Genomic DNA, 112,857 nt, shown 5'->3' with positions numbered 1-112,857 from the left:
GCTACAGCGTAGCCAGGATGACCGGGCCGCGCCGCTGTGGCGGATCGAGGCATCCTCGGGGGAGCACCCGCCTAGCTCTCCGGAACAGGCCGATAACGCCGAGGAAGTAGAAGACGGTTTGGTACTGGCCCTGGATGGCCGGGTTCTGGACGGTTCGGACCGGCGACTGCTGGTGGCTTTCGGGGCGCATCTGGTGGCGCTACGGCAACGGATAGCGCTCAATGAGAGTCGCCGGGACAACGTTCGACTGGCCGAGGGCAACACCATGCGTACCTCGATTCTGCGCGCCGTCTCCCACGATCTGCGCACCCCCCTGGCGGCGATCAAGCTTTCCGTGAGCAGCCTGCGTCAGGACGAGGTGCACTTTGAACCCGCGGATGAAGCAGAACTGCTAGCCACCATTGAGAACTCAGCGGATCGGCTGGATGCACTGGTCGGGAATCTGCTCGATATGTCCCGAATCTCCTCGGATGCGGTGGCCCCTCAGCTAGGACCGGTGCGCTGGATCGATGCCATTGAGGCAGCCCTCGGCCACGAGCCCGCCGCCGAATGGGCCAGGCTCGACCTGCCCGCGAATATGCCCCCGGTGGAAGCCGATATTGGCATGCTGGAGCGGGTGATCGCCAATATTGTGGAGAACGCGGTCAAATACGCGCCAGATTCAGATATCGTCCTGGTCGGCACCGTGGGCGGCGCAGGGAGCGCGCTGATCGATGGTCAGCCAGCGAGTGAACTGCGTATCGTGGATCATGGTCGGGGAGTGGCGGCTAAGGATGTGGTGGCGATGTTCCGGCCGTTTCAGCGGCTCGACGACGTTCCCGCCGGTACCGGAGTGGGCCTAGGCCTAGCGGTGGCCAAGGGATTTACCGAAGCGATGGGCGGAGTGCTCGAAGCAGAGCAGACTCCGGGCGGCGGATTGACGATGGTTTTGAGATTGCCGATGAGCGCGGGAGGAGGCCGAGTATGACGACAGTCCTAGTGGTTGACGATGAGCCACAGATGGTCCGGGCCCTGCAAATCAATCTGCATGCCCATGGCTACACGGTATATACGGCGGCGAACGGCCGCGAAGCTTTGGCGACCGCCGCCGCACACCGGCCGGACGTCGTCGTACTGGACCTTGGCCTGCCGGATATCGACGGGCTGGAAGTGATCGCCGGCTTGCGGGGCTGGACCGAGGTGCCGATCATTGTGCTCTCCGCCCGGCATGCCTCGGAGGAGAAGGTCGCCGCGCTCGACGCGGGCGCCGATGACTACGTCACCAAGCCCTTCGGACTGGATGAGTTTCTGGCCCGGCTGCGTGCTGCGCAACGGCACGCCGAGCAGCGGCTGGGGATCAGTGACGAACCGACCGTGACCACCGAGGACTTCGTGGTGGACTTACAAGCCAAAAAGGTGCTGCGCTCCGGTCAGCCGGTGCGATTAACCCCCACCGAGTGGTCGATTCTGGAATTATTAGCCCGAAATCCCGGCAAACTGGTCAGTCAACAGCAAATCCTGAGTCAGGTTTGGGGACCGGCCTATGCCAAGGAAACCCAGTATTTGCGGGTCTACCTGGGGCAGCTGCGGCGCAAACTGGAACCCGATCCGGCACATCCGCGGCACCTGGTCACCGAAGCCGGGATGGGTTACCGCTTCGAGCCTTAGCGCTAGCTAGACTGGAAAACATGAACCAGCACGGGAGCCTGCTAGCCGTTTGCCGAGTGCATGCCCTCGCCCCAGATGAAGGCTCGGTAGGGGTGACCGCGATCGATAAACGAGCAATCACGGAGCCGGTCAAGATCAATCCTTATGGCCTTTACGCGGATGTTCAGGCCGACCGGAAAAACCACGGCGGACTGCATAAAGCGGTCTACGCCTACTCTCAGCATGATGCCGATTACTGGGCCAAGGAGCTTGGCCGCGAGATTGCACCGGGGCTTTTCGGCGAAAACCTACGGATTGACGGTTTGGATGCGAACGCCGCCCTGATCGGTGAACGCTGGCAGATCGGCGCCAAGGCGGTGGTTGAGGTGACCATGCCTCGCACCCCCTGTGCCACCTTCCAACGCCGGATGAATGAGCCGCATTGGGTCAAAAGGTTCACCGAGGCTGCCCGGATTGGTGCCTATTTACGGGTTTTACAAACCGGCAGCATCCAGGCCGGGGACCAGATTTCGGTGCTGCACCGACCGGCCCACGAGGTAAGTGTTGGCGCCTGGTTTAGCAATCCAAGCCTGGAGAAGATGCATGCCATGCAGGCTGATGCCGGGCTTGAGTTGGCTCCCGAATATGAGTCGCTTTTTGCCAAGCTAGTGCGCCGCGGACACTAGGGTGTGCGCCATCTCACCAGGGTCGCTGGCCTGATGCGGCTGAGCCGAACGGCCCGATAGCGTAGTATTGAGGTACTCCCTTCTTACGGAATCCCTTTTCTTTCTTCCCTATTTTCCTGCCGATTCAGTGCCAACTGGTTGAGTGCCAAACGGTGCAGGCAGGCCCGCGTTAGTGGCGGGCAAGTGCGTAGGGGATCGCCGTGAGGTGAATCGTCCGGACCCCGATCCGGCCCTATGTGAATGAGGAATTTCCCCATGCCCGAAGACAACTATTCCGACGACCAAACCCCAGCCGATAACGCCGAGCGGGACGTGCTGTTCGCCGATTTCGGTCTCGACGATCGTGTTCTGCGAGCCCTGAAAGACGTTGGTTACGAGAAGCCTTCTCCTATCCAGGCGGCCACCATTCCGGTATTGCTGGCGGGGCGCGACGTCGTCGGGCTGGCTCAGACCGGCACCGGCAAGACCGCTGCTTTCGCGGTCCCGGCGCTCTCCAGGATGGCCGAACTTCCGGCTACCAAATCCACCCAGGTACTGGTGCTGGCGCCGACTCGTGAGCTCGCCCTGCAGGTAGCAGAGGCGTTCTCCTCCTATGCCGCTCATCTGAACGATTTCACCGTGCTCCCGGTCTACGGCGGTTCCGCCTACGGTCCTCAGCTAGCCGGATTGCGCCGCGGTGCGCAGGTTGTGGTGGGCACTCCCGGGCGGGTCATCGACCACTTGGAGAAGGGCTCCCTGGACCTTTCCGAGCTTGAGTACCTGGTGCTCGATGAAGCCGACGAGATGCTGCGGATGGGTTTCGCGGATGACGTTGAGCAGATCCTCTCCCAAACCCCGGAGCAGAAGCAGGTGGCGCTGTTCTCGGCCACCATGCCCGGCCAGATCCGCAGGATCGCCAAGAAGTACCTAAAGGATCCAGCCGAGATCTCGGTCAAGGCCAGGACCACCACGGGCGAGAACACCCGCCAGCGCTACCTGCAGGTGATGGGGCCGCACAAGCTGGACGCGATGACCCGCATCCTCGAGGTAGAAGAGTACGACGGCGTAATCGCCTTTGTGCGTACCAAGATGGCTACCGAGGAACTTGCCGACAAATTGAAGTCCCGTGGATACCGCGCGGCGGCCATCAACGGCGACATCCCGCAGCAGCAACGTGAGCGTACGGTTGAAGCGCTGCGTTCCGGCAATATCGACATTCTGGTAGCCACCGATGTGGCGGCCCGTGGTCTCGACGTCGAGCGGATCAGCCTGGTGGTCAACTACGACATTCCTCATGACACCGAGGGGTATGTGCACCGCATTGGTCGTACCGGCCGGGCCGGGCGCTCCGGCGAGGCAATTCTGTTCATGACTCCGCGGGAGAAGTACTTGCTGCGGGCGATTGAGAAGGCCACCCGGCAGCCCGTGGAGCAGATGCACCTGCCCACCGCGGACACCATTAACAACCTGAGGCTGAGTAAATTTGCCGATCAGATCACCGAGACCCTCGGCTCCGAAGAGCTCTCGGTATTCCGGGATCTGGTGTCCTCCTATGAGGCCGAGCATGATGTCACCGCCGAGGAGATTGCGGCAGCGCTGGCCTTTATGGCCCAGGGCGGCGAATCTCTGCTGGTCAAGGACCTTCCGGCGGCACCCGAGTATCAGAAGCGTGAACGTGCCAAGGACGGCTTCGGCTCGCGCGGCCCCACCCGGACCCTGACCGAGGGCAATGCGACCTACCGGATCGCTGTGGGACGCCGTCAGCGTGTGATGCCCGGGTCCATCGTCGGTGCCATTGCCAATGAAGGCGGCCTTTCCTCCTCGCAGATCGGTGGTATCGATATTCGCGCCGATCACAGCCTGGTCGAATTGCCGGCCGATCTGAGCAAGGATCAGTGGCGCGCGCTGTCCAAAACCCGGATCGGTGGCGAGCTGATTCACTTGGAGCTCGACAAGGGCCGTCGCCCCGCTTCTGAGGGCGGCTATAAGGGCCGTGAGGACCGCGGAGACCGTGGTCAGGGTGGCTTCAAGAAGAAATATTCCAATGATTCCGGCGACCGCGGTGCTCGCGGCGAAGGCGGATACTCCCGCAGCAGCGACTCCAGAGGCGCTGAGGGACATTCTGGCCGTGGGGCTGGCGACCGCAAGCCTCGTCACGGCAAAGAGACCGGTGGCCGCGATTTCAACCGCAAGGGTAAGTGGTAGCCTGAGGCCGAGTTCGCGTTTCAGTCGCCAAATCGCCCCTAATAGCGGGCGAATCGGTGACCGAGACGCGAACTCGCGCATTTAAAGCTGGCTCGCAGCGGGCCGAAAATGAGTGCATTTCGCCTAGCCTCAAACGGCTGGTAGAGTATTCATTCGTTGCCCCCCTAGCTCAGTGGTAGAGCGCGTTCTTGGTAAGAACGAGGTCACCGGATCGATTCCGGTGGGGGGCTCGAAGTGGGTGGGCTCGTGTCAAGGCGGTTTTGGCCGGCAAAGACACGAGCCAATCCCATTTTTGGCGGTGTAGCTCAGTTGGTTAGAGCGCACGACTCATAATCGTGAGGTCGGGAGATCGAGTCTCCCCACCGCTACAGCTAAAGCCCCGGAAATCCGGGGCTTTTCTGCTTTCTGAGAGCTCTGCTTGTTGAACACTATCGCCATGACGGTAGCCGATTGAGTCTCTTCGCCTTTTGTGGCCTCAGGCAATGAGAACCCCCTGCGAAATCTGGTAGTTGAGTCTCACACATTCGGCTAGAATCTCGTTGGGTCAGCAACGCTGACGAGTATTTTCACCCGGAAGGTGTCTGATCATGCCCTTTTCACGCATAGGCCAATTACGAATTCCCACCCTGATTTTTGCCCTGATAGTGCCCGCGCTTCTCGCAATGGCGGTGATGACCGCCCCTGGGGCTGCCGCTGCGGCTGTTAGTGGCAATATCGTCAATAGTTCTTCGGGGCTGTGCCTGGCACCCCAAGGCGGTGCCGCCTATGCGGGAGCTGCCCTGACGGTCGCCAGCTGTAACAACACTGCGTCTGAACAATTCCGTGCCGCCGGTAGCAACCTGATCGGGAGCGGGGCCGCCGGTCAAACGACCGGCCTGTGCATCAGCGTGTCCGGCGTGAAAACAGGTAGCCCTGTCACCCTCGCGTCGTGTACTAGCACCGCCTCGCAGATGTGGGTTCTGCAGAGTAACGGATCTTTTGTTGGCCTAGCATCCGGGCTGTGTTTGGCGGTTAAGGGTGGTGCGGCTACCGCTGGTGCTCCGATGGTGATCACCACCTGCAACGGGAAGCAGGGACAGGCGTGGAATACCGCAGGTACCGGCATCATCGTCGGAATCGATACGAGCACTGGCACGAGCCCAGGAACAGGAACAGGAACCGGCACGGGCACTGGCGCCTCGACGGCAGCTTCAGGCACACTGGTCAACACCGCCTCGGCTTTGTGCCTGTCGTCGGCCCGGATCGGGGCGCTCTCCGGCACACCGCTGCTTCTCAACACCTGCATCAGCGGAAATAGCGACCAGCAATTCGTTTCGGGCACCAGTAACACCTTGCTGAATAACGGACTTTGTCTCAGTGTTCTGACTAGCGGAACTTATAACCTTCAGCTTCTCACCTGCGGGAGCAGTGCGAATCAGGGCTGGAGCACCTCGAGTAATGGCACTATCGTGAACGCTCAGACGGGGCTCTGCTTGACGGTTAACGGCACGGCTGAACTCGGTGTAGTCGTGAGTCGTCAGAGCTGTACCGGATCGGCTAGCCAGGTTTGGACAGCTGGCGCCGGAACGGTCCCGGGTACGGGTTCAGATACTGGAACGGGTACGATTCCCACCCTGGGTTGCGCTGGTCCTACCACCGGTACCGGGGCAAGCACCGGTGGGATCGCGACCCCGGCAGGTTACTCCGCCAGTAATCTTGTCTTCAACGACAATTTCAGCGAGAGCATCACCAATAATTGGAATTTCGGTTTGACCGACGCCGCTACTTCGTCCAACGGTTACATTGCGTGGAACCAGTCCGGCTCGCTGCCTTGCGTTGGATCGGGTGCGACCAGCCCCTTTGACGCTGAATACCATATGCCGTCGCAGATCAGCCAAACCAGCACAGGTAATGCCTACAACAACTTCTCCACCGGTGGGAACGGTTTGTCGATGACCGCTCAATACGCGCCACGGACGGTTAATGGCACGTCTTACACTTGGCAATCCGGATCAGTGAACACGTACGGTAAGCACGCCTTTGGTGGCTTTGGCACCGAAATCAACATGATTGTGCGGGCCAAGATGGCATGCGCGGTGGTCAACGGGCAGCTCACTCCTAATGGGGCGTGGAACAGTATTTGGATGCTGCCCGCCACGCTCGGGTTCGGCGGTCAAGAGATCGATCTGCAGGAAGGTGGGTTCACCGCTGGCTCGGCTAACCCTGCGAATGTGATCCAGCAGAATGTGCACTATGCGGACAGCACTGGAAAGTCGATGATCCAAGACACCGGCGTCAATCTGTGCAGCGGCTATCACAACTATCAGATGGATTGGAACTCGGCAACGCGCACAATATCGTTCTACTTCGACGGTACCCTGACGCAAACCGTTAGTAATAGCGGAGTACCAACCGCGCCGATGTTCCTGCTGCTGAGCAATAATGTGGTGACTCCGGCGGCGAATTCCTGGCACAGCCCGGTTCAGTCCACCTCCGGGACGATGACCATGAGCGTCAGCAACGTGCAGGTCTACCAAAAACAGGGCTGACCCGCCTTCGCTCAATGGCTTAGAACCAAGGCACGGCCACTTCCGTTCGGAAGTGGCCGTGCCTTTTCCCGTTAGCCCCGGAGTTTGGTGGGACCTGGCATCATTTCCCAGCCAGAAGGTCAACTCAGTGGGGGTGGCCTCGTGGAGGTGCCATACTGGTGCCATGGCGCTTGGAATGAAACTTGAATTGACCTTTGACCCGGACTCGCTCACCCTAGGGGAGCTACGGTCCTTTGTGGCCCGAGCCGAGGCTGCAGCTGTGGCTGATACCCAAGCCGTTCAGCTGGATTTCGATGAGAACGATGAGGTATCCGGGCTGTCGATAACTATCGACTAGCTCTAGATCCCAGGTATCGTCCGGGCAAAAGCTCCGACCCGCTCGATCAGCTGCTCGAAGAACTCTTCGGGATTGGTTTGCACCGCCACCAGAGCATTGGCTTCCCGCCCCCACAGCCCATGCCAATCGGCAATAGTGGCGCCTCGGGTCAAGGTTCCGGCTAGCTCGACGTCGACGGTTGCCGGGCGCAAAACGGCCAATGAGGAATCAAGCGCGACGGCGGCGGCAAAGGGATCGTGCATATGGCTGATATAGCCCTGCTTGTGGTCGAAATGGAATTCGAAATAGAAGCGAACAGCGTCAACCAGGTGCCGCACTAAAGGGTTTGAGGTCTGTGAGCGAAGGCCGTGGGAGTCTGTTGAGCTGGGACGCTCAATCGGCGAGCTGTCTGCTGCCTCTGCCAGTCTCGCCAGATGCTCGGGAGTCATCACCACGGTCTCGGTGACGTCCAGCGGGCAGATGATGGGCTGCCGATTCGCCGGTAACCCGGAGAACGCATCGAAAACCACTTTCGCGGACTCAGGGTCCACGGCGACATTCCATTCGCTTGACGGCGTTGTGTTACCTGGATAGTTGAACGCGCCGCCCATCACCACAATTCGTTTCAGCAGTTGGGGTAATTCTGGTTCGAGCTTCACCGCGAGGGCCAGGTTCGTCAGTGGCCCGGTCACCAGTCCGGTGATCTCGCCGGGTCGTTCCCGGGCTAAGTCGATCCAGAGTTGGGCGGCGTGCCGGGGGGAAAGCTCGGCACGAGGCTCGGGTAATTCGGCATAGCCGATGCCCTGCGGGCCGTGAGTTTCCTCGGTTGTCCTGAGGGGAGTGAGCAGCGGCACCTCGGCGCCTAGGGCCACCTCGATGCCGCTGCGTCCGCACAATTCCAGCCAGGCAAGGTTATTGGCTGCCACCTGACGGGCTGGCACGTTGCCGGCGGTGCAACTTATCCCCAGGATCTCTGCTTCCTCGCTAGCCAGTAAATAAATCAAGGCAAGAGAGTCGTCGATTCCAGTATCGACGTCCATCAGAATCGGGATCTTGGGAGTGCTCATGCCTTAGTTCTAGCAGGACTTTGCCGCCAAAGTCGCCTCACGTGATTTCGTCAGGTGGCGCAGTTCAGCTTTGCGCCTGCTTCGCCGCGGCATAATCGGGCAGCTCCTGCAAGGCCCAGCTATTGCCGTCGGGGTCAGAGAAGTAGATGAACCGGCCCCAATCCATATCGATGATCTCGCTGGTTTCCACCCCGCGGCTACGCAGATCGACAAGGGTCTCCTCCGCACTCTCGATCACCATCATTACGCCCTTCTGCGTACCGGGAGCCATCTCGACAATGCCTTCACCCAGCACAATCGAACAGGCTGAGCCTGGCGGAGTGAGTTGTACAAAACGGATTTTCTCATCGACCCGCGCATCGTGATCGGCGTTGAAGCCGACCTTCTCGACGTAGAACGCCTTCGCCCGGTCAACATCGGTGACCGGAATCGGTACAACTTCGAGTTTCATTGTCAGAGCCATGGGAGTGCTGCCTTTCCTTAGGGTTAGTAACTGAGTTGATAAATCCAGCCTAAACACCCTTCAGGTCAGTTTTTGACCTAAAGAAAATATTCTCAAAAAAACTTGAAACTGGTCATCTTCGCGCCTCAAATCGCGCCCGGCAGCTCCTCGCGCTACGGTAGATACATGCCTTCCGACGCCTACGGTGACACCGGTTTGTCCAGTCAAACTAGTCCACTGACCTCCCCACTGCCCCGTATTCGCAATGTTCCCGCCGAGATCGCGCGTTCCTGGCTGCTGGTTCCGGCCACCCAGCCCGAGACCTTCGATGCGGCCATCACCTCCCGTGCGGACGCCGTCGTGCTCGATATTGAGGATGCGGTAGATCCCTCACATAAGTCTTCCGCGCGCTCTGACGTTCTGCAATGGCTCCGGGGCGGCGGCCGCGCCTGGGTGCGGATTAACGATGTGAGCAGTGACTTCTGGGCCGATGACGTTGCCGAGTTGCGTAATACCCCCGGTTTGCTGGGAGTTATGCTCGCGAAAACGGAAAGCGCCGAGCAGGTCAAGGAGACCTACCACCGGCTGGACGGCAAGACCCGGGTGCTGGCTCTGGTGGAGTCCGCGGTGGGCATCGAAGAAGCCAATAACATCGCTCGTGCGGAGGGTGCCTTTAGGCTGGCCTTCGGTTCCGGCGATTTCCGCCGCGATACCGGCATGTCCGCCGATCGGGAGGCGATGGCCTACCCGCGCGCCAAGCTCGTCGTCGCCAGCCGGGTCGGTAATTTGCCCGGCCCGATCGATGGCCCCACGGTGGGCACCAATCACCCGGTGCTGCGCGAACAGTCCGCCGTCACCGTCTCGATGGGGATGACCGGCAAGCTTTGCCTGCAAGCCGATCAGGCAACCGTGATCAACGAAGTAATCTCCCCGGCACCATCCGATGTCGCTTGGGCCACCGATTTCATGGCTGACTTCGACGCTCGGGGCGGCGTGATTCGGGATGGTTCGGATCTGCCTCGTTTGGGTCGTGCTCAGAAGATTATGAAACTCGCGGTGGCTTTCGGCGTCCAGCCGTCCGTCTAATGCTGGTCCGTGGCGTCGATTGGTCCACCGGCCAGCCACGCCTGGCCTATCAACAGGTGCTCAGCCAAAATGTGGTCGGCCAAAATGTGGTCAGCCAGGATACGGTCGACGGCGCGCTGCCGCTGACTCTCGGTAGCACGCTTGGCTTCAAGGTACTGGACGGCAGGCGGCATTGCCTGGGCTTCTCCACGGTACCGGGCCCGACGTCGGCCTTCCATACTCGCTGTCCGAGCGGCGCTTTGGCGGAACGAGGCTATCAATGCGGTCCCTGCTTTGCTCGGGACGACTTCCGGTACATGCACGACTTTCATCGCGGTGGGACCGCTCCGGAAGGGCTGCGGGCGTATCTAGCCCAACCGCATTGGCTCTACATCGCGAGCTTTGCCAATGGTGCCAGCAAGGTCGGTACGGCCTCCCAACTGCGTAAAACCGTGCGGCTGGCGGAACAGGGGGCGGTGACCGCGCAGTACGTGGCCGAAGCCGAGGACGGCAGGATCGTTCGGATGCTTGAAGACTCGGTGAGCGAAGGGCTCGGCTTACCGCAGCAGGTGCGTTCCGCGACGAAACTGAGCTCCTTGACCCAGCCCTGGTCCTTGGTAGCTATTCAAGAGACCAATCAGGCGACGGCGAGCCGGGTGCGGGAGCATCTGAACGCCGTCGGGCTGCCGGGTTTCAGCGTTGTCGAAGAACTCTGGCAACCTTCCCCCTTGGCAGCGGGCCTGACTAGCTCCGCGCAACGCGAGCCCTATCCCTTGACTCTGGACGGTGGCGAACACGGGCTTCCGCTCAACGCCATGCTCGGCCCCTTTGCGGTGGCCGAACTGGAGGGCACAGATTTCGTGCTGAACCTCGGCGAACTCAAGGGCAAACTGATTGAGCTGGGGGAGTTCCATTCCGAGCTTCCGGCTCGGCAGACCTCTTTGTTTTAGCTTGTTCTAGCTAGCCCGCAGGGGCTGTCAATCCCCGGCGAAGCCCGCCTTCGGTGCGGGCTCGGCTAGGCCGATAGACTGGAGCCGTGCTCAATGAATTCTGGCAAAGCTCCGGCCTGGCCTATCGGGTCATCGTCTTCTCGGCGATGGCTGCCCTCGCTATTGGCCTGGTGCTGACCATCATCGGTGCGAATATTGGCAACTCCGGCGTGATGTGGACGGGGATGCCCTTCCTGGGGCTCGGCATGCTGTTACATGTGATCGGCATCGGGGTGCGTGGTCGCGCGGTAAGCCGCAGGCTCAAGGACGCACACGCCAAACAGAGCCAAACCGGTTCAAACTAAACCGGCTCGTTCTCCGACCTAGGCGGCTTTCGCCTTACGAAGCATGAACACCGAAAGAATTGCCGCCCCAAGCATCAGCACACAGCCGACTACCGCGATGACCACGGCGCCCTGATCAAAGGCTGCCATAGCAGAATCGCGCAAAGCCACCGCAGCGTCGGCATTCAGGGAGCCGGCCACCTCAAGAGCGCCACCCAGCGTGCCACTGGCCTTTTCTGTCGCTTCCGAGCCGAGGCCAGCGGGTAACTCCAGATGACTCCGGTACACCCCCGCCAGAATGGAACCGAGGATCGCGGTGCCGAGTACCGAGCCCAACTCATAAGCCGTTTCGGAAATTGCCGAGGCGGCTCCCGCCTTCTCGACCGGAGCCGAGCCGAGGATCAGATCGTTGGAGATCGTCTCTGCGGCGCCGATGCCCGCGCCGAGAACGGCAAAGGCAATCAGCAGTGCACCCACCGGCGGCGGGTTGAAGCTCACAATGAGGGCGTAGCCGACGGCGTTGAGCAGCAAGCCGCCGGTGACCAGCCAGACCGGTTTAATCCGTCGCGCCATCGGCACCACGAGCAGACCCATCAGAATCGTCACCGCGAGGCCCGGTAGCAAGGCCAGGCCGGCCTGTGGCGGAGTCAATCCGGCCACCAGTTGTAAGTGCTGAGAGATGAAGAACAGGAACCCTACGAGCGAGAACACACTGAGCAGATTGGCCAGCACGGCTCCGGTGAAGACGGGGTTCTTGAAGAGCTGCACCTCCAACATAGGGTTCTCGCGACGGAGCTGACGGCGGATGAAGAGCCAAGCGCTCAGCAGTCCGACGGCGGCGGGCAGCGCCGAACTCCAGCCCAGTCCCTCGGTGGCAAAGGACTTAATCCCAAAGACTAGCGGGACCATGGCCGCGAAGGAGAGCAGGATGCTCAAGGGGTCGATCGGGCTGGGCCGAGGATCGCGGGATTCGGTAATGAAGATTGGGCCGAAGACGAGCAGCGGAATGAGTACCGGCACGGCCAGTAGGAACACCGAGCCCCACCAGAAATGCTCCAGTAGGAAGCCTCCGACAATGGGGCCAAGAGCGGCGCCGCCAGAGAAGCCGGCAGCCCAGACTGCAATGGCCACTCGGCGCTGCCGCGGGTCAAGGAAGATGTTGCGGATCAAGGACAGCGTGGAAGGCATCAGCATGGCACCGAAGAAGCCCAGCAGGGCGCGGGCTGCGATCAGGGTGGCGGCGTTAGGGGCGAATGCGGCCAGTACCGACACCAAAGTGAAGCCTGCCCCACCGATCAGGAGCAGCCGCCGTCGTCCCACCCGATCGGCAAAGGAGCCCATCGAAACCAGAAGCCCGGCCAGCACGAGCGGGTAGACATCGACGATCCAGAGCAACTCAGGTGCTGAGGGGGAGAGGCTGGTGGAGATTTCTGGGATGGCGAAGGAGAGCACGGTGTTGTCCACGGCGACCAGCAAGACCGGCAACATCAGTACGGCCAGGGCAAGCCAGCCGCGCGCGGTGGCTCGTGGGCTCTTGATGAGGTGGGTGGTGACGGTGCTGGACACGGGGATTCTCCTGGTTGATATTGAAGATAACTATACCGTCCAGACGGTACACTTATCAAGTTGAGTGTGGAGATCTGCAGCTCAAACGATGCTCAAAAGGTGTAGATCTCCACACTCGATGAGGGAAACCGGGAGAATAGGACCATGGCAAGGACATCTTCGGCTCGGGACAGAATCCTGCGGGCCTTCGAAAATATGCTGCTCAACGACGGCGAGCGAGCGGCCACCCTCGACGCGGTGGCCGCCGCTGCCGGGGTATCTAAGGGCGGTCTGCTTTACCATTTTGGCAGTCGGGAAGCCCTTGCAGAGGGGCTGATCGAACGGCTGAAGGAACTGGCGGAGCTCGACTTGACTGAGATGGCTCAAGCTCCCGAAGGGCCAGCCAAATACTATATTCGGACCTCAGGCCAGACGGATTCCGAGTTGGACCGGGTAATTGTCGCGGCTTTGCGTTTGGCTCAGGGCCAAGAGGAGCATGTGCGCTCGGTATTTGCTGGCATCCAGCTTCGTTGGTTCGAGCTCATTTGCGAGGAGATTGGCGATCCCACCATCGCGCAGACCATCATCCTGATTGGCGACGGGATGTATTACAACGCCTCCTTGCATGGCCAAGGTTTAGGTGTCGCGGATACGGCTTATCCACAGGGCTTGGAATCGCTGCAAGGCGTCATCGAAGCCTTGAAGCTACTCGCGCAAGCTAAATCGTAATAGCGCCTATCTTCCTCCCCGTCTTCACGAGTTCAGTCGGGGCCCCTCGGAGTGGGCCCCAACGCCCGAGGGACCCGGAACGAGGTACGAGTTTTGGGAGGGCGTAGGGATAGGCTTAGGGAAAACGTTTTAGTTGCCTAAGGAGAGCCATGTCCGTCAATCCTGATCTGCTGGGCCGGGTGTATCCCGCCGCAGCGGTGTACGACGTTGGCCGGGAGAAGATCCGTGAGTTTGCGCAGGCGGTAAAAGCCAGCCATCCGGCTCATTTTGACGTCGAGGCCGCCCGTGCGCTTGGCTATCCTGATCTGTTGGCTCCGCCCACTTTCGCGATCATTGTCGCGCAGCGTGCCGATGCTCTACTCATTCAAGATCAGGACTCCGGCATCGACTTTTCCCGCGTGGTGCACGCCGAGCAGCGCTTCACCCATCACCGGCCGATTGTCGCCGGAGATGCTTTACAAGCTGAACTTCACGTCGATGCGATACGAGCCATGGGCGGCGGCGCGATGATCACCACCCGAGCCGAAATCACCACCGCGGATGGGCAGGCGGTCGCCACTACGACCTCCGCCATTCTGGTCAGGGGCCAAGAGAATGAGGGCGAGAAATGAGCAGCGACCTTGCCACGCTGAGCGTCGGAGAGCAGATCGGTAGCCGCAGCATTGAGGTAAGCCGGGCAGACCTGGTGCGTTATGCGGGTGCCTCAGGTGACTTTAACCCGATCCACTGGAACGAACGGTTCGCCCGTGAGGTTGAACTTCCCGGGGTTATTGCCCACGGCATGTTCACCATGGGTTCCGCCGTGCAACTGGTCTCCGACTGGCTGGACGATCCGGGCGCGGTGATTGATTATCAGACCCGTTTCACCAAGCCCGTACCGGTACCGGACAGCGAGACCGGAGCGGTGATTGAGGTGATCGGCACGGTCGGTGCTCTTGATCCGGAAGCGAAGACCGCTCGCATCGATCTGACTGTGACCGCCGAAGGCCAGAAGGTGCTGGTTAAGGCACAAGCGCTTGTTCGTCTGAAGTGAGAACGGGCTCGCTCAGCCCAGTCCAACTGAATCGATGGCGCAATGGCGTCATGCTGGCTTATTTCATGTCCGGTATTGGGGCTGCCTCCTGGGTGGGGCGGATTCCTGCCATCCGCGACGGGCTTTCGCTCACTCCCGCCACCATCGGCGGGCTGCTGCTGTGCATGAGTCTGGGGTCCTTTGCCTCGGTGTCCCTCTCCGGGCTGGTGGTTGCCAGGCTTGGTGCCCGTCGCTCCACGGTGGTGGGCTCCTTGGTGATGTCGCTGGGGCTGATTGTGACCGGTTTGGGGGTCACGGTATTCGCTGCCCCGGTGGTCGCAGGCATCGGCCTGGCCACTATCGGCATCGGGGTATCACCCTGGAATACGGCCTCAAATGTGGAGGGCGCGGCGCTGGAACGTGCGCTAGAACGTCACATTATGCCCAGACTGCATGGTTCGTTCAGCGCCGGAACGGTGATTGGCGCGGCGCTCAGCGCGCTCGCCGCAGGCCTCGGACTGCCGGTGCTCTGGCATCTGTCCGTGGCCGCCGTCCTCGTCGCGGTACTGGTTTGGATCGCTTCCCGGAGCTTCCAGTCCGATTTCGTTCACTTGCCACAGGCTTCCACCGAACGCAAGATCGAAATGACTCGCGATCCGATCACCGGCCCAATTCCCGTGGTTCAGCCGGGTCAGAAACTCGACGCTAAAAGCCAGGTTGCCGCAGCTTGGCGCGAACCTAGAACCCTGCTGATCGGGGTGTTGGTGTTGGGCTTAGCCTTGGCCGAAGGAGCTGCCGGGGACTGGGTGCCCCTTGCGCTGGCGGATGGCTACGGCCTCGATAATGCCTTGGGTGCGGTGGGTTATGGGGTCTTCGTGACGGCCATGACCATTGGCCGCTTCTGCGGAACCGTCGTGCTGGACCGCTGGGGCCGAGTCATTGTGTTGAGGGTCTGCTCCGCCACCGCTGCCCTGGGATTGTTGCTCTTCGTTTTTGCGCCGACGCCCTGGCTAGCCTTTGCGGCCCTGGTGGTCTGGGGCCTGGGCTCCTCACTGGGTTTCCCGGTGGGCATGTCCGCGGTGGCTGCGGACGATCCGGTGCGCGCTGCCGCTCGGGTGTCCGTGGTGTCCACCATCGGCTATGGGGCATTCCTCTGCGGACCGCCCTTGCTGGGTCTGTTGGGTGAACACATCGGAATTCTGCACTCCCTGCTAGCCGTGCTGGTTCTCATTGTGGTCAGCTTTGTGCTGGCACCGGTGACTAGGAAACAGGAACCGATAGCTTCGTAGCTCGGGCCCCTCGGAGGATAACGCTTATCCTCCTCCCCAAACCTCGCGAGCTCGGCTCGGGTCCCTGGGCGATAAGCTTGGACCCATGAGATTGGCAGATTTGACCACTTCGGCGGTGGGTGGCGAGGCTAAAGAATTTCTTCGTGCCGAGTCGGAATCCGAACTGATCGAGGCGGTACGTTCCATCGATGCCGCTGGGGAGAAGCTGCTGATTGTCGGCGGTGGCTCCAATCTGCTGGTTGCCGATGAGGGCTTCGACGGTACGGTATTGCAGATCGCCAGCCAGGGCTACCAGCTCAGCTCGGAGGATAGCTGTGGTGGTGCCTCCGTGGTGGTCCAGGCCGGGCAGAACTGGGACGAATTGGTCCACGAAACGGTGCGGCACGCCTGGAGCGGTCTGGAAGCACTCTCGGGCATCCCGGGCTCAACCGGTGCGACTCCCGTGCAGAATGTGGGTGCCTACGGCGCAGATGTTTCGCAGACCATAGCCGCGATCAGGGTCTGGGACCGCCAACTGAGCAAAGTAACCACGATGACCAATTCGGAGATTGGTTTCGGCTATCGGGACTCGGCTCTTAAACGAGCGACGACGGCGGGCTCGCCCCGCTACGTGGTACTCACCGTTGAGTTTCAATTGGCTTTGGGTCGAATGAGCGCCCCAATCCGCTACGCAGAATTGGCCTCCCGCTTGGGTGTGTCCATTGGTGAGCGTGCCTATGCCCTTGACGTTCGTCGGGCCGTGTTGGAGTTGCGCTCGGCAAAGGGGATGGTGCTTGATTCCCAAGACCGGGACAGCTATTCGACCGGATCTTTTTTCACCAATCCGATTGTCGCTCCCTCGGTGGCTGAAACCCTGCCGGAGACCGCACCACGTTATCCGGTGGAGGGAAGCCAAGAAGTGAAGCTCAGCGCTGCCTGGCTGATCTCGCACTCGGGGTTCCAAAAGGGCTTCGGGCTGGAGCTAAGCGGTGGGCGGGCTAGCCTGTCCACCAAGCATTCGCTGGCTGTGACCAACAGAGGTGAGGCACGCGCCGAAGACCTGCTCGCCGTCGCCCGTGCCGTCCGTGCCGGGGTAGCCGAGCGGTTTGGCATCGTGCTGCACCCGGAGCCGTTACTGATTGGCTGCGAGCTCTGAACCGCAACGGGTGGGCTCCCCGAACTCAGCGATACTGGGTCTGCTCTACCCGGCGGTAGCCCAATACTGCGGCTGTTCCGCAGAGCAGGAAGTAGATCCCCAGCACTAACAGGGCCCTCCAGGGCACCGATCCGGCCAGCGCCCCGGCGATCAGATCGGTCCATGCCCCGGTGGGGCTGAAATCGTGCAGAACTTGCAAGGCTCCCAAATCCACCGGCCCGAACAGTCCACCGACAAAGGACAAGGGGAAGTACAGCAGGCTGGTGATCGGAGTGGCTCCTCTCACCGGCAGCCAGTAACCCAGAGCCAAGCCCAGCGCACCGTGGACCACACCGCCGATCAAAAGCGCTGCTGCTCCCATCCCCAAACCTGCCGGGCTGATCGACAGCAATGCTCCATTGAATAAACCGATGGCCAAGAGCGGGAGCGCGAAGAGGACGGCGAACACCAAGCCGGTGAGCAATTGCGAGCCTATTCGGAGCCTGGAACTGGCAGGCAGGGTTAGAAGATAGAGATTCCAAGGATCATTCCGGTTCGCCGCGATACCCACGCCGAATTGGAACATCATGGTGCCCATAATGGCGAAGGCCAGATAGCTGAACAGCGAGATTCCCGCGAGCGGTCCGCTACGTGCCCCGGCCATCAGATAGAAAACCGCGGGAAGAGCCACCAGCGGCAGGAAGAAGGACGGCAATCGGAGCAGCTCCAGGAACTGAATCCGTACGTATTCCACCAGGTATTTCATTGCCCGGCCTCCTTCTTCAACAAGTTGCTCACCGCGTCCTCAAGGGATGACTGGGAGATCTGCAGTCGTGGCTGGGGGATTAGTTCCACAATGAGCTTGCTAGCCGGATCGGGCTGTTTGGTGATCAATCGGTAGCGTCCGGCTCCGAGTTCCTGCAAGGTGCCTAACGTCGCTAGCTCGGTGGGCGGCGCTGCCGGGGATTCAAAGCTGAGGTAAGAGATGTCCAAGGTGTCCCTGATCTCCGCGATGCTGCCGGTGGCTAGTTTGCGGCCATCCTGCATCAGGGTGACGGTATCGGCGGTGGCCTCAATCTCGGCGTAGTCATGTGAGGCCATGATCACGCAGCGGCCTTGTTCTTGTTGCTCCAGGAGTAAGTGACGCACCGCTGCCCGCCCGTCAATATCCAGGCCCGCGAGCGGCTCGTCCAGGATGAGCACGGGTGCGTTCGACATGATGGCGGCGGCGATTCCGAGCCTCCGCAGCTGACCTCCGGAGAGACTGCCACACTGCTTGGGGAGGATTCCCGCAAGGTCTAATTTCGTCTCCAATTCGGCGAAGTCAAGCGGATCCGGGTAGTGCACGGCAATAAAGCGAAGAACCTCGACCACCTTGAGTGTTGGCGGGAAGGACAGTGACTGAGGCACGCAACCTAGTGATCTGGCTTGTTTGCCGCCTCGGCTGACGCGCTGACCGAGCAGCTGAACCTCTCCCGAACTGGCCGATCGGATGCCGGTCAGAATGTTCAGCGCAGTGGTCTTCCCGGCGCCATTTGGCCCTAAAAGGCAGTGCACTCCCGGGCCAAGGTCTAGGGAAAAGTCCAATAATGCGGGCTTGCCTGCGTATTCTTTGCTCACCCGCTGCCAACTAACCATTGCGTTGCCGCTCATGCGCGCCTGCCTTCGAGGTAATCCGGTTGGCCGAAGGCCACGCTATAAAGCACCGATTGCTCCACTCCGTCGAGGCAGAGCAAATCATCCACGTTCTGATCGATGAACCCACCCACCGGGCAACTGGCTAGTCCATACTCCTGCGCGCACATAATCATCGCTTGGGCCAGGTGCCCGGTTTCAATGAGCGCAAAACGATAGGAACGTTGCCCGTACTTGATCCGGAGGCGAGCCATCGAGGCCACGAAGAAAACGTGGAAGGCAGAGTTCTCGGCGAGGTTCTGGAAGACCAAGGTCTCTTGCAGGAAGGCTCGCGGATCCTCTCGCAGTGGCAGTCGGTTTACGACGGCGGCAAAGGGGTCTAGCGAATAGATCCCCGGCGGCAGTCCCTGCACCGAATTGACGCAAAGGTAGATATCGATGGGATAGAGTCCGCCTGCCGAAGGTGTGCCGCGCCCGTAGCTTTCCGTCACGCAGGCCGACTCCCGGAGGATGGTGCTGAAAATTTGGGTGCTCACTAGCGCTGCCGAAAATGACTGCGCGGAGTGCCTGGCACGCAGCACCTCGGAGACCCTAGAGCCCCAACTGGATGATTTGAGCTCATAACGCTCCGTGCCGGGATAGCTAGCGCTAGGCACCCCGAAACTTGCCAACGCCTCCGGGTCATTGACCAACTCATGTGCATACATCGCGGAGGAAGATGCGCTGACCCATCTGCTCAGTTTTGAGGCCAGGTGATAGTTCTCCGCTGGATCGTCCAGCTTTGCCCAAGGTAGGACTTTCTCGGGTAAGGTGCTCACGATGCTCCTTGTTTAGGGGAATGGATGGGGAGTGGTGTGTAGGGCACCGGGATGCTGGCGCAGGTGCGGTTCGTCGACGTCCAAGGTCGCTGCCTGTGGACTCAGTGCGCGAATGACATGCCAGCCCTGAGCCGCCACATCCCGGGAGCGGACGTCGGCCAGCCAGATGTCCCAGCCCGCACGCTCGGCCGCTTCGAGGGTCTCGGCTAGGCCATACCCGCCATCGGCAATGAAATCCGCCTCGCTCACCGCCGGACCTGAATCCAGGAAGGAGTTGGTGTTGCGATTGGCGGCTTGGGCATGGAAGGCAATGTGATCCTCCAGGTCATTGATCGCGGAGATATCCGGCGTTTCCTCTCGCATCCGATGAGCCCAGTTGTGAGTGTGCACGGACTCAATGAAGGCAGCCGTCATAGCAGCCCGAATATCCGCTTTTGCCGAGCAACCGACGGCTAAGCCCACGGAGGCCGAGCGTGCGCAGGAGAGCACTACCGGAACGCCGCCTACTCCTTCGAATCGAACCAGGGTGATGGTGACGCCAAGAAGTTCCAGCTGCCGGCAGATGCCCCTGAGTTCAGCCGAAAAGTGGGTGGGGACATTCTCCGGCAAGCTCAGGCAGACGCCACTGCGCCGGCCATACCAAGCGCACATAAAGGCATCTCGCTCGATCAGTTCGAAGATGGCTGCCCGGGCGGCCATGCCGTAGTTCCTCCCTGCGGCTAAACCGCTGGAGGTGATGGTGCACCACTGCCGTTCGCTGCTGGGATTGAGGTGTACCAGATCCGCTGGTACCGCCACCGGCCGGTGATCTAAGGCTCCAAATGCACGGGTATAGGGGAGGCGTTCCAGCGACTCCGGTGGGACATAGGGGAATTCGCTGCTGCTGTACTGCTCCGAGGTGAATTGTTGGAATTCCTTCGCCGGGATTTTTTCGGATGCCGGGAATTTGATATTGCTGGTGGGCAAGATGCCAGCTGAATAGCGTTCGATGAACTCTCCGCAGGCGGATCCAAAAAGCTGCTCCGCCCCTAATCCGAAGCCTGTGGAGGACTGGCTGGGTAGATTCGCACCAACGAAGCTTGGCAAACGAGGGCCGTGCACCACCAGAGCAGGTGCATTAATCCACCCCGGACGCACCCGGATCGGTTGGACCGCCGGAATCAGTCCTAGATCGGGGCCGATAATGCCGCTGCGGAGTGGGTTGGGGCGAGCCATGGATAGCTGGTCGACAACTTCCCGCTCTTGGAACATGTGGGGCACCGGGGAACACTCCAAACTCTTGAGCTGTACATGGTGAGGGAGATGGGATCGAAGACCGTGCAGGCGCCAATTAGCTCGCCCAATTGCTGCGAGAAGGCACCCTGAGCCAATCTCAGGGCGAGGTTGACTCCTAGGGCCAGATCGGCGTCGGTGAACCCTCCGGCGGAGATGCCCTGATGAAAGCGCAGGTATTCATCCGGCCAATCGGTCATCGCGGCCTTCCGAGCCATCAGGCATTCGAAGCAAGCCGTCAGACCGGGCACTACCGCTGGCCCAATAATGAGTTTTCCGCCGTCGAAGGGAAGCACCGGAAGATGGCAGGTCTCTGTAGCCCAGAGCTGCCTGCACCGTTCTATCATTTCCGGGACGCCGGAGCGGATAACTATGGTCGGAGTTCGCTGCTCGCCTGGAGTAAGGCTCAGTCCGTTAGAGCTTCCGAGGGTGTGTGGCAGGCGGGACTCGAGTTCGACCGGAATGTCTAAGTAGAAGGTGTCAGTTCCCGCTGAAGCAGCGAGGCCAATGAGCTGGCCGATCAGGCCAGATGGCCTACTGAGTATGCCAGCGGAATGCAGCGCTGCCAGGAGACGCCCGGGCCGGTCGAGGCCCGGGACGCCTCCCGCCACCTCCTCAACGGTGCGAGGGCTCTGTAGGAAGCCGAAAAGCGCCTTTGCTAGATCTTGATTCTCGCGGAATCTCACGATGGATTTACCGCAGACCAAGACGTAGGAATCCTCGAAATCCGCTTGGCGTACTCCCGGCGCGAGAGCGTAGGTGGCGTCCATGGTGATTACGGACGGGTGGGCTGCTGCGGACGACCGGTGCATGACGAGGACAACGTCACGGTGGTGTTGTTGTCCATGGTGGCTGGGGTAACAAGTGCGCCACTGATTTCGAAGTCGAGCTCCTTCAAGACTTCGGGCATGACCTTTCCAGGCATTGTTTCGATCGCTTCGGGCAAGGCGGTTGAGCTACTCATGGTTCTCCTCTTTCCTAACGTGGTTGTTCCCGGTCAGGACCGGGAGCCTTCGAGCTCGAAGGCTTGCCTCAGAGCGTAAATAAGTAGCCGAGTCTTTGTCAATCACTAATATACATATTGTGGATAATTAACTGATTTGCCGAAGTAGCAAATTATTTGCTGAATTGCGGAAAGCGATTGCATGCTGGGGAGATGGATAACGCATCTCATATCGATGTCATCGTTGTTGGCGGGGGTCTAGCCGGGTTGAGTGCTGCCTTGGTGGCGGCCCGAATGCGCTTGCGAGTTGTTGTGGTGGATGCGGGCAAGCCCCGTAACGCCGTTGCGGCGCATTCGCAGGGCTACTTGACCAGGGATGGGGCAAGCCCCGCCGAGCTGCTGAGGCTGGCCCAGGAAGAAGTCGCCGCTTATGGTGTGGAACTGTTGCACGATGAGGTTCTGGTAGCCACCAAGACCTCCGGAGAATTTCAGTTAGAGCTCGCCAGTGGAGGCTCACTGCAAGCCGGCCAACTTGTGGTGGCCACCGGAGTTAAGGATGAGCTTCCCGAGCTTCCGGGTCTTGCCGAACTCTGGGGGCGGGATGCCTTGGTCTGTCCCTTCTGCCATGGCTGGGAGGCGAGAGACCTGCGCACGGTGTTCTGGGCCACCAGCGGGATAGATCTTCACCGGGCAGCGTTGGTGAGCAGGCTGACCGGGCAATTGACCGTCGTCGGCTCTCAACAATTGATAGCCGAGAATGCGGCCGCGCTGGAGCAGCTAGTTCAACGTGGGGTCGCCCTGCAAGAGGGCGAGGTGGCCGCGCTGGAGTCCGACGGCGACTCCGCGGGCGTGCCACGGCTCCGCGGTGTGCGGTTGGCTGATGGTCGGGTTCTCCCTGCCCAAGCCTTCTATTTCCTGAGCAGAATGCAGCCACACGATGAGATTTTGCGCAGCCTGGGCGCAGCCATGGGGGAGACGCCCTTCGGGCCGTTTGTGAGGGTTGATCAGAGCGGACAGACCGGTGTACCGGGGCTGTGGGCAGCCGGGAACGTGACCGATCCGGGTGCGCAATTGGTACACGCCGCCGCTCAGGGTTACCGGGTGGGAGCCAGCCTAGCCGCGACGATAGCGCTGGGCTGAAACTCAGCGGCCGCGGGGTCGGGCACGCACGTGCAGGCGTTCGCCCTGTGGACCGAAGAGGGTTAGATATTCCACCGCGGATTCCTCTGCGCGGCCGATCCAGTGCGGGGTATGGGTGTCGAATTCGGCAACTTCGCCGGTTTTGAGTACCAGATCATGTTCGCCGAGTAAGAGGCGTAGCTTTCCGGAGAGTACGTAGAGCCATTCATAGCCCTCGTGGCTGACCGGTTCGGCGGGTTCTTCCCGCGGGCCAGCCGGAATCAGAACCTGATAGGCCTGGATCCCTCCGGCTTGTCGGCTCAGCGGAAGCATCCTTCGGCCGTTTACCTCGATAGCCTGTGGCCTGATCCTTGGATCTCCGACCTTGCCGTCGCCAACCAGCTCGTCCAGACTCACACCGTGAACCCGGGCAAGCTTGAGCAGCAACTCCAGGGTGGGCTTGCGTTGTCCCGATTCCAGGCGGGATAGCGTGCTCACCGAGATGCCGGTTTCCGCAGAGAGTTCGTTGAGGGTTTTCTTCGCCCGGCTGCGGGCCATCTTGAGCCGAATAGCGGCCCCGGCGAGCAGATCTTGCTCCGAAGCAGGGTGATTGTCCGGCATCTTCACACCCTACCGCGGTAGGGGGCAGGAACGGTTCCTCCGGGGGATGCTTCGGCTGAAATGTGTTGCCTAGCCTGAAAGTGTTCAGGATCTTCAGCGGGAGGCGTCAAATGTCCACGGCAGCAGTAGACCGGGGCTCACGCCCAGTCAGGAACCAACAGGCAGTCGAGTTCATCGAGCTGGCTGAGCAAGTGCGAGATGCAGGCCTGATGAGACGAGACATCGGTTGGTACGTAGGCCGGATGATCCGCTTAGGACTGGGCTTTATCGCTACTGGGGTGATGTTTTGGTACTTTGGAGAGTCTTGGTGGCAGCTTTTGACAGCTGTCGTCTTCAGTTTTTTCTGCGCGCAGGCAGGATTCCTAGCGCACGACGCCGCGCATCGGCAGATCTTCGCCTCCGCTAAGGCCAATGAATGGACCGGACGAGTGGTTGGTAATCTCTTCGTCGGTCTGAGCTACGGCTGGTGGATGTACAAGCATGGCAAACATCACGCCAACCCCAATAAGATCGATTCCGACCCGGACATTTCCGCGGGCACCGTGGTCTTTGATCCGGATGATGCCTTGAAGCGAAAAGGATTTCCGCGCTGGTTCGCGGCGCATCAAGGGTATTTTTTCTTCCCGCTCTTGACCTTAGTGGGCCTAGGCCTGCACGTTGATGCGGTCAAGCGAGTTTTCAGCTTCCGCGAAACTGTGCCGCAGCGGCGCTGGGAGATTGGCTTCCTCGTGGTGCGGCTGCTCGGGGTCTTCGTGGCCGCGATGCTGGTCTGCGGCCCGGGGATCGGCCTAGCCTTCATGGGAGTGCATTTAGCAACCTTTGGCCTCTATATGGGCGGCTCCTTTGCACCGAACCATAAGGGTATGCCGCTGGTGCCCAAGAACGTCAAAATCGATTTCCTCCGCCGGCAGACCCTGATGAGCCGCAATATTTCCGGCGGCTGGCTAGTGGACGCCGGGATGGGCGGATTGAATTATCAGATTGAACACCACCTTTTTCCAACTATGTCCTCACGTAATCTGCGCAGAGCCCAACCGATCGTTCGTGCCTTCTGTGCAGAGCGCGGTATCAAGTACACCGAAACCAAGCTCTGGCCCTCCTACCTCATTGTGATGCGTTATTTGAACCGGGTTGGCTTAGGTCAACGGGATCCTTTCGAGTGCCCGGTGACGGCGCAATTGCGTAGCGCGCGCTAAGGGCAGCTCGGTACCGTCGGTGCTGAATGGTTCAATGGTGGCATGAAAGTCACCAGCACCACCCTGGCCCGTCTTCGGCTGCTGAGCCAGCGACTTATTGGTGCCCAGAATCTCAGCACTCAGGCCCCCGGTGATTCATCGAGTTCAAAGACGGTCGACAACCCGGTGGAGCTAGCGCGCTGGATGCTGGCCATGCAGGGGCAGGACCTACCGGGGGTGCTTCTCTCGCTGGGTTTGCGAATGCGCAAACCCGCGCTTTGGGCGGTGCGGCAGGCTTTCGATACCGGAGCGCTGGTGCGCTCCTGGCCGATGCGCGGAACCTTACACGTCTGCGCCCCGGAGGATCTGGGCTGGATTCTCTCCCTGACCGGAGAGAGAATCATTACCTCAATGACTACCCGACACCGAGAATTGAGTATCACCTCCTCGGATTTGGCTGAAGCTCGCGATATTGCGATTGCCGCCACCGGCTCCAGCGGATTGAGTCGGGAGGAACTCCTGGCACGGTTTTCGGCGCAGGGGCAGTCCGTGGAGGGACAGCGAGGAATACACCTTCTTGGCTCCCTGTGCATGCAAGGACACCTGGTGCAGGGCCCACTGCGCGGTAATAAACAGCTTTTTGTGGCCTCCGCCGAGTGGATTCGCAGCCCACGCACCTTGTCCAGGGAAGAAGCCCTGGCCGAGTTCGTGCTGCGGTATTTCCGCTCACACGGCCCCGCGACCCTCAGCGATTTCTGTTGGTGGACCAAACTTCCGCTGAAGGACGCCAGGCTGGGCTTGGCCGCGGTGCGGGGAGAGCTCGCCGTAGTGGAGTCTGGTGGCCAGGAGTATTTCCTGAACCCCGTGCTGCTGGATGCACCGGTAGCGGGCGCTCGCAGTGTTTTGCTGCTGCCGGGCTTTGACGAACTTCTACTGGGTTACGCCGATCGCTCGGCTGCGCTTGAGGCGGAGTATGCGCCGCGGATCGTCCCGGGTAATAACGGCGTGTTCATGCCCACCATCGTTCACGGCGGCAAGGTGGTCGGTACCTGGCGGAAGCCGCCGAAGGCGAGTGCCGACGTCGAACTTCTTCCCTTCCGGGAGTTGAGTCCAGCGGTACATCGCTCGGCAGAACTGGCGGGTGAGCGCTATCGACGATTCCTAGAGCGCTGAGGTCCGGCTTGGATGCTTAGCTCAGAGTGCGCCGATGGCGATATTCACCATTCGACGTAGCGGTTCTGCCGCACCCCAGAGCAGCTGGTCACCGATGGTGAAGGCGCTAATGTATTCCGGGCCCATCTCCAGCTTGCGAATCCGCCCCACCGGGATGGACAGGGTGCCGGAGGTTGCCACCGGAGTTAGCGCCTTGAGGGTGGCATCCTTGGTGTTCGGCACCACGGTGGCCCATTCGTTATCCGCAGCAAGCAAGCCCTCGATCTCCGCCACGGAAAGATCCTCACGCAATTTGATGGTGAGAGCTTGGGAGTGAGTGCGCATGGCACCAATCCGGACGCATAACCCGTCCATGACAACTCGTTCGGCATCGGAAAGACCCAGGATCTTATTGGTCTCCGCGTCGTTCTTCCATTCCTCTTTAGACTGACCGTTACCCAGATCAGCATCAATCCATGGAATCAGTGAGCCAGCCAGGGTGGCGCCGAACTGGGTGCTATCAACGCTATTTTGGGCGGCCAGTACCCCGCGATCGATCTCCAGGATGGCCGACGCCGGATCGGCGAGTTCGCTGGCGACCGCACCGTGGATCTCGCCGAACTGAGAAAGCAGCTCACGCATATGCTTGGCTCCTCCCCCCGAGGCTGCCTGGTAGGTCATCGAGGTGGCCCAATCGACGAGCCCGTTGCGGAATAGGCCGCCCAAGCCCATCAGCATGCAGGAAACGGTGCAGTTCCCGCCGATGAAGTCTTTTACCCCGGAGGCTAGCCCGGCATCGATGACGTCTCGGTTCACCGGGTCCAGCACGATGATGGAGCTCTCCGCCATCCGCAGCGTCGAAGCTGCATCGATCCATAGCCCGTCCCAGCCACGGGCGCGCAACTGCGGGTGGACGGCTGCCGTGTAGTCCCCGCCCTGGGCGGTCACGATCATCGGCAGAGCGGCCAGGGCTTCCAGGTCGTAGGCGTCAAGGAGTACGCCGGTCTCGCCCTCGCTGAGTTTAGGGGCGGGGGCGCCGCTATTCGAGGTGGAGAAGAACGTCGGCTCGATCCGGGCGAAATCGCCCTCCTGTTGCATTCGCTGCAGCAGCACGGAACCAACCATGCCCCGCCAACCGACGAAACCTACCCTGTGCAAGGAAGAATTCATCTCTCCATCGTACGGGGGTGCTCGGTGCACGAAGAACTAGATGACGGTCCCTCAAAGCTTGAAGTCAATACCGGTCAACCGTTCGGATTCTTCTTTCCTTTGATCGCCTCAATGCGTCGTTCGGCAACGTCGTTGACTTCCTGAAGATAGATAGCCATCTGGGTTTCGGTGGTCTCAACACCTTCGATGATCCATAACTCTTCGGCCAGGACACGGCGGAGATCATCAAACCCCGCGGTGCGCAGTTTCACCAGGAAATCGCGCCCGCCGGTGACGATCGAGATTTCCTCGACGCTTGGCAACTCGAGAAGCGCCCCGAAGACTAGGTTTCGGTCGACTCCAGATTTGACGCTTAGCGAAATGTAGCTGCAAGTTGAGTAGCCAAGAGTTGACCAATCAATGTCCAGACTGAATTTTCGGATCACCCCTTTAGCGGAGAGTCTGCTGATGCGCTCGGATACCGCGGGGGAAGACAGCCCAACGTGCTGCGCGAGGCTTTTAAGGCTCGACCGGCTGTCCTCCGCGAGCGCTCTGAGGAGCTCCAGATCGACCGCATCGACGTCCACCGGCTCGGTTTTTCCGTTAAACCGGGCTGCCAGCCCTTGAAGGGGTCTCTCGCTCATGTTTCTCCGTACTGTTCTAGCTCGGAAGGGGTGACACCCAGTTTAGCTTGCTTGTTTTTCCTCGGTACCAACGCCTTCGGCGATCGCGAAGATCCGCTTGCGGCTGGCGAACCAGCCCACGATGAGTAGCGGGATTCCGATCACTACGAAGGTTCCGACCGTCCAGGTTCCGGAGGGGTAGTCGAAGCACATGAGTACAAAAACTCCGAGATAAAACACCAGCGAAATATAGGCGGTTGCTGGTGCTCCGGGGAGCCGGAAGGCCGGTCGCTGGAGCAATCCAGCCTGAGCCCGTTGGCGCAGCCTGATCTGGCAGAGCAGGATCGTCACCCAGGCCGAGATAACCCCGATTGCGGCAAGATTGAGCATGATTTCGAAGGCTTGGCTAGGGATGAAGAGGTTCAGCACAACGCCCAAGATGGCGAAGACTACGGTGAGGAGAATTCCACCGTAGGGCACACCGGCACGGTTCATCTTGGCGGTAAATCGAGGCGCGGAACCAGCCAGGGACATTGATCGCAGAATTCGCCCGGTGGAGTAAAGTCCAGCGTTGAGCGAGGATAAGGCCGCGGTGAGCACCACGAAGTTCATTGCAGATCCGGCAATCTGACCAAATTGGCCATTGCCGAGGCTGGCGAAGAAGGTGACAAAGGGGCTTTGGCCGGCTTGGTAGGCGGTAAACGGTAGCAAAAGCGTGAGTAGCAGAATGGAACCCACGTAGAAGATGGCGATCCGGTAGATCACGGATCGGATGGCCTTAGGCATTGTCTTTTCCGGATTTTGCGCTTCACCGGCGGCGGTGCCGACCAACTCCGTTCCGGAGAAGGCAAAAATAACGCCCTGGATCACCAGGACTGTTGCAAGGACGCCGGCCGGAAAGATGCCGCCATTCTCCGCCCAAAGATGGATGCCCGGGGTAACGCTCTCGGTCCCTGTCCGCAGCGGCCAGGCGGCCGCAAGGACCACCGCCCCCACGATCAAGAACACGGTCAAAGTTCCCACCTTTATGAGTGCGAACCAATACTCAAGTTCACCGAATATCTTGACCGAAAGCAGATTGAGCAGGAGAACCAGCACTAGCGCGATGAGGGCCAGCGCCCACTGGGGCACAGAGGTGAAGGCAGACCAGAAGTGCGCATAGAGTGCGACGGCGGTGATATCCGCTACCGCAGCGGTCGCCCACATCAGGAAATAGAGCCATCCAGCCACGAATGCCGTGCGTTCGCCGAGGAACTCCCTGGCGTAGGAAATATAGGACCCTGAGGTTGGTCTGTGCGCGATGAGTTCGCCCAAGGCTCGAACGACGAAGAACGAGAATACGCCGCAGATGGCGAAGGCAATGAAAAGTGAAGGCCCAACGGAGGCAAGTCGCCCGCCCGAACCCATGAAGAGGCCCGAGCCGATTGCGCTTCCCAGAGCCATCATTTGAATTTGACGCGGCTTGAGCGCCTTTTTATAACCTTTTCGCTCCTCGTCGAAGGCGTTGTTTCGTTGTGCAGGCGTTACTGAGGACTGTGCTGGTGATTCCATCGTCGGACTCCTCTGAATTTTGACGAGGTGCGGACGGGGGACACCGTTTCGCCGCTCGCACTACTCCTAGCACACCGAGCGCTTGGAGGCTGATCTGGCTTCTTCTTCGTCGAAGATCACCGAGTTCAAGTCTTGGTTGACATTAAACGAAACTACCCCCTAGCCTTTGAATATTCAATGAATTACATAAAAAACTTTACGAAAATAAGTAAAATGAGGAGATGACCGTCTTTTGTTGAACATAGATCGTATCCGCACCAACTTTCCTGCATTGGCGGAAGACACTGCGTTCTTCGATGGCGCCGGCGGAACTCAGACTCCGCGTCAGGTGGCTGAAGCCATCTCTCGTACCCTGTGCGCTCCCGGTTCAAACCGTGGCTCCTTGACCCCATCGGCGCGAAATAGCGAGGATGTTGTCGAAGAGTATCGACAGGCGATGGCAGACTTTTTGGGAGCCTCTCCTCGGGGCATTGTCTACGGGCGTAGCGCCACCCAGATCGCTATGGACTTCTCCCGGGCACTTTCGAAGCTTTGGAAACCTGATGACAATATTGTGCTCACCCGTCTGGATCACGAATCCAATGTTGCTCCTTGGCTGGTAGCGGCGAGGAGAGCCGGGGTGACCGTACGATGGATTGACCTGGATCCGGTAACCACCGATCTGAATTATTCTTCCGCACTTTCGGCTATCGATGAACGCACCCGGCTGGTGGCGGTAAGTGGGGCATCAAATCTTCTGGGAACCCGTCCGGATGTGGCGAGGATTGCCAAACTCGCCCACCAGTACGGGTCCTTTGTTTATGTGGACGGCGTGCATCTGGCGGCACATGCTCCCATCTCCGTCGAGCTGCTCGGCGCCGATTTCTTCGTTTGTTCGGCCTATAAGTTCATGGGGCCGCATGGCGCGACTCTTGCGGCCGATCCTTCCCTGCTTGAACAAATTCATCCCGACAAATTAACGGCGTCCACGGAGCGGGTCCCCGAACGGTTCGAACTCGGCACGCTTCCCTATGAACTACTTAGCGGTACGACGGCGGTGGTTAACTTCATTGCCGAACTAGACGCTGGGGGAGCGAAGAGCAGGCGGGAAAAAATTCTCAACTCGATGGCTTCCGTGGAACATCACGATCTGATGCTGCGGTCTCGGCTGGAGGAATTTCTCGCAACGCTCGAAGGCGTGCGGGTCCATTCGCGAGCAGAGCGACGCACCTCAACGCTTCTTCTGACTTTTGACGATCACACTCCGGAGTCCGCCGGGCAGTTTTTGGCCTCAAAGAATATTGCAGCAGCCCACGGAACCTTCTATGCGGATTCGGCAAGTCGAGTACTGGGTCTGGGAACTCAAGGGGGACTTCGAATCAGTATGGCTCCATATCTGAACGACGGCGATATCGATCGTCTTTTGGCGGCTCTGAGCGAGCTCGGGTCTTGATCGAAGGGCAGCCATAGCCGGGGTGTTCGCGAGTAGGCGTAGGGTTGGGTTCGCTAGGCTGAACCAGAGGAACCGAGAAACGGGGGTGAGCGGCTAGAATGGCGAAATCTTCGGATACTGAACTTTGGGCGCTTGTACATGCTGAGCGCGCCGGACTTGCTGAGGACCTTGCAGTTCTCAGCGCTGAGCAGTGGAAGCACGAGACGCTATGCGGACAATGGGATGTTGAGGACGTCGTCGCTCACCTCATCGCTGCGGCGAGCCTGAATCAGGGGCGCTGGATGCGAAGCATGCTCGGTGCTGGTTTTCGAGCCGATGTACATAACCAGCGTCGATTGGAAGAGCACCGCGGTAGCAGCCCGGAGGAGACTCTGGCACGGTTTCGCGCCGTGATCAACAACAATATTGCCCCTTCCTCCCATACTCCGGCATATTTGGGGGAAGTGGTTGTACACGCCCAGGATATTCGTCATCCATTGGGCATCTCTCAGCAACCAAGCATCGAGGCGCTAACCGCAGTCGCGGAATTTTACGTGAGCCGCAACTTCGCGGTTGCTAGCCGCACCCAAGCCTCAGGGCTCCAGCTCAGGGCGGATGACGGGCCCTTCAGCGCGGGAAGCGGAGCAGCGGTTACTGGACCGACTCTTGCTTTGGTGATGACGATGGCCGGACGTAGCGCCTACCTTGAGCAGCTTCAGGGACCCGGGGTGTCGACTCTTCGGTCACGGATCGAAAGCAGCGAACCCTAGCGGGTCCACCATTCGAAGCGGTACCGGGCACCAGCCCGCGATTCATGCCAGCCTGCGGGTGGCTCGGCGGTACTCAGGGTCCATTCGGCTCCAAGTTTCGGCGCATAGGTGTCGCCCTCGACGGCGAGGTCGATGATGGTTAGCACCGCGAGGCTTGCCGAGGATAGTGCTTGAGCATAGACCTGCCCGCCGCCCACGATCCAAACTTCCTCCGAGCCCGCCGTCCCGGCGGCCACCACTAAGGCCTCTTCAAGTGTTGGTACCGCGACCGCCCCGGCGGCTTCCGGCGTCGTGGACCACTCCAGGTCCGAGGTAAGGACAATATTCGTTCGATCCGGCAAAGGACGGAACTTCGCCGGAAAGGACTCCCAGGTGCGCCGTCCCATGATCACCGGATGCCCTGTGGTGACGTTCTTGAAATGTGCCATGTCCTCGGGCACCCGCCAAGGCATGGTGCCCTGATTGCCGATCACGCCGTCAGGAGTTTGCGCCCAGATCATACCTATCTTTGGCACGGCTCCGGAAGAACTCATACCGCGATCGGGGCTTTGATAGTTGGGTGGTGCTGGTAGTTGAGTACCTCAAAGTCTTCGTAGTTGTAGTCGAAGATCGAGTCTGGCTTCCGGGTGATTTTCAGCTGAGGATAGGGGTAGGGCTGCCGACTGAGCTGTTCGGCGACCTGTTCTACGTGATCGTCGTAGATGTGTGTGTCGCCACCGGTCCAGATGAATTCGCCGGGTTCCAGGCCTACCTGCTGTGCCACCATCAAGGTCAGCAGGGCGTAAGAGGCGATATTGAAGGGGACGCCCAGGAACATATCCGCGCTGCGTTGATACAACTGGCAGGAGAGCTTCCCGGGACCGTCTTCGGAGGGCTGCACGTAGAACTGGAAAAAAGCGTGACAAGGAGGAAGCGCCATTTTGGACAGCTCCGAGACGTTCCAGGCGGAGACAATATGTCGGCGCGAATCCGGGTTGGCTTTCAGGTTTTTGATCAGCTCGGCAATCTGGTCGATATGCTCGCCGTCCGGGGTTGGCCAGGAGCGCCACTGAACGCCATAGACCGGGCCTAGCTCGCCGTCGTCGTCCGCCCATTCATTCCAGATCTTCACGCCGTTTTCCTGCAACCACCGCACATTGGAGTCGCCGCGAAGAAACCAGAGCAGTTCCATCGCCACGGATTTGAAGTGCACCCGTTTGGTGGTGATGAGCGGAAAGGATTCGGAGAGGTCAAAGCGGATCTGCCGACCGAAAACGCTGCGGGTTCCGGTGCCGGTACGATCCGATTTGTGAGTCCCGTGTGCCAGAACATCGCGTAACAGGTCTTCGTAGGGCGTCAGGCTCATGCCTTGATCTTATCGCGGCTGCTGCTGACCGGAGGACGACTAAGCCTGGGCGGCAATCGCCTCTTGGCACTCTTCGATTGCCTGCTGAGCGAAGGTGCGCTGTGCCTCGGTCCCGGCTTTCTGCGCCCAGTGGAGCGCCGCTTCGAACTCGGGCAATGCTCGCGCGAGCTCCCCGGCGTCAAAATAGGTCCAGCCCAGGTTGTTGTGCAGGCTCACTGCCCAGCGTTGGGTGCGCGGGTCGTGGCTATTCTCGGCGAGCAGGAGGCCTTGCCTTGCCCAAGATTCAGCGTGTTCGTGATCCACAATGGCCAACATATGCAGGGCATCGATCCGCAGGAATTCCAGATTTTCCTGCTCAGCCAACTCAACCGACTCAGCTAGCTCAGCGGCGGAGGTAAAGTGCGGCGGCGCTTCGGCAGATCGGCCCGAGCTATTGGCTAGGCGACCGCGCTCCAATGCCACCCTGGTGCGGACCACCGGAGCCGCCGTCGAGAGTCCGATACTGGAGAGAATCTCTTCGGCCTTCTCGAACTCACCTTGTAAACCGAGCGCGCGGGCCAGCTGGGTTTTGAACTCATCCTGGTCCGTTTGCTGCGCGACATTCTCAATGGCCTGGCCGAATCGCTCGGCCGAGAGCTCCGGATTATCGAAGTTCCAGAGTTCGTCCAGCACGGTTTGGTTGATCATCGTCCCGGTTCTTTCGTGGTTTGTAGTATCGCTCCAACTTGATCACTCTGTAGTCGCCCTCGCACCAGACCAAGTACATGCTCGGCACTGAGGCCTGCCGCATGACTGCTTGCTATTAGCTGTTCTAATGCCTGTAGGACAGCAAGCTGTTCGATGTTACCGTTCTCCCGTTCGGGCGCAGTCACCGCCACCACGGTGCCAGAGCGTCGACGGCTTTCGATCAGTCCCTGGGCTTCGAGTTCCTTATAAGCTCGTCCAACTGTTCCGATTGCTACACCCAGATCTGAAGCGAGGGAGCGGACGGTAGGTAGTTGGGAGCCGGGTCTCAGTGAGCCGACCGCAATGAGGGAGGCAATCTGGGTTCTAATCTGTTCATAGGGCGGAGTGGGGGAGTTCAGCTCTATTCTCAGCCCGACTGTCATGGTCGGCTCTGAGAGGCAGCGTGATCAAACTGTCCGAAGGGCTCGAGGCCCGGGATTTCTCTGGTGGGGCCGGGGATAACGGCTAGTATTACAGCGCTGACAGCCAAGATCACAGCGCCAACGACAGCAATCTGAGGCTGGTCAGGAGGGCCGGGGTAGGTCAACAACTGCGCCGAGGAGGCGCATAGACCTGCAGCAGCCAATCGGGTCGCTCGGAAGGCGGTTACTTTGCGGAGGGTTCCGTCGATTAGTTCCGAACTGAAAGCAATCTTTGCCCTCACTGCGGCCAGATAGCAATTCGTCACGGTAAGCGCGAGCAGCAGAAATGCGGCAAGGATTGGATGCGCCCAGGTTCCGTCCCCCGGCACGTGTGCAAGGGAGTTGTAGCTGAGGCAGACGACGAACAGGACGGTACACAGGGCCATTGTCGCGATAAGCCATTGCGGCGGAAGTAGGGTTTGTCTACTGGCCTCGCCCACTCCGTACCACCGCCAAAGTAGTACTTCTCCTATCAGTAGGAAGAGCTGGCAAGCCGCACCGATGATGAGCCAGAACGCCGCGGCTACCGTCGTTGACGGGGGTGCTGGACTGGTCAAGAAGATGCCAATAATGAGCAGCAGCAGGATCGGAACGACCAAGCTTAGCCTGACCATATTGCTCCAAGTCAGCGCGACCCGGTCCATGGTGAGTTGCTTCAATTGTGCTGGATCTTCTGTCAGGGTCACCTCAGCTCGCCCATTGCGCTCATCCATGGTCGGGGGACGCCAGAACAGCAGCACGGCGAAGATAAGGAACGAAGAAAGGCCAATGGCGTTGCTGGAAATACCCCAGAGGGTGGGTTCCAGGAGAGGTTGCATGGGCTCGTGGTCGGGGACGATCCGGGTGTACTGAAGCGCCGAGTTCACTAAGCCGCAACTGGCCAAGACCGTGGTTCTTAGTAGCCGGTTCATCGAAATGCTACGCAGGGTTGAGTTGTTAGCTGTACTCAGGCCTTCCAAATTGCGGCGACGCGCGATGCACCAGAGCAATAGTCCTGTGCCAAGGACTAGCAGCGCCAAGCCAGCCCAGAGGACGGTTGCGAAGGCAGTACCGTCCATTCGACCGGGGTAGGAGGTGCTGGATTCGTACACTCCAGCTTGCTGGACACCATTGGGATGCTGGTATGAGTCGAAGCCAGGAAGACCTAGTAAACCACTGATGAGAAAGCCGCTGGTAGCTAGGACGAGAGCGGCAAAGATTGCAAGATTCCGGGGAATAAAATCCGTCACTCGACGTCTACTCAGTTCCGCATTGCGCACCGTTCCACGAGGCTTGGGGAAGGTGAACTGGCTGATCAGGTAGACAGCCATGAAGGCGATTAGTGGCCAAGAGATGGTGACGACTGAATTTAGCCAGATGCTCGTCACCGAGGTTTGGACGCCATCGGGAGCTGTTCGAAGGCCCAGGGGGTATGAGAGCTGACCAGGATTGGACCCTGAGTTGAATCCGCTGGCGAAGAAGGCGATGACACCGGTCCAGAACGCATGCCCCCGAGCCGTGCCGATCCGATCGGAAGGCACAGGCCGCCAGGTGAGATAACGCAGCAGCAGGTAAACGAAAATCGCAGCACCGAGCGTAAAGATCACCGAGCCTATCGGAATCTCGAACATTGGCCCTCCCTCGATAACTTTGTGTCAATCATTTGATACAAAACCGTCAAGGTCAAGGAGTTATCGCGAATTAATCCTCAAATGGTCTAAATCGCTCCACCGAAATCACCCGATCGCCCACCACCTGGCAGACCAGCACTTCGCCGGGGCTCAGATAGGGATCCTGCACTGGAAGCGCCGAGCGCAGCGCAGAGTTCATATGGGCGCCCAATTGCTTGAAAACCGTCGGCAAAACCGGTCGATGAGTGCAAAGCACCACGGCTTTGCGCTTATCGAACAACCCTTCCACCGTGGCTTGAACTTTCCCGGGTTTGCGCCGGTGACTTGCTTCGGTCAACGCTTCGAGCAGCTTGACCTTGGACTTGCTGGCCTTCAAATAGGGGGAGATCGTTGCCACACAACGCAGCCAGGGACTGCTCACCACCCTGTCGGGCTGCCAAGCCATCAGCAGCCGCTTGACCGCGGCGGCTTGCCGTTGCCCGGTGGCGGCCAAAGGACGGTCGCCTTCCGCTCTGGTCCAAGAGGAGCGGGGCTTAGCCTTAGCATGGCGAAGAACCAACAAGGTCCAGCTATCCAGGAGCTTAGCTCGATGAGCATTCTCCAAGGCATCCAAGGGCTCAATGTCGGTGGGATTGCTCAGCAGCTCGCGGGCTCGTTCCACCGTGCACCACAGCACGTCATCGGCTTCCTTGCCATCCGGTTGGGGCTTCTGATCCTCCAACTCGGCAGCCCAGTAGTAGACGCGCTTGAGGCCTGCAGCCACCGGATAGTCGATCGAGGGCAACGGGATGCCCAAGGTGACCTTGACCCCGGCCTCCTCCCAGACCTCGCGGACTGCGGTTTCCGGGATGGTTTCACCCGGATCGTGCTTGCCTTTGGGCCAAGACCAATCGTCGTAACGCGGACGATGAATAAGTAGCACCCACAGCTGCTTTTTCCGGATTCGCCAACATAGCGCCCCGGCGGCGAGCACCGTGGGCAGCTGTCCGCCGACGTCGACAGTGCTGCTCTCGGGGGAGAGAGGAAGATCAGTCATTACCGGTTAGCAGCCGACCGCTGACGGGAACGGCTGGCCAACAGCCAAGACTGAACATCAGACAGCGGACCGCCTTCGGCGTCGATGTGATGACGAGTCCAGATTCCTTCGTTGTTCAGATGCCAGCTAGAGGTTCCGTCATCGGCATAGCGGTCCATCAAAGAGGTCACATAGTTCACGTCTTCCGGATTGGAGAGCTGCACCAGAGCCTCCACCCGACGATCCAGATTACGATGCATCATATCCGCGGAGCCAATGAAGACCACGGGGTCACCGGCATTGGCGAAGCTGAAGACTCGAGAGTGTTCCAGGAAGCGGCCCAGTACCGAGCGCACCGTGATGTTCTCGCTCAGACCGGGCACACCGGGGCGCAGTGAGCAAATGCCTCGGACGATCACCTCGACCTTAACTCCGGCCTGGGAGGCTCGGTAAAGGGAATCGATAATGGCCTCGTCAACGATGGAGTTGACCTTGATCTGCACCTTCGCGGCCAATCCGGCCTTGGCGTTGGAGATTTCGGTCTCGATCCGATCAATCAGCCCGGAACGCACCGAGCGTGGTGCCACCAGAAGCCGCTTGAAGGTCGATTTAGGAGCGTAGCCGGAGAGCTGATTGAACAGCCGGGTGAGGTCCTCACCGACCTTGTTATCCGCGGTGAGTAAGCCCAGGTCCTCGTAATAACGGGCCGTGCGCGGGTGATAGTTACCGGTTCCGATGTGGCAGTAACGGCGCAGGCCGTCCTGCTCTTGGCGGACCACCAAGGAGAGCTTGCAGTGCGTTTTGAGGCCCACAATGCCGTAGACCACGTGCACACCGGCTTGTTCCAGCTTGCGCGCCCAAGAGATATTGGCTTGCTCATCGAAGCGAGCCTTGATCTCCACCAGCGCCAGCACCTGTTTGCCCGCCTCCGCGGCGTCCACCAGGGCATCCACAATCGGCGAATCACCCGAGGTGCGGTACAGCGTTTGCTTGATGGCCTGAACCTTGGGATCGGCGGCAGCCTGCTCTAGGAAAGCCTGAACCGAGGTGGAGAAGGAGTCGTAGGGGTGGTGCAACAAAATGTCCCGACGACGCATCGCGGCGAAGACGTTTGCCGCCTTGGAGGTCTCCGACTCATTCAGATAGCGGGAGGTGTGTGGTACCCGCTTGGGGTAGTGCAGATCCGGCCGATCGATGTTTCCAATCACGCTCAGCCCCCGCAGGTCCAAGGGCGCGGGCACGGCGTAAACCTCGGATTCCTCGATATCCAGCTCGCGTACCAGTAACGCCCGAATATTCGGGTTGATATCGGTGGTTACTTCCAAACGCACGGGCGGGCCGAAGCGCCGACGCAGCAACTCTTTCTCCAGCGCCTGCAGCAGGTTCTCGGCGTCGTCCTCTTCAACTTCGAGATCCTCGTTACGCGTCACCCGGAAGGTGTGATGTTCCAGCACCTCCATCCCCGGGAAAAGCTGATCGAGGTGCTGGGCGATGACGTCCTCCAGCGGGATGAAGCGGGCCACCCGGCCTGGCACGGTACCCGCCCGGGGACCGTCGACGGCGATCATCCGCGGCAGCTGATCCGGCACCTTGACGCGAGCGAACAGTTCTTTATCGCTCACCGGGTTGCGCACCACAACGGCCAGGTTGAGAGATAGTCCGGAAATATAGGGGAAGGGGTGAGCCGGGTCCACCGCTAGCGGGGTCAGGATGGGGAAGACTTTTTCGGAGAACATCTTGCTCAGCTGGGTCTTCGCTGCATCGTCCAACTCATCCCAGCGCACCAGGTGGATGTGCTCATAGGCGAGCGCGGGGCGGAGCTGGTCCGCGAAGGTGTGGGCATGCCGAGCTTGCAGTCGGTGGGCTTCCTCGCTGATCTGCTCAAGTACCTCAAGCGGACTTAGCCCAGCGGGGGAGGGGACAGCAAGTCCGGTGGCGATGCGCCGCTTCAGCCCGGCCACCCGGACCATGAAGAACTCATCCAGGTTGGAGGCAAAGATGGAGAGAAAATTCACTCGCTCCAGTAGATGCAGATCAGGGTCCTCGGCAAGTTCGAGTACTCGAGCGTTAAAGGCGAGCCAGCTCAGCTCGCGGTCTAGGAACCGATCGGCGCTGATTTCGCCATCGGGAATGAGGCTTGGTGCGAACTCCGGAATGTCGATCCGGTCTTGGGTTGCACGGGCAGCGGGTACCTCGGAACTGGCAAAGCGGTCGCCTCGGCTCACCGTGCCCACGGAATCGGCTTGCATCTGAACTGCCTCCTATTTCGCCCGGTATCTAGCCTGGCTCAGTTACTCTGTTCCAAGCCTACAAGCGCCCAGGGCACTATTTCACCGTTTTCCCTGCTCCTTCTGAGCTGAGACGTACATGACATCGGTATCCCAGCGGCTGAAGCCCAGTTTCTGGTAGAGCGCAACGGCAGCGGTGTTATCCGCATCGACGTAAAGCAGGATGGTCTTAAGGCCTTCGCCCCGCAAATAGCTCAGCCCCGCTGAGGTGAGCGCCTTGCCGAGGCCTAGCCCTTGAGCACGAGGACTCACCCCGACCACGTAGACCTCACCCAGAGCTTCTTGTCCCGCTTCTTGTCCGTCATCTCCTCCCGCATCTTGTCCGGCAGCAGGGTGGACTTTGGTCCAATGAAAGCCGAGGATTTCGTCCTGCTGATCCACGGCCAGCAGGAATCCTTCCGGATCGAACCAGTCTTCCGCCTCGCGTGCCTGCAGATCCGCCAGGGTGGTTGAACCCTGCTCGGGGTGGTGTGCGAAGGCCTCGGCGTTGACCGCCAGCCAAGCGCTCTCGTCTTGCCCCGGTACGAAGGAACGCAAGCGCAGACCCTCGGGCAGGAGCGTATTCGCGGGTTCGTCATCTGCTGTCACATTGAGTCGCATCTGCCAGAGTTCACGGTTCGCCAGGAAGCCGTGGTGCTTGGCCAGCTTGGCGGCGGCAGGATGGTCGCCGTGAGACCAAGCCTCTAGTTCGTGGAAGGCCGCGGAACCCAAAGAATGTTCCACCGCCTGGATAAGGGAGCGTGCCCAGCCCCGATGGCGCTGGTCGGGGTCGATGACAAGTTCCAATAACCCGGCTTCTTCTGCTCCGGCCTCTCCCATCCCGGTGACGACGGCGATCCCCGCCAAGCCGCCGACGTCGCCGTCCTCCTCGGGAGCCTCGCGGGCAGTGCAGGCGGTAAAGATCCGAGCCGTCGAAGGATCGGATCGCACCTCGACCCAGCTTTGATCGGAGAACGGTGGGTGCCCATCCGATGCTTCTGCGGAGGCAGCCAATCGCCGCATTGCCGCCAGCAGCTTCGGCTCGATCGGTTCTTCCCTGAAGTACATCGATTCTTCCTTGTCCAGCTCTGGCTCAACCATGTTTTCAGCCTATCTCCACCAGCAATCCATCCCGGCACCCGTTTCCCCTCGAGGCATACGCTTCCGCTCCGGCACCCGTTTCCCCTCGATGCACCCGAAATTAGAGGCGCCTTGAGGGGAAGCGGGTGCCGATTTGGCGATGGAGTTGGTGGGGCGGGGGCTGGTTGAAGCCGGGGCCAGTGCAGCGACAAGATGCGGTGAGAAGACGTAGTGACAAAATGCGATGGGAAGATGCGGTGAGAAGATCGGGTATAGTTATTTCCGGCCCGAGAGGGTTACGAGGGGGATGCGCCAGTGGGGCGCCCGCGATACGTTCGACCCGTATGTCCTCCACTCAGAAATGGCCCGGCTCAAGAGCTGGGCCATTTTTCTTGCCCGAGACAGACGATCGGACCGGAGTAACACCCGCACGGCACTTACCAAACGCCCAAGGCTGAAGCGCTGTCCGCCGAAGAAGATCCCGCCGAAGAAGATGCCGCAGAAGTTGATTCAGAGAGCGTCTCCGGGGTCACAGGCTTTGCCAATCGGTACCGGCACAGTGATCGTCTCTGTGGAGATAGTCACCACTAAGGGAATGCACGCCGGAGCCTTCACCCAGAAGCCACCCGGGAAGACAACCCATTCCGCTCCAGGGGCGCCGGGTTTGCAGCCCGGAAACTTCTCTGTCCTGGTCGGAGTGTTGCCGGAATTGTTCCAGCCGATTCGGGCCCGGTCTTGCCAATCGGCGCGCACGGAGAGCTCAAACGTTAGACCGGTGTGCACCGCCAGGCCGACCTTAGCGAATCGGAAGCCCTGCTCTCCAAAGGCCTCATCGAGAGAGACGATCTGGCCAACCTTAAACCCCAGAGCCACCACACTAAGCGTCTCAGTGCCATCCACAAGATCCACCGAAGAACTGGCATGGCCGATCGGATTACTGCAATCCAGGGTTTGCACCGAGCCCGCGCTCGCGGTGGTGCTAGAAACCGTCCCGGTCGTCGCCGTAGACGAGGAACCAGAAGAAACCGATGGCGCCGTAGCCGTGCAGCCAACCAAACACGTGGCCAGCAACAACACGGCGAAGCCGCTAAACGTCCGAAAGCTCGTCATCCGGCATTCTCAGCAGCGTCAGCCGATAACCCACATTCCGCACCGTGCCGATTAAGTTCTCGTGGTCGGAGCCGAGCTTGGCCCGCAGCCTCCGGACGTGCACATCAACCGTGCGGGTGCCACCGTAGTAGTCGTAGCCCCAGACCTCGTGCAATAACTGAGCCCTGGTGAACACCCGGCCAGGGTGCTGCGCCAAATACTTGAGCAGTTCGAATTCCTTATAAGTCAGATTGAGCGCTGCGCCATTCACCCGCGCGGTATAGGAGGACTCATCAATCACCACGCCCGCGGCGCGGATCTCGGCGCTAACCTCGTCGGGATCCTCCTGAGTCCGAGCCAGCGACAAGCGCAGGCGGGCCTCGACCTCGGCTGGTCCTGCCGTGTTGAGCACAATGTCGTCCGCGGCCCAATTGGCGGAGATGGCTGCCATGCCACCCTCGGTGAGAACCAGAATTAGAGGAGCGCCGGGGCCGGTGGCGCGAAGCAATTGGGTCAAGGACCGGGCGCCAACCAGGTCTTTGCGGGCATCCAGCAGGATTACCTCGGCGGGTGCCGCGTTGACCAGTGCAGAGGGCTCGGCGGGGAGCACATGCACCCGGTGATTGAGCAACTCCAGCGCAGGCAAGATATCCACCGAAGAATCGGTGCTATTGGTCAATATCAAAATATGCGACATGAGTTCCTCCAATGTGCTTAGGCGCGCATCTTCGGGCGTGGCCGGTTGGGCAGGTCCCCGAACTCGGTTGGGTAAGAGTATAGCGGGCAATTTCGACGGCGTTGCCCGCTATCGCTGTGGGTCTCAGCTAGCGGACGGTGCGGGAGCAAGATTAAGGGCAATAAGGCAGAATGAAGTCCATGAAGATCTGGAGTGTGGGCTTGACTGGGCTACTTGGCCTGGCAGCGATTCTGGCCGTCTCCTATGCGGCTTCTGGCCTGGAACTTGCGGTTGCCATCATCCTGGCGGCGCTCTTCGGTTTCGGTTGGCCCCACTATCTGGCTATCCCAGCCCGAAAGACGCTCGGCACCGCGATCTCCCTAGTCGGCGCACTCTCCGCGATCACCGCTCATTTCAACAGTGGTCCTGGTTATCTGCTCTGGGTGGCACCCATTATCGCGGTGGGAGTGGGAGCGGTCTTCATCATTCAGCTCATTCGGGGTACCGGGCAAAGCCACCGGCTCGAATCAATTTTCGGCGGGGTGGTCGGGGTGTTGATTGCCGCCGTGGGTTCGGGCTGGATTGCCGCTCACCGATTCACCGGTGACAGCGCCATGACACTGATCACCGGGGCAAGCGCCGTCGTCGTCCTATTACTAGGCCTGATTCGCTGGCCGGACCGGATCATTGCTCCACTGGGACTGATTTTGGGCACTCTGGCCGGTCCGCTGGTTGGTCTGCTCTTCTCCGATATGCATATTCTGCAGGCTGCCATCATCGGCTTCGTGGTGGCGGCAATTTTGCTGAGCTTTCGCCGGCTGGCCAGCATCGCCCCGGCAGTGCACAGCATCCCGGGCGGGATTGCGCTCGGCCTGGCGCCGATCTTCTCACTCGGCGCAATGGTGTACTTCATCGACAAAATGCTGATCGTCTGAGCAACCGCTGAGCCGCGATAGGATAAAGCCATGTCGACACTCGGTCTGGAAATTTTCTTCATTGTGTTGCTGGTTGTAGCCGGCCTTTCGATGGCTTGGTTCGCCGGTCTGGTGGTCTGGCGGCTGTTCAAAGGCCAGAAGTAAGCCGTGCCCATTGAGATTCCCACCGATCTGACCCCGGAGCTGGTTCCGCTCTCCTGGTTGATCGGTGAATGGGAAGGTCAGGGCAGGCTGGGTACCGGCGAAGCCGACTCAGGCCACTTCTTCCAGCACGTCAGCTTCGGCTCGAATGGCTTGCCGTACCTGCAGTACCTTGCAGAGAGCTGGCTCACCGATGAAGAAGGTCATAAATTACGTCCGCTGAGCATCGAGCTGGGCTTCTGGGCTCTGGATCGCAAACTTGGTGAGTCCGACGGCGGCCCCGGACTAATTCCGGCCGATATTGTCCCAGCCTTACGCGACGCCGACGCAGTAGAAGAGCTACGCAATGACAGCGGCGGCTTCGATATCACCGCGACCATCACCCACCCCGGCGGTATCTCCGAGCTTTACTACGGCACCATCAAGGGTCCGCAGATTCAGCTCTCCACCGACGCCGTGATGCGTGGTGCCGGTTCCAAGGACTACGCCGCAGCCACCAGGATCTTCGGCCTGGTGAACGGAGATTTGTTCTGGCGCTGGGATGTCGCAGCCGAGGGTAATTCGCTCGAAGCCCACGCCTCGGCGATCTTGAAGAAGGTCGCTGCCCCGGAAGCCGCGGAATAGCCTTGCTGCCAGCCCCGTTGGCATCAGTATGACCTATCGAAGCCCCTTATTGTCCCGCCCCGGAGCCGTTGCCGCGGAAGGGCTGGACCAGGGCGTCGCCGCACACTACGGCGATCCGCTCCGTGAGCAGCGCGCGCTCGCCGCGGGCACCGCCGTCGTCGATCATTCCCAGCACGGAGTGGTCACGGTGAGCGGCCCGGACCGGCTGAGCTGGCTCACCACTTTGTCTTCACAGGATGTTTCGCGGCTCGCAGCCGGTGAATCCGCCGAGTTGCTGCTGCTCAGTTTGCAGGGCCGGATCGAGTATGACGCGCATGTTGTGGACGACGGCGAGACGGCCTGGCTGCTGGTCGAGGCCGCCGAAGCTGCTCCGCTGGCCGAATGGCTTGGTTCGATGAAATTCATGTTGCGAGTAGAGATTGCAGATGCCAGTTCCGAATGGGGTGTTCTTGCCGCTACGACTCCGTTGCTTGAAAGCACTCCGTGTTGGCAGGATCCCTGGCCGGGCGTGGTGCCCGGTGGCTTCGCCTATGCGGTTCCCGAATCGCATCCAGGGCAGGATCGGCCCTGGTTTGAATACCTGGTGCGGATAGCCGAATTGGACAGCACAGTTTCGACCTTGCTTGCCGCTGGAATGACGCTGGCCGGAAGCCTGGCGGTCGAGGCGCTCCGGATCGCAGCCTGGCGGCCCCGTTGGGGAGCGGAGACGGACGAGAAGTCGATTCCGCATGAATTGGACCTGCTGCGCACCGCCGTCCACCTCTCTAAGGGCTGCTACAAGGGCCAGGAAACGGTAGCCCGAGTGCACAACCTAGGGCATCCTCCGCGCAGGCTGGTGTTCCTGCAATTGGATGGTTCCCAGCACACCTTGCCCGTTGTGGGTTCGCCCGTGCTGCTGGGCGAGCGCAATGTGGGAACGCTGACCTCGGTGGCGCAACACTACGAGATGGGTCCGATTGGACTGGCGGTGATCAAGCGAAACGTCGACCCCGAAGCCGATCTGACCGTGCTGGACGGTGATGAACCGTATATCGCCGCGCAGGAGATTATTGTGGCCACCGACGCGGGGCAGGTTGTGGGTAGGCAGAGCGGGTTCCTCAAAGCGGTGCGCTAAGCCTGAACCGGTGGGCTACGTCCGATGAGCCGAAATTTAGCTGCTCGAAATTTAGCTAAGTAGCCGAATGGTGGTCTGGGTGCCGATAGGAACAAAACCTAATTTCAAAGCCAGCGCTCGGGAAGGTTCGTTCTCTTTTGACGCCCGCCACTGTGGGATCAGCCCGGCTCCCAGTGCTTCGTGTGCGGCAATGCCAGCAGCGGCCAGACCGTAACCCGCTCGCCGCAATTCTGGTTTTACTAACAGGCCCAGATGGGCGAGCAAGCTCCGCCACTCTTGATATCCGGAGGTGGCGATGGGATCGTCTCCTGACATGATGCTAAACCGATCAGACATCTCCGCCAGTCCGGACTCATTGACATCATCGGGTGGGCAGGCAGCGCAAAGCCGGGAGGCGTCGTCGGGCTCCAGGGAGACCAGAAGTTCCTGATCAGGATCGATCACTTCTAGATCATCGGCCACCAATAACTCGGCGGCACCCAGCCCCTGGGCTCCATGATCCAGACCAAGGGAAAGCAGGGTCGCATGCTGGCTGAGTTCGTCATCGGCCAGGGTCGAAGCTCGCTCCAGGAACCAATCCGGGCCGATCAGGACGCCCAGGCCAAAGATCCGAACGAACATAGCGAGGTCGGTCTTTTCGGTAACTCGTCTCAGCCGCTGTGGCGCGGAAGTGCGGGCGGCCTCGGCAAAGCTGCCATCGGAAAAGCCCAGCAAACGCTCCCAGGCGAGTTGAACTATCGGTGTGGAGCTCTGATCGAAACTCATGCTCAGCCGAACAGAATCGATGCCTCGTCGTAACGGCTCTGTGGCACGGTTTTGAGGTTCCCCAGAGCGGCTTCGAAGGGCACATGGACGATTTCGGTTCCGGAGAGAGCCACCATCGTGCCCCAGTGACCGTCCACCACGGAGTCAATGGCTGCCATCCCTAGCCGAGTTGCCAGCACCCGGTCATAGGCGGTTGGCACACCGCCGCGCTGGATATGGCCCAGAATAGTGGCCCGGGTCTCGATGCCAGTGCGCTCTTCAATTTGAGCGGAGAGCTGATCGCCAATGCCGCCCAGGCGTGGCCGGCCGAAGGTATCCAGACCACGCACGGAATGCGGGGACTCCAAGTGTTCCGGAACAAAGCCCTCCGCAACCACGACAAGGGGTGCGCGGCCGCGTTCGTGAGCGTCGTTGACCCATTCCGCGATCTGTTCCAAGCTGACCTTTTGCTCGGGAATCAGAATGGCATGTGCGCCGGACGCCATTCCGGCGTGCAGGGCGATCCAACCGACGTGCCGGCCCATCACCTCGGCGATCATGCAGCGATGATGGGATTCTCCCGTGGTACGCAGCCGGTCGATGGCTTCGGTGGCAATCTGTACGGCGGTGTCAAAGCCGAAGGTGTAGTCGGTGGCGTCCAAGTCGTTGTCTACGGTTTTGGGTACGCCAACGATTTTGAGTCCGACGTCGGTCAGTCGCTTGGCCGCTGCCAAGGTACCTTCGCCGCCAATGGCGATAATCGCATCGATGCCCAGGCGTTCCATATGGGCCTTGATAATCTCGGGGCCGCCGCCGTCGAAAGGGTTAGTCCGAGAGGTTCCCAGGATGGTGCCACCCTGTTTTGAGATGCCGCGCACGCTCTGTCGGGGTAGATCCATAATGTCGCCTTCGACCACGCCACGCCAGCCATCGCGGAAGCCAACAAACTCCTGACCGTGAATCTTGATGCCCTTCAGCACCGCACCGCGGATTACCGCGTTGAGTCCGGGGCAGTCGCCACCGCTGGTCAGGATTCCGATCTTCATTAAGGCTCAATCCTTGCTTGTGATTTGGATCAGTCAGGGATGAGCACTCCATTGAGCTCTGTCTCGATTCTAAACAATTCTCCGCTAAATTGTGATCTGGGTAACTTCATGACGTGCCTTTATTCTTCTCAACGGGGTTCCGATGGGCTTCGAATCTGCTTCCATCGGGCTTTCTTCCGGATCCCGTTCGCGTCCGTATTGATCCCGTATTACTTCTGTTTCGCATCTGTTTCGCATCCGTCAAAAAAGCATCCGTTTCCCCTCGAGGCACCCGGCGTTCGCGGTGCCTCGAGGGGAAACGGATGCCGAAATCGAGCGGTGACGATCGGACAGCCGTGATCGGGCGGTGACGATCGGACAGCCGCGATCGGGCGGTGACGATCGGACAGTGATTATCGAGCGGTACGGAGGGCTAGCTCCGCCGCATTGACCAGAGTCTTTCCAGCACAATGTTTCCTTGCCGGTCGGGAACGATCAGCCAAGCCGCTAGATAGAAGACGAAAGCGGGGCCGGGCAGCAGACAGAAGATCAGGAAGCCTATTCGCACCCAAGCCACGTCGATCTTCGTGCCTGCCGCTATTCCGCCCAGCACCCCGCCGAGCCAGCGCTGTGGCCCACGCCGCAGGCCGGTTCTACGCATCAGCGAAAAGAATTTGTTCACCCTTTCAGCCTAGCTCCAAGGGCTCGGGATCGGCCTGCTCGGTCTGTCGCGAAGTGCGGGAGCGGCTGATGGCTGAAAGAACACCCCCGAAGACCAGTGCGACGCCGGCCAGCAGCAGAATGCCGATCATGGCAAGGCGCGGGTCGAGGTCGAGAGATGAGTAGCGACCCACCACGATAAGTGCTCCGATAGCGATCAAGAGAACTCCCCAGACTAGTGTGCTGATCCGCACCCCTGCGCGTTCCGGGGCATTCGGGGTTTCCTGATTGCTCATCTACTTCTCCTCGCTGTTGGTCACTACGCTCAAGGTGCCGAGACCGGTGACCTCAAGAATAATCTTGGGTCCTGAAGCGCTCGTATTGAATTGATAGATCCGGTTCGGAGCCGAAGTGGCTGGACCCGGAACTTGGGTGTTATCCGGATTATGTATCCAAGCGCTGACGTTGCCAGCCCATAGCTTGTCCCTGACCTCCACCGGGACATTGTCAGGAATCTGCACCTTGGCTGAAGCTGCGGCGATCAGAATCGGAATCGTGACGGTCTGATTCGGGGACTTGAGCGGCCTGAGATCGAGCGCCCCGCTCGAGGCCATCAGTACGAACCCGTCCTGAGCTTCCTGCTGTTGATCAACGGACCAACTCGTGGTTCGAGCGACGCTCCACTGTGCATTCGATGAAACCTGGGGCAGCAAGGCCAGGGCACCGGCCACGATCAGGGAGGTTACCGCGAAGAACCCCAGACCGCTCCCGGTCCGGCCACGCAGAGCGGCAACCACAATGCCGAGCGCACACACCACACCGGCCGAGGCCCAGGCCAGTACAGCAACCGAGCCGCCGACAAGGCCGAGCAATTCGGCCAGGAAGATGCCGCCGAAAACCAGCGCGGCCAAACCTAGGGTGATGGCCACGGCGGCCGCTCCCGCTCCTTTAGCTCGAGGTTTCTTGGGTTTGGGCTGTGTAGTCGGAGCTAACAGCACGGTGGGCGACGAGGGTGCGGTGGCCGCCGTCGTCGATGTTTGTAGTGAGCCCTGATAGGGCTGTACCGGAACGCTACTCGCGGAGGCGCTGAAGGCCGGATGAGTAGCGCTTACCGGGCTCTCCGGGCGATAGGGACTCGGCCCCTGAGGCTGTGACTGAGCCGCCGGAGTAGCCTTACGGCCACGGCTCACCGCCAAAATCATCGGCGTCACAATCGCGGCAATTACCAGCAACGGCCAGGGAAACCACCATCCGGAGTCGAAGAACAGCAGCCCTCGCCAGAACGGCAGGATAGCGAGCAGAACAAAGATCGAGGCCCCCGTCATGCCGCTGCTCCAGGTACCCTTGGCGACTTCCTGGACGTGGATTCGACCATCCGGCTCGGGCAGCAGTGCCCAGGCCACACCATAGGCGAGCAGGCCGATGCCGAAAAAGATTGAGGCAACCACGATGACGCCTCGGACGATGATCGGATCGATGCCCAGGCGTGCCGCGACTCCGCTGGCAACGCCCCCGATCCAGCGATCATTGCCGCGGACAATTCCTAGGCCCCGCAACCAATCGAAGAAGTTCTTAGCCGCCGGCTGACCGCCCTGTTGCGCGCTTTGGGGGCCACTTTGCGAGCTTCCCTGCCAGCCGCTGCGGGCACTGTGCGGGCTTCCGTAGGTGCCACTTTCGTAGGGGCCGCTTTCGTGGGGTCCGCTTCCGTAGGGGTCACTTGAAGCCCCGGCCGATGCCGGATTCATCGCTGCGGGGGTAGCCTCAGTCGTTTCATCATGTGCCTCCGGTTGCCCCTCCGGGGTGCTATTCGTTTCGCTCATATTTCCATCTTGGCGGCTTGACTAGCTTGCCGGCTATCGGGTGTTCCCCTGATTCAACCCTGAACCTACCCTTGGTTCGTGCCTTCGGTGGCCCTGAACGTGCTTGAATCGAAGCATGGTAGCCAGACCCGCATTGACCCGCAGCACCGACCGGAAGGTCGCCGGTGTGTGTGCTGGTCTTGCCGAGCACCTAGGCTGGCGGGTTTCCACCGTCCGGCTCGGCATGGTCCTATCGTCTCTTTTCTTCGGCGCAGGGATTCTTTTCTACCTCTGGCTCTGGGCGCTGGTGCCGGAACCTGGAGCCCCGGGCGGAGCCGAGGCGCGACCCCGCCAGCTACTGGAGGACGCCAATAGAATCTGGCAGCGCAGAGGCACCAAAGAAGTGGTGATTGGTGCCGTGTTGCTGATTGCCGCCCTGCTCTTTCTGGTCCAATTGCTCGGGGTGAATCTGCAACTCGGGGTGGTACTGCCCATTGCGGTGATCGCGGTAGGCGCGGTCTTGGTTTGGCTGCAATTAGATGCCACTCGTCGAGCCACCCTGCTCAACTCGGTTCTGCCCGAAGGCAGCAAACGGAGTAGCCCCTTCGGTCTGCTTCGCCTGCTGGCTGGGCTGGTCCTCGTGGCTCTCGGTGTCATCGTTTTAGTTACTGGCGGTGGTGGTTGGGATCGGGTGCTGCCCGCATTGGTCGCAGCCTTCGCCGTGCTGGCCGGGGTCGGGATGGTCTTGACTCCCTGGGCGCTGCGGCTTTGGCGAGACCTGCAAGAGGAACGTGCCGCCAGGGTACGGGAGACCGAACGAGCGGAGATCGCAGCGCACCTGCATGACTCGGTGCTGCAAACCCTGGCTTTGATCCAGCGCAAGGCGGGTTCCGAACAGGATGTTCTCACCCTAGCGCGAGCCCAGGAGCGAGAGCTACGGGACTGGATTTACCAAGACGCCAGCCGGAACCCGACCAACTTGGTGGCCCGCTTGAAAGCGATCACGGCCGAGCTGGAAGACACCCACGGTGTGCCGGTGGAACTGATCGCGGTGGGAGACGCTGTAATGGACGACGGCGTGGAGGCACTTGCGCAGGCCAGTCGAGAGGCGATTTTGAATGCGGTGCGCCATGCCGGAACGAGTGTTTCGGTGTACCTGGAAGCCACGGCGGACGTTGCCGAGGTGTTCATTAGGGATCGGGGCCCCGGCTTTGAGATTTCGAAGGTGCCGGCCGACCGGCTGGGAGTTCGGGAGTCGGTGATCGGACGGATGCAGCGACATGGTGGGACGGCGGTTATTAACTCTTCGGAAGACGGTACCGAGGTGCAGCTGAAGTTGCCGCTGCGTGCGGCTGAGCAGGAGGAAAAATCAGCATGACAAAGGTTGTAGTGGTCGATGACCACGCCATCTTCCGGTCCGGCCTGAAGGCCGATCTGGAACCAGACCTGCTGGTGCTGGCCGAGGCGGCTACCGTCGAGGAGGCGGTTGCCGCGATCGCCGAGCATCGCCCGGAGGTGGTGTTGCTCGATGTGCATCTGCCCGGCGGCAGGGGCGGCGGCGGGCGCGAGGTGATTGAAGGCTCCCTGGCGCTGCTCGGCGAAGTAAAGTTCCTGGCCCTGAGTGTCTCCGACGCGGCAGAGGATGTGGTCTCGGTAATTAGGGCCGGAGCTCGCGGCTACGTGACCAAGGCTAGCTCCGGGGCGGAGATTTCCGCGGCGGTGCGGACCGTGGCCGGTGGGGACGCGGTCTTCTCGCCCCGACTGGCGGGTTTCGTCCTGGATGCCTTCGGCAGTACCGGCATTGCAGTGGATGACGAGTTGGACCGGCTGTCCGCAAGGGAGGGCGAGGTAATGCGGCTGATCGCTCGCGGCTACAGCTATAAAGAAACCGCGAAGCAACTGTTCATTTCGGTCAAGACGGTGGAGACCCATGTGTCCGCCGTGCTGCGCAAACTCCAGCTTTCCTCTCGGCACGAACTGACCCGCTGGGCCGCGAACCGGAAGTTACTCTGATCCGGCCCAGCAGGCTGGGTGAACTTAAGTTGGGCGAACTCAGACTTAGCGAACTCAGGCCAAGAACTCCTGAAGCCGTCGCACCCCTTCGGCCAGATCGTCGTCGCCCAGGGCATAAGACAGTCGCAGGTAGCCGCTCGGCCCGAAAGCCTCGCCTGGCACCACTGCCACCTCTACCTCGTCCAGAATGAGCGAAGCCAGGGCAGCGGAACTGTCCAACTGCTTCCGTTGCAGAAGCTCGGTGACGTCGGCGTAAGCATAGAAAGCACCGTGCGGGGTGGGGCAGTCCACGCCCGCGATCTGGTTCAGCCCGGCCACTATGGTCTTTCGGCGCCGGTCAAAGGCCAGCCCCATTTCGTGCACGGCGTCCAGCGAACCGGAGACCGCAGCCAGCGCGGCCCGCTGCGAAACATTGGAAACATTGGAAGTGGCATGCGATTGCAGGTTGGTCGCGGCCTTCACCACGTCCTTCGGCCCAATCATCCAGCCCACCCGCCAACCGGTCATGGCATAGGTCTTTGCCACCCCATTCACCAGAACCACTCGGTCGGCCAATTCGGGAGCCGCGGCCGCAATGGAAGTGAAGGGCACGCCGTCGTAGGTCAGATGCTGATAGATCTCATCACTGACCACCCACAGCCCCTTTGAGGCTGCCCACTGGCCGATCTGTCGAGTTTGCTCGGCCGAGTACACCGCTCCGGTCGGGTTGGAGGGCGAGACGAACAGGAGCACCTTGGTGCGGGGGGTCAGCGCCGCCTCCAACTGCTCAAGAGTTACCAAATAGCCTTGATCGGCTCCCGCAAAGACCTCGACAGGCACCCCACCGGCCAGCCGGATGGCCTCCGGGTAGGTGGTCCAGAACGGGCTTGGCACTAGCACCTCGTCGCCCGGGTCAAGCAGCGTAGCGAAGGCCTGGTAAACCGCCTGCTTGCCGCCATTGGTGACCAAAACCTGAGAGGCATCGATGCTGTAAGCGCTGTCCCGCAGGGTCTGCACCGCAATGGCTTCGCGCAGCTCGGGCAGCCCACCAGCGGGGGAGTATCGGTGGTTCTTCGGATCCCTTGCCGCCGCAATGGCCGCCTCAACGATGTAGTCCGGGGTGGGGAAATCGGGTTCGCCCGCGCCGAAGCTGATCACCGGACGGCCCGCAGCTTTGAGGGCTTTGGCCTTGGCATCGACGGCTAAGGTTGCGGATTCCGCGATCGATCCGATGCGTTGCGAGATGCGGCTGGAGGTCATGTTTGTTCCTTCGCGGTGGTTCGGGTGAGGAGCCTTGCTTACCTTCACTCTAGGCGTTTGGAAGGTCGAGTTCGACGTTGTCGGTTAGATTGCGTAGACTTGGTTCCCGGTGTTGAAATCACCATGATGGTTCGCGCCTTCATGGTCCCCGCAAATGTGGGGATGAAGTCAACATCCCAACCTAGGGTAGTGGCGCAATTGGTAGCGCAGCGGTCTCCAAAACCGCAGGTTGCAGGTTCGAGTCCTGTCTGCCCTGCGCACGATCCACACCGTAACTCGACGAGTAAGGCAGGACAGTTGACCGATACAGCTGCCAGCAGCTCCCCGGATCGTCCCGCCAAAAAAACTGGCAAGGACGCCTCGGGCAGCAAAGCTAAAGGGGCCCGACCGGGCTTCTTCGGACGCATTGCGCTCTTCGTTCGTCAGATCATCGGCGAACTCCGCAAGGTGGTCACGCCCACTCGCAAGGAACTTGTCAACTACACCGTGGTGGTCTTGGTCTTCGTGATCATCATGATTGGCATCACGGTTGCTCTCGATACGGTGTTCGGCCTAGGGGTCGGATGGTTGTTCGGTGGCAGTGGGTCGGTCGAGAAGTAAAGAGCGCCCGACGGCGACGCCCGGCTGGCTGCGCTGGCTTGGGTTAATGAACTACGAAAGCAGGAAGCAACGTGTCTGAGCAGGAGCTCGAGATTACCGAAGAGACACTCTCCGAGACCGACGAAGCGAGTGTGCAGGAGAGCGAGGCGGCTGAGCCTGACGCTGCCTCAGTCGAGGACGCAGAGCAGGCCGAGCAGAGCGATGAGTCGGCCGAAGAGGGCGATGAGTCGGCCGAAGAGGGCGATGAGTCGGCTGAGCAGAGCGAACAGGCCGAAGAAGCCGCTCCGGCTGTGGACCCTGCTGAAGAGTTCAAGTCGAAACTGCGCCGCCAAGAGGGTGACTGGTACGTCATTCACTCCTACGCCGGCTACGAAAACCGGGTCAAGGCGAATCTGGAAACCCGTATCCAGTCGCTCAACATGGAAGAGCACATCTTCGAGATCCAGGTCCCGATGGAAGAAGTCGTCGAGATTAAGAACGCTCAGCGCAAGGTGGTCAATCGGGTTCGTATCCCTGGTTACGTTTTGGTGCGGATGGATCTGACCGACGCTTCCTGGGGCGTTGTCCGCCATACCCCTGGTGTTACCGGATTTGTGGGCAATGCGCACAACCCTGTTCCGTTGCGGCTGGATGAAGTGTTCTCTATGCTGGCACCGGTCTTCGAAGAAGAGCAGGCGGAAGGTTCCGCGAAGGGCTCGGCCACCAAGGCTGCTCAGGCGCCGATCGCGGTGGACTTCGAAATCGGCGAGTCCGTCATCGTCAAGGAAGGTCCGTTCGAGACCCTTCCGGCCACGATTTCCGAGATCAAGCCGGAGTCTCAGACCCTGGTTGTTCTGGTGTCCCTGTTCGAGCGAGAGACCCCGGTTACCCTTTCGTTCAGCCAAGTCACCAAGATCTAGTAGACTTAGTAGGTTCCAAAAGACTTAGTTGTCTCTTGTCATGCTTTAGACGAGGGGCGACCTAATCGGCCGTCTTGCCATGACGACCGAACGGAATGACCCTCAGGTGCGCTCCTGCAGCTGAGGACAGCAATTGAGAGAAGGACCTGAAGTGGCTCCCAAAAAGAAAGTCACCGGCCTCATCAAGTTGCAGATCCAGGCAGGCGCCGCTAACCCGGCCCCGCCGATCGGTCCCGCACTTGGTCAGCACGGTGTTAACATCATGGAATTCTGCAAGGCGTACAACGCCGCGACGGAATCACAGCGTGGAAACGTCATCCCGGTGGAAATCACGGTTTATGAAGACCGTTCATTCACCTTCATCACCAAGACCCCTCCGGCAGCTGAGCTGATTAAGAAGGCCGCTGGCGTTGCTAAGGGTTCTGCGACTCCGCACACCGTAAAGGTCGCAAAGCTGACCAAGGCTCAGGTGAACGAGATCGCCACCCAGAAACTGGTTGATTTGAATGCCAACGACGTCGAGGCTGCGGCCAAGATCATCGCCGGCACCGCCCGCTCGATGGGCATCACGGTCGAAGGTTAATTCCTTCGGCTAACACAATCTAATGAAGCCTTCCTTTCGGGAGGGCACGTGGCAGGGCCCAGCGCGGTCCGACAGACCACAACTGCACAAGGAGAAATAGCAGCATGGCAAAGCGCAGCAAAGCATATGAGGCAGCAGTAGCCAAGATCGACGAGGGCAAGCAGTACGCCCCCGCTGAGGCCGTTAAGCTGGCCAAGGACACCAACCCTTCGAAGTTCGATGCCACCGTGGAGGTCGCCTTCCGTTTGGGCGTTGACCCCCGTAAAGCGGACCAGATGGTCCGTGGCACCGTGAACCTACCGCACGGCACCGGCAAGACCGCTCGCGTGCTGGTTTTCGCAACCGGTGACCGGGCCGAGGCCGCCATCGCGGCCGGTGCCGACTTCGTCGGTTCCGACGACCTGATCGAAAAGATCTCCGGTGGCTGGACCGACTTCGACGCCGCCGTGGCAACCCCGGACCTGATGGGTAAGGTTGGCCGCTTGGGTAAGGTCCTGGGCCCGCGTAACCTAATGCCGAACCCGAAGACCGGTACCGTTACCGTTGACGTGGCCAAGGCTGTCGAGGAGATCAAGGGCGGCAAGATCGATTTCCGCGTTGATAAGCACTCGAACCTGCACTTCATCATCGGCAAGGTGTCCTTTGACGACCAGCAGCTCGCCGAGAACTACGCGGCAGCACTCGAAGAGGTGCTTCGCTTGAAGCCGTCCACCTCTAAGGGTCGCTACCTGCAGAAGGCTACCGTGAGCACCACCTTCGGCCCCGGCATCACCGTGGACCCGAACGTGACCAAGGTACTGACCGAGGCCTAAATCCTCTGTACTGAATCCTTAAACCACTGAGGGCCGGGAGCATCTGCTCCCGGCCCTCAGTGGTTTAAGCCTCGGCCCCGCGCTTCTCTTCTTCCTTCGCCTCCTCGCCGCTTCGCCGCCCGCCGTCGAGTGTGGAGATCTGCATCTTTTGGGAGCCGTTTAGCGTGCAGATCTCCACACTCGATACGGGGTCGGACGAGTGCGCAATGGTTTAATCGGCACTATGACCTTGCTGATCCGCCCAGCCGCCCCAGCCGACCTAGCAGCCTTGGTGGAACTCGCCGCGGTGACCTTCCCACATTCCGCCCCAGCGGGTTCGGATCCGGCAAACATCGAGCATCATATTGCCAGCAATCTTGGGCCAGATAACTTCCGGCGATACCTCACCGACACTTCCTGCATTCTCCTTCTTGCGGACGACGGCGGCAGGGCAGTCGGTTATAGCCTCACCGTGCTGGGACCAGCCGAAGACCCGGAAGTGCAGGCAGCCCTCAGCCTTCAACCCACGGCGGAGCTGAGCAAGTGCTACGTGCATCCGGAGCGATTCGGCGGCGGCTTGGCTTCAGAGCTCATGACGGCAACTCTTGAAGCCGCAGCCCGGTCCGGTGCGTGCGGAATTTGGCTTGGGGTGAGTAGCGTCAACGACCGAGCCATCCGGTTCTATCAGAAGCACGACTTCCGCACAGTGGGGAAGAAATCCTTTATGTTTGGCACCGTCGAGGAACGTGACTTCGTGATGGAAAGGGCGCTACCGGCACTAGATGTCATAAGCTGAAGAGACCGGTGGCACACCGGACCAGCAGATGAAGGAGAGAGCCATGGAACAGTTGTACTCGGCCAGCCGGAAACTCTGGTGGCTGGTCCTGCTTCGGGGCGTGGTCGCCGTCCTACTTGGCCTTTTCGCGCTTTTCTCTCCCTCCACCACGCTTGCTATTTTTGTTACCTTCTTCGGGATCTACGCCATCATCGACGGCCTTTCTGCGGTGGGGATGGCGATCGCCTCCCGGAAGGAACAGAGTTTATGGGGCTGGCTGATCGTGGAGGGCGTGGTCTCCGTACTCGCTGGACTGTTCGCCGTCAGCTGGCCGGGAAAGACCGCACTGATTGTGGGCTTTCTGATTGGGTTCTGGGCGGTTCTGCTCGGCGCAGCTCAGCTGGTCCAAGCATTTGCCCTGCGACGTGAGTTGAGCGGGGTCTGGGGCTGGGTGCTAGCGTCCGGCATCATCGGGGTGCTGTGGGGGATTTTTGTGCTGGCGGTGCCGAGCATTGGGATTCTCACCGTGCTGTGGGTGTTCGGTATCTTCGCCCTGGCGTTCGGCATCTGGACGGTTGGCCTCTCCTGGCGGATTCGCTCTGCTGCTCGGCAACTGCTTTCCGACTGAGCCAGCGGTATTTGTCGGTCTTGCTCGATAGGCTGGAGCCATGGCTGAGATCATTGTTCGGGAACGACAAGCTGCTGACCGCGAAGGACTGTTGACCGCGCTTACCGCTTGCGCGAGGGCCACGGGCTACTTCGCAGATCCAGAAGGTGAATTGGTGGCTCATGCCGAAGAATCAGTCTTCGACGAACGCTTCGACGCCGCCTGGGTGGCCGAATTGGAAGGTCGAATAGTGGGGCATGTGGCACTTATGCCATTGACGCTCAGCGAGGACATCGACTGCATTCCGATCTGGGCGGAGGCTACTGGCTATCCGGCCGAAAAACACACCCTGGTCAAACGGCTCTTTGTCGATCCTGGGGCACAGCGCGGCGGGATAGCCAAGGCGCTGATGGCGGTAGCGATGGAGCGGATTGAACAGCGAGATCAACTCGGGGTGCTAGACACAGCTTCCATCGCCGAGCCCGCGATGACGCTTTACCACCGGCTTGGTTGGCGGGAGATCGCCCGGACAAAACCTCATTGGACAGATGACCCTTTCGATATGGTCCTCTTCGTGGGTCCGGGGCTCTAGCCGCGAGCTATTGAACTTCAAGAGATAGGTTTTCCATGACAAGCGAACTTAACCCTGACCCCTTCCAAGCCGATCCGTTCCGGGTGGTGCCGCTCCAGTTACCCGACAGCCTGGAAGCACCGGAAGCCGCAGATTTCCTGGCCGCAAACCAGGTGCTCGACGCGATCCGGCTGGCGATTTGGCACAATCGCGACCGGATCTCGGACCTGCAGACCCGGCTGGTGTCCTGGCGGCCAAACGAATATCGCCGCTTGGAGGTGTTCCTGGGGAAACTCGATGGCCAGGTGATCGGACTGTCCTGGGTCAACCTCACTCTGCAGGACAATTTACGCACCGCCTACGTCAATGCTTCGGTGCTTCCCGAGTTGCGAGGCCGTGGCTATGCGCAAGAGCTGCTCGCGGTGGCCGAGCAGTACGCCTCCGATCAGGGAAGGAAAACGTTACTGGCTAGCACCGAGCATCGGGCGGATTTCGATCCGCTAGGTCCCGGAGTGCTGAGCCCCGTCTCGGGCACCGGAACAATTCCCGAAAATGACCCCTTCGTTCGCTTCGCTCTCAAAAGTGGCTACCAGCTCGAACAAGTCGAGCGCTTCAGCGCTTTGCAGCTACCGGTTCCCGCAGAAAAACTGGAGGCATTGATTGCTTCCTCCGGTGCCAAAGCGGGGGAGGACTATCGCCTTGAGCTTTGGCAGGACCGCTGCCCGGATGAGCTGGTGGCGAGCTTTGCCGTCGCCAATAGCCGGATGAGCACCGATGTGCCCAGCGCCGGATTGGATATTGAAGCAGAAGTTTGGGACGCGCAGCGAGTACGAGAAATGGAAAATCGCTACCTTGAAGCCAGGCATCGGATAGCTGTTTGTGCCGTCGTGCACGTCCCGAGCGGCGAGATTGCCGCCTATACCTACTTCGATTTCAATCCGGAGAAACCGGAGCTGGTCACTCAGGAGGACACCTTGGTGGTCGGCAACCATCGAGGGAAACGCCTGGGAATGCTTGTCAAGGCCGCCAATATCCAAAGTATCCAGAAAGAATTACCCCAGCTGCAACGCGCCATCACTTGGAATGCGGCGGAAAACGATCACATGCTGAGCATCAATATTGAGCTGGGATTCGTGCCCGCAGGGTACGACGGCGAATGGCAGAAGAGGTTGGCTCCATGACCGGAAAGATCACCGTCGAAGAACTGTCGCTGCCCGAGGAGCTGAGCGGTGACGGGGCCGCAGACTTCCTGGCCGCCGTCGAACTCATCAGGCAAGAACATCTGCGGCTCTGGGGCAATGACCATCTCGCCTACACCCCAGAGGAGATGTTGAACTATGCCCAGGATCCTTATGAGCGGCATCTGCACCTGGTCGCTCGGCGGGACGGCGCGCTGCTGGGGCACTGTGAAATCATCATTCCGGTGGAAGACAACCAGCACCTGGTCTGGGTGGCGCTGACCGTGCATCCCGACGCTCAGGGCACCGGAATCGGCCGCGCACTCGCCACGGCTACCGAGGATTTTGCCCGGGCGCAGGGCAGGCTCACGGTGACTTTCGAAACCTCACATCCGGCGGATAGTCTGGCGGGCGAGCTACTGGAACCCAAATCTGGCATCGGCCAGCTTCCGCTCGTCAGCCGTCCGGTTCGGTTTGCTCGCGCCGCAGGCTACGAACTGGAACAAGTGGAGCGGTTCAGTAGCTGCCAGCTTCCGGTGGATCCAGCCTTGCTCGCCGAACAGGGCAGGCTTGCCCAGGCAGCTGCCGGTGCCGAGTACCGGCTGGTTTCCTGGACCAGTCCCTGCCCGGAGGAATGGCTGGACGATCTGGCTTGGCTGCAATCTAGGATGAGTACCGACGCGCCGATGGCCGGTCTTGATTTTGAAGAAGAGCCCTGGGATGCGGCCAGGGTGCGAAAGGGCGAGGCGCTCGCTCAACAAATGGGTCGCACCATCCTGACTACCGCCGTCGAACATATTCCCAGCGGAAAACTGGCTGGGTTCACCGAACTCATCTTGCTGGGTCATCGTTCCGATGTGATCCTCCAAGGCAATACCCTGGTGCTCCACGAACACCGGGGGCACCGACTGGGCATGCTGATCAAGGTGGCGAATCTGGAAAGGCTAGCGGAGCAGCGTCCGGATGCCCGCTGCATTTATACCTGGAATGCCGCCGAGAACGACTACATGCTGGCGGTCAATATTGCCCTGGGATTCACCCCAGCCGGGTTTACCGGTGAATGGCAGAAAGTGCTGAAATGAGCTTTTTTGAGCTGGGCGAAGCCTCCCGGCAGGAGGAATACGACGGCTGGCTTAGGCTGATCAATCTGCTGGGGTTCCTTTTGGATGGGAATCACGATGAGGATCGGGTGGTGCAGGAGCCCGCAGCCCTCTTCCAGCCCAATGAATTTCGTGAATATCAGGTCTTTGGACTCGGTCCATCTACTCACCCCGAGGGGCTGGTGGAGCTGAGTCTGCCGCTCAAAGAGAATCGATCTTTGGCTTTTCTTCAAATCGTGCTCCGACCCGGTAGCGAGGCCGGTCCCCGCTTGATGGCGGAGGCGATTTCTCGCGCCAGACTGGCTGGCCGAAAGACGCTTCAGACCTTCTCTAATCATCGGGACGAGGCTTTGTTAAGCCTGATCCGGCGCGCGGATTTTGAGGAAGTTCAAAGAGCCACCATCAGCGTATTGCCGGTGGAGCGGGTGCCGGAGGGATTGTGGCAAGAGGCTGAATCGGCCAGCCAGGAATACGAGTTATTGCAATGGGCGAATCGCTGTCCCGAAGAGTTGTTGGAGCCTTTCGCGGCACTGTGCGGATTGATGAGTACCGATGCACCACAAGGACGCGCGACGGCGGAGCCCCAGTTATGGGACGGCGCTCGGGTGCGGCGAGGGGAGAGCGCCAAGGCAGAACAGGGCAGCAATATTCAGCTCAGCGTGATGCGGCATCGGGACTCTGCAGAGTTGGCGGGGTACACAATGCTCGAATGGAATCCGAAGCGAGCGGCCGTTGGAATGCAGGGGGATACCTTGGTGGCAACTTCCCATCGTGGGCATCGGCTTGGGCTACGGCTGAAACTCGAAAATCTCAGGATTGCTCGTCAATCCTGGCCCGAAATCGAGCGGATCTATACCGGCAACGCGGAGGAGAACGAGGCGATGCTTCGGATTAATCGAGCCATGGGTTATCTGCCGGATAAGACCTTCGTGACCTTTCGCAGAGAACTCTGAGCGCCTCTTTGCGTTGTGGTTAGCGACTCAGCCTTCCTTTTCGCTCAGTAGCGCGGAGGAGGAAGGCTGGGTCTGGGCCTGGTCGATTTCGAAGGTTCGAAATTCGGTGGGTAACTCCAGCCGAAAGGCCCGGGTGCCCAGCCCGGCGGCGAGGATGACCACCTGCTGGACGCCGCCGTCGACCGCTGCCTCTCCTGCGGAGAGTGCGACTCCCGGACGTTGCAGCGTGATTCTTCATCTCTGCACTATGGGTTGACCGGCTCGCCTTCTTGAAGGCGTTTTGCTGTCAGCGTGACGATAGCGTAGCCTTAAGGGACCAAAGACCGCCGGTTGGTTCTGTTTGCCGTGAGTTTCTCAAGGCTAGCGGACCCGAAAGTTTCTTTTCGAAGAACGGCCTGCGCAGGTGAACGAAGCAATGCTCTTCGTCGGGTTCTGACCTGATGGATCGAGCGAAGCCCCGTGCATCTGCGCGGGGCATTTTTTATGAAGGAGCCCGAGCCACCGGCATTGAATTCCCGGAAGGAGGGTTATGGCAACGCCGAACAAGGTGGCCGCAGTTGATGAGATCACCACTGATTTCAAAGAATCCACTGCTGCAGTCCTAACCGAATACCGTGGGCTCACCGTTGCGAAGCTCAAGGAGCTGCGTGTTTCTCTTGGCCTCGAGACCAAGTTCTCGGTCGTCAAGAATACGCTGACCGCTATTGCTGCGAAGGAAGCTGGTGTTGACGCTTTCGAAGGTCAGCTCGCCGGCCCTACCGCAATCGCGTTCATCAAGGGCGACGCCGTCGCCGCTGCGAAGAGCCTGACGGATTTTGCCAAGGCCAACAAGGAACTGGTCATCAAGACCGGTATCTTCGAGGGCAAGGCATTGAATGCCGCCGAGGTTGCCGCACTGGCAGCTCTCGAGTCCCGTGAACTGCAGCTGACCAAGGTTGCCAGCATCCTCAAGGCTCCGATCGCCGCCGCTGCTCGCAGCATCGATGCGCTGCGTTTGAAGTTGGAAGAGGAACAGGGCGCTCCGGCTGCCCCTGCCGCTGAGGAAGCAGCTCCCGCTGAAGAGGCTCCGGCCACTGAAGCTGCTGCCGAGGAAGCCGTAGAAGCGCCTGTCGCTGAAGCTGCTGCCGAGACCGAAGAAGCTTAGTCCACAGCAATGCCCCGGGCGCTGGTTACACCAGGCCGCTCGGACCCACCTAGACCCGGCCAACTGGCCACAGAGAAAGAAGGAGCGCCACTCATGGCTAAGCTCACCAACGACGAGCTCATTGAAGCTTTCAAGGAATTGACCATCATCGAACTCTCCGAGTTCGTCAAGCAGTTCGAGGAGACCTTCGAGGTCACCGCTGCTGCTGTTGCGGTTGCCGGCCCGGCTGGCGGTAGCGGCGACGCTGCTGCTGAGGAAGAGAAGGATTCCTTCGACGTTATCCTCGAATCCGCTGGCGAGAAGAAGATTGCCGTTATCAAGGAGGTGCGCGCGCTGACCTCCTTGGGCCTCAAGGAAGCCAAGGACCTGGTTGACGCCGCCCCGAAGGCTGTCCTCGAAGGTGCCGCTAAGGATGCTGCCGAGAAGGCTAAGGCTCAGCTTGAAGAAGCTGGCGCTACCGTTACCCTCAAGTAACTTAGGCGCCACTTCACGAAGGGCCCGATTCGCATCTGCGAGTCGGGCCCTTCGCGTTTCTCTGATGTTTCTTCGGTGCCGACGGCTTCGTTCGTGTTGCTGGGGTGGCGGGGCGCTGGCGGCGGGCGGCGGGTGGCGGGTGGCGGGTGGCGGGGGCAGGGTCGGGGGCCGGGGGCGGTGGTTTTGACGGGTGGCCGTGGCTTCGTTGCTTGGTTCTCCGTCGCTCCGCTTGTCCGCCCGTCGAGTGTGGAGATCTGCACGTTAAGAAGGCATCATAAGGTGCAGATCTCCACACTCGGTAGCAGCCAACTGCGGGAAGCGGGCGCCCTGAAGGGAAACAACCGCTGCGGAGGGAAGCCTGTACCCGCCTCATGCCCGACGGCTCCGGCACTCGGTTTCGGCGTTGATAGACCGGCATCGTGATCGCACATCAATCACGAGGTCAGGTGAGCCGTCAAAGCCGAGTCCCATCTCCAACCCAGTGCTTAACCCAGTTGTCCCACTCGGTGTTGCCAGTGGTGCAGCTGTGGCCAAAATCCTTGTACTCCTGCCACATCAGTAACACTCGCTGGGACAACTGGGTAGAGCGGTGAGGGCTTGAGGGGCGGGGATTGTTAGGGTGAGGACAGAGGTGAAATATGCAGAGAAAACTGCGCCCCACAATTGGGGATATCGCGGCTAAGGCGGGCGTCTCGAAGGGGGCTGTCTCCTTCGCGCTCAACAATCGGCCCGGCGTGAGTGATCAAACTCGAGCCAGGATCAGGCAGGTGGCGGCAGATCTCAGTTGGCGTCCGCATAGTGCGGCCCGGGCGCTGAGTGGTTCCAAGACCGACGTCGTTGGCTTGGTGCTGGCTCGACCGGCCAGGACCCTGGGGGTTGAGCCCTTTTTCTCCCGACTTATCTCTGGCTTACAGGCGGGGCTTTCCGCCCACGGTATGGCTCTTCAGATGCGCATTGTCGAGGACACTGCCGCCGAGATCGAGGTGTACCGGCAATGGTGGAACGAAAACCGAGTTGATGCGGTGATTCTGGTGGATCTGCAGGAAGATGACCAGCGGATCGCCGAATTGGATGAGCTCGGTTTACCCGCCGTGGTGATTGGTGGTCCGGCTCGGCATGGTGGCGTGTCGAGTGTCTGGGCGGACGACGCCGAGGCCATGCTGAGCGTCGTCGACTATCTGGCCGCTTTGGGTCACCGACGAATCGGACACATCAGTGGAATGCCGAACTTCGTACATACTCGCAGACGGGTCGAGGCACTCGCAGCTTCTGCCGAACGCCTGGGCCTGGAGTCGATTGAATCGTTGTTTACCGATTTCAGCGATAGTCAGGGTGCTGCTATCACTCGGCGCTTGCTGGCCAGGAAGCAGCGCCCGACCGCGCTGATCTACGACTCGGATGTGATGGCTCTGGCTGGACTCGGGGTGGCGATGGAGATGAACGTCGAAGTGCCTGGGCAGCTTTCCATCGTAGCCTTCGATGATTCGCCACTGACGCAGCTCACGCATCCGGCCATGACTGCGCTGAGTCGGGATACCTTCCTCTATGGAGAGCAGGCTGCTTCGGTCTTGATTCGACTACTTGCTGATCCTGAAACCCAGATCGATGAGCAGAGCCAGACTCCAACCCTGACGATCCGGGCTAGCACCGCTCCGCCGCGAGGCTAAGCCAAGCTTTTGGTCAGGTCTTGACAGCGGCGGGCCAAACTTACTAAAACGGATTAGTTGAAACTTTCGACAGGACGGCCAGGCCGTTCATCCTTCGAGAATCGGGTGCTGGTGGCACAGGTAGATCAGGACGTTCAAACCCTAAGGTTTGGCGTCAATTACACCCCGAGCGCGGGCTGGTTCCATCACTGGCTGGATTTCGATCTGACCGCTGTACACCGGGACTTCGAATCCATCGCTTCATTGGGTGCCGATCACCTGCGGGTCTTCCCCTTGTGGTCGATTTTTCAACCCAATAGAAGCCTGGTCAGAGGCAGTGCACTCAAGGACCTAGGTTCGCTCGTTGATGCGGCTGCGGAGCATGGACTGGATGTTTCGGTGGACGCCCTACAGGGGCATCTGTCCAGCTTCGACTTCCTGCCGTCTTGGGTTACTTCCTGGCATCGAACCAACCTCTTCACCGATCCCACTGTGCGTAGCGGGCAACTCGCCTATCTCCAGGAACTTGCAGCCTCGTTAGCTGCGAAACCCAATGTGCTGGGTCTCAGTCTGGGCAATGAGTTCAGTCAGTTTGCCTCGGCAGAACACCCCGAGCGCAACCCTCTTTCGGCCGAGGAGGCCGAGAACTGGCTGACGGAGCTTCTCGCGGCCCTAGACCTGGGTTATCCCGGTGGCCAGCACTGCCACGCCGAATACGATTCGGCTTTCTTCGATCCTAGGCATCCCTTCACTCCGGCAGGCACGGCACGGCACGGTGCGATGAGCACAGTTCACTCCTGGGTTTTCAATCAAACTGCCCAGCGTTATGGCGGAATGAGCCGAGAGAGCCTGCGCCTGGCCGAATACTTAGTTGAACTAGTGCGTGCTTGGTCGGAGGATCCCGTTCGGCCAATCTGGCTTCAGGAAATCGGGGCTCCCTCACCCCACGTGGCGGCACAGGACGCCGCGCGTTTCACCACAGAATCGCTGCGGAACGTGCTGGACTGTGAGGGACTCTGGGGCGTCACTTGGTGGTGCTCTCACGACGTGGACCGGAGGCTGGCAGATTTCCCCGAGCTCGAGTACGATCTCGGCTTGCTGCGGACGGACCAGAGCAAGAAACCTCAAGGTCAGGCTTTTCAGGACGTCGCTGAGGCACCCCAGCCCGTGGCCGCACCTCGCACCACGGCCTTAGTGCTTGACGTGGGGGAGGAGCAGACCGCGCCGGGACGGGCACAATGCGCTCCCGGTGGGGCATTCTTCGAGGCCTGGATGTCCCTAGCCAAGGCTGGCGCCCGGCCCGGCATAGTCCTAGAATCCCAGCGCGAAGCCACCGACTATCTGAGTGGTCGCGGCATTCAGCAACTGGTCGAACCAGGCGATGTCAGGGAACCTAGCAGTTAAGCCTGCCGTACTTCGGATCTCTCACCGATGGGGGAATCACCATGTACAGCGACCGAAAACTTATCAAGGACCCGATACTCGAACACTCAACGAGCGGTTCCAGCGGGACGTCCACTCCGCTGACGGCTCTATAGCTAGAGGGGGCGTCGACGCCGGACTAGTCGACGCTGAGCACTGCGAACCGGTCACGCGGCCATGCTCTAGCCCGGAATACGCACCCGCTAAGGTAGCGACATCTGGGGACCAACCTGGGGGACCAGTCGGTTCAGGCTGCGAGGAGAGGTGCACCACTCCGCGCGAGCCAGAAGGCCGAAGTCGTCTTCAACCTCGGCTTCGGGAATATCGATCTGGGCTTCCACACAGAGGGAATGGTCAATTTTACTGAAGGCGGGGTGGTGGAAGGACTGAATCCGAAGAATCGGTGGATCCTGGTCAATGAGAAGACTGCGCCGGGTGGACACGGATGCCAGGTGCTTCGAAATCCTGCGAGCCAACGAGCGTTCGCTGGATGCTTTTGACCTGCAAGATCTGCACGGTTCAGACCGTGTCGCTCGAGCCAAGCAAGCCGCGGTACTGGCGAGCCACGCCGTCGCAAGCGCTCACCGGACCAGCGCCAATGTGCCATGAGTCAGGCTCGACAATTGGCATTCCACTCGAGCTGAACGCCGAACGGAGCGCCTCCGAAACTCAACTCAGCCACCTGTACCGACCCCGCGCACAGCGATACTTCTTGGGATGCCGCGAAGTTCGAGATCTGCGCGTACTGCTGCTCAGGGCACCGAGGTTCTGCGATGCGCAGGCCGATCAGGGTGGTCCTCAGCGCAGCCGGACTGGCCGATAACGCGAACAGGGATGTTGTGGTGTGGCTGCACGAAGCCGCCGGAGGCTGGGCCAAGGCAGCGCTGAGCCTGAGTTTCGACTATTCGGAGCTAGCCGAGGCAGATCTGCTGGAGCGTCCGGGGAGACCAAAGCGGCGACTTCCAAGCCTGAGCCGGGAGCCGCCGTCGTCAATCTTGCTCTGCGTCCCTTCGAGATCGTCACCTCCGGTGCTATCGCCCAACAGAGTAAGTAGATCCGCAGGGTAGGATCACCCTCATGCGAGGAATTATTAGGAGGGTAAAGCACAAGCTGGTGCCGTCTGAGGTGCCGTCTACAGGGACCCAGGAATTCTTCGCGGGAAGAGCCTTTGAGGAATCACTGCGTTTCAGAGCGGTGGATTTACTACCGGAGAGCTCGGTGGTCTTTGAAGGAGCCTCTGGAGGTTCAGAACAGCTCCGGATTGTGTCCGATCACGTTCCTGCGGCTCCCTTCCTCACCGTGGAGCTTGATGGTTTTGATCCTTCCCAGCAGGGTGAGTATCGGTGGGGACTTGTCGCCGAGGGCATCATGATACTTGCCGAATACAATTCGAGAACGGGCAGAGCGGCGCTGATTGCGGGCTCGAAAGGCGAGCCTCTCGCCGGGTGCAAGCTCAAAACTGCCAGCGCTCCGCTGAGCCTGACCATCACCGAGAATCGCTTGGTTTTATGGCAAGGCAAAGGGGTAGCTGCGGAAGTAGTTCTCGCCGTGACCTTAGAAGCGGAGGAGTATCTCGACTTGCGCGGTAAAGAGTTGCTGAATGGTCTGCGTTTCGCGAGTTCGGGGCCTAGCCACCGCTTGCGGGCCGGATACTTTGGTTATTTAGGCCTGCGTGATCCTCAATTCATCAGGACCCGGGCCGGAGAAATTCTTCATCGCGAGGGGAGAGCTTGGCTCACCATGAGCTGCGCCGGGCCGGGGTTCTTCCCCTGTGCACACTGGGCAATTTTTAGCCTTAATCCGGAACATCCCGAGGATTTGCGACTGGAATCCCAACTCTTCTTTGAACGGGATGGACTGTTGCTCGGTGACCATGCCGGAAGCATTCTGGTGCTCGAGAATGAATTGCTGGTCACGGTGAGCTCCTGGGGCGATTTTGCGGAGAACGCACATATCTGCTGGACCCGGAGTGCTGACAATCTTTGGAGTGGTGTACACGTACTGGCCACAGAACGATTGGAGTTGCCCACCGATTTCGACAGCTGGGATCCAAGCCTGCTCTACTACCAGGACCGCTGGTGGCTGGGCTTTGTCGAATGCCTCGGCTATCACCCCCGCTTCGATTTTCGCCCAGTATTAGCGATGGCCGAGCCGGAGCAGCCCTTTGGTGGCGGATTTGAGCGAGTGGGAGCGGACCTTATGCATCATCAGACCGAGGGTACGCTGTTTAGCTTTCTGGACGGGGAGCCGGTGTTATTGGCTAGTGACGGCGACGCCCGAGACTATCCGATCTACAACCTTGAGATGTTTAGATTCAGTCAGCTAGAAGCACCATACAAGAGCAACATTCCGCACCCACTCATCTACCAGGGTCAGGGCGAGCCTTGGATGCTGACCTTCGATGGAACGCCTTTCCACGAACGCGACTTTGGTTACGGCACTCACGGTGACGTGCTGATCTATCGGCTTGCGGCTTCCACTGACGGGCTCAGATGACGGGTTTAGAGTGGTTCGCTGATATCCGCGGTGGTGGCTCCGAAGGCTGCGATCAGGGCATCCGCGTGCAGGAAGGCGCTGCGACCGTGAGCCCCGGCGCCCATCGAGATCCGTTTGCCGCGGATTGATTCGTCAGCGTAGACCGGCCAGTTCCCCAGGGCGCCAATCGGAGTGATGGTGCCGCGTTCGTAGCCGGTGGCTTCCAAGGCGACGTCCGCAGAGGGCATCGAGAGCTTATTCACTCCGATCAATTCCCGAAGTTTTGGCCAAGAAATCTGCCGGTCACCGGGAATCAGGGCAAAGAGGAAGCTGCCATTCTTATGCTTCACTACGAGGGATTTCACGATGTCTCCGGGCTGAATGCCGAGGATTTCAGCAGCCTCCTGGAGACTGTTCGCTGCGGCGCGCTCAATCACCTCGACCTCAAGGCCGCGCTCCTGGGCATCGGCCAGGAATCGTTCGTTGCTCATCTCAGTCCTTGTACAACAGCAGCGCTTCGCCCTGACCGCCGCCGCCGCAGAGCGAAACCGCGGCCTTGCCGCCGCCGCGTTGGTCCAGTTCGAAAGCGGCGTGCAGGGCTAGTCGGGCACCGGAGGCGCCGATTGGATGGCCTACCGCGATGGCTCCACCGTGGATATTGGTTTTCTCCAGGGGATAGTTCAGGTCCTTGAGCGACTGCACGGCCACCGAGCCGAAGGCCTCATTGATTTCGATGAAATCAAGATCTTCTACCTGCCAGCCAGCCCGGTCCAGGGCTTGCTTGATGGCATTGGAGGGTTGGGAATGCAAGGAGGTGTCCGGCCCGGCGACCTGACCGGGTTTGCCGACGACGGCGAGCCAGCTTAGGCCAAGCTCCTCGGCTTTGGCGCGGGTGGTCAGAACCAGTGCGGAAGCTCCATCGGAGAGCGGGGAGGAATTGCCCGCGGTAATGGTGCCATCCTTGGCGAAAGCCGGACGTAGCACGGCCAGCGTTTCCACCGTGGTGCTTGAGCGGACGCCCTCATCCTGGCTGACGATCAGCGGATCACCTTTACGCTGCGGCACGCTGACCGGGACGATCTCGCGATCGAAAACGCCTTCGGCCTGCGCCCGGGCGGCTCGTTGGTGCGAGGCCGCAGCCACTTCGTCCTGCTCGGTCCGGCCAATTGCCAGCTCAGTATTCTTGCGTTCGGTGGAAGCGCCCATTGATTCACCGTCGAAGGCATCGGTCAGCCCATCGTGAGCCACCGAATCAATGGCGGTGAAGCTGCCATAGTTCCAGCCGCTACGTGAGCCAGGTAGCAAGTGCGGACAGTTGGTCATCGACTCCTGGCCACCAGCCACCACGATGCTGGCCTCGCCGCTGCGGATCAGGCGGGCGGCGTCGGTGACCGCAGCTAGACCGGAGAGACAGACCTTATTGATAGTCACGGTGGGCGTCTTCCAGCTCAGGCCGGCGTTGATGGCAGATTGACGGGCGGGATTCTGGCCGGTTCCGGCCTGCACCACATGTCCCATGATCACGGCATCGACCTGTTCCGGGGTTACTCCGGCATTTTCTAGGGCTCCCTTGATGGCGAAACCGCCCAGTTCGGTTGCCTGAAAGCTGGCCAGAGCACCTTTGAGTTTGCCCTGCGGAGTACGTGCTCCGGACAGAATGACCACATCATCGGGGTTGGACATCGGGAATCCTCTGCTTGAGATTGGCTCAATAATTGATACTCGGTTAACGAACTGTAACTTAAAACACATCCTAGTCGCTGCTTGTTCCCTAACAGAGGACCTCCCGTTATCGGGTTGGATTCGGACACTTCGATGGGAGAGAGGTGAGGCGTCCCTCCAGAGGTCGGACACTGGGTAATTTCGGCTGAAGGAGTTGGCGCAACCAAAATACAGCGAGCGACAACTGGCGAAGCTGTCTTCGAAGAAGAGCTGGTTTCTCGAAAACTTCCAATGACTTCCAATAAAACTTCCAATGAGATTGCTATGAGAACCCGATTTGGGCTGACAGACTTGTCACAGACAAAGTTGGCCGCCTTCGCATCGGTAGCCGCTTCCTTCCGTTGCTCGAACTTCCTTATAGATGGGGGACTCTTGTGAGTCGTCATGTCCAAATCGCCAATCGCCGCTTGAGGCCTGTGGCTCAACTTTTCTTTGGCCTGGTTTTGGCTATTGCGCTGATCGCGGGGTTTGTTCCGGCCTTTTCGGCGGTTCCCTCGGCTGCGGCAACAGAGACCTCATCAGGGTTACTCACGCCGGCAACTGATCGCCAAGGGGTCGTGCAGTTGTGGGCCAACGGTGGGGCAGCCACAAAGGCTGCTGCGAAGGAAGCTTTGCTTGGCGACGACGCCTCCCTTCAGGCGTTCATCAGCACCGGTCAGTATGTTGCGATTGCAGCCGATTATCGGACGATTACGGTTCAGCTGGCGCTAATGGGCCGATCATCGACCGGAGCAGCAGCAGAGGCAGCTCTGAACGACGGTTCACTACAGGCACTGCAGACTTTCCTCACCACCGGTCTTAAGGCTGCTTGGTTGGAGGACGACCGTAAGACTGCCTACACGGCAACTGTTGAGGGCGGGAACACCGTGAAGAAGGCCGCTCAGGCCGCTTTGGATGCGGGGGATGCCGCAGTCCAACTGTTTGTTAATTCGGGTATGGCCGTCGCGGAGAACACCGATCAGCGTAAGGCTGTTTATGCCTTGCTGAATTCTTCGCCGAGTGTGGTTGCTGGTGCGAATGCAGCCCTTGATTCGGATGTGCCCACAGCAGTCGGAGATTTCCTGCGTTACGGACAGTTTGTTGCCGCAGCGCACGACGCTGAGACTGCCACCGTCACACAGCTAGCCACTCAGGCTAAGAACGCCTCGCAGCAGGCTATCGCTCTGACCAAGAAGGCCAAGAGCGCATCGGCTCAGGCAGTAAAAGCTGCGCAGCTTGCTAAGCAGGCAGCGCAGCAAGCGGCTAACGAAGCAAAAGCAGCTTCAGGATCGGCACAGAAAGCCAGTGCGGCCGCAGCTCGGGCAGCATCATTGGCCAATCAAGCAGTCAAGGCCACTCAGGTAGCAATTGCGGCGGCTCAGCAAGCTCGAGAGGCGCTCGCCCAGGCGGCCAACGCGGCGGCCAATGCCGCTGCAGCTGCGGTACGTACCGAGCAGGCCGCGGCCTCTGCGCAGTGGGCTGCAGCAGCTGCGGCGACCGACGCCGGTAAAGCGGCTGCGGCTAGGACCGCCGCCGTGAATGCTAGATCTGCGGCGGCAGGCGCGTCCAGCGCTGCTGCCGCTGCTGCAGATGCCATCACCGCTGTGGATGCTTCGAAATCGGCTGCTGCCTCCGCTGCGAGTGCCGGACAGAACGCTGCAGGTGCCGCTTCGGCTGCTGCAGCTGCGGCTGGAGAAGCAGGTGTTTCTAGTGAGCAAGCAGCCCTTGCCAATGCTGCTGCTGCCCGAGCCAACGCAGCCGCAAATCGAGCTGCATCTGCTGCTGCGGCGGTGAACTCTCTGGCAGATCAGGCCACCACCCAGGCAAATATTGCGAAAACCTCGGCGCTGGACGCGGTGACGCATGCCAACGCGGCCGCTACTGCTGCCGATACCGCAGCATCCCAGGCTGGAAATGCTGCTACCGCCGCGACAAAGTCGACACAATATGCGAACGCTGCAACCACTGCCGCAAATATCGCCACCGCGGCAGTCGATAAAGCGCGGGTCGTTCAAGCTCTCGCGCGTCAGGCTGACACCGATCGGTTGGCAGCTGAGAAGGAATTCCAATTGGCGCAGGCTAGAGAAGATGCGCAAATCGCAGCAGAACAGCAAAAAGCACAAGATGAGGAGTCTGCTCAAGCAACAGCTGCTGCGGCAACCACCAAGGAGTTGCTGACTGAACTCACTGCACCGGGTGCTGACCTCGATAGTCAACTGGGTGATGTGAAGAAGGCCGTCTTTGGGGTGATGGAAACCGCCGGGCCTTGGGCTAAAGCTGCTGCGCAGCAGGCTATCGGGAGCACGCCAGAAATGATGAAGGAATTCATTGTGCACGGCTACCAAATCGCTAGTGAGCAGGATGAATGGGATCAAGCCTATGAACTCGCTCATACCGGTCCCGACACACTCAAAACCCCGGCGGCTAATGTCTTGAATCAGAATGCTGCCGCTATCCATCAGTTCCTCAGTGCGGATCGCTGGAATCTGACCGCGACGGATGACCGGAAACAGGTCTACAAGCTTCTGGAAACAGGTGGCAGCGAGATGAAGAAAGCCGCCCAGGCCGCTCTAGATGCTGATACTTTGGAAGCAACTCGAACTTTCCTCCAAAAGGATCAGTACGTTGCAGCCCAGGTGGATGATCGCAAGACGGTTTATAACATGCTTGCAACTGCTGGGCCCGAGGTGAGGGCCGCTGCAGAAGTGGCGTTGGAGGGCCCGCAGAGCTACGTATCGAGCTTCCTGGCATTTGGCCAGTTCGAGGCGGCTACTCGAGATCAGCAGACTGCGGCTCATGTCGCCAGCATCAATGGCCTGATTGAGAAGGCTGATGCCGATGCAGCTACTGCCAGGGCCAATGCAGCGACAGCGCAGCAAGTCGCAGCTACGGCGCGCAAAGCGGCGGCTGACGCGCAAAAATACGCAGCAGACGCAACAAAGTATGCAGGTCAGGCGAAAACCTTCGCGGACAATGCTGTGAAATCTGCGAATCAGGCCCAGCAGTCGGCTAATCTTGCCAACACGGCTGCAGCTACGGCGAATAACGCGACGATTCAAGCGAAGACCGCTGCGGCAGGAGCAGCTGAACGGTCAGCAAATGCCCAGGCCTCCGCTCTGTGGTCTCAAGGTGCCGCCGCAAATGCGGCTGGTGCTGCGAGTGCAGCCCAGATATCGGCTAGTGCCGGTGGGGAGCAGGCGTCGATAGCTGCAATAGCTGCGACTCAATCGCTTGCAGCGGCCACTAGCAAAGAACGCGCGACCCAAAATATGGTGGAGCGAGAGGACTTTCGTATTAAACTCGCTTCATCGATAAGCAATTCAATGCCATCTCTGACGGCTGGAATTCGTGAAGGTTCCGATCGGAATGATGGATTCATTGACTTTGTATTGGGTGTTGGGAAAGTGGTCTCAGACGCGTTTCATGAATACACAAGTTTTGTGTGTGGCTTGTCTACTGACTTGGCTGGCGCTTTCATGGTTACTGCGGGAGGGATCGCTGTGCTAATGGCTGCTCTGGCTCTAGGGGGGATAACGATACCGGCCGACTTGCCGCTGGGGGCGTTCTTTGCAGTGACCGGCGGATTCGCTACATTCTACGGAGGTTTAAGTTGGCTGAGCTGCAAGTGGGCGGCGGGGAAATAATGACATCAAATTCCTTACTCCTATTAGTTGGTGGATTGACCATCCTATCCCTGAGTGTCTATATCATCCAAAGAGAAAAAGAGAGCCCCAAGCCGGGACTTAACTTGAGAAACATTTTGCTGGTTTTGGCGAATATTGTGGCGGTGACGATGCTTTTATTGAGTTTTTTTTCGAATCAAATATTATGATAAAGAGGATTATCGTTCAGCTTATCACTGGACTTCACTTGTTTTCTTAATTTCTTTAGATGGCGTCTTATTGTGATAAATGGCAGGATGACGGATATGGGCGTACTGGTCTTAGATTCCTGCTGCGGATGTTCGTCGAGAAAGTTCCTAGAAGGGTGAGTCATTTGAAATAGTAGTGACGGCCGCTCAACTGGAAGTTTTTAGAGGTGATTGGAAGTTTTGCCGATTCTCTGAGCACCGACTGATCGACAGGTGTTTAATGGCACATTTTGGCGATATCGGGCACACAGGCGCGGTAAGTGTGGCGTTGTGGCTGCATGGCTCGGTAGCAATACCTTGAGACTGCAATGCAACAGGAAGTTCAATAGCCAGTCCTTTAAAATCGAGGTGTCAGGGGCTGACCTGCAGAGTTTGGCGCCTTCCGCTTGAACCTGTGGTTCGACAGGTCAAGCGGTCTTCTGCTGCGCTATGTGCTGGAAAGGGGAGACGACCCAACGACTCCCATCAGTTGTAGGCTTGGCGAGAGTCTTCTAGGTCCAAAAAAATCATGGTTTTACACGCATGTGGAGTGCTATCTCTTGCTAAGAGCCCATGAATCACTTGCAGCCAGGGTCTTCCTTGGGTGTGGAGTGACAAATGGGAAGGAGGCGAGTTGCTCACCAAGCTGATGAGAATTGCCGTCGACTTCTGACGTTTCCACATCCTCTTCAAGATGTGGCGGGCGGTCGCTAGGACGCCCCCTCCGAACGAAGCTTTTCTTTACATCGACCTATAAGCAATCGGTGATGGGGACAGTTGTCATGAAGAACAGAGCTAAATTTAGGTCCGTCGTATCTCTCGCAATCAGCCTAGAGGTGATGGCTCTCCTTCTCCGGCAACTTGGCTGCAGCGGGTTCATGGAAGAGTGCCTCGACTGATTCCGTACCGGCCCCCAAACTATCCGTGCTGACGGGCTTTGTAGGTCAGGCCCGTCCCCAGCTCACTGAGCTGAGTGAGAAGGTCAACGATTATCTGGCCCGCTTCCCCTCGGTGTTCTCAGGAACCTATCTCTCCCCGGACTCAAGACTGCTTAATATCGGAGTGACTGACCAGGGGCAAGGGTTCGTTGCCACACTCAAAGCGCCTTTAGCGATTTTGGATCCTGGAGCGACGCTGACTCGCTTGGTTCCGGCAGGCTATTCATTCACCAAACTTGAGGAGATCAAGTCATCAATTGTCAAGAACTACCTGCTGCAGCATGCTGACGAGGTAAATTCCGTGAGTATCGACCCCTCGCAGGATGCAGTGGTGGTTGGAGTCGGACTGGGGTCCGAGCAATCAGGCTCTGGAAACGCTGCCTCGGTGGCAAAAATTGCCTTGAGCTATGGGGATCGGTGGTCTTCCGAGAGAACATCGGGGAAGCTAGGCCGACTTCCAGCGACAATGATGTGGCTCCGCATCGTAGCGGTGCCGGGTACAACTGGTACGACGCCTCTGGGGGGAGCAAGTTCGCCCGCAGGAGTGTGCTCTACTGCGTTTCCTGTGCGGTTGAACAATGTGACTTATGAATTGACCGCAGGACACTGCAGGCCTGGTACCCAGTCGAGTTATGCTCAGGCGTATTCGGTTTCTGGTTCCTCCTACATGGGTAGCCCCTACACCACCACTTGGGTTGGCACTTAGGATACCTATGGAGATTTCGCCCTGTTGGGTGGATCTACCTATATCTCGAGAGTTTACAACTCGAATATTTACTCCGAGAGCACCTTGGATGTTGTCAACGTTTCCTGGAATTTCCCCACTGTCGGATCTGGAGTGTCCTCCAGTGGACACACCACCAGTCGGATCTGCCGCTACAAAGTGCTGGATGTCGACGCCTGTGTCAACTATGGCAGCGGCATCATAAGTTGCGAGATGTTCAGCATGACCTCGGACCAGAATCTGGATGGTTCCTATGACTGTTCAGGATTTGACCACGGTGACTCCGGTGGAGCACCGGTGCGGGTGCCGCTGGAGGTGGCGTTACCGCCTATGGCATCATCTCTGGAATGTCATCAGATTCATGTAATGGTCACAAGATCTACTATGGGACCTCGCTGCATGGTTTGAAGAAGTGGAGTCCCACCGTCACGATGCCTTAGAGGGGGCGGCATGCTCCACCTGCTGAAGCCTCGGACGCCAAAGCCTTGCTTTGCTGTGCCTGTGGGCGTACTCTGACAGGCTAGACAAATTTGGTCTGAGGGAGTAGATTAGAAATTCGCGTCTTTCCTGTTTACCCTCAGCCTTCATATAGCGGTGGGCTTGTCGTGCTCTGTGTCTGAATAGAGTACGCAGAGGTAGTGCAGAGACGCAGTAGCCTGAAGGTCTGTGGAAGGATCCCTCTTGGTCGCCTCAAGCGCCTCTAATAATCAAACCGCTAACAACGACGCCAATAGCACCGACGGTGCAACCCGGCGTATTTCATTCGCAAAGATTCACGAACCGCTTGATGTTCCGAATCTGCTTGCCTTGCAAACCGAGAGCTTTGACTGGCTCGTCGGCAACGAGCGCTGGCAGGACCGGATGCAGAAAGCCGTCAGTGCCGGGGACGAGAGCGTAGCAACTACCTCTGGTCTTTCGGATATCTTCGAGGAGATCTCCCCGATCGAGGATTTCCAGGGCACCATGTCCCTGAGCTTCTCCGAGCCGGAATTCGCTGATCCGAAGTACACGATGGACGAGTGCAAGGACCGCGACGCTACTTACGCCGCGCCGCTGTACGTCAAGGCCGAGTTCATGAACAACAACACCGGCGAAATCAAGCAGCAGACGGTGTTCATGGGTGATTTCCCGCTGATGACGGAGAAGGGTACCTTCGTGATCAACGGCACCGAGCGTGTCGTGGTCTCTCAGTTGGTGCGTTCTCCCGGTGCTTACTTCGAGCGCACTGCGGACAAGACCAGCGATAAGGACATCTTCACTGCGAAGATCATCCCCTCGCGTGGTGCCTGGTTCGAGCTCGAGATCGATAAGCGCGATCAGGTGGGCGTTCGCCTTGACCGTAAGCGCAAGCAGTCGGTCACCGTGTTGCTCAAGGCACTCGGTTGGACTGAGGGCCAGATCCTCGAAGAATTCGGCGAGTTCGATTCGATCCGCGCCACTCTGGAGAAGGACGGCACCGCGACCCGCGAGGACGCCTTGCTGGATATCTACCGCAAGCTGCGCCCGGGCGAGCCGCCGACGGTCGAAGCAGCGCAGACCCTGCTGGAGAACCTCTACTTCAACCCGAAGCGCTACGACCTGGCCAAGGTCGGTCGTTACAAGATCAACCGCAAGCTGGGCATCGACAAGTCGCTGACCGCTCCGGATGCTTCGGTTCTGGATATCGATGACATCGTCGCGATGATCAAGTTCCTGGTCACCCTGCACGCCGGTGGCAAGACGCTGATGGCCAAGCGCGATGGCAAGGATCAAGAGATCCGTGTCGAGATCGACGATATCGACCACTTCGGTAACCGTCGTATCCGCGCCGTGGGCGAGCTCATCGAGAACCAGGTCCGCACCGGTCTTTCCCGGATGGAACGCGTTGTTCGTGAGCGGATGACCACTCAGGACGTCGAGGCGATCACCCCGCAGACCTTGATCAACATCCGCCCCGTGGTGGCTGCGATCAAGGAGTTCTTCGGCACTTCGCAGCTTTCGCAGTTCATGGATCAGAACAACCCGCTGGCCGGTCTGACGCACAAGCGTCGTCTCTCCGCGCTGGGCCCGGGTGGTCTGTCCCGTGACCGTGCAGGCATGGAAGTTCGTGACGTGCACCCCTCGCACTACGGCCGGATGTGCCCCATTGAAACTCCTGAAGGCCCGAACATCGGCCTGATCGGTTCCTTGGCTTCCTATGGTCGGATTAATCCCTTCGGCTTCATCGAAACCCCGTACCGCAAGGTCTCTAAGGGCAAGGTCTCGGACGACGTCGATTACCTGACCGCTGATGATGAGGTCGAGGTTGTCATCGCGCAGGCTAACGCTCCGTTGGATGCCGATGGCAACTTTGTCGAAGAAACCGTGTTGGTTCGCCAGCGTGGTGGTGGCGGTGAGCCCGTGCTGATCCCGGCCGATGAGGTCGAGTACATGGACGTTTCCCCGCGTCAGATGGTGTCAGTTGCTACCGCGCTGATCCCGTTCCTTGAGCACGACGACGCAAACCGCGCCTTGATGGGTGCGAACATGCAGCGTCAGGCTGTGCCCCTGGTCCGTTCCGAAGCCCCTGTTGTGGGTACCGGTATGGAGCGCTCGGCCGCCGTGGATGCTGGCGACGTGGTGATTGCTAAGAAGGCTGGCGTGGTCAACGAGGTTTCTGCCGATCTGGTAGTGGTACTCAATGACGACGGCACCGAGACGAATTACCGGATCGCTAAGTACAACCGTTCCAACCAGGGCACCGCTTATAACCAGCGCGTCTTGGTCTCTGAAGGTCAGCGTCTCGAAATCGGTGGCATCATCGCCGACGGTCCCGCTACCGATCAGGGCGAGCTTGCGCTCGGTAAGAACCTGTTGGTTGCTTTCATGTCCTGGGAAGGCCACAACTTCGAGGATGCCATCATCCTCTCGCAGCGCCTGGTTGCCGAGGACGTGCTCTCCTCGATTCACATCGAAGAGCACGAAATTGATGCTCGCGACACCAAGCTCGGTGCCGAGGAGATCACCCGGGATATCCCGAACGTCTCCGAGGAGATCCTGGCTGGCCTGGACGAGCGCGGCATTATCCACATCGGCGCCGAGGTAGATGCTGGCGACATCCTGGTCGGAAAGGTCACTCCTAAGGGCGAGACCGAGCTGACCCCGGAAGAGCGTTTGCTGCGTGCCATCTTCGGTGAGAAGAGCCGTGAGGTTCGCGATACTTCGCTGAAGGTTCCGCACGGTGAGTCCGGTACCGTCATCGGCGTTCGGGTCTTCGACCGGGATAACGACGACGAGCTGCCCCCGGGTGTGAACCAGCTGGTTCGCGTCTACGTGGCTGCGAAGCGCAAGATCACCGACGGCGATAAGCTGGCCGGCCGTCACGGAAACAAGGGCGTTATCTCCAAGATCTTGCCGATCGAGGATATGCCGTTCCTTGCTGATGGCACCCCGGTGGACATCGTGCTGAACCCCTTGGGTGTGCCCGGACGTATGAACGTCGGACAGGTCCTGGAACTGCACCTTGGCTGGATTGCCAAGACCGGCTGGAAGGTGGAGGGCGAGCCCGAGTGGATGAAGAACCTACCGAACATGCCCCGCGAGACCGGACCTAACCAGATTCTGGCCACCCCGGTGTTCGATGGTGCTCGTGAGGAAGAGATCTCCGGTCTGCTGGACTCGACCAATGTCACCCGCGACGGCGATCGCCTGATCGACCGCTCCGGCAAGACCTTGTTGTTCGATGGCCGCTCCGGTGAGCCTTTCCCGGACCCGATCTCAGTCGGTTACATGTACATCTTGAAGCTTCACCACTTGGTGGACGACAAGATTCACGCCCGCTCCACCGGCCCGTACTCGATGATCACTCAGCAGCCGCTGGGTGGTAAGGCGCAGTTCGGCGGACAGCGTTTCGGTGAGATGGAAGTGTGGGCACTGGAAGCCTATGGTGCCGCTTACACCCTGCAGGAACTGCTGACCATCAAGTCGGATGATATCCATGGACGCGTCAAGGTCTACGAGGCGATCGTCAAGGGTGAGAACATTCCGGAGCCGGGCATCCCCGAATCCTTCAAGGTTCTGATCAAGGAAATGCAGTCGCTCTGCTTGAACGTGGAAGTTCTCTCCACCGAAGGCAACACGATTGAAATGCGTGACTCGGATGAAGAAGTCTTCCGAGCCGCGGAGGAACTCGGCATCGACCTCTCCAGGGCCGAGCCAAACTCCGTCGAAGAAGTGTAGCTACCTGCTGAGGATTGGAACATGCTACGGCGCCTGCTTCGCTTGACGGCGCTCTCCGCATATTCCGAATCCTCAGCGGGAGCCGGTTCTACCGTGGCGTGGTGGAATTTCGAGAAAGGCAAGCGTCAAGCGAAGCAGCTGCCGTTCGAAATTCCATCCGCGGCGGGGGCCCAACACAGACTTTGGTAAGACTTCAGAATTAGAGATAGAGAGATAAGGACCCACATGTCCAACGATTCTACTTTCGGCCTGATGCAGATCGGCCTGGCCACCGCGGATGATATCCGTGATTGGTCTTTTGGCGAGGTCAAGAAGCCGGAAACCATTAATTACCGTACCCTCAAGCCGGAGAAGGACGGACTCTTCTGTGAGAAGATCTTCGGCCCTTCCCGTGACTGGGAATGCTACTGCGGCAAGTACAAGCGCGTCCGATTCAAGGGCATCATCTGTGAGCGCTGTGGCGTTGAGGTGACCCGTGCCAAGGTGCGTCGTGAGCGGATGGGCCACATTGAACTGGCTGCCCCGGTCACTCACATCTGGTACTTCAAGGGCGTCCCCTCGCGTTTGGGTTACTTGCTCGATTTGGCACCGAAGGACCTGGAAAAGGTCATCTACTTCGCCGCCTACATGATCACCAGCGTCGATGAGGAAGCTCGTCACGCCGAACTGCCTAACCTGCAGGCTGAGCATGACCTGGAGAAGAAGCGTCTCGAAGATACTCGTGACTCCGATATCGCAGCTATTGCACGTGACCTCGAAGGCGAGCTGACTAAGCTCGAGGGCGAGGGCGCCAAGGCTGCGGATAAGAAGAAGGCCCGCGACTCTGCGGATCGTCAGATGGCGAACGTGCGTAAGCGTGCGGATGCCGACGTCGAGCGCCTGGTCCAGGTCTGGGACCGCTTCAAGAACCTCAAGGTCGCCGATCTGGAAGGCGATGAAGGCCTCTACCGCGAATTGCGTGACCGCTACGGTCTGTACTTCGAGGGCTCCATGGGTGCCGAGGCGATCAAGAAGCGCCTGGAGAACTTTGATATGCAGGGCGAGTCTGACTCCCTTCGCGACATCATCCAGAACGGCAAGGGCCAGCGTAAGACCCGTGCCCTGAAGCGGCTCAAGGTGGTCAACGCTTTTCTTACCACCAAGAACAGCCCGCTTGGCATGGTTCTTGACGCCGTCCCGGTGATCCCGCCGGAACTGCGCCCGATGGTCCAGCTCGATGGTGGCCGGTTCGCCACCTCGGACCTGAACGACCTGTACCGCCGCGTGATCAACCGCAACAACCGACTCAAGCGCTTGCTTGATCTGGGCGCTCCGGAGATCATCGTGAACAATGAGAAGCGGATGCTCCAGGAAGCCGTCGACTCGCTCTTCGACAACGGTCGTCGTGGCCGTCCGGTGACCGGTCCGGGCAACCGACCGCTGAAGTCCCTGAGCGACATGCTCAAGGGCAAGCAGGGTCGTTTCCGTCAGAACCTGTTGGGTAAGCGCGTGGACTACTCGGGCCGTTCGGTCATCGTGGTTGGTCCGCAGCTTAAGCTGCACCAGTGCGGCCTGCCCAAGCAGATGGCTCTGGAACTGTTCAAGCCCTTTGTAATGAAGCGCCTGGTCGATCTCAACCATGCACAGAACATCAAGAGCGCCAAGCGGATGGTTGAGCGTTACCGCCCGCAGGTCTGGGATGTGCTGGAAGAAATCATCACCGAACACCCGGTGCTGCTTAACCGTGCACCAACCCTGCACCGTTTGGGTATCCAGGCTTTTGAGCCGCAGTTGGTCGAAGGCAAGGCCATCCAGCTTCACCCGCTGGTTTGTGGTGCCTTCAACGCTGACTTCGACGGCGACCAGATGGCTGTGCACTTGCCGTTGAGCCCCGAGGCTCAGGCCGAGGCGCGCATCTTGATGCTCTCCTCGAACAACATTCTGAAGCCCTCCGATGGCCGCCCGGTCACCCTGCCTTCGCAGGATATGATCATCGGTCTGTACCACTTGACCACCAAGCGCGTGGGCTCTGTGGGTGAAGGCCGGATCTTCAGCTCGCAGTCCGAGGCGATCATGGCGCACGACGCCGGTCAGTTGCACTTGAACTCGACCGTCAAGATCCGCTTGAACAACTTCGTACCCTTCGCAGGCTGGGAAGCCCCAGAAGGTTGGGAAATTGGTCAGCCGGTGCTGCTGGAGACTTCGCTCGGACAGGTCATCTTCAATGACACCCTGCCCGCGGATTACCCTTGGGTTTCCGAGGTTGCGGATAAGGGCCAGCTCTCCGAGATCGTCAATGATCTGGCTGAGCGCTACCCGAAGGTCGTTGTTGCGGCAACCCTGGACAACCTCAAGGATGCCGGTTTCTACTGGGCAACCCGTTCGGGTGTCACCGTGGCTATCTCGGACATCGAGGTTCCGGCTGCCAAGCCGGCGATCCTGGAAGGCTACGAGACCAAGGCCGCCAAGGTGCAGTCCCAGTTCGAGAAGGGTCTGATCGCCGACGACGAGCGTCGTCAGGAACTGATCGATATCTGGAACCAGGCGACCAACGATGTGGCTGATGCTATGCGCAAGAGCCTCTCTGCCTCCAACACCATTAACCGGATGGTTTCCTCCGGTGCTCGTGGTAACTGGATGCAGGTCCGTCAGATTGCCGGTATCCGTGGCCTGGTGGCCAACCCGAAGGGCGAGATTATCCCTCGTCCGATCAAGTCCTCCTACCGTGAGGGCCTGTCGGTCTTGGAATACTTCATTGCCACGCACGGTGCCCGTAAGGGTCTGGCCGATACCGCTCTGCGTACTGCTAACTCGGGTTATTTGACCCGTCGTTTGGTGGACGTTTCGCAGGATGTCATCGTTCGCGAGGACGATTGCGGTACCGAGCGTGGCTTGACGCTGCCGATCGCGGTGGCGGATGCCAATGGCGAATTGGTCATGCACGAGGAGGTCGAGAACAGCGTTTACGCTCGTACTCTGGCCACCGAGGTGACCGACGCTAAGGGCAAGGTGCTCGCGGAAGCTGGAGCCGACGTCGGCGATGTGCTGATTGCGAAGCTCTTCGAAGCGGGCGTCACCGAGGTCAAGGTGCGCTCCGTGCTGACCTGTGAGTCCGCCGTCGGAACCTGCGCACAGTGCTATGGCCGCTCCTTGGCCACCGGCAAGCTGGTGGACATTGGCGAGGCAGTCGGCATTATCGCTGCACAGTCGATCGGTGAGCCCGGTACCCAGCTGACCATGCGTACCTTCCACACCGGTGGTGCTGTTTCCGCCAGCCGTGGTGAGGACATCACCCAGGGTCTACCCCGTATCCAGGAGCTCTTCGAAGCGCGTACTCCTAAGGGTGTGGCTCCGATTGCGGAGGCCGCCGGCAGGATCACGCTCGAGGAATCTGAGCGTCAGATGCGTCTGGTGCTTACTCCGGACGATGGAACCGAAGAGATCGCTTACCCGATCCTGCGCCGTGCCCGTCTGCTGGTTGCCGATGGCGACCGCGTCGAGGTTGGCCAGAAGCTTGTGGTCGGCGCCGTCGATCCCAAGCAGGTGCTGCGTATCCTCGGCCCGCGTGCTGCTCAGAAGCACTTGGTGGAGGAAGTCCAGGGCGTGTACCGCAGCCAGGGTGTGGGCATCCACGATAAGCACGTGGAGGTCATCGTCCGTCAGATGCTGCGTCGCGTCACGGTCATCGAGTCCGGTGAATCTAACCTCTTGCCGGGTGAACTCGCTGAGCGCGGTCGCTTCGAGGCGGAAAACCGTCGGGTTGTCTCTGAAGGTCTGAAGCCCGCTTCCGGCCGTAACGAGCTGATGGGTATCACCAAGGCCTCGCTGGCAACCGAGTCGTGGCTCTCCGCCGCGTCCTTCCAGGAGACCACCCGGGTGCTTACCCAGGCGGCCATGGAAGGCAAGTCGGATCCGCTGCTCGGCCTGAAGGAGAACGTGATCATCGGTAAGTTGATCCCGGCCGGTACCGGTCTGCCGCGTTACACCGAAATCACGGTGGAGCCGACAGAAGAGGCCAAGGCCAATCTGTTCACCGCGCCGAGCGCTTTCAGCGATTTCGACTACGCCGGGGTCGGTGGGGATCTCACTCCTGAGTTCCATGCCATCCCCCTGGACGATTACGACCTGGGTAGCGATTTCCGTTAGGGATTTGAGCGCCCCTATAGTGTCGCTGTAGCGCCACAATAGGGGCCTCATGCCCACTTTAGTTCTCTGACGAAGGGCCCTGCACTCCGGTGCAGGGCCCTTCGTGGTTGCCGGCCTTGGGTGGAACCGATACCCGAAAGTTATTCTGCGGAACTATTCCGCAAAGCCACTTATTCCGTATGATGTACTAAATGAATCTTCCGGATCAGGAGTAAGTATGAGCAACGACTTCATCCCGCCAGCCGGGGAGCCACCTCAGGTTCCTCCTGCCCCGCAGCTTCCGGGAGCTCAAAACCAGCCTTCCCAGTACCCGGCACCCCAGTATCCAGAGTCTCAGTACCCGGAGCCGCAGTACCAGCCTGGTCCGCCAACGCCCCAGTACCCGACTTCCTATCCTGTGGCAGCTCAATATCCGGCGGCGCCTCAATATGGTCAGCTTGCGCCTACCAGCCCACAGGGCTTTTACGGTGCGACTGCCCCAACACCGCCACCGACCCCTAAGAAGCGCCGTGGCCTACTGATAGGACTGTTGGCAGGAGGATTGGCTTTGGTGCTGATCCTGGTGGCCGGGGGAGTGTGGTTCGCCAATGCTTCAACCAAGAACGCTCCGGAACAACAGGTCAAGGCATTTCTGCAAGCGCTGGTGGATGGCAAGGCCGAAGAGGCGATGCGGCTTAGCCATAATCAGCTCAGCGAGCAAGATCGGCTTCTCATTAACGATCAGGTCTACTCGGCTGCTGAGGGCAAAATCAGCGGCTACAGCATTGGCAAAGTCACGGTGAAGGATGGCAAGGCGACGGTCGCCGCCGAGCTCAGCCAGGGTGGTACCAGCATTTCGAAAGACTTCACGCTTTCCACTGCGGGTAAGGATTTCCTGGTCGATAAATGGGTGCTTGACCCGATAGCGCTGCCCACTGCCGTGGTCAAGCTCAGCGGTCCCGCTAGCACAGGTCTCAGCCTGGCCGGCGTCGAGCTGCACCCGGAAGTCTCCGCGGCCGCTGGCATGAAGCCTGCCTCGCTGAAGGCGGCCACGGTCAAGCTGCTGCCGGGAAATTACCAGCTTGCCCCGATGCATCAGGATCCGGCGATCACCGTGACCGAGCAACTCGTGGAGGTACAAGGTTTTGATGGCGAGCCCGGTAGCTACACCCTGGCTAGTACGCTGACCACCGCCGGAAAAGCTTCGATCACCGCCGCTGTGAGCAAGTATCTTGATGCTTGTGCCGCGCAGCATGTGATGGCACCAGCAAACTGTCCTTTCGCGGGTCAGCTCTCGGCCGAAGCTGAGAAGTACAAGGTGGGAGCCTTTACCTGGACCCTCACCGCCAAGCCCACCCTGAAAATTAGTGAATGGTCGAACTCTCTTGGCTGGCTGGTGATTGGCAGTAAGAACGGCACCGTAAACGGAAAGGTAAACCTTGCGGACGGCGATCGGACCGGCACGGCGACCATTACTGGGCTGAAGTTCGGGCTGGGCGGTTTCGTCCTGGAGATCAAGAACGGGCAAGCGAAGTTTGTCCGGATCGGTGTCTCTTCGGGAGCCTGAGGGCTCAGCCCGCGGCTCCCCAGAGGGAAGTTGCCCATTCCGGATGGTCGATGAAGGGGTTACGGTTCTTCTGCCATTTGCTGAAGATCACTTCGTTGCGATTCTTCTCAAAGGCATCCGGGGGATCCTGGGCGTTCCACTTCAGAAGCACCGACAGTTTGCCCATAAAGGGGTTCGAACCGTTGCTGGTGCTCTCGTTGAGTTCCAAGTTGGCGAAACCGTCGTCGCCTTCGTAGCGGACGGCCATGTACATTAGCATCCGGGCAATATCACCCTTGACGGCGTCCCGAGGCTCCCAGGAGTCGGCGTCGGTGAGGTTGCCGGGCGCCTCGGCGACCGGCTGCCCGCCGTTGTCGAAGTCCTTATTGCCGCGGGCCGAATTTACCGTGACATCGGTGGGACGCAGGTGGTGCAGATCGGTTCCCGGACCGGTGGCTGTACCGAAGTCGCCATGCGATTTGGCAAAGACATGCTCGCGATTCCAGTCATCCACTCCGCCGCCATGCTGGCTCTTGGGTACCGAGTTGCCGGTGTAGAGCTCAATTACATTATTCGGATTGGCTGGATCCTGATCGGTGTCTTGGATTCCATTCCAGACGGCGTCGTAGCTCAGCTTGGTCATGGGGGTGATGATGTTATGCAGTGCCGTGCGTAGAGCGGTGCCGGTCTTTCCCAGGGCATTCTTGTAGTAGGTGCTGTCGTAGTCGGAGCTATTTGTGGGCGGGTTTGTTGGATCCGTTGGGTCCGTTGGGTTGGTGCTAGATCCGTCTTTGCTAAAGGCGGTTCCGTTGATTAGCCCTGGATGCGAGAAGTAGGCACTCGCTGTGCCGGTCACCGTGATTCGAGTGCCCTTGAGCGAGGGGTTGCTCTTCAGGCCGAATCCGGCACGAAAAGAACTAGGGATCTGTACGTAGAGCATCTTGGCGGTGCTGCTCTCGGTGGCCGCATCGGCCAATGCAAGAGCGTAGTCACTGGGGTATCCCGAGGTCACCACCGTGCTGGTAGCGGTTGGTTGGCCGACGATGTAGCCACTGACCGTTTGACTACTACCGTTTTGGTTTGCGATCACGGCGGCCACCGTGGAGCCGGTAGCGGCTTGGGCGGGGGTCGTCACTACAAGTTGGAGGAGGGTAAGAGCGGCTAGAATAAGAAAAGCTAGCGGACTGGATAACTTGCCGTATGGCTTGTTAGGTAGCTTGATAACTTGCGGGGTAGCGCTTCGGACCACGGACATGAATTGACTCCTGCTAGGCCAACTGGGGGAGTGTAGCTGCGTTCTGGACACTACGGCCGCCAGGTGAAGATACGGTGAAAGAATTCTGTACTCGAGCTGGATATTTGCTGTGTATTAGATAAGTTCGAGTGAGCTCTGCTATGCTAGTGACAATTGTTTTTGTGGCAGTGGATTAGCGGCGTCTGATTTCTGGGGGCTCGCAGTTCCGGGTTGCAGGGTCCTTGTGCAACGAATGCCACATTTTTGCATGCCCAGGACGAATGATCGAGGCCAAACCTCCGTTATTTGCCGTGGCTACGCGACAGCAGACAGAAATCAAGAATCAAGATGTACGGAGAATAAGTGCCTACGATCAACCAGCTGGTCCGGAAGGGCCGCTCGCCCAAGGTCTCTAAGACCAAGGCTCCCGCGCTGAAGAATAACCCGATGCGCCGCGGTGTCTGTACCCGTGTGTACACCACCACCCCGAAGAAGCCGAACTCGGCTCTGCGTAAAGTCGCCCGTGTGCGTTTGACCGGTGGCATTGAAGTGACCGCTTACATCCCCGGTGTTGGCCACAACCTGCAGGAACACTCCATCGTGCTGGTGCGCGGTGGTCGTGTGAAGGATCTGCCCGGTGTGCGTTACAAGATCGTCCGTGGCGCTCTCGACACCCAAGGTGTAAAGAACCGCAAGCAGGCCCGTAGCAAGTACGGCGCGAAGATGGAGAAGAAGTAATATGCCTCGCAAGGGTCCGGCCCCCAAGCGGCCGCTCGTCATCGATCCGGTTTACGGATCCCCGCTGGTTACCCAGCTGATCAACAAGATCTTGGTAGACGGCAAGAAGTCCACTGCCGAGCGCATTGTCTACGGTGCACTCCAGGGTGCCCAGGAGAAGACCGGTGGCGATCCGGTTGCCGCGCTCAAGAAGGCCATGGACAACATCAAGCCGAGCCTTGAGGTCAAGTCCCGCCGTGTTGGTGGCGCTACCTACCAGGTTCCGGTTGAGGTCAAGCCGGGCCGTGCTACCGCACTCGCCCTGCGCTGGTTGGTTGGCTACTCCAAGGCTCGCCGGGAGAAGACCATGACCGAGCGCTTGCGCAACGAGATTCTGGACGCCTCCAACGGCCTCGGTGCCGCTGTGAAGCGCCGCGAAGATACCCACAAGATGGCAGAAGCCAACCGGGCCTTCGCTCACTACCGCTGGTAGTCCCGATGCGCCGGGTTCCCTCGAATTGCTCCGCAATTTGAGGGAACCCGGCGCATCGGGGCCCACCCTTCCCGCAGTTTGCGTGAGTGAACTGAGCGGGTGGGACTGAACGCTAGAACAGGACGACGGCGGGCCGCACCGTGTTGGTGACCGAACCGCCGTCGTCAGCTTGCTTTGCATTACTACTTACTACCTTGAACTAGGGAGACACTGTGGCACAGGACGTGCTGACCGACCTCACCAAGGTCCGCAATATCGGCATCATGGCGCACATCGATGCTGGTAAGACCACTACTACCGAACGCATCCTGTTCTACACGGGTGTGAACCACAAGATCGGCGAGACCCACGACGGTGCTTCGACGACCGACTGGATGGAACAGGAAAAAGAGCGCGGCATCACCATTACCAGTGCTGCTGTGACCTGTTTCTGGAACAAGAACCAGATCAACATCATCGACACCCCGGGCCACGTTGACTTCACCGTCGAGGTGGAGCGGTCCTTGCGCGTGCTTGACGGCGCCGTTGCAGTTTTCGACGGCAAAGAAGGTGTGGAGCCGCAGTCCGAGACTGTCTGGCGCCAAGCCGATAAGTACAACGTGCCGCGTATCTGCTTCGTGAACAAGATGGACAAGCTCGGTGCTGATTTCTACTTCACCGTAGACACCATCATCGGTCGTCTTGGCGCCAAGCCGCTCGTTATGCAGCTGCCGATTGGTGCCGAGAACGACTTTGTGGGCGTTGTTGACCTGCTCGAAATGCGTGCTTTGGTGTGGCCTGGCGATGCCAAGGGCGACGTAACCATGGGTGCTGCCTACGAGGTTCAGGAGATCCCCGCTGACCTTCAGGCCAAAGCCGAGGAATACCGCGCGCAGCTGGTGGAAACCGTTGCCGAGGCTTCCGAAGAGCTGATGGAGAAGTACCTCGAAGGCGAAGAGATCTCGATCGACGAGCTCAAGGCTGGCATCCGCAAGATGACCATCAACTCCGAGCTCTACCCGGTGTTCTGTGGCTCGGCCTTCAAGAACCGCGGCGTTCAGCCGATGCTTGACGCTGTGATCGACTTCCTGCCGTCTCCTCTGGATGTTCCTCCGATGATCGGCCACGATCCGCGGAACGAAGAGACCGAGCTGACTCGTAAGCCGAGCACCGAAGAGCCTTTCTCGGCTCTCGCGTTCAAGGTTGCGACTCACCCGTTCTTCGGCCAGTTGATCTTCATCCGGGTTTACTCCGGTGAAATCACTTCCGGTACCCAGGTGCTCAACTCGACCAAGGGTAAGAAGGAGCGCGTTGGCAAGCTCTTCCAGATGCACGCCAATAAGGAAATGCCGGTCGAGGGCGCACACGCCGGTCACATCTATGCGGCAATCGGCCTGAAGGACACCACTACCGGTGACACCCTGTCCGATATCGGTTCGCCGATCGTACTCGAGTCGATGAGCTTCCCGGAGCCCGTTATCTCGGTTGCTATTGAGCCGAAGACCAAGGGTGACCAGGAGAAGCTCTCCACCGCCATCCAGAAACTCTCTGCCGAGGATCCGACCTTCCGGGTCAACCTCGACGAGGACACTGGCCAGACCATTATCGCCGGCATGGGCGAGCTCCACCTGGACATCCTGGTGGACCGCATGCGTCGCGAATTCCGGGTCGAAGCCAATGTGGGCAAGCCGCAGGTCGCCTACCGTGAGACGATTCGTCGCAAGGTGGAAAAGCACGACTACACCCACAAGAAGCAGACTGGTGGTTCTGGCCAGTTCGCTAAGATCCAGATTGCGATCGAACCCTTGGACACCTCCGAAGGTGCCCTCTACGAGTTCGATAACAAGGTCACCGGTGGTCGTGTTCCTCGCGAATACATCCCCAGCGTTGATGCGGGTATCCAGGATGCGCTCACCGATGGTGTGCTCGCAGGCTACCCCGTTGTCGGCATCAAGGCGACGCTGCTTGACGGCGCCTACCACGACGTCGACTCCTCCGAAATGGCCTTCAAGATCGCCGGTCGTATGGCGTTCAAGGAAGCCGCTCGGAAGGCTGATCCGGTTCTGCTCGAACCCATGATGGAAGTTGAAGTCCGTACGCCCGAGGATTACATGGGCGATGTTATCGGTGACCTCAACGCACGTCGTGGCCAGATGCAGTCCATGGAAGATGCCACAGGCGTCAAGGTCATCCGGGCCTTGGTTCCGCTGTCCGGAATGTTCGGTTACATCGGCGATCTGCGGTCTAAGACCCAGGGTCGTGCAGTGTACTCGATGCAGTTCGACAGCTACGCCGAGGTCCCGAAGGCAGTAGCCGACGAGATCATCCAGAAGGCTCGTGGCGAATAAGCTTAAGGCTTATCGGCTCCGTGCCAAGCAAGTAATTTCAACAAGATTTCAACAAATAACAGACCACCAGTAGACTTGATAAGGTTTCAGTGACGAAAAGCGTCCTGATGGCAAGTTTTCTGAATAAACGTTCTAGGAGGAACCTGTGGCGAAGGCAAAGTTCGAGCGGACTAAGCCGCACGTTAACATCGGCACCATCGGTCACGTTGACCATGGCAAGACCACGTTGACGGCTGCCATTTCCAAGGTACTTTACGATAAGTACCCGACACTCAACGAGGCGCGTGATTTCGCTTCTATCGACTCGGCTCCCGAGGAGAAGCAGCGCGGTATCACGATCAACATCTCCCACGTTGAATATCAGACCGAGAAGCGTCACTATGCACACGTTGACGCCCCGGGCCACGCTGACTACATCAAGAACATGATCACCGGTGCTGCTCAGATGGATGGCGCGATCCTTGTGGTTGCCGCTACTGACGGCCCGATGGCTCAGACCCGTGAGCACGTTCTGCTCGCCCGCCAGGTTGGTGTTCCCTACCTGTTGGTCGCGCTGAACAAGTCCGACATGGTTGAGGACGAGGAACTCCTCGACCTCGTCGAAATGGAAGTCCGTGAGCTCTTGAGCTCGCAGGAATTCGATGGAGACAACGCGCCGGTGATCCGCGTTTCGGGCCTGAAGGCTCTGGAAGGCGATCCCCAGTGGGTCAAGTCCGTTGAGGACTTGATGGATGCCGTGGACGAGAACGTTCCGGACCCCATCCGCGATAAGGACAAGCCGTTCCTGATGCCGATCGAAGATGTTTTCACCATCACCGGTCGTGGCACCGTGGTGACCGGTCGCGCCGAGCGTGGCACCCTCGCCATCAACTCCGAGGTCGAGATCGTTGGCATCCGCCCGGTCCAGAAGACCACGGTGACTGGTATCGAGATGTTCCACAAGCAGCTCGACGAGGCTTGGGCAGGCGAGAACTGTGGTCTGCTGCTTCGAGGCATCAAGCGTGAAGACGTTGAGCGTGGCCAGGTTGTTGTGAAGCCGGGTTCCATTACCCCGCACACCGACTTCGAGGCGAACGTTTACATCCTGTCCAAGGATGAAGGCGGCCGTCACAACCCGTTCTACTCGAACTACCGTCCGCAGTTCTACTTCCGCACCACCGACGTCACCGGCGTCATCACGTTGCCGGAAGGCACCGAGATGGTTATGCCTGGCGACAACACTGAAATGACTGTGGCGCTGATCCAGCCCATCGCCATGGAAGAAGGCCTCGGCTTCGCTATCCGCGAAGGCGGCCGCACCGTTGGTTCGGGCCGTGTTACCAAGATCATCAAGTAACACCCTGTTCTAAAAGAAGGGCCCGATTCGCTGAGCGAATCGGGCCCTTCTTGTTTTGTTTTCGCGCTCTTTTCCGTTCGTCCCGTTTCACTCGCGTTGTTCCGTTCCCGTTGCTTCCTGTTTCTGGTGGCCCCCTCCGCCGTCGAGTGTGGAGATCTGCACCTTCTCGGCCCTCAGAACCTGTTGATCTCCACACTCAACGCTGCGGACCGGGAGTTTGAAAGGATCGAGTGGGGAGTAGGGCGGGGGAGTAGGGATCGGGCGCGGTTAGGGGAAACGGTGTCCTTGAACTTGCGACCGCTGTCTCGCGATAGTCCATTGACCTCGGGATAGCCCGTTGACGCGACAGTGAGCTATCGCCAAGTCAGTAAGCTATCCCGACGGCGGCGAGGTGGGTGAGTGCCGGGACGACGCGACGGCGGGATGACGGCGGTGTGAGCGACGGCGGCAAGGGGGACGAGGCGACGGCGACGGCGGCCAGGGGGAAGGGACGACGGCGGCGCAGGCAGGACGGCGATTGCCGCCAGGGCTGAAGTAGTTACAGCGCTGATAGTGTGTCAGAACGGATTGGGACGATATGCGGCGATATGGAGTGTGCAATGGGTTGGCTGATTTTTCTAATTGTGGTGGTTGTTTTGGTCGGGGTGGGGTTCACCTTGCGTAAGACCTTTAGCCGGGAGATCGATAGGTACAAGCGAATTCGCCGCTCCCAGAAAGGCGAGTAGCCTCCGAAGCCTCGCACCTTGGCCAGCTACCGCGAGCAATGTAAACGGACCTCCTGTCGCGCGAGGCCCTTGGGCGGCAGCCCAGTTGGCAATTTCCTGGGAAATCCGGCATACTAGACAAGTTGTTCAAGCGCTTCTTCGCGTCCCCGTCCGGATAATGCCGGGTGTGAGGGTCCAGGTTGAGGTCCAAACATAACCCACCAACTTTTGTTGCAAGGTCGAGTCTGCGTGAATTACGCGACACGCCCGAGCGCGGGGGTCGGTGCTCCGATGTATTGAGGAACCCGGTAATGCTCCGGATTCAGTACATGCGGAATAGCACTACAGATAAGCAGTGCAAGTAAGTCAACAGAGCAGCATAGAGCAAGCCAGGAAGAGAGCCTAAGCCATGGCGGGACAAAAAATCCGCATCCGGCTGAAGTCGTATGACCACGAGGTCATTGACGTTTCAGCCCGGAAGATCGTTGAGACGGTCACACGCGCTGGCGCAACGGTAGTCGGCCCCGTGCCGCTGCCGACGGAGAAGAACGTTTATTGCGTCATCCGTTCGCCGCACAAGTACAAGGACAGCCGCGAGCACTTTGAAATGCGCACGCACAAGCGTCTGATTGACATCATTGACCCCACACCGAAGGCTGTTGACTCGCTTATGCGCCTCGACCTGCCTGCCGATGTGAACATCGAAATCAAACTTTAAGGGAGGTGCTGAGAAAACTATGACCGTGATCCGTAATGTAAAGGGAATCCTGGGCACGAAGCTCGGCATGACCCAGGTCTGGGATGAGAACAACAAGCTCATTCCAGTTACCGTCGTCCAGGCCGATTCCAACGTCGTCACCCAGTTGCGTGACGCCGCAAAGGATGGCTACACCGCCGTTCAGATCGGCTACGGCCAGATCGATCCGCGCAAGGTGACCAAGCCGCTTGCTGGCCACTTCGAGAAGGCTGGGGTCACCCCGCGCCGTCACGTCGTTGAGCTACGTACCGCTGATGCTGAGTCCTACACCCTGGGCCAGGAGCTCTCCGTGGAGATCTTCGAAGCCGGCCAGAAGGTCGACGTCGTTGGAACCTCCAAGGGTAAGGGCTTCGCCGGTGTGATGAAGCGTCACGGCTTCCATGGTGTTGGCGCCTCGCACGGTGCTCACAAGAACCACCGTAAGCCCGGCTCCATCGGTGGCGCGTCCACCCCGAGCCGTGTTTTCAAGGGCGTTCGGATGGCTGGCCGGATGGGCGCGGTGCGTCACACCACCATGAACCTCACTGTCCACGCTATCGACGCTGAGAAGTCGCTGCTGCTCATCAAGGGTGCCGTCCCCGGTGCCCGCGGCCAGGTTGTGCTCGTGCGCAGCGCCGTGAAGGGAGCCTAAGACCATGGCTACGAAAACCGTAAAAGTTACTCTGCCCGCTGAGATCTTCGACGTACAGACCAACGTGCCCTTGCTGCACCAGGTCGTCGTCGCGCAGCTCGCCGCGGCTCGTCAGGGTACTCACAAGACCAAGACCCGCGCCGAAGTTTCCGGTGCAGGCCGCAAGCCGTTCAAGCAGAAGGGCACCGGCCGGGCTCGTCAGGGCTCCATCCGCGCCCCGCACATGACCGGTGGTGGCGTCGTGCACGGCCCGACCCCGCGCGATTACAGCCAGCGCACCCCCAAGAAGATGAAGGCAGCTGCTCTGCGCGGCGCTCTGTCTGACCGGGCACGCAACGGCCGCATCCACGTGGTTTCCGAGTTGGTTGCCGGCACCAAGCCGTCCGCCAAGGAAGCTCTGGCTACCCTGCGTAGCCTGAGCGAGCGGAAGAACCTGCTGGTCGTCATCGAACGCGCCAACGACGTTACTGCTCTGTCGGTACGCAACCTGGCCGAAGTCCACGTACTTTACGCGGATCAGCTGAACACCTACGATGTCTTGGTTTCCGACGACGTCGTGTTCACCAACGCTGCCTACGAGGCTTTCGTTTCCGGCAAGGCCGCGAACGATGCTTTCGGCGCTGGCGCTCCGGTGGAAGAGGTTGAGGAAGAGACCGAGGCTGTTGAAGCTAAGGAATCCACCAAGGCCGCGCCGAAGTACGCGGGTTCGCGTGCTCCTCTCGCCGATGCCAAGAAGGCCCCTAAGGGCTTTGACATCAAGGGCAACGAGGATTCCATGAAGTACCACGTTCCTGGCTCGCGGTGGTATGACAACACCGTTGCCGAGATCTGGTTTGCCACCGTGGAGGATGCTGAAGCCGCTGGCTTCGTTCCTGCCGGCGGCAAATCCGCTCAGGAGACAAGCCAAGAGACTGATGAGGAGGACGCCAAGTGACCGCAGTTACTAGCGCGGCTGTTAGTTCAGCTATCCACACCAAAGATCCCCGCGACGTGGTGCTTGCACCGGTCGTTTCGGAGAAGAGCTACGGCCTGATCGACGAAGGTAAATACACCTTCTTGGTCGACCCGCGTTCAAACAAGACCGAGATCAAGTTTGCCGTGGAGAAAATTTTCTCCGTCAAGGTGGACTCGATCAACACCATCAACCGTGCCGGTAAGCGCAAGCGAACCAAATTCGGATGGGGACAGCGCAAGAATACCAAGCGCGCAATTGTCACCCTGAAGGAAGGCACAATTGACATCTTCGGCGGTCCGCTCGCGTAGCGGAGACCACTTTAACGAGGAAATATAATGGGAATCCGTAAATACAAGCCGACAACCCCGGGCCGTCGTGGCTCGAGCGTTGCCGACTTCGCAGAAATCACGCGGTCGACGCCGGAGAAGTCTCTGGTCCGTCCGCTGCCCAAATCGGGCGGCCGCAACAACACCGGTAAGATCACTACCCGTCACAAGGGTGGTGGACACAAGCGCCAGTACCGTCTGATCGACTTCCGTCGTCATGACAAGGACGGCGTGAATGCCAAGGTTGCGGAGATCGAATACGATCCGAACCGTACCGCTCGCATTGCGCTATTGCACTATGTTGATGGCACTAAGCGTTACATCATTGCTCCGAATAAGCTTCAGCAGGGTGACTTCGTCGAGGCTGGTCCGTCCGCGGATATCAAGCCCGGCAACAACCTGCCGCTGCGCAACATCCCGGTGGGTACGACTATCCACGCTGTGGAGTTGCGTCCCGGTGGCGGTGCCAAGATGGCTCGTTCGGCTGGTGCTTCGGTCCAGCTGGTAGCCAAGGAAGGCCGCTTCGCGCAGTTGCGTTTGCCTTCCGGTGAAATCCGTAACGTTGATGTGCGCTGCCGCGCCACCGTTGGCGAGGTCGGCAACGCCGAGCAGTCGAACATCAACTGGGGCAAGGCCGGTCGTAATCGCTGGCGCGGTATCCGTCCGACCGTTCGTGGCGTTGCCATGAACCCGGTGGATCACCCGCACGGTGGTGGTGAAGGTAAGACCTCTGGTGGCCGTCACCCGGTCAACCCGAATGGTAAACGTGAGGGTCGCACCCGCCGCCCGAATAAAGAGAGCGACAAACTCATTGTGCGTCGCCGTCGTACTGGCAAGAACAAGCGATAGGAGCCTGGACAGATGCCACGCAGCCTGAAAAAAGGTCCTTTCGTTGACCAGCACCTCTTTGTGAAGGTAGCAAACGAAAACGAAAAGGGCACCAAGAACGTTATCAAGACCTGGTCCCGCCGGTCCATGATCGTCCCCGATATGCTCGGGCACACGATCGCCGTGCACGACGGCCGCAAGCACATCCCGGTGTTCGTCACCGAGTCGATGGTCGGGCACAAATTGGGCGAATTCGCTCCAACGCGGACTTTCCGCGGCCATGTGAAGGACGACCGTAAGGGCAAGCGCCGCTAGGCGCCTGCAATTACGGCTAAGACGAGAGAAGGAAAGCAATGGAAGCCAAGGCCATTGCGCGGCACATCCGCGTAACGCCTATGAAGGCCCGGCGCGTCGTCAACCTGATTCGTGGCAAGCAAGCGAATGAGGCCCTGGCGATTCTGAAGTTTGCCCCGCAGGCAGCTTCGGAGCCGGTATTCAAAGTACTCCAGTCCGCAGTAGCTAACGCTCGCGTGCTGGCCGACCGGGACAGTGTTGCCTTCGATGAGGGCGATCTCTACATCAGCGAAGCTTTCGTTGATGAGGGTCCCACCATGAAGCGGTTCCAGCCGCGTGCCCAAGGCCGCGCCTACCGCATCAAGAAGCGCACCAGCCACATCACTGTGGTCGTTGCCACCCCGAGTGAGGAGGAGAACTAAGTGGGACAGAAAGTAAACCCGCACGGGTTCCGCCTCGGTATCACCACCAACCATGTCTCGCATTGGTTCGCTGACTCCAACAAGGCCGGCCAGCGCTACAAGGATTTCGTTCGTGAGGACGTTAAGATCCGCCAGCTCATGTCCACGGGCATGGAGCGCGCCGGCATCGCCAAGGTTGAAATCGAGCGCACCCGTGACCGCGTCCGCGTCGACATTCACACCGCCCGTCCGGGCATTGTGATCGGTCGTCGTGGAGCCGAAGCAGACCGTATTCGCGGCGAGCTGGAGAAGCTCACCGGGAAGCAGGTGCAGCTGAACATCCTCGAGGTGAAGAACCCCGAGATCGAAGCTCAGCTGGTTGCTCAGGGCATCGCCGAGCAGCTCTCTTCGCGTGTGGCTTTCCGCCGCGCTATGAAGAAGGCTATGCAGTCCGCGCAGCGCGCCGGTGCCAAGGGCATCCGGGTGCAGTGCTCGGGCCGTTTGGGCGGCGCCGAAATGAGCCGTTCCGAGTTCTACCGCGAAGGCCGCGTACCGCTGCACACCTTGCGTGCGCAGATCGACTACGGCTTCTTCGAGGCGAAGACCACCTTCGGCCGTATCGGCGTGAAGGTCTGGATCTACAAGGGCGATGTCACCGCGAAGGAACTGGCGCAGCAGGCTGCTACCGCTCCTTCCCGTGGCCGTGGCCCGCGCCCCGATGGCGATCGTGGCCCTCGTGGTCCCCGTCGTGATGGCGGTGGCCCTCGCAGGGACAACCAGCGCAATGACCGTAACGAGAACGCCGCTGTTGAAGCTGCTCCGGCAGCTGCCGCGGCTACAGAGGGGAGTGAGGCTTAAATGCTGATCCCACGTCGTGTGAAGCACCGTAAGCAGCACCACCCCGGCCGTTCCGGCCAGGCGACCGGTGGCACCAAGGTCAACTTTGGTGAATACGGTATTCAGGCACTCAGCCCGGCTTATGTAACGAACCGTCAGATCGAGTCCGCTCGTATCGCGATGACCCGTCACATCAAGCGTGGTGGAAAGGTCTGGATCAACATTTACCCGGACCGCCCGATCACCAAGAAGCCTGCTGAAACCCGTATGGGTTCCGGTAAGGGTTCGCCCGAGTGGTGGGTCGCCAACGTCAAGCCGGGCCGGGTTCTGTTTGAACTCTCCGGTGTCAATGAAGAAGTTGCTCGTGAGGCTCTGCGCCTTGCAATCCACAAGCTGCCCCTGCGGGCACGCATTGTGCGTCGTGAAGGTGGTGAATAGAAATGGCAGTTGGAACCAAGGACCTGGCCGCTGACAAGTTGGACGGCTTCGATAAGGAGCGTCTAGTCGACGAACTCCGTAAGGCCAAGGAAGAACTGTTCAACCTGCGTTTCCAGTCGGCTACCGGCCAGTTGGAGAACCACGGTCGGCTTCGCGCCGTCAAGCGCGATATCGCCCGGATCTACACCGTTCTGCGTGAGCGCGAGCTAGGCATTCGTGTCGAGGCCGTCGCCGCAGTGGTGGAGGAAAAGGCGAAGGCGAAGAAGAAGCCTTCCAAGAAGGCTGAAGCGGAGGCCCCCGAGGCCGAGGCTGAGGCTACTGAGGAGGCCGCCAAGTGAGCGAAGAGAGCAAGGAAGTCAGCGTGAGCGAAGAAGCAGCTGGGAACGCCGAGACTGCAGAGTCGGCTCGCGGCTACCGCAAGTCCCGTCGCGGCTACGTCGTTTCGGACAAAATGCAGAAAACCATCGTTGTCGAGGTTGAGGATCGTGTAAAGCACGCCCTCTACGGCAAGGTGCTGCGCCAGACCTCCAAGGTCAAGGTGCACGATGAGGAAAACACCGCCGGAATTGGCGATTTGGTGCTGATCAGCGAGACTCGTCCGCTGTCCGCCACCAAGCGCTGGCGCCTGGTCGAGATCCTCGAAAAGGCTAAGTAAGAAACGCCGGAAGGCCGGTGTCCCGTTAGGGGCACCGGCCTTCTCGCATTTCCAGCGAGTTCGCTTTCTAATCGCCGGTTCACCCTTAATAGCCCGCGAATCCGCGAATTACCCGCGAACTCGCGCCTTGGAAACCAATGACTCTGTGAGGAAGCGATGCCACACTCTCAACCAACCACAGCCTCCAGCTCGGTGACTCCGCAGCGCCGTCGCTTCGTGGTCAGCGATATTCATGGACATCCGGAGAAGCTGCTCGCGGCACTGCAGCAGAAGAATCTGGCCGATGGCTTGGGCGCTTGGAGCGGCGGCAATGCCCAATTGTGGTGCTTAGGTGATTACTTCGACCGTGGCCCCGATGGCGTCGGCGTCGTCGATCTGCTGATCAGGCTTTCGGTCGAAGCAGAAGCTGCCGGTGGGGAAGTTACCGCTCTCTTGGGTAACCATGAGGTGCTCACGCTGGGGAAAAAGCGCTTTGGTTCGACGCCGATCAACACCTCGCTGGGCGAGCGTTCCTTTGATAATTCCTGGCTACGAAACCAAGGACAGGAATCAGATCAGGCGAGGCTGTCCGCACAGCAGCTGGAGTGGCTCACCGACCGTCCGGCGATGGCACAGGTCGATGATCAGCTCCTGCTGCACTCCGATATTGTTCACTATCGTCAGTGGGGTGCCAGCGCTGAGGAAGTCAATGAAAACGTTCGTCGGATCCTGCGTACCGCTGACCCAGTGGAACTGTGGCAGTTGTGGGCTGCTCTGACGAAAAGGAATGACTTCCAAGGCCCCGACGGCCCCGCCTCAGCCCAAGGGCTGTTGCGACATTTCGGCGGTCGGCACATTTTCCATGGGCACAGCATTATCGGAGAAGACGAGGGACAGCCAGCTTCAGCCAATACCGAGCCGAAAACCTATGCGGACGGCCTAGTGACCGCTATTGACGGTGGCCTCCACGCCGGTGGTCCCTGCCTACTGGTCGAGTTCTGAGCCCGCGCGAGTTCGCTTCTTACTCACCGATTCGCCCCTAGAAACAGGCGAATCCGAGATGCGCACACGAACTCGCGCCCTCGCTGAGCGCCCTAACTCAGAAGCTGCGCCTTGATTTCGCTCTTGAGCACCTTGCCAAGCTTGGAACGCGGCAAATCCGGCCAGACCAGGATCTCCTTGGGCGTCTTGACGCTGCCAATTCGTTCTTTCACGAAGGCTTTGAGTTCCTCGGGATCCACGGTGGCATCGGGCTGCAATTCCAGTACCGCGGTCACCCGCTCGCCCCATTTCTCATCGGGTAACCCAATCACTCCGCAGTCCCGGATTCCCGGATGTTGCATCAGTGCTTGCTCTACCTCGGCCGAATAGACATTGAAACCACCGCTGATAATCATGTCCTTCGCCCGGTCCACAATGTAGAGGAAATTATCTTCGTCCAGGTAGCCGATGTCTCCGGTGTGATGCCAGCCAAATCTGCTTGCCTCGGCGGTGGCCTCCGGGTTCTTGTAGTAACCGGCCATCACCAGCGGGCTCCTGACCACCACCTCGCCGCGCTCACCACGGGACAGCAAGTTGCCGCCGTCGTCCATGATCGCCAGGGTAACTAAGGGGGAGGGGCGCCCGGCGGAGCTGAGGCGTTCGACGGCGATCGAACCGTCCGCGCGATAGTGATCCTTGGGTGCCATGGTGGAGATCATCATCGGGGCTTCGCTTTGGCCGAAGAGCTGCGCCATTGGCCCGATCCTTTGTAAGGCTTCTTCCAAGCGGGCGGCCGACATCGGGGCGGCTCCGTACCAGAAGCACTGCAAGGAACTCAGGTCGGTGCTCTCCAAACGGGGGTGTCCCAGCAGCATATAGATCAGCGTTGGCGGCAAGAAGGTATGGGTGACCTGCCGAGCTTCGATCACGCTAAGGAAATCGTCCAGATCCGGTGTGGCCAGGATGTCGATCACGCCGCCAAGCGCGAGAACCGGCATGCATAGCACCCCGGCAGCGTGTGTGAGCGGGGCCAGCGCTAGGTACACCGGGCGCGGCTCGAAGGGGTAGCTCATGAGCGTCAGGGCACTCATGGCTTCCAGATTGTGCCCGGTCAGCATCACACCCTTGGGCTTCCCAGTGGTACCGCCGGTGCCTACTAGCATCACGACGTCGTCAATGGGCTCGGTCTGCGCGGCGGGGGAGTCCCCGTTCCCGGCCAGCCAACTTTCGAAGGACTGAGCCAAGTCGGTGCTCTTGTCCAGGCAGACCAGGGTGGTCAACTGCGGTAACTCGGGCAGGATCTCGGCGGCGAGTGGTTCATAGCTGCTCTTATAGATGAGTGCCTTGCAGTCGAAGAGGTCGAGGAGGTCGCGATTCTCTGCGGCAGCATTACGTGGGTTGATCGGGCACCAAACGGCACCGGCTCGCGAGATTCCGAACACCGAGGCAAAGGCAATGGGATCGTTGGAGGAGAGGATGGCAACCTTATCGCCCGGTTTAATGCCGGAGCGACCGAGCGCGGCCGCAACCTGGAAAGAGAGCTCCTGCACGGCTCCATAGTTCAAAACCTGCTCGCCGAAGCGTAGGCAGGGAGCATCGAGGCCTAGTGAAGCACCTTTATCGAGATAGTCGGTCAGCCGCATAGCGGTTCCTCTCCAAGAAATGAGGTGCCTGGCCATCGACTGATAGCCAGGCACCCGGTCATTGAAATTGATTGCTACTGAGGTTAGTTCTGAACCGTCAAAACCGGTTCCATCACCAAGCCGAAGCTGCGCAGCACGCCGAGCAACTCGCGGTGGCCAAAGGCTTGGCAGCCCGAGGCGAAGCCAACCTGTTTCGGTGCTTGCTGCAAAAGCGAGTACGCGGCATATGCCTGCAAGAGGCCGGTCTGCTTGTAATTGCTATTGCCGTGGATGACGCAGTGCGCGCGACCGAGCGGGCCGGAGGCATGCACCGAATCGAGGGATTTATTCACCCGGGGGTTCTCCCTGGGCGGCATCTGGTTCATCACCTGCGCGGCGGTCGCGGTCAGTGCAGCATCGCGATCCTCCTGGTTCATGTCCTTAGTTGCCTCAAGCGCCGCCGCCACGATCTGCGGAACACCATGCATTAGCGCGGCATTGAACACACCACCTTGTGCCTTGACATTCGCCACTCGTGGATCATTCTTGAACCACACCGGGTGTGAGGTGCCGCCCCAGGGCAGGGAGAGCGCCAATTCATGTTGTCCAGGGACCACGAGCGAGGTGAGACCGGCCTCGGGATCGAAGGGCGTATAGGCATTCTGCTCAAGGTAGTAAGCGGACGAAGTTGCGGCATTGACCAGGATGGTGCGGGTCGAGGCGACGGTCGGGCTGCCGCCCCAGAACACCGCAATGTCCAGGGTGTCCAGGCCGGGCTTCTCAAGGCAGAGCTGGGCAGCGATTTCACCGGTGGTATACATCTGAGCCAGACCGGGGGAGAGCAGCAAGCCCGCCTTGGCAAAATCCGCACCATACTTTTCATCGCAGGTGATCAGCCAATCCTGCTCACCCGTGGTGTCGGTGTAATGTGCCCCAGCGGCAAGAGCAGCCTCGACGACGGCCGGGCCCAGTTCACTGAACGGTCCAACCGTGTTCAGCACCACCTGGGCACCGCGCAGCAGCTCGGTTAGCGCCTCAACGGTGTGTTCGACCTGAACTACCTCGTAATCGGCTGTTTCGATGCCGGGGATGTGATCGAGAGCGTCCTGCACCCGGCCTTCGTCGCGGCCAGCCGCAATAAAGGGCACGTTGTATTCGCGCAGGTACTCGATCACCAGTCGGCCGGTGTATCCGGTAGCGCCGTAAACGACGACTTTCTTTTCAGTCATTTCACATCCCCATTCCGCCGTCGACCGACAGCCCAGCACCGGTAATGAACCGGGCCGCGTCGGACATCAGGAAGACCACGGCATCGGCCATATCGGCCACCTCGCCGAGCCTGCCAAGCGGGGTTTGCGCGACGACGGCCTCAACTGCCGCCTCGGGGCTGGGGAAGACGCCAATAGCGGCTTCTTCGACGGCGAGCTGGTTGCCCATCGCGGTAGGCACCAGGCCCGGATAGATGCAGTTCACTCGAACTCCGTAGCCAAAGGCTCCGGATTCCGCGGCGGCCACCCGGGTGAGCCGGTCAACGGCTGATTTGGTGGCGGAGTAGCCGGAGATGCCCGGGAAGGCGATGGTTGCGGCTACCGAGGAGATATTTACTACCGCGCCACCCGTTCCAGCTCCACCGCCGGGACGCATCGCGCGGAAGGCGTGCTTCACGCCGAGCGAGGTGCCAAGCACGTTGACCTCAAGCATTTTTCGAACGCTTTCCGGCTTCAAATCGGCGACCAATTCGGTGATCTCCAGCCCGGCGTTGTTCACCACGCCGTCAAGACCGCCGAGTTTGGAGATGGTCTCCGCAATCGCGGTTTCCCAATTGGCGTCATCTGTGACGTCGAGTCGGACGAATTCGGCGGTGGCCCCTGTTGCGCGTATCGTATCGGCCGCGGCTCGGCCGGCTTCCTCTTGCAGATCGGCGATGACCACGGCCGCGCCTGCGGCTGCTAGTGCTGTGGCCATTCCCTGGCCAAGCCCCTGTGCGCCGCCGGTGACCAGCACCTTGCGCCCTTGAAGATCGAAGACACTCATCCGTCGTTACTCCTCTTTGAGTTGATTATTCACCCGCCTGCACTGTGATGCGTCTCACGATTGGCGGGCCTAAGCCTCAGCGTAATCGACTTTGGACGAGCGTCAAGAGTTTCTTGGACAATTGTCCAAAATTCATAGTTCTTCTTGAGATTAGGTGTCGTAGAATGGGTGGGTCGGTATTCGTCTTCGGAGTACTGATATGTTTCAGATGACACTCCGCGGCAGAGAAAGAGGGAACGTCAGTGAAACTGCTGGAAGCTGATCAGCTTGAGCGCCGACCGGTCGATAAATTCGCCGATCGCCGTGCCGAGTTGGCCGATGCTGCGCTGCAGACGCTCTCCGAACTGGGTTATGCCCGGACCAGCCTTCGCGAGATCGCGCAGAACTCCCAGTTTTCTCATGGCGTCCTGCATTACTACTTCAAAGACAAAGTCGAGCTAATCACCTACTGCGTCAAGCGCTACAAGGCCGCTTGCGTGACTCGCTACGACCAGATCGTCAGTACCGCCAGAACAGCGGAAGAGCTTCGAATCGGTTTTGCCGAGGGGATGGCTCAGACGCTTCGCGAAGACGGCAGCATGCACCGGCTTTGGTATGACCTGCGCGGTCAGAGCCTCTTCGAATCGGCCTTCCGCGACGACGTTGCGGAGATTGACGAGAGCCTGCGGAGCATGATCTGGCGGATCGTCAGCCGTTATGCGGAACTCAGTGATACCGAGAGCGCATTTCCTGCGGTGACCGCCTACCCGCTTTTCGACGGACTCTTCCAGCACGCGCTACTAAAGTACCTCGTCGATCCGGGGGCTGCGGCAGAGGAGCTGCGCACCGGCGTCGAGCTCCTGCTGCCCCGGCTAATGGTTGGTTTCTGCAAGTAGCTGGCCCTCGGGATGCCGCTAGCTCAGGCTGATCTGAGCTAAGAAACATGCTAAGATATTGAGTTTGTGTGGCCCTATCCAGGGCCACGCGTACCTCGTAAACTTTCGTGCCAGTGCATACTGCCGTTCAAGGCTCTCCGGATCTCCGGGGAAATTGAGCGGTTCAAATGCTCCTGGCACGGCAGTTTAGGCCTGTTCTGGCAAAATCCAGGCAAGCTCAGAGACACCCCCGATCAACTGTTCCGCAAGGCTCGTCCTGTACGCATCATCTCAGGCGAGAACCGGCGAGACGACAGGAGTAATAGTGATTCAGCAAGAGTCGCGACTCAAAGTTGCCGACAACACGGGTGCTAAGGAAATCCTTACCATTCGCGTTCTCGGTGGCTCTGGCCGTCGCTACGCAGGTATTGGCGACGTTATCGTCGCAACCGTCAAGGATGCCATTCCCGGCGGTAACGTAAAGAAGGGCGATGTGGTCAAGGCCGTTATCGTCCGGACCAAGAAGGAACGCCGTCGTGCCGACGGCTCCTACATCAAATTCGATGAGAACGCAGCGGTCATCTTGAAGGCTGACGGCGACCCTCGTGGTACCCGTATCTTCGGCCCGGTGGGCCGCGAACTTCGCGATAAGAAGTTCATGAAGATCATCTCGCTTGCACCGGAGGTGTTGTAATTCATGGCGAAGCTCAAGATCAAGAAGGGTGACCTGGTTCAGGTCATCACTGGCGCTAAGCAGGAACGTGGCGGAGACCGCGGCAAGCAGGGTAAGGTTCTGCGGGTTTTCCCGGAGAACAACCGCGTGCTGGTCGAAGGCATCAACCGGGTTACCAAGCACACCAAGGTCGGACAGTCGCAGCGCGGCACCAAGACCGGTGGCATTGAGACCGTTGAGGCCCCGATCCACATTTCCAACGTGGCGATTGTGGACCCGTCCACCAAGAAGCCGACCCGCGTCGGCTATCGCCTCGAGACCGTTGAGCGTGACGGCCGCGAACGCGTTGTGCGTGTCCGTGTCGCCAAGAGCTCCGGAAAGGACCTGGCATGAGCGCTGAAGCTAGCACCGTAGAAACCCCGGTTAAGATCATTCCGCGTCTGAAGACTCGCTACGCCGAGGAAATCAAGGGCGGATTGCAGGAAGAGTTCGAGTACAGCAACGTCAACCAGGTTCCGCGCCTGGTCAAGGTCGTAGTGAACATGGGTGTTGGCGAGGCTGCTCGCGACTCCAAGGTCATCGACGGCGCCGTTCGTGACTTGACCTTGATCACCGGTCAGAAGCCGATGGTCACCAAGGCTCGCAAATCGATCGCTCAGTTCAAGCTGCGTGAGGGCATGCCGATTGGCGCGCACACCACGCTGCGTGGCGATCGGATGTGGGAATTCCTGGATCGTCTGGTCACCCTGGCACTGCCCCGTATCCGCGATTTCCGCGGCCTGTCCGGCAAGCAGTTCGACGGCAATGGCAACTACACCTTCGGTCTGACCGAACAGGTGATGTTCCACGAGATCGACCAGGACGCCATCGATAAGGTGCGCGGCATGGACATCACCGTGGTGACCACTGCGAAGACTGATGACGAAGGCCGTGCGCTGCTCAAGGCGCTGGGTTTCCCGTTCAAATCCGAAGACTAATTACTACGTAGCAGGTCCTGGTGGTCCTTTCGAGGCTACTAGGAAACCGTTACGAGAAGGGCAAGAGCCCAAATGACTATGACAGATCCTGTCGCAGATATGCTCACGCGTCTGCGCAACGCAAACTCGGCTTACCACGATTCCGTGACCATGCCGTACAGCAAGCTGAAGGGCCACGTGGCCGACATCCTGAAGGCCGAGGGTTACATCGCGGCCTGGAAGGTTGAGGACGCAGAGGTTGGCAAAAAGCTGACCATCGACCTCAAGTTCGGTACTGACCGTCAGCGTTCAATCGCCGGCATCCGCCGGATTTCCAAGCCGGGTCTGCGCGTTTATGCGAAGTCCACCAACCTGCCGAAGGTTTTGGGCGGCTTGGGAATTGCTATCCTCTCGACGTCATCCGGTCTGCTGACCGACCGTCAGGCTGAAAAGAAGGGCGTGGGTGGGGAAGTCCTCGCCTACGTCTGGTAGAAGGAAGGGAGTAAAGACTTATGTCACGTATTGGACGTCTCCCGATCTCCGTGCCTGCCGGCGTCGAGGTCAAAATCGACGGTTCGCTGGTTTCGGTCAAGGGCCCCAAGGGCGCATTGACTCACGCTGTGGCGAACCCGATTGCGGTCTCGCTCGAGGATGGCACCTTGACGGTGTCCCGCCCGAACGATGAGCGCGATTCCCGCGCCCTGCACGGTTTGACCCGGACCCTGATCTCTAACCTGATCACCGGTGTTACCGAAGGCTACGAGAAGAAGCTCGAAATCGTCGGTACCGGTTACCGCGTGCAGGCCAAGGGCTCGGACCTCGAGTTCGCTCTGGGCTACAGCCACCCGGTTGCCGTGAAGGCTCCCGAGGGCATCACCCTGACGGTTGAGGGCCCCACCAAGCTCTCTGTTTCAGGAATCAATAAGCAGCAGGTGGGCGAGGTTGCTGCCAACATTCGCAAGCTGCGTAAGCCCGACCCGTACAAGGGTAAGGGCATCCGCTACGCGGGCGAAGTTATCCGCCGCAAGGTCGGAAAGGCTGGTAAGTAATCATGGCGCTGACCATTAACAAGAAGCGCACCGGGAAGTCGAAGGCTGCCGCACGCGGCCGTCGTCACCTGCGTGTTCGTAAGCGGATCACCGGTACCGAGGCTCGTCCTCGCCTGGTGGTGAACCGTTCGTCCAGGCACATGTTCGTCCAGGTTGTCGATGACACCAAGGGCATCACCGTAGCCTCCGCCTCCACCATGGAAGCGGATCTGCGGAGCTTCGACGGCGATAAGACGGCCAAGGCCAAGCGCGTCGGCGAGCTCGTTGCTGAGCGGGCTAAAAAGGCTGGCATCGAAGCTGTCGTGTTCGATCGCGGCGGCAATAAGTACCACGGCCGGGTTGCGGCTGTGGCCGACGGTGCACGCGAAGGTGGTCTGGCCCTGTGAGCGAGAATACTAACAAGGAAACCACTGTGTCTGAGAACACTGAGAACGTAGCGGGCACCGCGCCCGCTGAAACTGCTGCAGGTTCCAACGAGGACCGGCGCGGTGGACGTCGTGGCGAGCGTGACGGACGGAGCGGTGGCCGTGATGGCGGCCGCGGCGGTCGTGACGGTGGCCGTGGCGGACGCGACGGCGGCCGTGACGCTGAGAAGAACCAGTACGTCGAGCGTTTGGTCACCATCAACCGCGTGGCCAAGGTCGTCAAGGGTGGTCGTCGCTTCAGCTTCACCGCTCTGATGGTCGTCGGCGATGGCAACGGCCTGGTTGGCGTTGGCTACGGCAAGGCCAAGGAAGTTCCGGCAGCTATCGCCAAGGGCGTCGAGGAAGCGAAGAAGTCCTTCTTCCGCGTTCCCCGCGTCGGCGGCACTATCCCGCACCGTGTGCAGGGTGAGGCCGCTGCCGGCGTCGTGCTGCTGCGTCCGGCTACCCCGGGTACTGGCGTTATCGCCGGTGGTCCGGTGCGTGCCGTACTGGAGTGCGCTGGCGTCCACGACATCCTGTCCAAGTCGCTCGGTTCCTCGAACGCCATCAACATCGTGCACGCCACCGTGGCAGCATTGCAGCAGCTCGAAGAGCCCGCTGCGGTTGCCGCTCGCCGTGGCTTGCCGATGGATGAGGTCGTTCCGGGCCCGCTGCTGCGCGCTATTCAGGAAAAGGCAGGTGCCTAATGACCACCCCGAAGAATGTTCAGGCGTCGGATAAGACCCTGGAGATCACTCAGATTAAGTCCGTCATCGGCGGTAAGCAGAACCAGCGCGACACGCTGCGTTCACTGGGCCTCAAGCGCATCGGTCACACCGTTGTGCGCAAGGCCGATGCAGTGACCGTGGGCATGATCAACACGGTTCCGCACCTGGTGAAGGTAGAGGAGGCGAAATAATTATGGCTGAGGCTACTAAGTCCAAGACTGCTAAGGCAGATACCGTGGAGAAGCAGAATGCACTCAAGGTGCACCACCTGCGTCCCGCCCCGGGAGCCAAGACCGCTAAGACCCGTGTGGGTCGTGGTGAAGGTTCCAAGGGTAAGACCGCCGGCCGTGGTACCAAGGGCACCAAGGCTCGCTACCAGGTGAAGGCAGGCTTCGCAGGCGGCCAGTTGCCGCTACACATGCGTTTGCCGAAGCTTCGCGGCTTCAAGAACCCCTTCCGGGTTGAGTTCCAGGTTGTTAACCTGGACAAGCTCTCCGAGCTGTACCCGGACGGCGGCCAGGTGACCGTTGAAAACCTGGTTGAGAACGGCGCGGTTCGCAAGAACCAGCCCGTCAAGGTGCTCGGTACCGGTGAACTGACCGTCAAGGTCGACGTCACCGTGAACGCCTTCTCTGCCAGTGCTGCCGAGAAGATCGTGGCAGCCGGCGGTACCGCAACGGAGCTCTAGCCCGTTGTTGTCAGTGAATTAGGCTCTTGGTGAGCGGGCAGAATTGCCCGCTCACCAAGAGTTTTTCGTTATCTTCAGGTTCTACCCATTAGACTCGGTTGGTGGACCACAGAGGTCCAGCTTATTCCGTACTTAACCTTCAGGAGGACGCTTGCTTTCCGCAATTGGCCGCGCCTTTCGGACGCCTGACCTGCGACGCAAGTTGTTGTTCACGCTGGGCATCATCGCCATCTTCCGGCTCGGAGCCTTCATCCCGTCCCCCGGGATCAGTTACGCAAACGTTCAGGCTTGTCTCGCCCCGGGCGGCGGTGATACCAGCGGCGGCATCTACCAATTGGTCAACCTTTTCAGTGGTGGCGCTCTGCTCCAGGTATCCATCTTCGCCCTGGGCATCATGCCCTACATCACCGCGAGCATTATTATTCAGTTGCTCCGGGTGGTTATTCCCCGCTTCCAGGAACTTCACCTGGAAGGCGCTCAGGGCCAGAGCAAGCTCACCCAATACACCCGTTATCTGACCATCGCCCTCGGTCTGCTGAACGCCACGACGCTGGTGTCGTTGGCACGTTCCGGCACGCTGCTGGGTGGTTGTGGTCAGGACGGCACCGCGGGAGCCATCGTTCCCGATAGCTCGATCGTTACCACCATCTTGCTGATCATCACCCTGACAGCAGGCACCGGCCTGATCATGTGGATGGGCGAGCTTGTCACCGAAAAGGGTGTGGGCAACGGCATGTCGCTGCTTATCTTCACCTCGATCGTGGCTCGTTTCCCCACCTCGCTGGGCGAGATCTGGACCACGAAGGGTCCGGGTACCTTCTTCATCGTGATCCTGCTGGGCATCGTCGTGGTGGCGCTAGTGGTCTTCGTCGAACAGTCGCAGCGCCGCATCCCGGTGCAGTACGCCAAACGAATGGTCGGACGACGTACCGTGGGTGGCACCAACACCTACATCCCGATCAAGGTGAACATGGCCGGCGTGGTGCCAGTCATCTTCGCATCTTCCTTGCTCTACCTGCCCTCCTTGATCTCGCAGTTCGTGATTCAAGGCAAGCCACAGGATGCACCGGCTTGGGCTAACTGGATCAATGACAATCTCACCAAGGGCGATCACCCCATCTACATGGTGTTGTACTTCCTGATGATCGTCTTCTTCACCTACTTCTACGTCGCTATCACCTTCAACCCTGAAGAAGTTTCCGACAACATGAAGAAGTACGGCGGCTTTATCCCGGGCATTCGTGCGGGTAAGCCGACGGCAGACTACTTGCAGTACGTGCTCTCTCGGATCACCCTGCCAGGTGCACTGTACCTGGGCTTGGTAGCGCTTATCCCGTTGATTGCTCTGGTACTGATCAACGCCAACCAGAACTTCCCCTTCGGCGGTACTTCGCTGCTGATCATGGTGGGAGTGGGGCTGGAAACCGTCAAACAGATCGATGCTCAATTGCAGCAACGACACTACGAAGGGTTGTTGCGATGACCAGAATGCTCATTGTTGGCCCGCCAGGATCCGGCAAAGGAACTCAGGCGGAACGGATTTCCGACCGGCTGGGCATTGTGGCTATCTCCACGGGAGACATCTTCCGGGCGAATGTCAAAGGCGAGACCGCGCTCGGCCTGGAAGCCAAGAAGTACATGGACGCAGGAGACTACGTTCCGGACAGCGTGACCAATAAGATGGTCCGCGACCGGCTCAGCCATGAGGATGTGCGGGACGGCTTCCTGCTGGATGGTTACCCGCGAACCTCTGCCCAGGTCGATGAGCTGGCCGATATTCTGGCCGCCGAAGGTAAGCAACTCGATGTGGTTTTGCAGCTTACGGTCGAGGATGAGGAACTGGTAACCAGGTTGCTGGGCCGGGCTAAAGAGTCGGGTCGTAGCGACGATGATGAGAACGTCATCCGGCATCGCTTGGATCTTTACCACACCCAAACCGAGATCGTGGTGACCCGTTACGCCGAGCAAGGCATTCTGGCCAAGGTTGACGGACTCGGTGCGATCAATGAAGTGACCGACCGGATCATGGCTGCTATTGACGGTGTGATCGGCTCCTAGCTTCGCTGAGCGGATTCCCGGCGGTTTTCCGCTGGGGATCCCTCCTGAGGACGGGCATCTCTGCGGGCTTGCGCTCGCTCCTAACAAGGAAAACCTCAACTCGTTCTCGAGAGGAAACCTTCGACGGCGTCCGGGAGTTTCTGGATCAGCTCGCCGAAGCAGCGGTGCCAATCGAAGGAGTGCGGGCACGATATCGATCAGCAGAGCACTTTCCGGTGCTCTGCCGATCATCCTGCTGGCCGAGAAAGAAGGAAAATAGGCAATGGCTGGTTTCGGACGAGGACAGATTGAACTCAAGACCCCCGAGCAATTCCGCTTAATGAGCGAGGCCGGGCTGATCCTTTCTGCCGCCTTGGACGTGACGGTGGCCGCGGCAGGGGTTGGCGTGAGCACCTTGGAATTGGATGCCCTATTCGCCGAGCAATTGGCTGCCGCCGGTGCCCAATCGAACTTCTTGGGCTACTACGGCTACCCGGCGACCATCTGCACATCGGTGAACGAGCAGGTGGTGCATGGCATTCCGAACGAACGGAAGCTTCAGGACGGAGACTTGCTGTCCATCGATGGCGGAGCGATTATCGGTGGTTGGCATGCTGATTCGGCCCGAACCGTGACCGTGGGCACCGCCGATCCTGCCGACGTCGAACTGTCTAAAGCTACCGAAACTGCCATGTGGCGGGGGATAGCGGCGATGGCTTCAGCCTCGCGGGTGGGGGAGATCGGGGATGCCATCGATGATTTCGTCACCGAAAAGTATGGCTCGAAATTCGGCATTATCGAGGATTACACCGGGCACGGGATCGGTTCGGCTATGCACATGGATCCGGATGTGCTGAATTACCGCTCCCGCAGCCGTGGCCCTAAGCTCCGTCCGGGCATGGCGTTGGCTATTGAACCGCTGCTGGTTCGCGGCGGTATTGCCACCCGAACGCTTGCCGATGAGTGGACTGTGGTGACCGAAGACGGTCAGCGCGCCGCTCACTGGGAGAACTCCGTTGCCGTGCATGAGGGCGGCATTTGGGTGCTTACCGCGCCCGACGGCGGTGCTGCCGCGCTCCAAGCTTTCGGCGTCACCCCGGTGCCGCTTAGCTGAGTGGCATTCGCTCGCGATATTTCAATGGCATCGCGATAGCTCAATGACGGCGCAGTGGACTATCCCGAAGTCATTGGACTATCCCGAACCGGGAATTATGCGGAATGAAACTGAGGGGCCCGGACCTGCGTCCGAGCCCCTTGTTTGTACCCTCGCGAAGTCGAAGCTAGCTCTTAGGACTTAAGCTTCGGCTTGACGTCCTTTTCATAAATGCCCTGCAGAGTGGTCTTTAGGTCGGTCAGGGTGGACTTCACATCCGCCTTCTCATTCATGATCTTGGCGGCCGCCTTGGCCATCTCCTGATCTGCGCCGGGCAAGAACACCCGGGCGTAGTCCTGGCTCTTAGTCACCTTGAGCTGATCGAGAGCAACCTGGATCTGTGGGGTCTTAGCCAGCACCGCAGACATATCGGCGGAGGTGCGGGAAGGCATATAGCCGGTGGCTTCGGAGAACTGTGCGGTGTTCTGCGCATCCGTGTAGAAGCTGAGGAACTTCGCGGCCGCGAGCTGACGCTCTGGGCTGCTCTTCTTGGCAATTGCAAGGCCCGCACCGCCTGTCGGGCAGACCAGGGAGGCATTGACCGGGCCGCCGGGCAAGAAACCCACGCCGATGTTCATGCCCTTTTCTTTGGCCGCCTTGAGCGTGCCAACCAGGTCGCCGGTGGAGGAGACTGTGGAACTGACCGCACCTGCGGTCATATCGCCCACCGCATCCTTGGAGGAAACCCCAGCCCAGCTGTTCTTCACGATGCTGTCCTGAACCCATTGCATGGCTTTGACCGACTCATCGGAATCTGGGGTGATATCCCAATCCTTGGACCAGGCACCACCGAAGCCCCAGAGCACGTTCTGCAGAGTCCAGCCGGCATAGCCGGCTAGAGCTGGGTACTGATAGGCGTGTAGGAATCCTGGTTTAGAAGCATTGGCCTGTTGGATCTTCGGTGCCCATTCAGCGAACTCGTCCCAGGTCTTCGGTGCCCGGTCAGGCACGCCAGCCGCCTTGAAGTGGTCCTTGTTGTAGTAGAACAATGGGGTGGAACGGTTATTTGGCACGGCCCAGTGCTGGTCGTTGTACTTGTAATCGTTGTACAGCGTGGGGTTGAAGTCATCGGTCTTATCGTTCACGGCCTTGAGTAGATCATCAATCGGGATAATCGAATCGGCAAGTGCAAAGCGGAACCACCAGACGTCGGAGGCCAGCACGATATCCGGGGTGTCATTACCGGTCTGTGCAGTCTGGAACTTCTGGGCTACCTCCTCGTAGTTCGCTCCGCCACTGATCAGGTTGACCTTGATTCCGGGGTTGGCGGTCTGAAAATCGGCAATCAGCTTTTGCTCGATTGGCTGAGATGAACCGGGGTGGCTAGAGAGGAAACTGATTTCGCTGGCGGGGGTCACCTTGGACCAATCGGTGCTTGAGGCCGTGTCAGTGGCCGCACCACTGGTGCTAGGCCCACCGCAGGCAGCGAGCGCCGTCGCACCTATTCCCAGACCTCCGAGGGTGAGGAATCCTTTGCGGTTGATGTTCATGTTGTGCCTTTCATTGGGTTTGAATGGTGCAGCAAACTGGTTTGGGAGGCTAGCCGGTCACCGAGCCCTGAGTGAGCCCGGAGACGATGTAACGCTGAAGCGCGGCGAAGATGATCAGAATTGGCAGAATGACGATAACCGCCCCGGCCATCAGTACACCCCAGGCTTGGGAACTCGAATCTGAATTACTCAGCAGAGTCAGGCCAACGGGAAGCGTCATCATCTCCGGCTTAGTGGTGATGATGAGTGGCCAAATGTACTCATTCCATTCGGTCACAATGGTGACCAAAGCAACTGTGGCGATAGAAGGCACCGAAATGGGGACCACGATCTTCCACAGCCTTCGCCAGTGCCCAGCCCCGTCGATTTCGGCGGATTCCAGAATCGAGGTTGGCAAGGTCATAAAGTGCTGGCGAAGCAAGAAGGTGCCGAAGGCCGTTCCTAGGCCCGGCAGGATGATGCCCCAGTAGGTGTTCTGCCCGTTCAAGCTTGAGATCAGCACGTAGTTAGGCAGTACGGCGACCTGTGGCGGAACCATTAGGGCCACCAGGATCAACATGAAGATGAGCCGCTTGAAGGGGAACCGGATGAAGACCAGGGCATATGCGGTGAGCACCGCCAACACACACTTGATCACTGACCCGACCGCGGTGACGATCACGCTGTTCAAGAAGAACCGGGCAAACGGTACCGTGGTGGCCGCGGTGGCGTAGTTATCGAAGTTGGGAGCCTGCGGGAGCACCTTGAGATCCGTGGTGATGATTTCGCCGGGAGCCCTGAAAGAGGAGAGGATCATCCACAATAGCGGCAGGAACACCACCAGAGTGGCGATCAGCAAGGGAAGATATCCGCCGACCAGGGTCTTGACCAGGTTCTTGGCTGAGAACGGGCCGGGGCGTCGGCTCGCAATAGGAGAGGCGCTCATGCGTAGTGCACCTTTCGCTCGACGAAGCGCATTTGCACCGCAGTCATGATCAGCAGCAGCAAGAAGAGCACAACGGAGATGGCCGCCGAATAACCTGCTCGGTTATAGGCACCGAAGGCCTGCAAATAGGTTTCGAACATCAAGGTATTGGTGCCCTGGCCGGTGGGCGTCATGATCTTCAAGATATCGAAAGCCTGTAGCGAGGAAAGCAAAGAAGTGATCAGCAAGAAGAAGGTGGTGGGGGAGAGTAAAGGGAAGACGATGGCGAAGAACCTTCGCACCACCCCGGCGCCATCAAGGGACGCTGCTTCCATCACATCCTGAGGCATCGATTGTAGGCCAGCTAGGTAAACCACTGCGCAATAGCCGAGGTTCTTCCAGATGTAGACGATGATGACCATGGTCAAGGCCAGCTTGGGATCGTTGATCCATTG

The 112,857-nt window shown here is 59.7% G+C and carries 115 protein-coding genes and 3 tRNA genes (2 of these 118 running past the window's edge); 79 read left to right on the top strand and 39 right to left on the bottom strand.

Translation table 11 applies throughout. The features are described 5' to 3' along the window. From FHU41_RS07890 to FHU41_RS07855, 8 genes are all read left to right on the top strand, one after another. Positions 1–967 carry the final stretch of a DUF4118 domain-containing protein gene (locus tag FHU41_RS07890; RefSeq protein ID WP_179389007.1) on the top strand. 1,610 nt of this gene lie to the left of the window's left edge, so only the last 967 of its 2,577 coding nucleotides appear in the window; the start codon falls outside the window, past its left edge; the stop codon is at positions 965–967. Beyond that, complete coding sequence (locus FHU41_RS07885; protein ID WP_179389006.1) at positions 964–1,647, top strand: response regulator; 684 nt, start codon at positions 964–966, stop codon at positions 1,645–1,647. Before FHU41_RS07890 ends, FHU41_RS07885 begins: the two co-directional genes overlap by 4 nt. A 20-nt stretch (positions 1,648–1,667) precedes the next feature. Beyond that, on the top strand, positions 1,668–2,312 hold the full coding sequence (locus tag FHU41_RS07880; RefSeq protein WP_179389005.1) for an MOSC domain-containing protein: 645 nt from the start codon (positions 1,668–1,670) through the stop codon (positions 2,310–2,312). Between the two features lie 255 nt (positions 2,313–2,567). Next, positions 2,568–4,496, top strand: coding sequence for a DEAD/DEAH box helicase (locus FHU41_RS07875; RefSeq protein WP_246279454.1), 1,929 nt, complete (start codon positions 2,568–2,570; stop codon positions 4,494–4,496). Between the two features lie 158 nt (positions 4,497–4,654). Further along, positions 4,655–4,726 (top strand) — tRNA-Thr (locus FHU41_RS07870). Between the two features lie 64 nt (positions 4,727–4,790). Further along, a tRNA-Met gene (locus FHU41_RS07865) sits at positions 4,791–4,864 on the top strand. Between the two features lie 219 nt (positions 4,865–5,083). Continuing rightward, positions 5,084–7,024 carry a ricin-type beta-trefoil lectin domain protein gene (locus tag FHU41_RS07860; RefSeq protein WP_179389003.1) on the top strand — a complete coding sequence of 647 codons (1,941 nt, stop codon included), beginning with the start codon at positions 5,084–5,086 and terminating at the stop codon, positions 7,022–7,024. 175 nt (positions 7,025–7,199) lie between these two features. Then, entirely contained in the window at positions 7,200–7,361 is a 162-nt protein-coding gene (locus FHU41_RS07855; protein ID WP_179389002.1) for a hypothetical protein, read from the top strand. Between the two features lie 2 nt (positions 7,362–7,363). Here the strand turns inward: FHU41_RS07855 and FHU41_RS07850 are convergent, their stop codons facing one another. Continuing rightward, entirely contained in the window at positions 7,364–8,407 is a 1,044-nt protein-coding gene (locus tag FHU41_RS07850) for a nucleoside hydrolase (RefSeq protein WP_179389001.1), read from the bottom strand. A gap of 64 nt (positions 8,408–8,471) precedes the next feature. After that, positions 8,472–8,858, bottom strand: coding sequence for a glyoxalase superfamily protein (locus FHU41_RS07845; RefSeq protein WP_246279453.1), 387 nt, complete (start codon positions 8,856–8,858; stop codon positions 8,472–8,474). Positions 8,859–9,035: 177 nt separating this feature from the next. On the opposite strand from FHU41_RS07845, the gene FHU41_RS07840 reads away from it, so the two are divergent. The 3 genes from FHU41_RS07840 (at position 9,036) to FHU41_RS07830 (ending at position 11,208) form a co-directional block, all read left to right on the top strand. Next, entirely contained in the window at positions 9,036–9,935 is a 900-nt protein-coding gene (locus FHU41_RS07840) for an HpcH/HpaI aldolase/citrate lyase family protein (protein WP_179389000.1), read from the top strand. Further along, positions 9,935–10,864 (top strand): DUF2797 domain-containing protein, encoded by a 930-nt coding sequence (locus tag FHU41_RS07835; RefSeq protein WP_179388999.1) that lies wholly within the window; start codon positions 9,935–9,937, stop codon positions 10,862–10,864. The genes FHU41_RS07840 and FHU41_RS07835 overlap by 1 nt, the downstream gene beginning before the upstream one ends. 86 nt (positions 10,865–10,950) lie before the next feature. Then, positions 10,951–11,208: a DUF3188 domain-containing protein gene (locus FHU41_RS07830; RefSeq protein ID WP_179388998.1), complete on the top strand. Its 258-nt coding sequence runs from the start codon at positions 10,951–10,953 to the stop codon at positions 11,206–11,208. An 18-nt stretch (positions 11,209–11,226) separates the two neighbouring features. Here the strand turns inward: FHU41_RS07830 and FHU41_RS07825 are convergent, their stop codons facing one another. Then, positions 11,227–12,753: an MFS transporter gene (locus FHU41_RS07825; RefSeq protein ID WP_343046275.1), complete on the bottom strand. Its 1,527-nt coding sequence runs from the start codon at positions 12,751–12,753 to the stop codon at positions 11,227–11,229. Between the two features lie 144 nt (positions 12,754–12,897). Between FHU41_RS07825 and FHU41_RS07820 the strand changes: the two genes are divergently transcribed. The 5 genes from FHU41_RS07820 to FHU41_RS07800 all read left to right on the top strand — a co-directional run bounded on the left by FHU41_RS07820 (position 12,898) and on the right by FHU41_RS07800 (position 16,897). Further along, positions 12,898–13,461 (top strand): TetR/AcrR family transcriptional regulator, encoded by a 564-nt coding sequence (locus tag FHU41_RS07820; RefSeq protein ID WP_179388997.1) that lies wholly within the window; start codon positions 12,898–12,900, stop codon positions 13,459–13,461. A 149-nt stretch (positions 13,462–13,610) separates the two neighbouring features. Beyond that, entirely contained in the window at positions 13,611–14,072 is a 462-nt protein-coding gene (locus FHU41_RS07815) for a MaoC family dehydratase N-terminal domain-containing protein (protein ID WP_179388996.1), read from the top strand. Next, on the top strand, positions 14,069–14,494 hold the full coding sequence (locus FHU41_RS07810; RefSeq protein WP_179388995.1) for a MaoC family dehydratase: 426 nt from the start codon (positions 14,069–14,071) through the stop codon (positions 14,492–14,494). The genes FHU41_RS07815 and FHU41_RS07810 overlap by 4 nt, the downstream gene beginning before the upstream one ends. Positions 14,495–14,544: 50 nt before the next feature. Next, positions 14,545–15,762 carry an MFS transporter gene (locus FHU41_RS07805; protein WP_179388994.1) on the top strand — a complete coding sequence of 406 codons (1,218 nt, stop codon included), beginning with the start codon at positions 14,545–14,547 and terminating at the stop codon, positions 15,760–15,762. Between the two features lie 85 nt (positions 15,763–15,847). Further along, positions 15,848–16,897 carry a UDP-N-acetylmuramate dehydrogenase gene (locus FHU41_RS07800; RefSeq protein ID WP_179388993.1) on the top strand — a complete coding sequence of 350 codons (1,050 nt, stop codon included), beginning with the start codon at positions 15,848–15,850 and terminating at the stop codon, positions 16,895–16,897. Positions 16,898–16,922: 25 nt separating this feature from the next. Here FHU41_RS07800 and FHU41_RS07795 read toward each other — a convergent pair whose 3' ends face one another. Genes FHU41_RS07795 through FHU41_RS07770 form a run of 6 tightly spaced genes read right to left on the bottom strand, consistent with a single transcriptional unit; the run spans position 16,923 to position 21,565 of the window. Next, positions 16,923–17,642, bottom strand: a complete 720-nt coding sequence (locus tag FHU41_RS07795; protein WP_179388992.1) for an ABC transporter permease — start codon at positions 17,640–17,642, stop codon at positions 16,923–16,925. Beyond that, on the bottom strand, positions 17,639–18,529 hold the full coding sequence (locus FHU41_RS07790; RefSeq protein ID WP_179388991.1) for an ABC transporter ATP-binding protein: 891 nt from the start codon (positions 18,527–18,529) through the stop codon (positions 17,639–17,641). Before FHU41_RS07790 ends, FHU41_RS07795 begins: the two co-directional genes overlap by 4 nt. After that, positions 18,526–19,329: a SagB family peptide dehydrogenase gene (locus FHU41_RS07785; protein ID WP_179388990.1), complete on the bottom strand. Its 804-nt coding sequence runs from the start codon at positions 19,327–19,329 to the stop codon at positions 18,526–18,528. Before FHU41_RS07785 ends, FHU41_RS07790 begins: the two co-directional genes overlap by 4 nt. 12 nt (positions 19,330–19,341) lie before the next feature. Then, the gene (locus FHU41_RS07780) at positions 19,342–20,580 is read right to left on the bottom strand and encodes a YcaO-like family protein (RefSeq protein WP_246279575.1); all 1,239 of its coding nucleotides are present in this window, start codon (positions 20,578–20,580) and stop codon (positions 19,342–19,344) included. Continuing rightward, positions 20,496–21,371 carry a TOMM precursor leader peptide-binding protein gene (locus FHU41_RS07775; protein ID WP_179388988.1) on the bottom strand — a complete coding sequence of 292 codons (876 nt, stop codon included), beginning with the start codon at positions 21,369–21,371 and terminating at the stop codon, positions 20,496–20,498. The genes FHU41_RS07780 and FHU41_RS07775 overlap by 85 nt, the downstream gene beginning before the upstream one ends. A 5-nt stretch (positions 21,372–21,376) precedes the next feature. Then, positions 21,377–21,565, bottom strand: coding sequence for a hypothetical protein (locus FHU41_RS07770; RefSeq protein WP_179388987.1), 189 nt, complete (start codon positions 21,563–21,565; stop codon positions 21,377–21,379). 156 nt (positions 21,566–21,721) lie between these two features. Here FHU41_RS07770 and FHU41_RS07765 point away from each other — a divergent pair, with 156 nt between their 5' ends. Continuing rightward, on the top strand, positions 21,722–22,684 hold the full coding sequence (locus FHU41_RS07765) for an NAD(P)/FAD-dependent oxidoreductase (protein WP_343046274.1): 963 nt from the start codon (positions 21,722–21,724) through the stop codon (positions 22,682–22,684). 3 nt (positions 22,685–22,687) lie between these two features. Here the strand turns inward: FHU41_RS07765 and FHU41_RS07760 are convergent, their stop codons facing one another. Further along, entirely contained in the window at positions 22,688–23,284 is a 597-nt protein-coding gene (locus FHU41_RS07760; protein ID WP_179388985.1) for a helix-turn-helix domain-containing protein, read from the bottom strand. Between the two features lie 110 nt (positions 23,285–23,394). Here FHU41_RS07760 and FHU41_RS07755 point away from each other — a divergent pair, with 110 nt between their 5' ends. Both FHU41_RS07755 and FHU41_RS07750 read left to right on the top strand, forming a co-directional pair. After that, positions 23,395–24,480, top strand: a complete 1,086-nt coding sequence (locus FHU41_RS07755) for a fatty acid desaturase family protein (RefSeq protein WP_179388984.1) — start codon at positions 23,395–23,397, stop codon at positions 24,478–24,480. Positions 24,481–24,522: 42 nt separating this feature from the next. Continuing rightward, entirely contained in the window at positions 24,523–25,632 is a 1,110-nt protein-coding gene (locus FHU41_RS07750; protein ID WP_179388983.1) for a winged helix DNA-binding domain-containing protein, read from the top strand. 21 nt (positions 25,633–25,653) lie between these two features. Here the strand turns inward: FHU41_RS07750 and asd are convergent, their stop codons facing one another. The 3 genes from asd to FHU41_RS07735 all read right to left on the bottom strand — a co-directional run bounded on the left by asd (position 25,654) and on the right by FHU41_RS07735 (position 28,934). After that, positions 25,654–26,781 (bottom strand): aspartate-semialdehyde dehydrogenase, encoded by a 1,128-nt coding sequence (asd, locus tag FHU41_RS07745; protein WP_179388982.1) that lies wholly within the window; start codon positions 26,779–26,781, stop codon positions 25,654–25,656. 74 nt (positions 26,782–26,855) lie between these two features. Further along, on the bottom strand, positions 26,856–27,404 hold the full coding sequence (locus tag FHU41_RS07740; RefSeq protein WP_179388981.1) for an Lrp/AsnC family transcriptional regulator: 549 nt from the start codon (positions 27,402–27,404) through the stop codon (positions 26,856–26,858). A gap of 42 nt (positions 27,405–27,446) precedes the next feature. Next, the gene (locus tag FHU41_RS07735) at positions 27,447–28,934 is read right to left on the bottom strand and encodes an amino acid permease (protein ID WP_179388980.1); all 1,488 of its coding nucleotides are present in this window, start codon (positions 28,932–28,934) and stop codon (positions 27,447–27,449) included. Positions 28,935–29,169: 235 nt separating this feature from the next. Here FHU41_RS07735 and FHU41_RS07730 point away from each other — a divergent pair, with 235 nt between their 5' ends. Continuing rightward, positions 29,170–30,366 (top strand): cysteine desulfurase-like protein, encoded by a 1,197-nt coding sequence (locus tag FHU41_RS07730; RefSeq protein ID WP_246279452.1) that lies wholly within the window; start codon positions 29,170–29,172, stop codon positions 30,364–30,366. 98 nt (positions 30,367–30,464) lie between these two features. Beyond that, entirely contained in the window at positions 30,465–31,115 is a 651-nt protein-coding gene (locus FHU41_RS07725) for a maleylpyruvate isomerase family mycothiol-dependent enzyme (RefSeq protein ID WP_179388978.1), read from the top strand. Here the strand turns inward: FHU41_RS07725 and FHU41_RS07720 are convergent. From FHU41_RS07720 to FHU41_RS07675, 10 genes are all read right to left on the bottom strand, one after another. After that, positions 31,112–31,648, bottom strand: a complete 537-nt coding sequence (locus FHU41_RS07720) for a dihydrofolate reductase (RefSeq protein WP_179388977.1) — start codon at positions 31,646–31,648, stop codon at positions 31,112–31,114. The genes FHU41_RS07725 and FHU41_RS07720 overlap by 4 nt on opposite strands. Further along, the gene (locus FHU41_RS07715; protein WP_179388976.1) at positions 31,645–32,460 is read right to left on the bottom strand and encodes a thymidylate synthase; all 816 of its coding nucleotides are present in this window, start codon (positions 32,458–32,460) and stop codon (positions 31,645–31,647) included. Before FHU41_RS07715 ends, FHU41_RS07720 begins: the two co-directional genes overlap by 4 nt. A gap of 39 nt (positions 32,461–32,499) precedes the next feature. Next, positions 32,500–33,147, bottom strand: coding sequence for a tetratricopeptide repeat protein (locus FHU41_RS07710; RefSeq protein ID WP_179388975.1), 648 nt, complete (start codon positions 33,145–33,147; stop codon positions 32,500–32,502). Beyond that, entirely contained in the window at positions 33,144–33,569 is a 426-nt protein-coding gene (locus FHU41_RS07705) for a GntR family transcriptional regulator (RefSeq protein ID WP_179388974.1), read from the bottom strand. Before FHU41_RS07705 ends, FHU41_RS07710 begins: the two co-directional genes overlap by 4 nt. Beyond that, positions 33,566–35,218 (bottom strand): hypothetical protein, encoded by a 1,653-nt coding sequence (locus FHU41_RS07700; RefSeq protein WP_179388973.1) that lies wholly within the window; start codon positions 35,216–35,218, stop codon positions 33,566–33,568. Before FHU41_RS07700 ends, FHU41_RS07705 begins: the two co-directional genes overlap by 4 nt. Positions 35,219–35,288: 70 nt before the next feature. Next, positions 35,289–36,254 carry an NUDIX hydrolase gene (locus FHU41_RS07695; RefSeq protein WP_179388972.1) on the bottom strand — a complete coding sequence of 322 codons (966 nt, stop codon included), beginning with the start codon at positions 36,252–36,254 and terminating at the stop codon, positions 35,289–35,291. Further along, positions 36,254–38,482, bottom strand: coding sequence for an RNA degradosome polyphosphate kinase (locus FHU41_RS07690; protein WP_179388971.1), 2,229 nt, complete (start codon positions 38,480–38,482; stop codon positions 36,254–36,256). Before FHU41_RS07690 ends, FHU41_RS07695 begins: the two co-directional genes overlap by 1 nt. A gap of 81 nt (positions 38,483–38,563) precedes the next feature. After that, the gene (gene mshD, locus FHU41_RS07685) at positions 38,564–39,601 is read right to left on the bottom strand and encodes a mycothiol synthase (RefSeq protein WP_246279451.1); all 1,038 of its coding nucleotides are present in this window, start codon (positions 39,599–39,601) and stop codon (positions 38,564–38,566) included. 489 nt (positions 39,602–40,090) lie between these two features. Beyond that, positions 40,091–40,690: a hypothetical protein gene (locus FHU41_RS07680; protein WP_179388970.1), complete on the bottom strand. Its 600-nt coding sequence runs from the start codon at positions 40,688–40,690 to the stop codon at positions 40,091–40,093. Beyond that, the gene (locus tag FHU41_RS07675) at positions 40,668–41,366 is read right to left on the bottom strand and encodes a winged helix-turn-helix transcriptional regulator (protein ID WP_179388969.1); all 699 of its coding nucleotides are present in this window, start codon (positions 41,364–41,366) and stop codon (positions 40,668–40,670) included. Before FHU41_RS07675 ends, FHU41_RS07680 begins: the two co-directional genes overlap by 23 nt. A 179-nt stretch (positions 41,367–41,545) precedes the next feature. On the opposite strand from FHU41_RS07675, the gene FHU41_RS07670 reads away from it, so the two are divergent. The 3 genes from FHU41_RS07670 (at position 41,546) to ygfZ (ending at position 44,159) form a co-directional block, all read left to right on the top strand. After that, complete coding sequence (locus FHU41_RS07670) at positions 41,546–42,280, top strand: permease (protein ID WP_179388968.1); 735 nt, start codon at positions 41,546–41,548, stop codon at positions 42,278–42,280. Between the two features lie 147 nt (positions 42,281–42,427). After that, positions 42,428–43,045 (top strand): heme-binding beta-barrel domain-containing protein, encoded by a 618-nt coding sequence (locus tag FHU41_RS07665; protein WP_179388967.1) that lies wholly within the window; start codon positions 42,428–42,430, stop codon positions 43,043–43,045. Positions 43,046–43,073: 28 nt separating this feature from the next. Next, the gene (gene ygfZ, locus FHU41_RS07660; protein ID WP_179388966.1) at positions 43,074–44,159 is read left to right on the top strand and encodes a CAF17-like 4Fe-4S cluster assembly/insertion protein YgfZ; all 1,086 of its coding nucleotides are present in this window, start codon (positions 43,074–43,076) and stop codon (positions 44,157–44,159) included. A gap of 51 nt (positions 44,160–44,210) precedes the next feature. Here ygfZ and FHU41_RS07655 read toward each other — a convergent pair whose 3' ends face one another. The 5 genes from FHU41_RS07655 to FHU41_RS07635 all read right to left on the bottom strand — a co-directional run bounded on the left by FHU41_RS07655 (position 44,211) and on the right by FHU41_RS07635 (position 48,408). Then, complete coding sequence (locus FHU41_RS07655; RefSeq protein ID WP_179388965.1) at positions 44,211–44,924, bottom strand: GNAT family N-acetyltransferase; 714 nt, start codon at positions 44,922–44,924, stop codon at positions 44,211–44,213. Between the two features lie 2 nt (positions 44,925–44,926). Then, positions 44,927–45,949 (bottom strand): 6-phosphofructokinase, encoded by a 1,023-nt coding sequence (locus tag FHU41_RS07650; RefSeq protein WP_179388964.1) that lies wholly within the window; start codon positions 45,947–45,949, stop codon positions 44,927–44,929. 412 nt (positions 45,950–46,361) lie between these two features. Then, positions 46,362–46,610, bottom strand: coding sequence for a PspC domain-containing protein (locus FHU41_RS07645; RefSeq protein ID WP_179388963.1), 249 nt, complete (start codon positions 46,608–46,610; stop codon positions 46,362–46,364). 4 nt (positions 46,611–46,614) lie between these two features. Next, positions 46,615–46,884, bottom strand: coding sequence for a hypothetical protein (locus FHU41_RS07640; protein ID WP_179388962.1), 270 nt, complete (start codon positions 46,882–46,884; stop codon positions 46,615–46,617). Further along, positions 46,885–48,408, bottom strand: a complete 1,524-nt coding sequence (locus FHU41_RS07635; protein WP_179388961.1) for a PspC domain-containing protein — start codon at positions 48,406–48,408, stop codon at positions 46,885–46,887. It lies immediately after the preceding gene. Between the two features lie 115 nt (positions 48,409–48,523). Here FHU41_RS07635 and FHU41_RS07630 point away from each other — a divergent pair, with 115 nt between their 5' ends. After that, positions 48,524–49,765 (top strand): ATP-binding protein, encoded by a 1,242-nt coding sequence (locus FHU41_RS07630; RefSeq protein WP_179388960.1) that lies wholly within the window; start codon positions 48,524–48,526, stop codon positions 49,763–49,765. Continuing rightward, on the top strand, positions 49,762–50,400 hold the full coding sequence (locus FHU41_RS07625; RefSeq protein WP_179388959.1) for a LuxR C-terminal-related transcriptional regulator: 639 nt from the start codon (positions 49,762–49,764) through the stop codon (positions 50,398–50,400). The genes FHU41_RS07630 and FHU41_RS07625 overlap by 4 nt, the downstream gene beginning before the upstream one ends. 54 nt (positions 50,401–50,454) lie before the next feature. Here FHU41_RS07625 and FHU41_RS07620 read toward each other — a convergent pair whose 3' ends face one another. Further along, complete coding sequence (locus tag FHU41_RS07620; RefSeq protein ID WP_179388958.1) at positions 50,455–51,639, bottom strand: pyridoxal phosphate-dependent aminotransferase; 1,185 nt, start codon at positions 51,637–51,639, stop codon at positions 50,455–50,457. A gap of 183 nt (positions 51,640–51,822) precedes the next feature. On the opposite strand from FHU41_RS07620, the gene FHU41_RS07615 reads away from it, so the two are divergent. From FHU41_RS07615 to FHU41_RS07565, 11 genes are all read left to right on the top strand, one after another. Next, positions 51,823–51,895 (top strand) — tRNA-Trp (locus tag FHU41_RS07615). Between the two features lie 41 nt (positions 51,896–51,936). Beyond that, positions 51,937–52,239 (top strand): preprotein translocase subunit SecE, encoded by a 303-nt coding sequence (gene secE / locus FHU41_RS07610; RefSeq protein WP_179388957.1) that lies wholly within the window; start codon positions 51,937–51,939, stop codon positions 52,237–52,239. 71 nt (positions 52,240–52,310) lie between these two features. Then, a complete protein-coding gene (nusG, locus tag FHU41_RS07605) occupies positions 52,311–53,138 on the top strand; it encodes a transcription termination/antitermination protein NusG (protein ID WP_179388956.1) in 828 nt (275 codons plus the stop codon). Between the two features lie 151 nt (positions 53,139–53,289). After that, positions 53,290–53,721, top strand: a complete 432-nt coding sequence (gene rplK, locus FHU41_RS07600) for a 50S ribosomal protein L11 (protein ID WP_179388955.1) — start codon at positions 53,290–53,292, stop codon at positions 53,719–53,721. 104 nt (positions 53,722–53,825) lie between these two features. Then, positions 53,826–54,533, top strand: a complete 708-nt coding sequence (gene rplA, locus FHU41_RS07595) for a 50S ribosomal protein L1 (RefSeq protein ID WP_179388954.1) — start codon at positions 53,826–53,828, stop codon at positions 54,531–54,533. Positions 54,534–54,756: 223 nt separating this feature from the next. Further along, a complete protein-coding gene (locus FHU41_RS07590) occupies positions 54,757–55,308 on the top strand; it encodes a GNAT family N-acetyltransferase (RefSeq protein ID WP_179388953.1) in 552 nt (183 codons plus the stop codon). A gap of 43 nt (positions 55,309–55,351) precedes the next feature. Further along, positions 55,352–55,915 (top strand): HdeD family acid-resistance protein, encoded by a 564-nt coding sequence (locus tag FHU41_RS07585; RefSeq protein ID WP_246279450.1) that lies wholly within the window; start codon positions 55,352–55,354, stop codon positions 55,913–55,915. A 40-nt stretch (positions 55,916–55,955) separates the two neighbouring features. Further along, positions 55,956–56,486: a GNAT family N-acetyltransferase gene (locus tag FHU41_RS07580; protein WP_179388951.1), complete on the top strand. Its 531-nt coding sequence runs from the start codon at positions 55,956–55,958 to the stop codon at positions 56,484–56,486. Between the two features lie 35 nt (positions 56,487–56,521). Beyond that, positions 56,522–57,646: a GNAT family N-acetyltransferase gene (locus tag FHU41_RS07575; protein ID WP_179388950.1), complete on the top strand. Its 1,125-nt coding sequence runs from the start codon at positions 56,522–56,524 to the stop codon at positions 57,644–57,646. Beyond that, a complete protein-coding gene (locus tag FHU41_RS07570) occupies positions 57,643–58,725 on the top strand; it encodes a GNAT family N-acetyltransferase (protein WP_179388949.1) in 1,083 nt (360 codons plus the stop codon). The genes FHU41_RS07575 and FHU41_RS07570 overlap by 4 nt, the downstream gene beginning before the upstream one ends. Beyond that, positions 58,722–59,696: a hypothetical protein gene (locus tag FHU41_RS07565; RefSeq protein ID WP_179388948.1), complete on the top strand. Its 975-nt coding sequence runs from the start codon at positions 58,722–58,724 to the stop codon at positions 59,694–59,696. Before FHU41_RS07570 ends, FHU41_RS07565 begins: the two co-directional genes overlap by 4 nt. 27 nt (positions 59,697–59,723) lie before the next feature. On the opposite strand, the gene FHU41_RS15285 is transcribed toward FHU41_RS07565, so the two are convergent. Then, positions 59,724–59,921: a class I SAM-dependent methyltransferase gene (locus FHU41_RS15285; RefSeq protein ID WP_218847176.1), complete on the bottom strand. Its 198-nt coding sequence runs from the start codon at positions 59,919–59,921 to the stop codon at positions 59,724–59,726. A 304-nt stretch (positions 59,922–60,225) separates the two neighbouring features. On the opposite strand from FHU41_RS15285, the gene rplJ reads away from it, so the two are divergent. The 7 genes from rplJ (at position 60,226) to FHU41_RS07525 (ending at position 66,878) form a co-directional block, all read left to right on the top strand. Beyond that, positions 60,226–60,840 (top strand): 50S ribosomal protein L10, encoded by a 615-nt coding sequence (rplJ, locus tag FHU41_RS07555; protein WP_179388947.1) that lies wholly within the window; start codon positions 60,226–60,228, stop codon positions 60,838–60,840. A gap of 93 nt (positions 60,841–60,933) precedes the next feature. After that, positions 60,934–61,314 (top strand): 50S ribosomal protein L7/L12, encoded by a 381-nt coding sequence (rplL, locus tag FHU41_RS07550; RefSeq protein WP_179388946.1) that lies wholly within the window; start codon positions 60,934–60,936, stop codon positions 61,312–61,314. A gap of 638 nt (positions 61,315–61,952) precedes the next feature. Next, entirely contained in the window at positions 61,953–62,981 is a 1,029-nt protein-coding gene (locus tag FHU41_RS07545; RefSeq protein ID WP_179388945.1) for a LacI family DNA-binding transcriptional regulator, read from the top strand. 57 nt (positions 62,982–63,038) lie between these two features. Beyond that, complete coding sequence (locus tag FHU41_RS07540) at positions 63,039–64,364, top strand: glycoside hydrolase 5 family protein (protein ID WP_246279449.1); 1,326 nt, start codon at positions 63,039–63,041, stop codon at positions 64,362–64,364. 435 nt (positions 64,365–64,799) lie between these two features. Beyond that, positions 64,800–64,991, top strand: a complete 192-nt coding sequence (locus FHU41_RS07535) for a hypothetical protein (RefSeq protein WP_179388944.1) — start codon at positions 64,800–64,802, stop codon at positions 64,989–64,991. A gap of 235 nt (positions 64,992–65,226) precedes the next feature. Further along, positions 65,227–65,436, top strand: coding sequence for a hypothetical protein (locus FHU41_RS07530; RefSeq protein ID WP_179388943.1), 210 nt, complete (start codon positions 65,227–65,229; stop codon positions 65,434–65,436). Between the two features lie 23 nt (positions 65,437–65,459). Then, entirely contained in the window at positions 65,460–66,878 is a 1,419-nt protein-coding gene (locus FHU41_RS07525) for a hypothetical protein (RefSeq protein ID WP_179388942.1), read from the top strand. Between the two features lie 5 nt (positions 66,879–66,883). Here the strand turns inward: FHU41_RS07525 and FHU41_RS07520 are convergent, their stop codons facing one another. Together FHU41_RS07520 and FHU41_RS07515 are read right to left on the bottom strand one after the other, a co-directional pair. Then, positions 66,884–67,348, bottom strand: coding sequence for an aminoacyl-tRNA deacylase (locus tag FHU41_RS07520; RefSeq protein WP_179388941.1), 465 nt, complete (start codon positions 67,346–67,348; stop codon positions 66,884–66,886). A 1-nt stretch (position 67,349) separates the two neighbouring features. Continuing rightward, positions 67,350–68,540, bottom strand: a complete 1,191-nt coding sequence (locus tag FHU41_RS07515; protein ID WP_179388940.1) for an acetyl-CoA C-acetyltransferase — start codon at positions 68,538–68,540, stop codon at positions 67,350–67,352. Positions 68,541–68,953: 413 nt separating this feature from the next. Between FHU41_RS07515 and FHU41_RS07510 the strand changes: the two genes are divergently transcribed. The 4 genes from FHU41_RS07510 (at position 68,954) to FHU41_RS07495 (ending at position 83,938) form a co-directional block, all read left to right on the top strand. Then, a complete protein-coding gene (locus FHU41_RS07510) occupies positions 68,954–72,202 on the top strand; it encodes an ALF repeat-containing protein (protein ID WP_179388939.1) in 3,249 nt (1,082 codons plus the stop codon). Between the two features lie 2,549 nt (positions 72,203–74,751). Next, positions 74,752–78,267, top strand: a complete 3,516-nt coding sequence (rpoB, locus tag FHU41_RS07505) for a DNA-directed RNA polymerase subunit beta (protein WP_179389181.1) — start codon at positions 74,752–74,754, stop codon at positions 78,265–78,267. 225 nt (positions 78,268–78,492) lie between these two features. Further along, a complete protein-coding gene (locus FHU41_RS07500; RefSeq protein WP_179388938.1) occupies positions 78,493–82,392 on the top strand; it encodes a DNA-directed RNA polymerase subunit beta' in 3,900 nt (1,299 codons plus the stop codon). A 217-nt stretch (positions 82,393–82,609) separates the two neighbouring features. Next, positions 82,610–83,938, top strand: a complete 1,329-nt coding sequence (locus FHU41_RS07495; protein ID WP_179388937.1) for a hypothetical protein — start codon at positions 82,610–82,612, stop codon at positions 83,936–83,938. A gap of 4 nt (positions 83,939–83,942) precedes the next feature. Here the strand turns inward: FHU41_RS07495 and FHU41_RS07490 are convergent, their stop codons facing one another. Then, positions 83,943–85,052 (bottom strand): endonuclease, encoded by a 1,110-nt coding sequence (locus tag FHU41_RS07490; protein ID WP_343046273.1) that lies wholly within the window; start codon positions 85,050–85,052, stop codon positions 83,943–83,945. Between the two features lie 462 nt (positions 85,053–85,514). Here FHU41_RS07490 and rpsL point away from each other — a divergent pair, with 462 nt between their 5' ends. The 18 genes from rpsL to FHU41_RS07405 all read left to right on the top strand — a co-directional run bounded on the left by rpsL (position 85,515) and on the right by FHU41_RS07405 (position 97,831). Continuing rightward, positions 85,515–85,889 (top strand): 30S ribosomal protein S12, encoded by a 375-nt coding sequence (rpsL, locus tag FHU41_RS07485; RefSeq protein ID WP_045075289.1) that lies wholly within the window; start codon positions 85,515–85,517, stop codon positions 85,887–85,889. 1 nt (position 85,890) lies between these two features. Next, on the top strand, positions 85,891–86,361 hold the full coding sequence (gene rpsG, locus FHU41_RS07480) for a 30S ribosomal protein S7 (protein ID WP_045075287.1): 471 nt from the start codon (positions 85,891–85,893) through the stop codon (positions 86,359–86,361). A gap of 212 nt (positions 86,362–86,573) precedes the next feature. Further along, positions 86,574–88,688: an elongation factor G gene (fusA, locus tag FHU41_RS07475; protein WP_179388935.1), complete on the top strand. Its 2,115-nt coding sequence runs from the start codon at positions 86,574–86,576 to the stop codon at positions 88,686–88,688. 145 nt (positions 88,689–88,833) lie between these two features. Continuing rightward, complete coding sequence (gene tuf / locus FHU41_RS07470; RefSeq protein ID WP_179388934.1) at positions 88,834–90,024, top strand: elongation factor Tu; 1,191 nt, start codon at positions 88,834–88,836, stop codon at positions 90,022–90,024. A 395-nt stretch (positions 90,025–90,419) separates the two neighbouring features. Then, positions 90,420–90,557 (top strand): hypothetical protein, encoded by a 138-nt coding sequence (locus FHU41_RS07465; protein WP_179388933.1) that lies wholly within the window; start codon positions 90,420–90,422, stop codon positions 90,555–90,557. 66 nt (positions 90,558–90,623) lie between these two features. Then, on the top strand, positions 90,624–90,749 hold the full coding sequence (locus FHU41_RS15280; RefSeq protein ID WP_281360577.1) for a hypothetical protein: 126 nt from the start codon (positions 90,624–90,626) through the stop codon (positions 90,747–90,749). Positions 90,750–91,137: 388 nt separating this feature from the next. Continuing rightward, positions 91,138–91,446, top strand: a complete 309-nt coding sequence (rpsJ, locus tag FHU41_RS07460) for a 30S ribosomal protein S10 (protein WP_003803825.1) — start codon at positions 91,138–91,140, stop codon at positions 91,444–91,446. Between the two features lie 19 nt (positions 91,447–91,465). Then, the gene (gene rplC, locus FHU41_RS07455) at positions 91,466–92,116 is read left to right on the top strand and encodes a 50S ribosomal protein L3 (protein ID WP_179388932.1); all 651 of its coding nucleotides are present in this window, start codon (positions 91,466–91,468) and stop codon (positions 92,114–92,116) included. Between the two features lie 4 nt (positions 92,117–92,120). Continuing rightward, positions 92,121–93,050 carry a 50S ribosomal protein L4, sunset domain variant gene (rplD, locus tag FHU41_RS07450; protein ID WP_179388931.1) on the top strand — a complete coding sequence of 310 codons (930 nt, stop codon included), beginning with the start codon at positions 92,121–92,123 and terminating at the stop codon, positions 93,048–93,050. A 32-nt stretch (positions 93,051–93,082) separates the two neighbouring features. Further along, the gene (rplW, locus tag FHU41_RS07445; protein WP_179389180.1) at positions 93,083–93,379 is read left to right on the top strand and encodes a 50S ribosomal protein L23; all 297 of its coding nucleotides are present in this window, start codon (positions 93,083–93,085) and stop codon (positions 93,377–93,379) included. A 27-nt stretch (positions 93,380–93,406) separates the two neighbouring features. Further along, positions 93,407–94,246, top strand: a complete 840-nt coding sequence (rplB, locus tag FHU41_RS07440; protein WP_179388930.1) for a 50S ribosomal protein L2 — start codon at positions 93,407–93,409, stop codon at positions 94,244–94,246. Positions 94,247–94,258: 12 nt separating this feature from the next. Continuing rightward, entirely contained in the window at positions 94,259–94,540 is a 282-nt protein-coding gene (gene rpsS, locus FHU41_RS07435) for a 30S ribosomal protein S19 (protein ID WP_045075261.1), read from the top strand. Positions 94,541–94,578: 38 nt separating this feature from the next. Continuing rightward, entirely contained in the window at positions 94,579–94,941 is a 363-nt protein-coding gene (rplV, locus tag FHU41_RS07430) for a 50S ribosomal protein L22 (protein ID WP_179388929.1), read from the top strand. Next, the gene (gene rpsC / locus FHU41_RS07425) at positions 94,942–95,778 is read left to right on the top strand and encodes a 30S ribosomal protein S3 (RefSeq protein WP_179388928.1); all 837 of its coding nucleotides are present in this window, start codon (positions 94,942–94,944) and stop codon (positions 95,776–95,778) included. It begins immediately after the preceding gene. Beyond that, entirely contained in the window at positions 95,779–96,195 is a 417-nt protein-coding gene (gene rplP, locus FHU41_RS07420; protein WP_179388927.1) for a 50S ribosomal protein L16, read from the top strand. Positions 96,196–96,197: 2 nt separating this feature from the next. Then, on the top strand, positions 96,198–96,533 hold the full coding sequence (gene rpmC / locus FHU41_RS15275) for a 50S ribosomal protein L29 (RefSeq protein WP_179388926.1): 336 nt from the start codon (positions 96,198–96,200) through the stop codon (positions 96,531–96,533). A gap of 23 nt (positions 96,534–96,556) precedes the next feature. Continuing rightward, positions 96,557–96,850, top strand: coding sequence for a 30S ribosomal protein S17 (gene rpsQ, locus FHU41_RS14860; RefSeq protein WP_343046271.1), 294 nt, complete (start codon positions 96,557–96,559; stop codon positions 96,848–96,850). A 156-nt stretch (positions 96,851–97,006) separates the two neighbouring features. Continuing rightward, positions 97,007–97,831, top strand: a complete 825-nt coding sequence (locus FHU41_RS07405) for a metallophosphoesterase (protein WP_179388924.1) — start codon at positions 97,007–97,009, stop codon at positions 97,829–97,831. A gap of 92 nt (positions 97,832–97,923) precedes the next feature. Here the strand turns inward: FHU41_RS07405 and FHU41_RS07400 are convergent, their stop codons facing one another. From FHU41_RS07400 to FHU41_RS07390, 3 genes are all read right to left on the bottom strand, one after another. Next, the gene (locus tag FHU41_RS07400; RefSeq protein WP_179388923.1) at positions 97,924–99,453 is read right to left on the bottom strand and encodes an acyl-CoA synthetase; all 1,530 of its coding nucleotides are present in this window, start codon (positions 99,451–99,453) and stop codon (positions 97,924–97,926) included. 83 nt (positions 99,454–99,536) lie between these two features. Beyond that, on the bottom strand, positions 99,537–100,661 hold the full coding sequence (locus tag FHU41_RS07395; protein ID WP_179388922.1) for a DUF5938 domain-containing protein: 1,125 nt from the start codon (positions 100,659–100,661) through the stop codon (positions 99,537–99,539). Position 100,662: 1 nt separating this feature from the next. Continuing rightward, the gene (locus tag FHU41_RS07390; protein WP_179388921.1) at positions 100,663–101,466 is read right to left on the bottom strand and encodes an SDR family NAD(P)-dependent oxidoreductase; all 804 of its coding nucleotides are present in this window, start codon (positions 101,464–101,466) and stop codon (positions 100,663–100,665) included. A gap of 242 nt (positions 101,467–101,708) precedes the next feature. On the opposite strand from FHU41_RS07390, the gene FHU41_RS07385 reads away from it, so the two are divergent. The 13 genes from FHU41_RS07385 to map all read left to right on the top strand — a co-directional run bounded on the left by FHU41_RS07385 (position 101,709) and on the right by map (position 109,969). Beyond that, positions 101,709–102,341, top strand: a complete 633-nt coding sequence (locus FHU41_RS07385; protein ID WP_179388920.1) for a TetR family transcriptional regulator — start codon at positions 101,709–101,711, stop codon at positions 102,339–102,341. A gap of 304 nt (positions 102,342–102,645) precedes the next feature. Then, complete coding sequence (gene rplN / locus FHU41_RS07380; protein ID WP_045075241.1) at positions 102,646–103,014, top strand: 50S ribosomal protein L14; 369 nt, start codon at positions 102,646–102,648, stop codon at positions 103,012–103,014. Positions 103,015–103,017: 3 nt separating this feature from the next. Next, entirely contained in the window at positions 103,018–103,386 is a 369-nt protein-coding gene (gene rplX, locus FHU41_RS07375; protein WP_179388919.1) for a 50S ribosomal protein L24, read from the top strand. Continuing rightward, positions 103,383–103,970 (top strand): 50S ribosomal protein L5, encoded by a 588-nt coding sequence (rplE, locus tag FHU41_RS07370; protein WP_179388918.1) that lies wholly within the window; start codon positions 103,383–103,385, stop codon positions 103,968–103,970. Before rplX ends, rplE begins: the two co-directional genes overlap by 4 nt. Positions 103,971–104,042: 72 nt before the next feature. After that, positions 104,043–104,441 (top strand): 30S ribosomal protein S8, encoded by a 399-nt coding sequence (rpsH, locus tag FHU41_RS07365; RefSeq protein WP_179388917.1) that lies wholly within the window; start codon positions 104,043–104,045, stop codon positions 104,439–104,441. A gap of 20 nt (positions 104,442–104,461) precedes the next feature. Then, positions 104,462–104,998 (top strand): 50S ribosomal protein L6, encoded by a 537-nt coding sequence (gene rplF / locus FHU41_RS07360; RefSeq protein ID WP_179388916.1) that lies wholly within the window; start codon positions 104,462–104,464, stop codon positions 104,996–104,998. A gap of 2 nt (positions 104,999–105,000) precedes the next feature. Further along, a complete protein-coding gene (gene rplR, locus FHU41_RS07355) occupies positions 105,001–105,384 on the top strand; it encodes a 50S ribosomal protein L18 (protein ID WP_179388915.1) in 384 nt (127 codons plus the stop codon). Then, positions 105,381–106,109, top strand: a complete 729-nt coding sequence (gene rpsE, locus FHU41_RS07350) for a 30S ribosomal protein S5 (protein ID WP_425503269.1) — start codon at positions 105,381–105,383, stop codon at positions 106,107–106,109. The genes rplR and rpsE overlap by 4 nt, the downstream gene beginning before the upstream one ends. Continuing rightward, positions 106,109–106,321 (top strand): 50S ribosomal protein L30, encoded by a 213-nt coding sequence (rpmD, locus tag FHU41_RS07345; RefSeq protein WP_179388913.1) that lies wholly within the window; start codon positions 106,109–106,111, stop codon positions 106,319–106,321. Before rpsE ends, rpmD begins: the two co-directional genes overlap by 1 nt. A 2-nt stretch (positions 106,322–106,323) precedes the next feature. Next, positions 106,324–106,818: a 50S ribosomal protein L15 gene (gene rplO, locus FHU41_RS07340; RefSeq protein ID WP_179388912.1), complete on the top strand. Its 495-nt coding sequence runs from the start codon at positions 106,324–106,326 to the stop codon at positions 106,816–106,818. A gap of 151 nt (positions 106,819–106,969) precedes the next feature. Then, positions 106,970–108,301 carry a preprotein translocase subunit SecY gene (gene secY, locus FHU41_RS07335; protein ID WP_179388911.1) on the top strand — a complete coding sequence of 444 codons (1,332 nt, stop codon included), beginning with the start codon at positions 106,970–106,972 and terminating at the stop codon, positions 108,299–108,301. Next, positions 108,298–108,876 (top strand): adenylate kinase, encoded by a 579-nt coding sequence (locus FHU41_RS07330; RefSeq protein ID WP_246279448.1) that lies wholly within the window; start codon positions 108,298–108,300, stop codon positions 108,874–108,876. The genes secY and FHU41_RS07330 overlap by 4 nt, the downstream gene beginning before the upstream one ends. A gap of 262 nt (positions 108,877–109,138) precedes the next feature. Beyond that, positions 109,139–109,969 (top strand): type I methionyl aminopeptidase, encoded by an 831-nt coding sequence (gene map / locus FHU41_RS07325; RefSeq protein WP_179388910.1) that lies wholly within the window; start codon positions 109,139–109,141, stop codon positions 109,967–109,969. Between the two features lie 173 nt (positions 109,970–110,142). Here map and FHU41_RS07320 read toward each other — a convergent pair whose 3' ends face one another. The 3 genes in view from FHU41_RS07320 to FHU41_RS07310 are tightly spaced (at most 49 nt apart) and all read right to left on the bottom strand, a layout consistent with a single transcriptional unit that may run on beyond the window. Then, complete coding sequence (locus FHU41_RS07320; protein ID WP_179388909.1) at positions 110,143–111,498, bottom strand: ABC transporter substrate-binding protein; 1,356 nt, start codon at positions 111,496–111,498, stop codon at positions 110,143–110,145. 49 nt (positions 111,499–111,547) lie between these two features. Continuing rightward, positions 111,548–112,423 carry a carbohydrate ABC transporter permease gene (locus tag FHU41_RS07315; RefSeq protein ID WP_179388908.1) on the bottom strand — a complete coding sequence of 292 codons (876 nt, stop codon included), beginning with the start codon at positions 112,421–112,423 and terminating at the stop codon, positions 111,548–111,550. Next, on the bottom strand, positions 112,420–112,857 hold the 3' end of the coding sequence (locus FHU41_RS07310) for a carbohydrate ABC transporter permease (protein WP_179388907.1). 495 nt of this gene lie beyond the right edge of the window; 438 of the gene's 933 nt are visible here — the last part of the coding sequence; the start codon falls outside the window, past its right edge — the gene reads right to left on this strand; the stop codon is at positions 112,420–112,422. Before FHU41_RS07310 ends, FHU41_RS07315 begins: the two co-directional genes overlap by 4 nt.

Origin of the sequence: Psychromicrobium silvestre (genome assembly GCF_013408295.1) — a bacterium.
Taxonomy (GTDB): Bacteria; Actinomycetota; Actinomycetes; order Actinomycetales; family Micrococcaceae; genus Renibacterium; species Renibacterium silvestre.
Note: the sequence above shows the minus strand (reverse complement) of the source record. Positions and strands in the feature narration are given on the sequence as shown.

What these genes read in the sequence shown, in the direction of transcription:
- FHU41_RS07885 (WP_179389006.1), top strand. Translation starts at nt 964, where the DNA reads ATGACGACAGTCCTAGTGGTTGACGATGAGCCACAGATGGTCCGGGCC.
- FHU41_RS07880 (WP_179389005.1), top strand. Translation starts at nt 1,668, where the DNA reads ATGAACCAGCACGGGAGCCTGCTAGCCGTTTGCCGAGTGCATGCCCTC.
- FHU41_RS07875 (WP_246279454.1), top strand. Translation starts at nt 2,568, where the DNA reads ATGCCCGAAGACAACTATTCCGACGACCAAACCCCAGCCGATAACGCC.
- FHU41_RS07860 (WP_179389003.1), top strand. Translation starts at nt 5,084, where the DNA reads ATGCCCTTTTCACGCATAGGCCAATTACGAATTCCCACCCTGATTTTT.
- FHU41_RS07855 (WP_179389002.1), top strand. Translation starts at nt 7,200, where the DNA reads ATGAAACTTGAATTGACCTTTGACCCGGACTCGCTCACCCTAGGGGAG.
- FHU41_RS07850 (WP_179389001.1), bottom strand. Translation starts at nt 8,407, where the DNA reads ATGAGCACTCCCAAGATCCCGATTCTGATGGACGTCGATACTGGAATC.
- FHU41_RS07845 (WP_246279453.1), bottom strand. Translation starts at nt 8,858, where the DNA reads ATGAAACTCGAAGTTGTACCGATTCCGGTCACCGATGTTGACCGGGCG.
- FHU41_RS07840 (WP_179389000.1), top strand. Translation starts at nt 9,036, where the DNA reads ATGCCTTCCGACGCCTACGGTGACACCGGTTTGTCCAGTCAAACTAGT.
- FHU41_RS07835 (WP_179388999.1), top strand. Translation starts at nt 9,935, where the DNA reads ATGCTGGTCCGTGGCGTCGATTGGTCCACCGGCCAGCCACGCCTGGCC.
- FHU41_RS07820 (WP_179388997.1), top strand. Translation starts at nt 12,898, where the DNA reads ATGGCAAGGACATCTTCGGCTCGGGACAGAATCCTGCGGGCCTTCGAA.
- FHU41_RS07815 (WP_179388996.1), top strand. Translation starts at nt 13,611, where the DNA reads ATGTCCGTCAATCCTGATCTGCTGGGCCGGGTGTATCCCGCCGCAGCG.
- FHU41_RS07810 (WP_179388995.1), top strand. Translation starts at nt 14,069, where the DNA reads ATGAGCAGCGACCTTGCCACGCTGAGCGTCGGAGAGCAGATCGGTAGC.
- FHU41_RS07805 (WP_179388994.1), top strand. Translation starts at nt 14,545, where the DNA reads ATGCTGGCTTATTTCATGTCCGGTATTGGGGCTGCCTCCTGGGTGGGG.
- FHU41_RS07800 (WP_179388993.1), top strand. Translation starts at nt 15,848, where the DNA reads ATGAGATTGGCAGATTTGACCACTTCGGCGGTGGGTGGCGAGGCTAAA.
- FHU41_RS07795 (WP_179388992.1), bottom strand. Translation starts at nt 17,642, where the DNA reads ATGAAATACCTGGTGGAATACGTACGGATTCAGTTCCTGGAGCTGCTC.
- FHU41_RS07790 (WP_179388991.1), bottom strand. Translation starts at nt 18,529, where the DNA reads ATGAGCGGCAACGCAATGGTTAGTTGGCAGCGGGTGAGCAAAGAATAC.
- FHU41_RS07780 (WP_246279575.1), bottom strand. Translation starts at nt 20,580, where the DNA reads ATGTTCCAAGAGCGGGAAGTTGTCGACCAGCTATCCATGGCTCGCCCC.
- FHU41_RS07775 (WP_179388988.1), bottom strand. Translation starts at nt 21,371, where the DNA reads ATGGACGCCACCTACGCTCTCGCGCCGGGAGTACGCCAAGCGGATTTC.
- FHU41_RS07770 (WP_179388987.1), bottom strand. Translation starts at nt 21,565, where the DNA reads ATGAGTAGCTCAACCGCCTTGCCCGAAGCGATCGAAACAATGCCTGGA.
- FHU41_RS07760 (WP_179388985.1), bottom strand. Translation starts at nt 23,284, where the DNA reads ATGCCGGACAATCACCCTGCTTCGGAGCAAGATCTGCTCGCCGGGGCC.
- FHU41_RS07755 (WP_179388984.1), top strand. Translation starts at nt 23,395, where the DNA reads ATGTCCACGGCAGCAGTAGACCGGGGCTCACGCCCAGTCAGGAACCAA.
- FHU41_RS07750 (WP_179388983.1), top strand. Translation starts at nt 24,523, where the DNA reads ATGAAAGTCACCAGCACCACCCTGGCCCGTCTTCGGCTGCTGAGCCAG.
- asd (WP_179388982.1), bottom strand. Translation starts at nt 26,781, where the DNA reads ATGAATTCTTCCTTGCACAGGGTAGGTTTCGTCGGTTGGCGGGGCATG.
- FHU41_RS07740 (WP_179388981.1), bottom strand. Translation starts at nt 27,404, where the DNA reads ATGAGCGAGAGACCCCTTCAAGGGCTGGCAGCCCGGTTTAACGGAAAA.
- FHU41_RS07735 (WP_179388980.1), bottom strand. Translation starts at nt 28,934, where the DNA reads ATGGAATCACCAGCACAGTCCTCAGTAACGCCTGCACAACGAAACAAC.
- FHU41_RS07725 (WP_179388978.1), top strand. Translation starts at nt 30,465, where the DNA reads ATGGCGAAATCTTCGGATACTGAACTTTGGGCGCTTGTACATGCTGAG.
- FHU41_RS07720 (WP_179388977.1), bottom strand. Translation starts at nt 31,648, where the DNA reads ATGAGTTCTTCCGGAGCCGTGCCAAAGATAGGTATGATCTGGGCGCAA.
- FHU41_RS07715 (WP_179388976.1), bottom strand. Translation starts at nt 32,460, where the DNA reads ATGAGCCTGACGCCCTACGAAGACCTGTTACGCGATGTTCTGGCACAC.
- FHU41_RS07710 (WP_179388975.1), bottom strand. Translation starts at nt 33,147, where the DNA reads ATGATCAACCAAACCGTGCTGGACGAACTCTGGAACTTCGATAATCCG.
- FHU41_RS07705 (WP_179388974.1), bottom strand. Translation starts at nt 33,569, where the DNA reads ATGACAGTCGGGCTGAGAATAGAGCTGAACTCCCCCACTCCGCCCTAT.
- FHU41_RS07700 (WP_179388973.1), bottom strand. Translation starts at nt 35,218, where the DNA reads ATGTTCGAGATTCCGATAGGCTCGGTGATCTTTACGCTCGGTGCTGCG.
- FHU41_RS07695 (WP_179388972.1), bottom strand. Translation starts at nt 36,254, where the DNA reads ATGACTGATCTTCCTCTCTCCCCCGAGAGCAGCACTGTCGACGTCGGC.
- FHU41_RS07690 (WP_179388971.1), bottom strand. Translation starts at nt 38,482, where the DNA reads ATGCAAGCCGATTCCGTGGGCACGGTGAGCCGAGGCGACCGCTTTGCC.
- mshD (WP_246279451.1), bottom strand. Translation starts at nt 39,601, where the DNA reads ATGGTTGAGCCAGAGCTGGACAAGGAAGAATCGATGTACTTCAGGGAA.
- FHU41_RS07680 (WP_179388970.1), bottom strand. Translation starts at nt 40,690, where the DNA reads ATGACGAGCTTTCGGACGTTTAGCGGCTTCGCCGTGTTGTTGCTGGCC.
- FHU41_RS07675 (WP_179388969.1), bottom strand. Translation starts at nt 41,366, where the DNA reads ATGTCGCATATTTTGATATTGACCAATAGCACCGATTCTTCGGTGGAT.
- FHU41_RS07670 (WP_179388968.1), top strand. Translation starts at nt 41,546, where the DNA reads ATGAAGATCTGGAGTGTGGGCTTGACTGGGCTACTTGGCCTGGCAGCG.
- ygfZ (WP_179388966.1), top strand. Translation starts at nt 43,074, where the DNA reads ATGACCTATCGAAGCCCCTTATTGTCCCGCCCCGGAGCCGTTGCCGCG.
- FHU41_RS07655 (WP_179388965.1), bottom strand. Translation starts at nt 44,924, where the DNA reads ATGAGTTTCGATCAGAGCTCCACACCGATAGTTCAACTCGCCTGGGAG.
- FHU41_RS07650 (WP_179388964.1), bottom strand. Translation starts at nt 45,949, where the DNA reads ATGAAGATCGGAATCCTGACCAGCGGTGGCGACTGCCCCGGACTCAAC.
- FHU41_RS07640 (WP_179388962.1), bottom strand. Translation starts at nt 46,884, where the DNA reads ATGAGCAATCAGGAAACCCCGAATGCCCCGGAACGCGCAGGGGTGCGG.
- FHU41_RS07635 (WP_179388961.1), bottom strand. Translation starts at nt 48,408, where the DNA reads ATGAGCGAAACGAATAGCACCCCGGAGGGGCAACCGGAGGCACATGAT.
- FHU41_RS07630 (WP_179388960.1), top strand. Translation starts at nt 48,524, where the DNA reads ATGGTAGCCAGACCCGCATTGACCCGCAGCACCGACCGGAAGGTCGCC.
- FHU41_RS07625 (WP_179388959.1), top strand. Translation starts at nt 49,762, where the DNA reads ATGACAAAGGTTGTAGTGGTCGATGACCACGCCATCTTCCGGTCCGGC.
- FHU41_RS07620 (WP_179388958.1), bottom strand. Translation starts at nt 51,639, where the DNA reads ATGACCTCCAGCCGCATCTCGCAACGCATCGGATCGATCGCGGAATCC.
- rplA (WP_179388954.1), top strand. Translation starts at nt 53,826, where the DNA reads ATGGCAAAGCGCAGCAAAGCATATGAGGCAGCAGTAGCCAAGATCGAC.
- FHU41_RS07590 (WP_179388953.1), top strand. Translation starts at nt 54,757, where the DNA reads ATGACCTTGCTGATCCGCCCAGCCGCCCCAGCCGACCTAGCAGCCTTG.
- FHU41_RS07585 (WP_246279450.1), top strand. Translation starts at nt 55,352, where the DNA reads ATGGAACAGTTGTACTCGGCCAGCCGGAAACTCTGGTGGCTGGTCCTG.
- FHU41_RS07580 (WP_179388951.1), top strand. Translation starts at nt 55,956, where the DNA reads ATGGCTGAGATCATTGTTCGGGAACGACAAGCTGCTGACCGCGAAGGA.
- FHU41_RS07575 (WP_179388950.1), top strand. Translation starts at nt 56,522, where the DNA reads ATGACAAGCGAACTTAACCCTGACCCCTTCCAAGCCGATCCGTTCCGG.
- FHU41_RS07570 (WP_179388949.1), top strand. Translation starts at nt 57,643, where the DNA reads ATGACCGGAAAGATCACCGTCGAAGAACTGTCGCTGCCCGAGGAGCTG.
- FHU41_RS07565 (WP_179388948.1), top strand. Translation starts at nt 58,722, where the DNA reads ATGAGCTTTTTTGAGCTGGGCGAAGCCTCCCGGCAGGAGGAATACGAC.
- rplJ (WP_179388947.1), top strand. Translation starts at nt 60,226, where the DNA reads ATGGCAACGCCGAACAAGGTGGCCGCAGTTGATGAGATCACCACTGAT.
- rplL (WP_179388946.1), top strand. Translation starts at nt 60,934, where the DNA reads ATGGCTAAGCTCACCAACGACGAGCTCATTGAAGCTTTCAAGGAATTG.
- FHU41_RS07545 (WP_179388945.1), top strand. Translation starts at nt 61,953, where the DNA reads ATGCAGAGAAAACTGCGCCCCACAATTGGGGATATCGCGGCTAAGGCG.
- FHU41_RS07535 (WP_179388944.1), top strand. Translation starts at nt 64,800, where the DNA reads ATGAGAAGACTGCGCCGGGTGGACACGGATGCCAGGTGCTTCGAAATC.
- FHU41_RS07525 (WP_179388942.1), top strand. Translation starts at nt 65,460, where the DNA reads ATGCGAGGAATTATTAGGAGGGTAAAGCACAAGCTGGTGCCGTCTGAG.
- FHU41_RS07520 (WP_179388941.1), bottom strand. Translation starts at nt 67,348, where the DNA reads ATGAGCAACGAACGATTCCTGGCCGATGCCCAGGAGCGCGGCCTTGAG.
- FHU41_RS07515 (WP_179388940.1), bottom strand. Translation starts at nt 68,540, where the DNA reads ATGTCCAACCCCGATGATGTGGTCATTCTGTCCGGAGCACGTACTCCG.
- FHU41_RS07500 (WP_179388938.1), top strand. Translation starts at nt 78,493, where the DNA reads ATGTCCAACGATTCTACTTTCGGCCTGATGCAGATCGGCCTGGCCACC.
- FHU41_RS07495 (WP_179388937.1), top strand. Translation starts at nt 82,610, where the DNA reads ATGAGCAACGACTTCATCCCGCCAGCCGGGGAGCCACCTCAGGTTCCT.
- rpsG (WP_045075287.1), top strand. Translation starts at nt 85,891, where the DNA reads ATGCCTCGCAAGGGTCCGGCCCCCAAGCGGCCGCTCGTCATCGATCCG.
- FHU41_RS15280 (WP_281360577.1), top strand. Translation starts at nt 90,624, where the DNA reads ATGGGTTGGCTGATTTTTCTAATTGTGGTGGTTGTTTTGGTCGGGGTG.
- rpsJ (WP_003803825.1), top strand. Translation starts at nt 91,138, where the DNA reads ATGGCGGGACAAAAAATCCGCATCCGGCTGAAGTCGTATGACCACGAG.
- rplC (WP_179388932.1), top strand. Translation starts at nt 91,466, where the DNA reads ATGACCGTGATCCGTAATGTAAAGGGAATCCTGGGCACGAAGCTCGGC.
- rplD (WP_179388931.1), top strand. Translation starts at nt 92,121, where the DNA reads ATGGCTACGAAAACCGTAAAAGTTACTCTGCCCGCTGAGATCTTCGAC.
- rplB (WP_179388930.1), top strand. Translation starts at nt 93,407, where the DNA reads ATGGGAATCCGTAAATACAAGCCGACAACCCCGGGCCGTCGTGGCTCG.
- rpsS (WP_045075261.1), top strand. Translation starts at nt 94,259, where the DNA reads ATGCCACGCAGCCTGAAAAAAGGTCCTTTCGTTGACCAGCACCTCTTT.
- rplV (WP_179388929.1), top strand. Translation starts at nt 94,579, where the DNA reads ATGGAAGCCAAGGCCATTGCGCGGCACATCCGCGTAACGCCTATGAAG.
- rplP (WP_179388927.1), top strand. Translation starts at nt 95,779, where the DNA reads ATGCTGATCCCACGTCGTGTGAAGCACCGTAAGCAGCACCACCCCGGC.
- rpmC (WP_179388926.1), top strand. Translation starts at nt 96,198, where the DNA reads ATGGCAGTTGGAACCAAGGACCTGGCCGCTGACAAGTTGGACGGCTTC.
- FHU41_RS07405 (WP_179388924.1), top strand. Translation starts at nt 97,007, where the DNA reads ATGCCACACTCTCAACCAACCACAGCCTCCAGCTCGGTGACTCCGCAG.
- FHU41_RS07400 (WP_179388923.1), bottom strand. Translation starts at nt 99,453, where the DNA reads ATGCGGCTGACCGACTATCTCGATAAAGGTGCTTCACTAGGCCTCGAT.
- FHU41_RS07395 (WP_179388922.1), bottom strand. Translation starts at nt 100,661, where the DNA reads ATGACTGAAAAGAAAGTCGTCGTTTACGGCGCTACCGGATACACCGGC.
- FHU41_RS07390 (WP_179388921.1), bottom strand. Translation starts at nt 101,466, where the DNA reads ATGAGTGTCTTCGATCTTCAAGGGCGCAAGGTGCTGGTCACCGGCGGC.
- rplX (WP_179388919.1), top strand. Translation starts at nt 103,018, where the DNA reads ATGGCGAAGCTCAAGATCAAGAAGGGTGACCTGGTTCAGGTCATCACT.
- rplE (WP_179388918.1), top strand. Translation starts at nt 103,383, where the DNA reads ATGAGCGCTGAAGCTAGCACCGTAGAAACCCCGGTTAAGATCATTCCG.
- rpsH (WP_179388917.1), top strand. Translation starts at nt 104,043, where the DNA reads ATGACTATGACAGATCCTGTCGCAGATATGCTCACGCGTCTGCGCAAC.
- rplF (WP_179388916.1), top strand. Translation starts at nt 104,462, where the DNA reads ATGTCACGTATTGGACGTCTCCCGATCTCCGTGCCTGCCGGCGTCGAG.
- rplR (WP_179388915.1), top strand. Translation starts at nt 105,001, where the DNA reads ATGGCGCTGACCATTAACAAGAAGCGCACCGGGAAGTCGAAGGCTGCC.
- rpmD (WP_179388913.1), top strand. Translation starts at nt 106,109, where the DNA reads ATGACCACCCCGAAGAATGTTCAGGCGTCGGATAAGACCCTGGAGATC.
- rplO (WP_179388912.1), top strand. Translation starts at nt 106,324, where the DNA reads ATGGCTGAGGCTACTAAGTCCAAGACTGCTAAGGCAGATACCGTGGAG.
- FHU41_RS07330 (WP_246279448.1), top strand. Translation starts at nt 108,298, where the DNA reads ATGACCAGAATGCTCATTGTTGGCCCGCCAGGATCCGGCAAAGGAACT.
- map (WP_179388910.1), top strand. Translation starts at nt 109,139, where the DNA reads ATGGCTGGTTTCGGACGAGGACAGATTGAACTCAAGACCCCCGAGCAA.
- FHU41_RS07320 (WP_179388909.1), bottom strand. Translation starts at nt 111,498, where the DNA reads ATGAACATCAACCGCAAAGGATTCCTCACCCTCGGAGGTCTGGGAATA.
- FHU41_RS07315 (WP_179388908.1), bottom strand. Translation starts at nt 112,423, where the DNA reads ATGAGCGCCTCTCCTATTGCGAGCCGACGCCCCGGCCCGTTCTCAGCC.